A 115,343-nucleotide genomic window follows, 5' to 3' on the forward strand; every position below is an offset into this window, starting at 1 on the left:
AATTTTAAGATAAGCTACCATCTGTACGGTTAATAGCCATAAAAACGCTCCAAACATATAAGGGTATTTTTGAATAATCTCTTCTTTGGTTACACTATATATAACAGCAATAACCATTATTCCAATTGTTATAGATGCAATAATATCAACCGGATAATGATAGCCCTTATAAATCAGCGCAAATCCCATACCGGTTAAAGTCACTACTATTATTATTCTTAATAAGGAATATATAATATTTGCAAACAACCAACCGTAAAATACTACGCCGCTGCTCATATGACCGCTAGGGAAAGCAAAACCTTTAATATTTAGAGCAGGATTCAAAGTTATTTCAAATATATATTTTAACAATATATTTAAAATTGTAGTGAAAAGTAATACACAAATAGCTTGTGCAAATAGTTGCCTCCTAATATAGTAAATCCGAATATTATGATAATCTCATAACACTCTTCTTGTCCAAATAACAAAAAAATTTTTGCTGAATATTGAAAAAAATATCCTTATTCATTACTTTACTTAATTTTATTTATATATAATTGAAGTGATCATAAATAATAAGCTATAGATATGAAAAATATTTTCCGCAAATTTGTATTTACTATTTTCGTATGTGTAATAAATTTACAACTAATTGCTGCAAGCTTTAACGAAAAAATACCTTTATATTTTAAATTAACTAACGAAAATCTGTTAGCAGGACAAAATGCGTTAAATATTGACCTTTGCGACTCTAGAATTAAAGAATGGTGTACAAAGCCACAAAGAGAGCTAGGGCTTAACGGAAAAAAAATAAATGATTACATATCTATTTCATCTGATATTAAAGGAGAATGGTGATTTGGCTGGTGGTATAACATAAATTTTACTCCAGAAAGCAATTTTGTAGCTCATCAAACTTATAAGGATTACTATCGAAGATTATATATTCCCTAATTTTGTCGGTTTAAAAAGTAATAATATAAGTTTCACGACTTTACCACTACTTCCTATTATTAAAGAAATGAATTATCTACAGGATAATATCGATATTTCCAAAAAATGCGTTCAAACTAAAATAGCTTTTAACTATCCTATCGCTCCTAACACTCTAGAGGAAAATAGAGTTTATAAAATCTTCAACTAAAGAAAAATTACCGTTTTCTATCAAATTCAATACCAATAATACGGAAGCAATGTAAAAGATCAAAATAATAAGACGCCAAATAACATAAGATATTCTTATAAAGAAAATGTATTAATTCCAAGTCTATCCTCATATTTAAAAATCACTAATAGTACTGCTACAATTGTTAAAGATGATAAACTAAAACCGGAACAGATAATTATAATTACCACAAATACACCGGTGTCGGGTGAGGAAATAAAAAAACATTTAGAGTTATTTTTCCGCAGGATAAGCCGGCTTTCTTAGGAGTTGCAGGCAAAAAAAACTATAAATGGCAAAATCCGAAAGAAATAACCGATGATATTCTTAAATCGAGTGAAAAAATAAATTTTGAGCTTTTATCTTCCGTCCCAAGCATTACTACTATGCATAGTTTTAAAGTAGATACGTTTGCCTCAAGAGCTTTGCTTGTTAAAGTAAATCAAGGTGTTAAAACATCGGATAATTTAACACTCGGCTCAGATTATTTTCAAATCGTACAAATACCGGGTAACCCTAAAGAAGTTAAGCTAATGTACGACGGTTCTATTCTTTCATTAGCTGGCGAAAGAAAGCTGCCCGTATATTCACTTGGCATAGATAAATTATATTTAGAAATCGATAAGAGTAATCAGCAAGAAGTTAATCATTTAATCAGCCAAACAAATAGATATAATATTTTCCAAAACCCAACTTTTATAAATGAATATACCTTTAATGCGTATAATATTTCCGAGGTATTTCAAGAGGAAGTAATAGTGAACTCTCAAAATTTAAATTTACCTCATTATACCGATTTAGATTTCAGTAAATATTTTAATGTAGAAGAAGCAGGCAGCTATTCCAAGGGGTTATTTCTAGCAAAAGTTTATGCTAAAGACAATAATAACATTATATCTCAAGATAAAAGATTAATTTTTTACCGATCTTGGTTGTATAGTAAAAACCGATCAAACCGGGATGCATCATATCTTTGTTTCTTATATCAATAACGGTAAACCGGCTGGAGGCGTAAAAGCAGATATTATAGGACTTAACGGTGAGGTGTTAGTAAGCAGCAAAACCGATAGTAAAGGACATGCCGTTTTATCAAATATAAATGATTTTTCAAAAGAAAAAACTCCCGTGGCTTATATATTAACTACTAAGGATGATTTTTCATTTATGCCGTATAGTAGAATTGATAGACAAGTTAATTATTCGCGGTTTGATGTAGCAGGAGCCGTTAGTTCTGATCAATGGTTAAAAGCTTATTTATTTTCCGATCGTGGCATCTATAGACCAAGCGAGCAAGGTCACATAGGCATTATGCTCAAACAAACCGACTGGCAAGGAAAATTTGACGGCTTACCTTTAGAAATACAAGTCACTAACCCTAGAGGAAAAGTAATAGATAAAAGTAAAATAGTTCTAGATGCAGAAGGATTCGGCGAATATTTATTCTCAACGCTTGATGATGCCTTAACCGGCTTATACAATATAAGCTTATATTTAGTAGGAGATAAAGGCAGCAATAACTATCTTAATAGCGTGTCTGTCAGGGTTGGTGATTTTCAGCCTGACTGCATGAAAATAAACATAAACTTCAATAACTCACAAGATGAGCTATGGACGAATCCAAAAGATCTTAAAGCAACCGTTAATCTCATAAATCTTTACGGCACTCCTGCAGAAAATAGAAAAGTCAGCGGCTTTATTGATATTAGACCTACCGAGTTTTTCGTACCTAGATTTAAAGAATATAAATTTTATAGTAGCAAAGGAAATAAAGAGTTTTTTTACGAACGTTTAGGAGATATTACTACCGACTCTAAAGGTACGGCAAACTTTGACCTTAACCTTGAGAAATATTATAACGCTACTTTTAATCTAACATTTTCAGCAGAAGGATTTGAGCCTGATTCAGGAAGAAGCGTAAACGCAAGCAAATCGCTTATAGTGTCACCTCTGCCTTATATTATAGGATTTAGAACAATAGCGATCTAAAATATATTAAGACAAAAACAAGCGCGGCAATAGAATTCATAGCCATATCAAATAAAGCAGAAAAAGTAGCTGCACCTAATTTAACTCTTAACTTAAAAAAGATTAATTATGTAAATAACTTAGTAGCAGATAGTAACGGTAATTATTCTTACAGTTCAGTACCTATTGAGACTAATATATCTTCTGACAAAATTAATATCACGACAAACGAAAGTTATATTTATAAAGTGCCTACTAAAGAAGCAGGCGATTACGTTATTTACTTAACCGATAAAGAAGATACAATCTTTGCCTAAGCTGAATTTTCGGTAATAGGTGAAGGAAATGTTACGGCTAATTTAACAGACAAAGCAAATTTAAAAGTTAAACTTGATAAAGATGATTATAAAGCCGGCGATACTATTCTTTTAAATATTATAACTCCTTATACAGGTTATGGGTTAATTACTATCGAGACCGATAAAGTACATAATTTTGAATGGTTTAAAGCTGATGCAAATAATAGCATTCAAGAAATAAAAATTCCTGACGGCTTTGAGGGTAAAGGATATGTAAATGTACAATTTATAAGAGACATAGAAGCTACGGAAATCTTTATATCACCGTTTAGCTATGCAGTAGTACCGTTTACTGCGGGCATTTATAAACATAAACAAGATATTGGATTAACACTTCCTGCAAAAATCAAATCGGGAGAAAAGCTAGCAATTCGTTACCGTACTACAAATCCCGGTAAAATAATAATATTTGCTGTTGATGCAGGGATATTATCATTTGCTGGTTATCAGACTCCCGACCCGCTTAATTACTTTATTAACGATAAAGCCTTGGAAGTCCGAACATCACAAATCATGGATTTAATATTACCGTAGCGTCCTTTATTAATGAAAGCTTATATGGCGGCTCCTGCCGGAGACGGTTGTATAAATGTCGCTAGAAACCTTAATCCGTTTAAAAGAAAAAGCCAACCTCCCGTAGCATTTTGGTCAGGAATTTTAGAAGCAACTCTTGATGAGAGAGAAGTCACATTTGATATACCAAGCTATTTTAACGGCACTTTAAGAGTTATAGGGGTAGCCCTCAAGCCTTGACTCTATAGGCACTGCCAAAAAGCTGCTTTATTAGTCCAATCTGATCTTATTATCAATCCAAATTTACCTTGATTTGTAGCTCCAAATGATGAATTTACAGTACCGGTAACAATCTTTAATAACATAAAAGATTCAGGAAATGCTCAGGTTTTTCTAAATATTGAAACAAGTGAAGGACTTAAAATATTAGATTATCCTAAAGAGATCCCGATAGACGAAAATAAGGAAGCTACTATTAATGTTAAATTAAAAGCGACTGATCAACTCGGTTCGGCAGATTTAAAGGTTGTGGCTTCTATAAATCACCTAAAGCCGGATATAATATCTATGGCAGTAGTACATAGCTCCGAATTAACTAGTACTACGAGCGTTCGCCCTGCTAGTCCGCGCGTTACAACAGTTAATACAGGCTTTATTACAGACAACAAGGCGAATTTAAAAATCTTACGGGATGTATATCCTGAATTTGCTAAACTACAAATTTCCGCTTCTAAATCACCGCTAGCTATTATTTCTGGCTTTAAAGATTTCCTAGATAATTATCCCTATGGTTGCACTGAACAATTAATAAGCCAAAATTTTGCCAATATTTTATTATATAATGCACAAGAGCTAGTTCAGATTCTTAAAACTGATCGTAAAAAAATGGATGAATCATTATCAAAAATATTCCAAACTTTATCAGAACGTCAAAATTATGACGGTGGATTTAGATATTGGAACAATTTTAATAACGATTCCGATCCATTTATTTCCGTTTATGCTATGCATTTCTTAAGCGAGGGAGCAACTAGATATTTAGCCGTTCCAAGTGATACATTTAATCAAGGTATTTACTATTTAGAGAATATGGCTAACAGATCAATAAACTCCTTAGATAAAGCAAGAGAAAAGGCATATGCGGTTTATATCCTGACACAAAACAGCGTTATTACTACAAGCTATATTGCAAATATTTTAAAATATTTAGACGAGTACCATAAAAATACATGGCAAGATGATTTGACTAGCGTTTATTGAGCAGCTAGCTATAAAATGCTGCAAATGAATGAAGAAGCGGAGAAATTATTAGACAGATTTACTCTAAATAAACCTATATCAAAACAGACTATCAGTATTACAATCCTCTAATAAAATATAGTCAGTATTTATACTTAATTTCTATGCATTTTCCAGAACGGTTAAAAGACTTTGACCCAAACATTGTACAGGATATCGCTCTTTTTGCTAAAGATAACTATAATAGCCTATCCGCAAGCTATGCTATTATGGCAATTCTTGCCTATGCCGATAAAATACATCATGTAGATGAGGCTACTATTAAAGTAACCTCTACAGATAAAGAAGTTACTTTAACAGGCAATAAAGTGATGATTGCTGAGCTGTCGGTAGAAAATAAGAATATCGACTTAACATCCTCAAGTAACGGCTTTTTCTATCAGCTTTTAACTTCAGGCTATGATAAGCAATTAACAGAACATAAAGAGATATTTAAAGGCATAGAAATAACAAAAAAATATCTCGATGAAAATAATAAAGAGGTTAGCAAAGTAAAATTAGGTGATAATATTACGGTGGAAATCACCATGCGTTCAGGTAGTAATAAAACCTTGAGCAATATGGTTCTACTTGATTTATTACCGGCAGGCTTCGAGCTTTTACCGGATAACAACCACATAAATATATTAGAACGCAAGCAGGAAATAATTATATGGAAACCGATACATATAAATAATCGTGATGATAGAGTTATGATTTTCGGTACTATTTCTGATCAAAAATGACGTATCAGTATAAAATCAAAGCAGTTAATAAGGGCATATTCTCTACTCCTGCTATTTACAGTGAAGCTATGTACGACCCTCAAACTTACTATCGTGGTGTTATAGGCAATATTATTGTGGAGTAGCATTACCCGCACGGTTTTTATGTCATTTCTGCGAAAGCGGGAATCCAGTAAAACCTACAAAAAACTTGTTTTTTTAGGTTTATTTTGTCAATATTAAGACTACTTTTTCTGGATTCCTGCTTTCGCAGAAATGACATAGTAGGAGTTTATCCCACAATTACTTTCAGCTTCTCTATAGTTTTTGGATCTTTTACAAGTTCTAACAATATTTCCTACTCATAGGCAAGTAGCTCTTCTTCATTTGTTTCATTATGTGTATCAATAATATCTTGAAATTTGCTAAGCACCTTATTTTGTAGATCGTTATATTTTGATGTATCTATTGCTGTTGCTAAATTTATTTTAGGCAAAGTAATTTTATGCGGAATCGGTAATATCTTTTTAGGTAGGTTTAATTTTTAAAGCTTCCTCTAAAATATAATACTTGTTCATATTTACGTGCATATTCTCTACATCATAATCTGCTTTCAAGTAATCCGGCTGAACTTGTTTTATTCTGCTCTATAATATTGCTGATATTTCTAATTAGTGCAGTTTTATTACCATTACTTCCAGCAAACATTTCGGTAACACCGCCCCACCCGGGTATTAAACCAACACCAAGTTCTACAAGCCCTGCGTTAAGTTCTTGATTTCCTATAATAAAGCTTGAGTGCAATAACAGCTCATATCCACCTCCAAGTGCCACACCAAGACCACAAGCTAATAACATGTACAGAGGAATATTTTAAGTGGAGCATGGTTCACTGTCCCAGCTTTAGTAAATTCTCTAGATCGTGAAAATTCCTTCAATATAAGACAGAAGAAGTTTTAAATCAGCACCGGCAGACAAATTATTTCCTTGCGGATAAATACAAAGATTTTTACTGTCATTTTCGGCTTTACTTGCTGCTTCTTGTAGTAAATAAAACACCTCATGATTTAAACAATTCATTTTTATAGTAATAACAAAAATCAAAACATCTTGATAAAGTATTAATTTTGCCGAGCTATTCTCTAATACTATCTGACTTTCTTGTAAAAGATCTTTGTGAGAATTAAATTTTTGTTTATCGATTTTTTGATATTCTTTATTGGCTAAATATTGCGGAAGTGGGATATGCATTAAATCGGCATTTTTAATTACCGAATTCCAACCGTTTTTAGCCGCTATAGTCAATAATTCAAATGGACCATATTTCCAGCTGTAACCAAGCTTCATAGCAGCATCGATATCATAAATATTATCCGTAACCGACGAAACTAGACCTACTAAATAAACATAAAATTCCGTGATAATTTCAGTAAAAAATTTACCGTAAACCGAATCACTTACAAGAAGCGCATCAAGATTAAAATATCTACTTTTTGAACAGGACTATATGATAAGTCGTTTATATTGATAACTTCTTTAATCTTTTTGCCATTTGATACCGATAAACGATAAAATCCACCGTCACTTTTACGTCCAATTAACTGCTTCTCTATCATCTTATCAAGACAGGGGTCTTTACATATTGTTTTATGATAAGCATCATTTGCAGGAAGAGAGGCAAGTAATGAACTTGAAATGAACTTCATTACGTCATACCCGATTAGATCATATAAACCGAAAATTCCGGTACTCGGCAGCCCCAAAAATGTAGTAAATATTTTATCTATAGTAGCAACATCAAGATTCTGACTTATCGCTTTACGGGCTACTAATTCAAGTAAAAAATACCCTACTCTATTAGCAATAAAACCAGGCGTATCATTACATGTTACTATAATTTTACCAAGCGTTTTCGTTAAGAACTCTGATACTCTTTCTATTACTTCAGCCTTTATCATAGGGTCTATAATTAACTCAAGCAGTTCCATATTATCTTGGCGGATTGAAGAAATGCGTAATAACGAACCTAGATTTAATATTATCTGGTAAATTCTCTTTGAGTCTTTCAAGCGGTAATGTAGAGATATTAGAAGCAATAATTGCATCTTCTTTAAGATAAGGAATAATTTTATTATATAATTGGTGTTTGATTTCTAACTTCTCACCAATAACTTCAATCACTAAATCACATTCTTTAATTAAATCTAAATCATATTCTAAATTACCGATGGTAATGAAATTTGCTTTATCAGGAAAAGATAAAGGTGGAGGTGGAGGTTTTTGTTTATGCAAATTGTCTTTAGCGGTGTTAACTATTTTATTAGGATCATCGGAATCTTTAGCGATAATATCAAGCAGCACTACTTTATAAGAGGAATTAGCAATTAACGCTGTAATCCCTGAACCCATTACTCCCGCACTGATAACACAAACTTTTTTTATTTCATTTTGCATAAGTTACCTTCTGTGTTACCCCGTGCCTTGACCATGAGGTCCAGTTAAAAATACTAAAAATTTTTATTATTTTTTGGATCCCATGTTCAAGCCAAAGGATAACATCGAGTGTGTTTTTCGATACACACAACCATGTCCCCTTGCAATAACGTTATGTCATAGCAACACTTAAGACTTTTACCGACGCCACCCCCGGCTTGTCGTAAAATTTTAGCACATTCATTTATAGTAACAGCAGTGGTAACGACATCATCGACTAATAAGATTTTTTTACTTACAATATTATACTTTGTGTTAAATTTGATACTACCCTTTATATTATTTTTGTGTTGTTTTCGTGAGAGAAAAGTCTGAGACTTAGTCCATTTTGCTTTAGTTAAAATCTCAGCTTTTAACATTTTATCGGTAACTTTTGCAATTTCCATAGCTAAAATACGAGCAGGATTATACATTCGTAGGTACAGGTATGATTAAATCAATATCTTTTATATCCTCGCTGCTATATCTATTATATAAAAGCTTAGCAAAGGTCTTAGCAAATATCGTCTTATCTTGATATTTAAACTGATGAACTATTTTTTTGCTATGCTCATTACACTTAAATAAGCTGCGAGCAAACTCATAATTAGGTTTGTTGCTATAACAATTTCCACAAATGCAGTTATCTAAGATTTTTATACTAAATCTTTGTCCACATATACTACAATAGAGTCTTGCTATAAACTCTAGCTTCTTCCAACAATCGCTACAAAATTCACCGCTCCCCCTAGTATTTCCGCACCGCTTAAAAACATCTCTGCGGCAAGATATAATCTATAAGATAATTATAAGTCTTTATTAACAATTAAAATCCTCTTGAAGATTCATGGTGTTTAGAAGCATTCGGTGTTGATTGTGATGATGGTGCGCTAGCACCATAACGAACCCCCTTGCCACGTGACAAATTCTCTTGCATATGTTGGCTTGCTCATGAGCTTTATTTTGCTCAGGTTTTACTTTATTGCTAACATTTGGAGTTATAAAAGATTGAAATATTTCTTCTTTTTTACCGTATATTTCTTTTAAATCACCAAATTGCGATTTAACAAAATAACCGACTCCTACTTTTACTGCCGATTTAACTTTTTCAAAATTAGTTTTTTCAGCAGGAGGAGCAAATTCAGGTCTCGCTGCAACCTTTGCTCTAGTTACATTAAAATGCTCTCTTAGCTGCCCTTCACTTAATTGATCAATTTTAGGGGGTATAGTTAAAAATTCTTCTAATGCTTTGGTATCTATTTTTGCTTGCCTTTCTTTTTCAAGCAAGTCTTTCTTATCTTCATAATTTCCTATTGATGTTTTAAACTATTTATTTGATTTATTTTATCTTTTTTTCGCTCCATACGCACTAAATTAGCATCTCCTTCACCTATTACATTAGGACTCCGCTCCTCCTCCAGTAGCACCTGCTACCAAACCGCCTATAATACCGCCTACAGAGCTTGCTTGTGCTACTAAAGATACCGTCTCTAAGGTAGTATCTCGTATTGCTTTTAAAATCTCTTTAGTTCTAGTTGTATTTAATTTTTCAGATTCAACTTTTTCTTGGTAAATTTTAGCTCATTAAGTATCCAAGACATTTTTAAGTTCAGGGCTATCTTTTGCTTTATCTATTCGAGTAGTAACTACTAACTCTGCTTGCTTCACATAATTAGCTTTAATATTTTCTAAAGTTTTTTCTTTCTATCTAAACGCTTATCTTCTTTTACTGCTAAAGTTTCTTTTCCAACATTGTAAGCAACGGTTGATAAAGAAAGTGCAGCAAGCCCAACCCCAACGGGAGTGGGATTAAGGACTAACGATACTGCAACGCCACCAATTCTAGCCGCACGTCTTACTGCTTTACTACCTAATGTTTTATATGTTTTCTCTAGAACATTTGCTGCAGTTTCACCACCGGGTAGTGTCATGATTTTATTTAATGCCTTATCGGCTAAACCGGGACTTGGGGGACCTTTTTCTTTAATTTTTGCACCTTGCTGAAGTGTATCAACCGGATCATAAGCTTTTGCTACTTTTTCTCCAACGTTAATTACTCCTTCTACTAATATGAGTAGGACTAGCGATAACTTTACTGCCCTCCTGTACCACTTCGATTGCTACTCCACTTGCAGCGATTCCGGCACGAGCAACTCTAGCACCGTAAAGTGCTGTATCCTCTTGCAGCGTTCTTTTGCCTGCTGGCTTATTTTACGATTGCCGTTCTCCTGTGAAGGCTCAGAAGCTTTTGTTTGTGCTGCTTCTAAAAGCTCTACTCTTTCAGGAGTATTTATTGAAGATTTAAGCTGATTATCTTCTGCTGCATTTTTTATTCCTTCTTTAGGAGTATTAATAGATGATTTACTGCTTAAATTTTCTTTACTCATGCATATCTTATAAAATTATGTTCTATGTTATTTCACATTCTATGTCATTCCCGTGAAAGCGGGAATCCATCTTTTAAACAGTAAAACAATGCTTTTATCGATTCTTGATTACTGGATGCCACTTTCGCGGGAATGACATCAGAACTAGCTAGAAATGCTACAAAAGAACACTCACCTCTTCCCCATCGCATAGCTAGTAATCAAGTTTTTTACAGGTTTAAAATTATTGATCACCTTAAATCCTATTTGTCTTAAACATCTTAAATTTTTGGAATAATTTGAAAAAATATTATTTAACTCATCAGTCAGCTTATACATAATACAATTATCCTCTTGCCTTAGCTTTTGATATTCTTGTAATGTGCCATTATTACTAACTATCATACTCAAAATCTCTATATCCTTTATGCCCTGATTAAGCCCTTGTCCGGCTAGCGGATGTACTGTGTGGGCAGTGTCGGCAATAAGCACTATACGGTTATGAAAATATCTATTTGCTATACGGGCTTTTAGTGGAAAGCTACTAATCTCACTATCAATAGTAATTTTACCTAGGGAATTACCGGCATTTCTTTGAGTTAAAAATCTAACTTCTTCTACAGGCAAATTAACAATTAAAGCAGCCTGATCAGAAGAAGTTGACCATATTACGGATGAAGCATATTGATCTTTTAAAGGCAGCAAAGCAAAAGGACCAAGCGGCAGGAAATGCTCCATAGCACAATTTTCATGCGGCTTTTCATGCTTAATATTAAATGTAAGAGCAGTTTGATAAGGTTTCTCAATTTCATTAGCAAAGTAATGAGACCTCACTTTGGAATTTGCTCCGTCACATATAATTAATAAATTACACTTAATTTGGTTATCATCAAATTTTATAATCGAGTAGTCATTATGGCTTATAACCTCTTGATATTGATTATTATCAATTAATGTTATCAACGGATTATTAGTTATTTTTGACAATAGCATTTTTTTAAAGTCGCTATTCTTAACCACATATCCAAGTACAGCGTCAGCGTCATTTCGTAAGTCTAATATCTCTGAAGCCTTATTATCTACTACATATATGTCTTGCATTTCTGCTACAAACTTCTCAAGCTCTTCCCATATATCAATAGAGAATAAGAAATTTTTAGAATGCGGCGTTAAAGCAGTAGTTCTTATATCTTTAAAAAACTCTGGGCTTTTTACCGATTTACTCTCGAATATAGTAGTTTTTATACCCTTTTGTGCAAAAGAAAGCGCCGTTAACATGCCGCTAAGACCGCATCCTAAAATTACCGTATTAGACATCTTCCCAAACTCTTCTACTTCTAGAGGTAATTTGTGCGTCGATCCGATACTCGCATCCTCACGTAAGCTTGTGTACGCTGCGGTGCTGCGTTTCGTGTCTCCTACAAATTCCTCTCTATAAGCGAATTTGGCAAGATGTCTATCAATCTGTTTTGTTTTCATTCGATTCATTTATGAAATATTTTAAATATCCGTTTGTTGCTATAAAGCTTAGAAGAAAATAAATAATTGCTATATCCAAATATGAACTATTGCCTGAGTATAAACCTAAACAACAAATCAATAAACTCGCTAAAGTCGTGAAGCTATTTAAAATCAACAAATTTGTCAAAATATCCGTTTTGCTGATAAATAGGTAGGTTATTAAGCAAATAAATAATGAAATAATAATTAAAAAGATGTTAAGCATAATTTTTAAAATCGGTTTTACTGTTGGATACACAATCGTCATCGTCATTGCGAGGAAATTACGAAGTAATTGACGAAGCAATCTCAGGAGTTTGTTATTATTTCATGAGATTGCCACGCTCCCTACGGTCGCTCGCAATGACGACTTGGATATCCTACCCCTCTCATTATATATAATCATTTATAACACTACAAACTGCAAATAAAATTAATTAAAATTCCTTAAATAATTTTAATATTATGTAATCTGAGCCAACCTTTACATTATAAATAGCTATTGTGACAAAAATGTTATAAAAAAATGTTGCTTTCTTTTACATTCGGCATTAACGTATACATTTAGGTTCTTGCGTACGATTTCTAAAAAGATTTAATTTTGACTATTTTTTGCTGCAAATTATAAGATTTTTTTTGAAATATGAATAACTAATTCTTTCAAAATCTTATTAATTTTCGCTAAAAAATATCGTAAAATATTAAATCTTTTTAGAAATCGTACGCAAGAACCTAGTATTAATATTTTTAAGGTAAATTGTAATGTCACAACTAGATGTTTTAATAGTAGACGATGAAGAGAGTATACGAAATCTCATTGCTGCAAATTTGAAAGATGAAGGTTTTAACCCTAAGGTTGCCGCTAATAGTACTCAAGCCCTTAAAATACTTTCCGAAAAACCGGTCTCTGCAGTTATACTTGATATTTGGCTTCAAGGAAGCGAAATTGACGGACTTGGGATTTTAGAGATAATCAAAAAACGCTATCCTTTAATGCCGGTAATAATTATTAGCGGTCACGGTACTATAGAAACAGCAGTAAATGCTATAAAAATGGGTGCTTACGATTATATAGAAAAACCGTTTAATAATGATAAATTAGTTATTTTACTTACAAGAGCTTGTGAAGTAACAAAGTTAAAACGCGAAAATATAGATTTAAAATCAAAGGTTATAGATAAAACTGAATTAGTAGGCGAATGTTCGGTAACTTTAAAATATAAAATGGCAATAGCAAAGGCAGCTACCTCTAGCAGTCGTATAATGATTCACGGTCAAGTCGGTAGCGGTAAAGCACTTGCAGCAAGATTAATTCATAAACAATCTAAAAGGGTTAATAATCCGTTCATTATTTTTAGCCCTACCTGTATGACTACGGAAAAAATCAATCAAGAATTATTCGGCGAATCGGAAAAGCAGGCCAATAATAAACGCCCTACTATCTTAGAATTTGCCAATAACGGTACTTTATATATAGATGAGGTCAGTAATATTCCTATTCCTATCCAAGTAAAATTATTAAAATTCCTTAAAGATCAAACTATTACAAAACCTTGCGGAAAAAATATTAAAATTGATATAAAAATTATCACCGGTACTTCTAAAAATATCCAAGATGAAGTTAATAACGGCAAATTCCTAGAAGCTCTATATTATCGCCTTAATGTATCCTCTCTAAAAGTACCTTCATTATATGAAAGAAAAGAAGATATACCGCTACTCGTTAAGTATTTTGTTAAGCAACTCTCAAAATTTTCAGGTTTAAAAGAACGTAGCTTTGCCGATGAAACTATCGCTGCTCTTCAATCCTATGAATGGCCGGGCAATATTAGACAATTACGTAACGTTGTTGAATGGACTTTAATTATGAATCCGTTAACTACAGGTAATAATGAAATTATAAAACCTTATATGATACCTTCTGAAATATTAGCAAATAGTGCTAATCTTACAAAACTTGAAGATAGCTTTGATATGTTATCTATGCCGCTTAGAGAAGCTAGAGAAGTTTTTGAGCGTCAATATCTATCGGCACAAATGAGTCGTTTTAATAATAATATTTCAAAAACATCCGCATTTGTCGGTATGGAAAGATCGGCTTTGCATCGTAAATTAAAATTATTAAGCTTACATATACCTCCTACCAATAGAATAAATGACGAAGAATATGAGGAAGCAAATGCTTAAAGTCATATCAATAATTACGATTTATTTGTTATTAAGCAGCTGCTCCGAATCTACTCGTGATGCGAACGGATTACTTACGGATAGCCAAAGCACGGTAATTCGGAATTATATAATATCGCAAAATTCTAAAAACCTTAAAGTGAACCTTAAAGAGAAGTTCGGTTCAAATTTAAAAGGAGTAAAATTAATAGGAGTACAGCTAATCAATGAAGATTTATCAGGAATAGATTTGACTTCCTGCGAAATATTACGTGCTGATTTTACAGGTAGCAATTTAGAAAAAGCAATACTTACAAATGCTATAATTCAAGAAAGTAATTTTGCAGATTCGGTAATAAAAAATATTTCCGGATATAATTCTGACTTTCAAGGTTCAATTTTTCACAATATAACATTACAAAATACAAATTTTGTTCAATCAAATTTTAGCGATACTGCTTTTAATAAAACTACTATAATAAATGTCAACTTTGAAAATTCTAAATTTAGTAATGTATTATGGAGCAATAATACTATCGACGGTGTTAATTTTCAAAAAGCTACCCTACAGAATAATAGCTTTAAAAATACTAATATAACAAATTCAATATTTTACGGTACGGATTTAGAAAAAAGTATAATAAATAATACCAATTTTACTAATAATTATTTTGAATCTAGCAACCTAAGTCAAACTACATTAACAGCAGTAATAATTAAGGATTCTAACTTCACACAAAGTATTTTTAATGAAGTAAATTTTAATAACGTACAAAGTAATAACTCTTGCTTTTCATACGCTTCCTTTCAAGATTCAACACTACAAAATATTAGCCTTACTAAATGTGATTTACAAAATAGTACAATTAGTAGTTCAGTTTTAAAGCATTTTAAAATCAATAATGCGATATTAAATAATATGAGTCTAAACGATAATAAATTTAATAATTTATCAATAAAAAATAGTAATGCTAATTTTGTAAGGATTAATAAAACTAAAGGCTCAAATATTACTTTAGATAATATTAGCTATACTAATAATATTTTTAGCAATAATGATTTTAAACAATTTATAGTGATTAATACTGACTTAAACAGCAGTGAAATAATAAACTCAAATATAACTAACGGACAATTTAATAATATAAATTTTTCTAAATCTTTAATACAAAACGTAAATTTTTCAGATGTTAAAATTACTTTAGGCAATTTAAACCAAGTAGCTCTAATAAATTCCACTCTAACAAATACTGCGGTTATTAACTCCGTCCTTTCTAATTCGCAAATAAATAATATTAACTACCAAGCGTATTCCGGTTTTATTAATACTAATGTTTCTAATAATATTATTTTAAATAGTGATAATTCGAGCAAAATTCTACCAAATAATATAGTAATAAATTCGGTAAAAGATTTGCAAAAAATAACTCACTTAGCAAATATGAATTTAACAAATTTTGACTTGAGCAACTTAATATTTGATAGAGTAGATTTTTCAAATAGTATCTTTAAAAATACTAACCTAACAAATACGGTAATAAAAAATTCTATTTTAAAAGAGGCTAATTTTTCTGCAGCAATACTTACTAAAACAGATTTTTCAAACTCAATATTAACAGATAGTATATTTAAATCAGCTAAAATTGATCAGGCGGGCTTTAATAACTCCGACCTAACAAATGCCGATTTTACCGAAGCAGCAATTAAAGATACTTCGTTTGATAAAGCTAAGACAAGCGGAATGAAAGGAGTAGAATAATCTTTAAATACCTTGGTCCTTATACGAACATTCAGTATGTCATCCCCGCGTGGCATTGTTGCGTGGATCAGTAAATGCTCTTTATGTCATTCCCACGAAAGCGGGAATCCAGTAAAACATATAAAAAATTTTTTATATGCTTATTTTGTTAAAGGTATAATTTTATCCAATATTAAGGGTTATTTTTCTAGATGCCTGCTTTCACAGGAATAACATAGCATTTACCTTTGGTTGCTCTTGGAAGACTTTGCTTTATTAGTAGGAGTATTAGACGGTGTAAATGAATTATTATTTATAAAAGCAGTAGGACTTTTCTGCTTCATTCTATTAATAATTTGTTGTTGTTTAAGAGTATTTATCTTTTGTTTTCCGGCTATCCTTATAGATTGAGTAATTTTGGCAGTTTCTACAAATATTTCCTTAGGAGTTTGTAGCTGATCAATTCGCTCATAATGTTTTTTAAGAAACTGTTCTTTTATCTTTGGATTTATTCCTTTCAAATCAACATATGTTCTATATAACTTCTTTAATTTTATTTGTTGCTTGGAAGATTTGTGAGGAAGTGATTTAATCGCATTAACAAGACTACTACCTATTTCTTTTATAATATTAACTGCAGGCGAAGCTATTTTCTTTATTCCTTCATAAATTTTACCTAACCCACTAGCAATAACATCTAATAGTTTAGGCGCATATTCTTTAGATATAGGGGGTATATCCCTAATAATATCTCTAGCTTCAGTTAGATTATGAGCTAAATGGAGTAATGCTTTTTTCTCCTCTAACTCGGTAGAGCGATTAGCATATGAACTAGCTATATCTGCCTGAGCATCTATAGTATCGGTAATTATTGATTTAGTATCATTAAAAGAAAGATCTATAGGTGTCTTTTTTTGTGTTATAGGACTGTCTTCTCTTAATTTATCTAGTCTATCACGTATTGCTTGGTCTTTTTGATCATTAAGGCTTTTACTTTTTTGTTCTAGTTTAAGCTCAGATTGCAACTGCTCAATTAGATCGTCTACTTCATTACCGGATTTTTTTGTGGGGATATAAGGTCTATCTTGGAGCTTTGCAAACCTTTCTTCTAATTCTTCAAGTGATGGAGGAGTGCCTTTAAGTTTTGCTAGTCTTTCTTCTAATTCTTTTATTATTTGATCATCCTGCTTTTTCTTAGACATATATATACCTCTATAATAATTCCTAGGTTTTGTAAAAGAAAATTAATAAGATTTTTGCAATAATAGTTATTCCTATTTCAAAAAAATCTTATGATTTACAACAAAAAATAGATTAATTCAATTTTCCGCATGCAAAGCCTAGTTATTAATAACACAAACTACTAACTAAAATAAAGTATTTTTTGATATGAGTTAAGATATAATTATATAAAGCTAGCATTATACGTGTGGATCAGTTTTGCCATTGTCACCTAGTTCCTTGATCACGGGGTCTAATTAAAAATACTAATATTATTAGTATTTTAAGTGGTTTTCTGGATACCACACAATTCAGCTAATTCTGCACGTGCCTTATTTTCTCATATAACTTTAAACATTTTTCTTTTTTAACCATTCCCTCACTTCGTCAGTAGTGTAAGTTTTAAAATCAGGGGCATTAATTCTTTGCAAAGCAATTTTGCATCTTCTGAATCTTCTTGTATTTCCTGTAGATAATATTCAATTGCTTTACGTACTATATATACCCTTTTGATCTGTCTAAGTTTTTTGCTGACTATGCTAAACTATTATTTAGTTCGTCCGGAATAGTTAAATTCAGTCTTGCCATCTTGTGACCTATCGTTAATTAATAACACATTACGACACATAATAGCACAAACTACAAACTAAAAAAAGCTATAAATACTTATCCAACACGTCCGACATAATTTTACGAGCTACAGGGGCAGCGGCTTTACTACCGCCTCCACCATGATCAATAAAGACGGTAACGGAATAACTAGGATCGTGATAAGGAGCGAAGCCTAAGAACAAGGCATGATTACGCCTCTCCCAAGCAATAGATTTACGGCTTAAATCATCTTTAGCATTTAGTTTGCCTTGCACCTGCGAAGTACCGGTTTTACCAGCGAGCTGCCTATTTTTGCCTAAAATTCTATTATAATACGCCGTACCTCCCGCAACATTAACGGTATTATACAAACTTTCTTGGATTATTGTGATATTTTCGGGCTTAATATTGACATTATAAAATTCCGGATCATTTTTTAATATTCTAGGCGTATACAGTTTACCGCTACTTGCAATAGCTGTAATAAACCTTGCAAGCTGCATCGGCGTTACCCCTAGAAACCCCTGTCCGATTGCTAAATTAAAACTATCTCCTATTGACCAAGGACGCTTTAATTTTTTCTTTTTCCACTCTTTTGACGGTACAAACCCGCTACTTTCAGGAGCTAAATCAATACCGGTTTTTGAACCGAGGCCAAATTCTCTTGCAACTTCAAGAATTTTATCCGGACCTACTATTCTTGCTAATTCATACATATAAATATTACAAGAATGCTTTAAAGCAGACATCATATCTAACGTTCCGTGTCCGCTATGATTCCAACATCTAAAGCTATTAGTACCAAGAGCAGAGCTACCGTCGCAAAAAACGGTTTTATTAGGATTAATGCCTACTTCAAGGGCTGCAAGTACGGTAATTATTTTAAAAACCGAGCCTGGAGGATAAGAATTTTGTATTACCTTATTAATTAAAGGCTTATAAGGATCACTAGTTAAACTTTGCCAATAATTTTCCGATAATTTACTGAAATGATTTGATTCAAAACCCGGAGTGGAAGCACAAATTAGTACATTTCCGGTTTTAGTATCCATAACTATTGCCGAAGAACCTTTAGGATTTAAATATTGCTGGATATTTTTCTGAAGAAACACATCGATATTTAAATGCATATCTTCACCCGATTTAGTAGGGGTTCCTGCTATTTCTCTTACCTGCTTACCGTAAGCGTTTACTTCAACTTTTTTATAACCAAATGCTCCTCTTAGTTTGTTATCGTAATATTTTTCAATACCGGATTTACCGATATTAAAATCGCTTAAACTATGTATATTTAATTCCTGCTTCTCGTGCTCATTTATTTGACCAAGATAACCGATTAAATGAGAAGTAACGCTTGAAAAAGGATAAAACCTTAAATAACCTATATCAATAAATATTGAAGCGAGTTTATGCTTTTGTTCTTCAATCATTGATACTTGCTGCCAATCAAGCTGATCAAATATTATTAAAGGAGTGTGGCGACTAGATTTTTTAATTTTTTGCTTAATATAATTATATTTTTCCGGAGATAAATTTAGAATATTACTAATTATTTCTAATTCATCCCTATAATTATTATTAATGCTTCTATCTATTACTAGCTGATAACATGGTTTATTAGTAGCTAAAATATTGCCGTCTAAATCGTAAATTCTTCCTCTAGTCGGTGGAAGTACAACGAAATTAATACGATTCTTATCCGATAAAGTCTTATATTCTTCGCTTTTAATAAGCTGTAAATAAAACATTCTTATTCCAAGCAACGATAAAAATCCGAGTTTACCTAATCCGATTATAAAGGCTCTTCGTGAAATTAACTCACCATGTAGTATTTTCTTATTTAGCATACTTTTTAAAGTAATTCATAGGAGAGTCAAGTATAAGACGAATTATATTATAAGAAAATATAGTTGTTAAAAATTGAAAGAAAATTATTAAATATCCGTCTGCTTCTAGCTTCTTGATTGTTATTAGTAAATATTTAAAATTCAATATAAATAAAGAATAAACGCAAAAAATAATGAAATTTATTAAATAGTTTTTAGCTACAAAATATTGTGAAGATAATTTATAAATCGTATATGCCGATAAAAAAACTAGCGAATTTGTACCGATAGGCATACCACTTATTTGATCTATAAATAGACCGAGAAAAAATATGCCAAAAATATTTAAGGAATATAACGACATAAAATAATAAATAAATATAATTTCTATCGCCGGAAAGATTCTGCTTTGAATATTTATTTTATAACTCACTAACGGAAATAATATTATAAAAAAACATAGCAAAGCAAACAGCAATTTTAATATTATTTGTAAGCTATTTTTATATATTTCCTGTTTTATCTTTAACATAAATAGTTTTTTGTTATATAGTTTTGTACTGTGTCATACCGTGACTTGATCGGCAATTAGGTTGTCATCCCACGACTTGATCGCGGGATCTATATAAACAACATTTTGTGTGGTCATTTTTACTGAACCCCGTGGTCAAACCACGGGGTGACAATAGAAAAATTGCAACCACCCAACGACCATATCAACCATATACAAAATATAAATTAATTTTCTATTTTGTACAGTTTTAAAAAATGAATATGGATTCTACAATAACTCACAACAACTAGGGTTAGGTCTTTTAGCATTATCGCTAAGCTCTAATTCTGCTTGTGCCTCGGAACTTGTGGATATAAATAGTTGTTTTGATATAATATTATTTATTGTTGTCGTAAGATCCAAAAACTTAAGCCGTGGGATAGGTATACTAGGTTTATCTGTTATATTTTTATTTTTTGACATAAAAACCTCCTTTTTAGCTTATAAATGCGTCATTACCAGAAAATTTAGGCTTTTTGTTGCACAGATCGTTTTATGTCATTCCCGCATAGGCGGGGATGACATCAAGTAGGTTTTACCGATCTACGCAACAATGCCTGCTCGCAATGACAAAATCTATAATTATTAGGTAATATTTTAACTTTCTTCCTCACTTTGTTCTATCGGTTCTAAACCATATAAAGATATCATACGTTCAAATACTCTACCGGCAGTAGGGGCAGCCGTCCAACTTGCGGTTGCAAAGCCAAAGCTTTCTTTAGTCGGTTTCGGCTCATCAAATCTAATAAAAATAATATATTGCGGGTTAGATGCAGGCAGCATACCTAAAAACGATGACGCTCTACTATTTTTGAGATATTTCTTTTTTCCCCCTGCCCCTTGTGAAAGTTTTTCTGCCGTACCGGTCTTACCGCCGATAAGATAGCCTTTGACCTCTGCTCTTTTACCGTTACCTTCTTTTACTACCGCTCTAAATAATTTCTTCATTTGGGTAGAGGTATTTTCACTAAAAACTTTTGTACCTATTACTTTTTCATCCTTTCTTTTTAATAAAGTAAGATCATATAAAGTACCGCCGTTAACAACCGGTAACATTGCTCTAACAAAATGCAAAGGGCTAATTGAAATGCCGTAGCCATACGACATAGTAACACTCGTTAACTCATTCCATCTTTTCTCGGAAGGAAATAACGGAGTACCTCGTTCAGGTAATTCTATTTGCAACTGATCTAATAGGCCTAATTTCTTTAGGTATTTTTTAAAATTGCTTTTACCGATTTCAAGCATAATTTGACTTGTGCCAATATTTGAAGAATATAGAAAAATCTCAGGTACACTATGCCATCCTTGCCTTGGCGTATAATCCTTAAGCTGGAATCCTCCTACTTTCATATAACTTATATCATAAGCATCATTCATATTTATTGCACCGGTATCAAAGCCGACTGCCATAGTTAATGCCTTAAACACCGAACCCATTTCGTAAATCCCGAGACTTGCTATATTAAACAGCTCTTCTGGTTTGGCTAAACTCGGATAATGCGGATCGAAATCAGGCTTATTTACTAATGCTAAAATCTCGCCATTATTTGGATCAGCAATAATACCCACTGCTCCTATGGCCTTAAATTGCTTTAAAGTTTTATCAATCTCCTCACTTAAAATACTTTGTAATCTGATATCAATAGATAATTGAAGCGGTTCTTTCCGATTCTTTGGTTCGTTTAATTCATAATCAGAATTAGTTAAATACTTATCATAAGCGAGCTCTAAGCCACTCAGCCCTACCGAGTCTCTACCTACATAACCGATAACATGCGACAATAAATTAGAAAAGGTATAAATTCGTTTCTGCTCTTCTTCAAATTCAAAACCAAGTAACCCAAGGCTAGTTATCTTTTCTTGCTGACTAGGTAGTACATCCCTTTTTACCCATATAAAGCTTTTATTTGACTTAAGTTCTGCAAGTAATTTAGCTTTATTAATATCAGGTAGAATTTCTGCTAGCTTTTTTACGGAAGTTTCAGGATCAAGTACTATTTGTGGATTAGCAAATAAGGAGGCAGAAGGTAGGTTCACTGCTAATAAATTACCGTTTCGATCAACTATTTCTTTTCTAAATTGATGCTTTTTTTTAAAGGAATTAATATTTTTATCGTAAACATTCGTAGCAACGATTATCAATCTGTAAGATAAAGTACAAAAAAGAAAAGAAAAGACACAAATAACCATTAATAATCGGATTTTTGTATTTTTACTACAAACATTCCAAATTGTGAGACTTTTAATTGTAGGTTTCCATTTTTCCCAAATTTGTTTCATATGTTATTTATGGTGTTTCAAACACTAATATTTCTGCAATCCTTATGTCATTCCCGCGAAAGCGGGAATCCAGTACTTTAAAACCTTTTCAAAACTTGATGTGAAAAATAAAAAATCTTTAAAATCAAGATGTTTTGAAAAGCTCGATTTATCTCGCTTTACACTAGATTCCCGCCTACGCGGGAATGACATCGAACGCTTTGTCCAAGCCATGCAACAATCCTACCAAGATACGAAGATCAACTTCAAAAAGAGCAAGGAATCCACAAGACGAGGAACGGAGCGTATACTTAATACGTGAGTACCACAGTACTTGTAGGATGACGTAGCCAATTTTTGAAGTTCATCGAGTACCCTTCACTCTACTCGAAACAGTCTGTATATACTTATTATTTGTAATTCTTTTGTAACGCCATTTACTACTCTTGGAAATACTAATATTATGATTAAATTTAATATTGTGATCTATATTTGGCCCTAACGGATCTTTTATCATTTGATAAGATTTAACTGTTTCTAATTTTAAATAAGCCGCCGCAAGTTTTTCCAATCTAGCCGGCAAAAGTAGATAAGCTTGCTCTGCTTTTAAAATATGAATATTATTATTCTCACTATTTATCTGTTTTACAACGCTACTTAATTGATAATCAAGAGTTGAGACTCGCTCCTTTATGCTAAACAAACTACATATTGCTATAATTGTTATCAATAATGTTAAATAGTGAAGCTTTCTTATACTCATAATTAATTACTCATATATCGCTTTTGCTGCTCGAAGTTTTGCCGATCTCGCTCTAATATTTAGCCCTACTTCTTTATCTGACGGTGCTAGAGCTTTGTTAGTAATAATCTTAAGCCATTTATTTGGATCAATTGTCATGTCGTCTTTAGCATATTTTGATCTTACTACCGGCTTTTCCGAATTTTCTTTAAAGAAATTCTTAACTATCCTATCTTCTAAAGAGTGAAAAGACACCACAACTAAACGTCCGTCTTTCTTTAATATATTTTTTACATTCACTAAAAACTGCTCTAACTCCCCAAGCTCATCGTTTACATAAATCCTAATGGCTTGAAAGGTTTTAGTTGCAGGATCAATTTTGCCTTTTCTAAATCCTATACTACTTCTAACAATCTCGGCTAACTTGCCTGTACTATCAATTCTCGCCGTTTTTCTATATTCTACAATTCTCTTAGCAATTCTTCGTGAAAAGCTCTCATCTCCGTATTTGTAAATTACGTCAGCTAGCTCTTTTTCCTCTGCCGCATTTACAAACTCCTCGGCACTAAGCCCTTGCCCGCTCATACGCATATCGAGTGGTCCGTCATGCAAAAACGAAAATCCTCTATCTGCTATATCTAACTGCATTGATGAAACGCCTAAATCCAGCACTATCCCATCAAATTTTTTTTCCTTAAGCTTTGCAAAACTATCCGCAAAATTTGTTTCTACAAAATCAAATCTCTCACCGTAATTTTGCTGAATTTCTTCGGCTCTTTTAATTACGTTTGGATCACGATCCAAGGCTGTGACATAACAGTTACAGCTTTCTAATATTGCTTTGCTATATCCTCCTGCTCCAAACGTACAATCTAAATAAGACTCACCGGCTTTTGGGCTTAAGGCCTCTAACATTTCATTTAGCATTACAGACACGTGAGATTGTATCACTAATGAGCATTCCTTAGAGTTAAGCGCTTTTCATGAGCAATTTTTTGAGCGGCATTTAAATATTTCTCAAAATTCTGCGGCTGCCAAATCTCAAAAATCACCCCTTTACCTACAAAACATGCTTGCTCTTCGATTCCTGCATGCTTCATTAAAGATTGCGGCAATATAATTCTTCCCTCCCCATCAAAGGAAAGTTGTACAGCTTCCCCGAATATCATAGTCTCAAACGCATCACGCTCCTCGGAATAAGGATCAAGCGTCTCTATCATCTGCCTTAATTTCTCGATATGCGAAATGCCGCACACCTCTATACAATTATTCCTAATCGACGGATAAGCAATTACACCGTTAAATAATTCTTTCCCTAGTACCGCACGGTAATTCGCCGGCACCGACACCCTACTCTTTTTATCAACACCATTTACATACTTAGATAAAAATACATTCATTGGTATAATTTGGGTTAATTTGGGATTTAATGGGAAATTATAGAATATTATAGGAATATCAAGGAGTCAAGGGTTTTTAACAAGGATGAATTAAATTATTAAGATGTCATACCGTGGCTTGACCACGGTATCCAAAAAAATAATTTAAAATACTAATATTAGTATTTTAGAATGGATTCCGCGATCAAGTCGTGGGATGACAGAGGGGGAATTGATCCACACAACAAGGCCATACAGGAATAACATCGAACCACACAACAAAGTTTAATCCAATGATTTTATGGATTTTTTAAAGTGATTTTCACCTTGAAAATTCATATTATTTAATATATTAATTTCAGATAAATGATTATAGTAATTTTATAGATAATTCTCTTGTTACCACTAAAGATATAGAAAAATTAAATGATACTACAAATTTCTATACCGGTTCAAGAATATCTAAAATTGTTGTGGTTGCTAATGAAAATCCTGAAGAGTTGGGACTTGAATTAGCTGGTGAAGTACATGAATAGGTTTCTTAAACATACTCAATAATGACCTATAAAACTATTTTAATATAGGTTAATTTAAAAAATATTGAATTATATTATGTTTTATTTGAAATAATTATTGATTAATGTTAATAATGATTTTATTTTTTACATAAATAAAGGTTAATTATGCCGCAACTTAAAATAGGTATTTTTAAAATACATAAATATTGTAAAAATATAAAAACTACAACTCAATCAAACTCTAACTATCCCCTAAAGAAAAAAACTACTGAAAAAAAAATTAAACCCCACTGTAAAATATAGAAATATGCTCCCAACCAAGATATTTGGACACCGGATACTGAACTTCTTGGAACAGATTATGACACATAATTATAAATCTAGCATTCTTGATATATATTGTGAACAAATGCTAAGTTTGAGCTTTAAAATCTAATTTATGTTTAATTTACCTATTGATAATATTATCGTATTCATATACCTAATATCTATTCTACTTATTGGTATATATTACCGAACTAAAAATAGTAGTTTTAAGAACTATGCAAATGTTGAAAGTAAAGCGCAAAATAGTAAGCTGTTATTAATAGCTACGATATTTGTAAGTTCTGTCGGAGGAGCCACCACTTTCGGCATTATGGAAAAGGCTTTTTTGGGGCATGAATATTATGCTTACGCTCTTATACTTACAATACCTATAGATATATTAATTGCAATCTATATAGTGCCTTTAATTGCCAAACATTACGGAGCTGAAAGCATCGGCGATATCCTAAGTACATATTACGGTAATATAGGTCGTTTTATCGGAGGGGTTAGTTCGGTTATCGTTTCAGTTGGGTTTTTGGCTGCTCAAATAAGCGTCAGCGGCTATATTTTTCAATATATCTTAGAAATAAATGATGTAAATGGGGTAATTTTAAGTTATAGTATAGTACTTATATATACTACAATAGGCGGTTTACAATCTATTGTTTTTACTAATTTACTACAATTTTTGGCGATGATAATCGCTATACCAACCATAACTTTTATCAGTTTAAATAAAATCGGTTTTGTAGATTTTATTAATAACCTACCTACGGAAAATGCAAATTTTGATCGGAGCAACCTACTTTCTTATACAATCGCAGCAGCTTTAAGTTTTAGCGTCATGAATCTATATCCTACATTTATTCAAAGAGCTTTAATTAATAAAAATCCTACGCAAACAACTAAAGCAATATATGCAAAATCCGCTATATATTTTTTCTTCTTGATTTGCATTACTTTAAATGGTTTAATTGCTTATAAGCTTTATCCAAACCAACCGTCAAATTTAGTATTACCTTATTTAATCAACCAAATCATCCCAACTTTAATTCAAGGGATAGTAATGAGTGGACTCTTAGCTGCCGTTATGTCTACTGCTGATTCTGATTTAAACGTTACTTCTATAGCTATTGTTAAAGATATAATCAATCCTATTTTTAAGGTTAAAAATCAGCAAAAATTATTATTAATTGCTCGAATTATTAACGTTATAATAGGAAGTGTTGCAATAATTGTAGCTTTAAAATTTAGTAATGTAATTGACTTAGTAGTATTCTTCACTGGTTTCTGGGGACCGGTAACATTAGTACCGTTAATAACAACGCTTTTTGGTATCAGAACATCTAAAACTATAATGGTCTTATCATCACTTGGCGGAGCAGCTATCTTCTTAATATGGGAATATTATTCTTTATCGTTGCAATATTTCAACCTTAGAGGAGTGTTTATAGGGACAATGGTGAGTCTTGTGATATTTATTCTAGGATGGTGGTATTCTAATGTCATTACGAAGAAAGTCATATAAAATATATTATCTATTTACTTGAAGTTTTAAATAATTTAATATGTTAACTCAAGATTAATAATTGAATTATGAGGATTTTATGTCTAAGCAAAATAGTATTGAAGGAAAATATAGCATAATAATTCCTATTGAAGACAAGAATGGGAGAATAAAATTTAAGCTTAAATTCACGTGATGACGTTAATGGCAGCACTTTAGCTGATATAGCTACGTATTCAGAAAATATGCGTAATATGTATTACTCTACTAAGCAAAAAAATTATGCTGTTAACTCTTTAATGACAGGAACTTTAAATTATTCTATTCATAGTACAATGACTCCATATTATCCTGACTTAACTAAATTTAATATTAATGATTTATCTCAGAATGATGAACCTAAATTAATAGGCAAAGCATACCAAGAACTTAAAGATCCTATTGAGGATATAAAAAGCTAGCCTTATTGCATGAATCCAGAAACCTGCTCGATGTCATTCCTGCGGAAGCGGGAATTCAGTGACAAGTAGGAAAATCGAGCTTTTAATTTTTTAAATTGAGTTATAATATTAGTTTTTTCTGTGCAAAACATTAAAAATCATCTCAGCAAGTAACTTGTTAATACCATTTACTTTAGCAAGCTCATATATGGTTGCGTCGCATACTGCTTTATACGAACCGAAATAATGCAGTAATGCTTTTTTTCGAGTTTCACCTACGCCCTCTATATCGTCAAGGCGTGATATTTTTATAGCACGTGATCTACCTAGTCTATGATTCTTTATGGCAAAATTATGTGCCTCATCTCGCAAGATTTGTAAATATTTCATAACCGGCAAATTCTTATCTAGAGTAAATACTTCCTTACCTATCACATGGAACTGTTCAAAACCGGCATTTCTATCTACTCCTTTTGACATACAAACAAAAGGAATATTCATTTCAAATTTATCCATCACCTCTTTAACGACGCCTAAATGCCCTTTGCCGCCGTCTATAATCATTAAGCTTGGCAATTTATGCGGCTCTTGCCTTAACCTTGTAAGCCGCCTTGTTAGGACTTGCCGGAGCATCTCATAATCGTCACCTTTTATGTCACCCCCGCAGTTCTTGATGCCATTCCCGCGAAAGCAGGAATCCATTAACCTTTTTGGATCCCCGCTTTCACGGGAATGACATACGAGAGAGGGAGCATAGACATTAAAAACCCGATATTCTTTTTTATCAAAACCGACTTTACCAGCAACTACCATCACTCCAACCGCAAACTTACCTTGAATATGGCTATTATCATAAATCTCAATTCTTTCAGGAATTTCAGAAAGACCAAATAGCTCTTTAATTTCAAATATAATCTCTTGATTTTTTGCAAATTTCTTCAAATACTGCTCTAGAGAAAATAAAGCATTTGTCTCAGCATTTTGAACTAATTTAGCCTTACCGCCTTTATTAGGTACTGTAATATTAAGCTGAAGTATATTGTTGATTTTCTTAATCGCCTCTATCACATTCTCTTTATCATTAATTTCATGATTAATTATAATTGCCGCAGGCACGTGTTGTTTTTGGTAAAATTGTAATAAAAAATATTCTAATACTTCTTCTTTGGTACTATTTTCGGTAGAAGTAGGAAAATAAGGAATATTACCGCATGCTTGCCCTGCCCTATATAAAAACACTTCCACGCAATAATGCCCGTTCTTTTCCACAATAGCGATTATATCTGCATCTTTAACGACATCTGAAACCCCTGCCTTAAGCTGCACATAACTAAGTGCTTTAATGCGATCTCTAATTTCTGCCGCCTCTTCAAAACGCATCTGACTACTTAGCTCTTCCATCTTTCTAGATAGGTTCTCTTGGAGTTCTTTAGTGCGACCTTGTAAGAAATCTTTAACCTGAGTTACTAAGTCTCTATAGTCTTCCTTGTTTATTTTCCCGACGCAAGGAGCATAACAACGTTTTATTTCATATTGTAAGCAAGGACGAGTACGTGAATTAAAGTAATTATCCGTGCAGGAACGTAATTTAAAAATTTTTTGTAGTTCGGTCAAAGTAGTATTAACTTCCACACTCGAGGCAAAAGGACCAAAAAACTTCCCGTCACTTAGAGTTTTACCTCGATATTTTAGTAATTGTGGGAAATCATGCTCTAAACGTAACTTAATGAAAGGAAAAGACTTGCAGTCCTTAAGAAGAATATTAAATTTCGGCTGAAATTTCTTGATTAACTGTGCTTCTAAAAGTAGTGCTTCAACTTCGGAATTAGTGATGCTATACTCTAAAAAACAAGTATTTGCAATCATCCGAAGCGTCTTATTATCTAAATTGCTTTTAATGTAATTAGTAAGGCGTTTCTTTAAATTTTTAGCTTTACCGACATAGAGAACTTGCTTGTTAACGTCAAACATTCGATAAACCCCTGAACGTTCAGGAGCATCTATAAGTTTAGATTTAATTAACTCACTTCCGGTAATTTCTAGGGTCATGTGTATAGTGGTCCTTAGCTAAAAGCCGAAATCCAGAAAAAATAACCTTAATATTGATATAAAAATTACACATTAAACCTAAAAAAACAAGTTTTTTATAGGTTTTACTGGATTCCTGCCTTTGTGGGCATGACATGGAAGAGTGCACCATGCAACAATAACCTTCAATTCCCCGTTTTATTATACGGATTGTCATTTGCGACTTTAACATTCACTATTTTTCGTGTATTGTCATCAAAGAAAAAGGTTATTTTAAACTCATCTCCTACATTTAAATCTACTTTTGGGTCATAAAGCATAATATGCATGTCACCGGGCTTAAAATCAACATTAATATTACCGGCAATTAAAAATGGATAATCCACTTTTACCATTTTACTAACCCCTTGATCATTAATTGTTTGATGAATTTCTATTCCACTTATCTTATCTGAAGATATATTCACTAAATTATAACTCTTACTTCTACTATTTATTAATGTAAAATACATAGCAGAATTGCTAACTTTACCTTGCACATTTGTTGTAGGTCTTGCCCAAGGCTGTGCAAAGTAAACGGCTGCCTCTGCAGGTAAATCATCGGGCTGATCAGAAGAAGAATTTGTAGAATTAGGATTTTGAGCTGTTTGGTTATCAGCATAGTTTACTGCACAAATTAAAGTTATAAAACTAATTAGTAATGTTTTTAGCATAATAATACCCTTAATAAATTAAAATGAAATATTAACATAGATTAAATATAAATCTAGTTTTTTAAAAGATATTTTTTGTACACTTCTTTTCATCACTAATTGCCAGCATAGAAACAAGAGGCGTATCTAGCCAAGCCGCTTTTAAAATATTTGCCGGTTAAATTTTCGGTCCTCCCATTATTTTAGAGACAGCATCTCGCAAACCGCTACTTGACTCATAACCCATATCAATTTGTGTATTCATGACCGATTCACCCATGCGCATTTGCTTCATCGCAATACCCATACGCCTTGCTCTCGCATATTCTACAAACGTCATACCAAAACGTTTTTTAAATTGGCAACGTGCTGTAGAAGCATCTACTGATAGCTCATCACAATCACTATCTTTCCATCTTTTAGCAGGATTAAACTCAATAGCATTAACAAGAGTACAAACTAAACCTGAAGCTTCGCCAAGTATGTGAAAGAGCTTGCAACGCTGACCAGGTCTATATGAAGTATGCCAAGCTTCTTTAGCAGTTTTATAAAATTCACAATTTCAAATTTAGGTTTCCGTGCAGGACAAGTCAGTCTACAAAATACTCTTGTTATTTTAACCGCTACAAAAAAGATATTTTCATATCTGTCATCTTTATTAATTAATGCCTGATAATATTCTTGTCTTTGAAGCTTATTAAACATATTAATTTATCCTATAATATAAATTTATAATTATATTATATGAACTTTTTAAAACTCCTGTAACCGAAATTCAGGCATTGATTTTTTATTTAATACTTCTGTCTCTCATGCTCGATAAGCCATTTTTTGCGATCTAGCCCTGAACCATAACCGCCAAGCTTACCGTTATTATTGATGATGCGGTGACACGGAATAATTATAACAAAGTTATTTGCTCCATTAGCATTTGCAACGGCTCTATAAGATCTTTCCATACCTATTAATTTAGCTTGGGTAAAGTAACTTCTTGTTTCACCATAAGGTACATTCATTAGTTCTTGCCATACTAATTTTTGAAATTCGCTTCCTAAAAGATATATCTGAGTATTAAATTTTTGCAAAGTACCGCTAAAGTAAGATTTAAGCTCCTCTTCAATTGATATAATCGGTCTAGTGCGATCTTCAGTAATAGCCGATTTTGTGTTAATCTTAAGTCTTTTAATTTTATACTCTAATCCTTTACTTTCAACAAAATCGAGCAAATAAAGCCTCTCTGTATCACTAATTGCCAGCATAGAACCAAGAGGCGTATCTAACCAAGCGGATTTTAAACTCATTATTTTACCCTAAATATGATTTCTTAATATTATAATATTGATTTTTTATTTAACAATTTTATATTTTTAAAACTAACAATTTATAGGTAATCACTATGATAAAAGCTCATGTTTTTAAATATTCGCAGGTAATTTTAACCAAGAGGGAACTCGCTATAATAACATTTAGCAAATACAGCGGACTAAGTATACCGGATATTGCTACTATGGCAAAAGAAGAAGAAAAACTAACGGAATAATAGATCAGTATAAAACCGGTAAAATAACTACCGCAAAATTTCGTAAGAAAATGAATGAGCTTATACAAGAAAAAAACGGTAATCCTATACGAGATAATGAGGTATTTGATAAAGGCTGGAATGCTATGTGCAAAATAGAACCTGAAAAGCTAACAGAGATATATAACTTACAACACAGACACATAAATATCCACATTATAGGCAATACAAACGAATTACAGTATAATTATATTCAATAAAAAATAGAAAAGGCCCCAAATCAACCCACCATTTCTTATACACTTTCATACAAACTTGGTAACTCAGGTGAGAGAGAATTAAAACATTATACAAAACATTTTTTAGCAGCTCGCGATTATGAACCGGTATGGCATATGGAAGCTCAAAATGACTATGACCAAAACACTTTAGACATATTAGGAAAATATTACAATAATACGACTAAAGATATTATAAATATTGATAGCTTAAAAATTCTATAATAGCGCATTATGCAATAATTCGCTATTTGCGTTATTTAAGCCAAATCATTTAGCTTCATGATCTTTAGCAAAATCAATTAGGCTTTCCACAACATCACTTAAATCTTCATTATTAAAGTCAATCCTCATTTCTTTTTTAACAACATCAACAAAATAATCATCAAGTGAATTTTGCATTTAAAATGGAAGTGTTTTTTGTCCAATGAACAATTATTTCCTGCTTAATGATGTCATAGGTATCAAGAGCAATTTGCATGGCATTTTCACACTGATTTTGATCTTTTCGATTCTGTAAAAAGCTATTATTGTTTTGTTAGTGCCGAGTTCACTTGGCACATCATTTTTAAATTCAGCTCTTATTTTTTAACTCTATTTAAAAGATCACTCTACGATAAACGTTTATTATGATGCTGTATTATTGTGTTATTTATTAAGGGTAGAAAATTTTTGATAAAAGGCAGGATCGATATTGATATAATCCTTAATAGTATCTTGTATTTGATTAGCCATATCCATGACCGAATGTTAACCGCTTCAGTTTTAGTAATATGACCGGCAATAACATACTCATCAAGCAACTTCATGACTTGAGCGGTATATATTTTTTATCCGGTTTTTCTTTATAACGCTTTTCCACTCTCTCTTTGAGCTTATTAAATTTTATTCATATTGTAAATTAACTTGTTCTTTTTCTTCATAAAATTCATAAGAATTAGAAGCTATAGACATCAGATTTTTCAATTTATTCAACAAGAAATAAAACTTATTGCGTATAACTTTATCGGCTAAATGCTGTTCGAGCTGTTCAGAATCCAAATCGTTAGGCACTTTATAAAAATATTTTTAATTTCTTGTAGTAACGGAAAAAATGCTTTCAATGTATCATATACAAAAAATATAGCATCTTCTAAATCTTCTCTATCAAAATTGTTTAAACCATAATTTTCATAAAATTGATGTGCTTGTTTTAATTGATTCGATAACCCTACATAGTCAATTATGTAACCATATTCTTTAGTTTTCCCTTTTTCTTCAAATAGACGATTCGCACGAGCAATTGCTTGTAAAAGATTATGCTCTTTTCATTCTTTGCATATGTAAATAACGACATTACGCGGTGCATCAAAACCGGTTAGTAATTTTGAAACTACAATTAAAATTTCAGGATCATCGGAACTTTTAAATTTTTTAATAATTCTATTATTGAATTTTGCTCCATATTGTTCCCTCATGTTTTTTATAAATTTATCTACTTCATTTTCGCTTTCAATATCTTTATAACCGTCCCGGTCATCAGTAGCAGATATAACAACTTCAGAACTTACTTGTCCTATATCATCTAAAAATTTTTTAAAACGAACGACAATTAATCTAGAAGAAGCTATTAACATACCTTTTAAACCTGTGCCTTTAAACGTTTTTAAATAGTGCGTTGAAATATCAAATGCTTTGGCATAAATAGCTTCCTTTGTTTGAGCAAGCATCTTTGAGCAACTGCATCTTGTTTTCAAAGCTGCTTTTTTTTCTTTATTTAATCCATTAGTAATCATATCAAAATCTTGTATTACGTCCTGCAAACTCTCAACTACTAAACTATTTGTAGTACTTACTCCCCTTGATACCTACATACCAAATCTTACAGAGTCAAGATTTGGTAAATTTTTCTTTAAGTCTACCAGCGATGTGCCTGCTACTAGCTTTCTTATATCGTCTGCTATCTGCATAGTCTGAGTACCTAGCTGGTATAAATTTAATGCCTGCTCTAGAACATCAAGCCATTACGTACCATTTTTATGTATTAAGTGATTGGCAAGCTTTGCAGTGTAGCTTAAATCTTCTTGCATGCCAATATGTATTGTATGCCAGCTTGCATTGTAGTAGATAGAGGATTTAGCTGTCATTGCCTATTATATCGACTTCGTCCTCTAAATAAGAAGCTATATGATATTTTAAGGTCAACAGACATTAGATTCAGGATTGGACTTTCTGCTAAAGACTTGTCTACTAATTTAAAAATGGAGTATGATCTTTAAAAGGATTTTCAGTTTGATCAGAGCTATAAAAAAGCTTATAATTTTGTCCTATAAATAAATTTAATGCCTCTTTATCTATTGCTTTATATTTATCTGCAATCTCCTTTATTGCTTCTAGCGTATAATTATTAGATAAAATTTTAACAAATTCTTTATGAGATAGACTAGTTATTTTTGCTAACGTATTTATATCTTGGAAACTCATTTTATCTTGATAATGATTTGTAAAAGTATATTGCTCATTTTCATAGGTGTTAAACTTTGCAATTTTTATAGAAAAATCCTCATCTACAATCAATTTAAAAGGGCTGTTATTAGCATTTATTTCTAAAGCTCTATTAGTTATATTAAAATTAACACGTGCATTATTTATGTCTATACTACCTAAGCCATTATAGTAATTCATAGTATCGGTGATACCTAAAAAATATTACTATTAGTATCTAAACTAAAAGAATGAGTAATATTATCACCTACAGTAACGCCAAGCCAACTATCAAGACCCATGCTTGCTGCTCCCTTTGCATTTATATTTTTTGTTGTGCCACTCATATTATGTCCTTATTTTTTTATTAATTTATAAAAAAATAAGTCGTACTTAATAATTTATTATTCTCTTCACTGCTATAATTACTGAGTTCTAGCAAAGCTTCATATATTTCTTTCTCAAGTAAATAGTCACCTCAACTTTTGAGTATGTAGATTATTATTTTTGCCTAGATTCTGCTGTTGTAAATACTTCCCATAACCAATAATAGTAGGTACAGAATATTTTTTTAGCAAGACATGGAGCGAAAATTAAAACAAAAGGAACATTCAAAGTTTTTACTAAATTTCAAAAAGCCTTGAAACCCTTATCGGAAGTGGTGGAGGCAAAGGGAATCGAACCCTTGACCCTCTGCGTGCAAAGCAGATGCTCTACCCCTGAGCTATGCCCCCGATTATTTATTAGCGAGGTTTTTGGAAGTGAAAATATTAAGATAAGCTTTTAACTAATCCCCAAGGTAATGGCTGACCATTGCTCCCTACGACTAAATCTCCGGAAGATTCATATTCGGCAGCTAGAAAAGACTTTTGAGCAGCAATAAGCTTGACCGGTTTGATTTTCTGACCGTTATGAAAATATTCTTTAGCCTGTTCCCTAGAAGTCGGGTTATTTTTGGAAGCTGTTTTTGCTTTAGACATATACTATTAACTTTTTCTTAAACTTGTGAAGAATATAAAACTTTTTCCTAAACTTGTCAATAACTACCGTGTCGATAAATAGACATTACCTAGAAAAAGTTGATAATTTGAAAAGTTGACGTCATTACGAGGAAAATTACAAAATAATTGACGAAGTAATCTAGTAAAATGCGTAGCATTTTTATTATTTTTCTGGATTGCCACGCTCCTTACAGTCGCTCGCAATGACGATTTGGTATCCATGCAACAGGAGCCTACAGCCGCTTACAATGACGGGGTATCAACGATTTCTAGGCAATGCCTATAAATATGTTAAGATATCTCAAAATATCATTATTCTTCCGTTATTACTTCACTTTCACCGACAAATGCTATTGTACATTCTACTTTTGCGTTGATATCAGCACCATATGATACTAACAGCTTATATATTTCATCATCCTTAATATCTTTAGAAGTACATCGAACATTTTTAGCAACCGCATGCAAAGGTATTCCTCCGGATTTTCTTTGATCCACCTCAGCTCCGTTCTTAAGTAATAGTTTTGCTACATTAAAGTGCTTACTGCTGCATATAAAGGTGATCCTAGCCAAGCTCCTCGTTCCCGTTTACTGCAGCGCCTTTTGATATTAGATATTCTGCTACAATTTCCGTGACGTGCAGCTGAATTTCAAGGAGTATTCTTCAAAATATCACTACACATATTAACATTTGCTTTTTTTTCTTCAACTAACCATTTAGCCAACTTTTAGTGCATTATTTGTAGATACCGCAAATAGTTCAGTAGTAGATACTGCACGTAATTCATTTAAACTCCTTACTAGGCCCACTTTATCAAGAGAAAAATAGACTCTTTTAAAACATTTTCAAAGCTACATTGTTTTACATAATGTTCTATATCTTGCACTACTACTCTATTTGACTTTAGCAACAGAGTTAAATTACTATTTAATAGTTCTTTTATCATATTCTACTCATTTATACTTTGTATTTCTTAAAGGTGATAAAGATCTCATTGTCATTCCTGCAAAAGGCTTGCTTGGATACCCAAATCGTCATTGCGAGCAGCCGTAGGCTGCGTGGCAATCTTATGAAATAATAACAAACTCCTGAGATTGCTTAGTCAATTGCTATGCAATTTCCTCGCAATGACGATTAGGAAGTCACGCAGACAATACTGAGAACTCCTACTTATTAATCCTTGCCGTATGGTAACCGTTAGGTAGATAACGCACCCAATCACCTCTTGCAAAAGAGCCAAAGATAATCATAGCGATTTTATCTTGTGCACTATCTAGAATTTGCTACACTATAAAATTAAGCCTAGCTTGGATTTTTAGAGAACGCTGATGTAAAGTGGTATTCATTATAATACCCTACAATTTTTAAAAAGGTTTTATTGTCTTAAGAATTAATGGCTTGTTTTATGTCATTCCCGCGAAGGCGGGAATCCAGAAAGTATAAAAATCTCGAAGAATTTTTACTTTTTCTAAAAATGTAAAGAAATTGTAAGAAATAGCTATAACCTTTTGATTTTTTCGAGTTTTGCTGGATTCCCGCCTTCGCGGGAATGACATAGAGTAAAAATCGTAGGGTATTATAGGTGTTCATCTATTCATTTGCACCATGACAATATTTATATTTCTTGCCTGAACCGCACGGACATAGCTCATTACGAGATACCCTACCCCAACTAGTAGGATCGTCAGGGTTTCTATCTTTTGGATCAATGCGTGATACGACTGGTTTAAGGTCAGTCTCAAGGCTACTTCCTGCGTTATATTTACTAAATGCCGGATCTGCCCGACTCTCACACATATTTTTCTGAAGTTTTTTATACTCAAGCGAAACATCTTCTTTTTGAACATTTTTTAAGTCAATATGGAAATGGTATACGGTTTGAATAAATAATTCTTTTAAATTATTAAGCATCTGCTCGAATAAGTTAAATGCTTCTCTTTTATACTCACTAAGAGGATCTTTTTGGCCATAAGCTCGAAGAGATATGCCTTGTCTTAAATGATCTAAGCTATATAAATGATCTTTCCAAACTTGATCAAGGGTAGTTAATAAAATATATTTCACGGCATTATGCATTAACTCGCTACTATAGGCTTCTTCTTTTGACTTATATATATCATGAGCCATTTGTATAACGGTCTTCGTGATTTCTTCTTCCGTTACATCATTTTTACTTACTACATTATGATCAAATTTTATAGAAAAAACACGATGTAATTCTACGCTTAAATTCTCTATATCCCAATCTTCTCTATAAGAGCCTACCGGCATGAAAGTTAATACTATCTTTTTGGCGAGTTCCTCAGTAGTACTATTTAAGAAACCGTGACTATCTTTAGATTTAATAATTTCAGTACGTTGCTCGTATATTATCTTACGTTGGTCATTCATTACATCATCAAAACGTAATAAATTTTTACGCATTTCGTAGTTATGTCCTTCCACTTTTTGCTGCGCTTTCTCAAGTGAACGACTAATCATTGGATGGTGGATAGCCTCTCCGTCTTTCAATCCAAGTGTTCTAAGGACTCCTGATATACGATCTGATGCAAAAATACGCATTAAATCGTCATCAAGCGATAGGAAAAACTTAGTTTTACCAGGATCACCTTGTCTACCTGATCTTCCTCTTAGCTGATTATCTATCCTACGGCTTTCATGCCTTTCCGTACCTATCACAAATAAGCCGCCTGCTTCAATAACCTGCTTCTTTTCTTCGGCAATTTGAGCTTTTATTTCAGCTATTTTAGCTTCATAATTATGTTCTTTATCCAGCTGTTCTATTAACATTTCAGGATTACCGCCAAGCATAATATCAGTACCCCGCCCTGCCATATTAGTTGCAATCGTTACTGCCTTAAACCTACCTGCTTGAGCAATAATAAAAGCTTCCTGCTCATGAAATTTGGCGTTTAATACTTTATGAGGGATGTTTTCTTTATTTAAAACGCTTGAAAGTTCTTCTGACTTTTCTATGCTTATCGTACCGACAAGTATAGGCTGTCCACGATCGTAACAATCCCTAATTAGCTTTAAGATAGCATCATATTTTTCTTTTTTACTACCGTAAATTTCGTCATCAAGGTCAAGCCTTGTAACTTTATTATGGGTTGGGACTGCGACCACATCGAGATTATATATATCTTTTAGTTCCGGTGCTTCGGTCATAGCCGTACCGGTCATACCCGATAATTTAGGATAATTACGAAAATAATTTTGGAAAGTAATAGATGCTAAAGTTTGGTTCTCATTTTGAATTTTCACATTTTCTTTTGCTTCTAATGCTTGATGTAACCCTTCCGAATATCTACGCCCTTCCATTACACGACCGGTAAACTCATCAATAATCATTACTTTACCTTCACGCACCAAATAATCTACATTAACAGTAAACATATTATGAGCTCTTAAGGCTTGGTTAATATAATGTACTAAAGTTAAATTCTCAAAATCATATAAACTGGTATCTGGTTTTATAATATTTTCTTTACTTAAAAGCGATTCTATATGTGTAATGCCGGTTTCCGTTAAATTGATAGTTTTTAATTTTTCGTCTTTTTCAAAATCACTTGCATTAAGCAGACGTACTATTTTATCAATTTTACCGTATAATTCTGCATTATCATTAACCGGACCCGAGATAACGAGCGGAGTTCTTGCTTCATCTATCAAAATCGAATCAACCTCATCGATGATAGCAAAATTAAAAGGACGCAGTACCCGCTCCTGCAAGCTATACTTCATATTATCCCTTAAATAATCGAAACCGAGTTCATTATTTGTTGCATGAGTAATATCGGCGTTATAGGCGGCTCGTTTTACCTCATCAGGCATACCACCAACAATACATCCAACCGATAAACCTAAAAAATTGTAAATTTTACCCATGGCAGCAGAATCACGGCGTGCTAGATAATCATTTACGGTTACAACATGTACACCTTTTCCAGTTAAAGCATTTAAGTAAGCAGGAAGCGTTGCAACTAAGGTCTTACCCTCACCGGTACGCATTTCGGTAATCATGCCTCGATGTAATATCAGGCCACCTATAAGCTGAACGTCAAAATGACGCATACCGCAAACTCTTTTAGCTGCTTCCCTAACTACCGCAAACGCCTCATATACTATATCGTCTAAAGTAGCTCCGTTTTTAAGCTTTTCTTTAAACTCCACAGTTTTATTCTTCAACTCCTCATCTGATAATTTTTGTATAGCAGGTTCAAGCGAGTTAATTTTTGTAATTTCAGAAAATAGTTTTTTTACAGTACGATCATTTGCAGTACCGAAAAGTTTTTTTAAAATAGAAAGCATTAAAGTCCTTATGATATTTTTAGTATTTTAGTACTTAAATATAGGTATTTTTTATAAAATTATCAAATGTTATAATTTTATTTAAATGAATAATTTTTTACTACAAATATTTGTAAATTATTATTAATAAATAAAATATTCTCAAATAGCTGTTGACGGTTATATATTATTTTTATAAAATTTAAGCTTATATTTAACACAATTATGAGTCATAAATGAAAAAATTATCTGTTATATTTTTATCAGTGAGCATGCTTTCCGGTATTGCTTTTGCTGATAAAGACAAGGTAGTTGCTACCTATAAAGGCGGTGAAGTAAAAGCATCGCAAATTATGAAAGAATTTAAGCCTCAGCTTAATCTTCAATCAGGTGAAACAATCAAAAATTTTGATGATTTTCCACCACAAGATCAGGAAAAATTAATAAAAATTTATGTTAATAATCTTTTGTTAAAAGAAGAAGTTGCTAAGTCAAATATTACTTCTTCTAAAGAATTCCAAGAAAAACTTGAAAATGCAAAAAATCAATTAGCTCAACAAGAATTACTAGCAAACTACATAAAATCTAACATTACAGATAAGATGTTTGATGACGAATATAATAAATATGTCGGTAATCTTAAAGGTAAAGAACAAATAAAAGTTGCTCATATTTTAGTTAAATCTCAAAAAGAAGCTAATGATATAAAAACCAAATTAAGCAAAGGCGGAAACTTTACTAAGCTTGCAGAAGAGTTATCTCTTGATAAAGCTTCAGCTGCAAACGGCGGCGTTATCGGTTACATTCTACTAAATCAACCTGGGCAGTTAGTACCGGAATTTGAAAAGAAAGCTTTTGCTTTAAAAGTAAATGAAGTTTCAACTCCTGTAAAAACCGATTTCGGTTGGCATATTATCAAAGTGCTTGAGAAAAAACCTGTGCCTATTCCAACAAAAGAAGAAGCAAAAGTAACTATTGATAATATATTAGCTGCAGAAGTACTAAAGAAATATATTGCTGATTTAGAAGCTAAAGCTAATGTAAAAATCATGTTACCTAAAGCAGACAGCAAAGCCGGATCGTAATTTATATTTTGTCATTGCGAGAGCGGGCATTCCCCGTATACCAAGTCGTCATTACGAGGAAAAACTGTAAGTTTTGACGAAGCAATCTCAGGAGTTTGTTATTACTGCATGAGATTGCCAAGTCGCTTCGCGCCTCGCAATGACGGTTTGGGTATCCATACAACAATGCCTCCGCGGGAATGAAATAGGGTTCACACAGTAACACGCCTCTACCCACGAATAACATTATAACTACTCTCAATCACAGCAAATGCTACACACACAGGATAATCATCAGCAAGAGAAAGGTGAATATTAAAAGGAGAGAGTTTGTTTGTATAGTTTGAGCTAACTTCTACTATAGGCTTACCTAAATCATTATTTAGTATAGTAATATCTTTAAAATTTATACCTTGACCTATACCGACTCCAAAGGCTTTACTAACAGCCTCTTTAGCAGCAAAACGCTTGGCTAAAAAAGCAGCATGGTTTATTTTTCCCAACAAAGCAAACTGTTTTAATTCCTTTGAAGTTAGAATTTTTTTAGCAAAAAGTTCTGGATATAAATGTAATATTTTTTCGATTCTAGGAATTTGTACTATATCAGTACCAACACCGATAAGCATTTACTTATCGGTTTCATAATCTTCGCCATTCTCATCAATAAAGATTTGATCATCTAAATCAGAATAATCTTCCCCGATATAAACTTCAGGTAAATACTCAAATTTTTCTTCTACAGCTTCTGATTCATCTTGATTAACAAGCGGCTCTATCATAGTTCTTGTACGCAGACTATTTATTAAATCTTGTTCTAACTGAGCTACCGATACTTTTCCGGCAGCAATTCTACGTAATGCGATAACAGGAGGCTTATCAAGCTTTTCTTTTTTGATGTGATTAGTTTCTACTTTATAATTTAATAATTTAGCATATCTTGTTGCTAGGACAACAAGCCGAAACCTATCCGGTATAATTTTATTACAATCTTCTGCTGTAATTCTTGCCATAATTTTTCTCCGTTAAAAATAGTATACTATAAATAAATAGGAAACGAATATACGCAGATCAACTTCAAAAAGAGCAAGGAGTTGACAAGGCGAGGAACACAGCGTATACTTAATACGTGCGTACTGCAGCTCTTGTAGAACGAACGACTTAGCCCATTTTTGAAGTTGATCGAATATATTATACCCTTTTTATATCTGCACCACAATTACTTAATTTTTTTTCTAAATCTTGGAAGCCACGATCTAAATGATATATTCGGTGTAATACGGTTTTGCTATTAGTACTAAGACCGGCGAGTATTAGCGATACCGAAGCTCTAAGATCACTTGCCATAACTTCTGCGCCTTTTAACATTTCTACACCTCGAACAACCGCCTTATTACCTCGTACTACTATATCTGCTCCCATTCTACATAATTCAGGAACATGCATGAAACGATTTTCAAAAATATTCTCGGTGATCATTGAAACACCGCTACTAAGCGTCATAAGGCTCATAAATTGTGCTTGCAAATCAGTAGCAAAGCCAGGATAGGGATTAGTTTCTAAATCCACTGAATTTAACTTCCCTTCATAAGTTACTTGAACTCCGTTATTGATCGGCACGACTTTTATACCCGTTTCGATAAGTTTTAAAGCTATATTTTCTACAATATGGTAATCAATCCCACAAATTTTTACATCACCTTTAGTAATAGCTGCCGCAAACATATAAGTACCGGCTTCAATACGATCAGAAAGTACTTTATAGCTCGCTTTATTTAAAGAATCCTTGCCTTTAATTGTTATTTCGCTAGTGCCGATACCTGCAATATCGGCTCCCATTGTGATAAGACAATTACATAAATCAACTATTTCCGGCTCTCGACCACAATTAAAAAGCACAGTTTCCCCCTCTGCTAAAACAGCTGCAAGTATTGCATTAATCGTAGCACCTACGGAAACTTTATCAAAAACAAAATGAGTACCTTTTAAGCGTCCTTTACTTGAAGCGTTAATATAACCGTCTTCTATTTCAATCTCAGCTCCCATAGCTTTTAATACAGCAATATGCAAATCTACTTGCCTTGCTCCAATAGCACAACCACCCGGAAGCGATACTTTTGCTTTACCGTATTTGGTAAGCAAAGGACCAAGCACCCAAATCGATGCTCTCATTTTACGGACTATTTCATAATCTGCAGTAAAGTTATTTATATTTTTGGTATCAATTATAAGCTCAAATTCATCTTGATGTTTTATTATTTCAATATCTGCCCCGTGACTTCGGAGCAAATCTTTCATAGTACTAACATCCGTTAACTTTGGAACATTAGTAATATGCAGTTTATCGGTAAGAATAGACGCTGCCATAATAGGTAGCACGGCATTTTTAGCACCGCTAATATTAATACTACCTTTCAGAGGTGTACCACCGTGAATAATCAATTTGTGCATAAATTATTTTGATAAAATTGTAACGTCATTGCGAGGAAAAACTGATTAAATTGTCATACCGTGGTCAAGCCACGGTATGACACCGATTATACTACACATCCAAATTCACGACATTCAACGCATTTGCTTGGATAAATAACCTGCGAGGTTCAACAACATCACCCATTAAAGTAGAGAAAATGCCTTCTGCTTCATCAATTTCTGCAACTCTTACCTGAAGCAAAGTTCTTTTTGTAGGGTCAAGAGTAGTGTCCCATAGCTGGTCGGAATTCATCTCACCAAGACCCTTAAAACGCTGAATATTTATACCTCTTTTTCCGCATTCTATAATGGTATTTAACAACTGACTCGGTGTTAAAATATCGAATTCCTGACTTTTCACTATAAGCTTTAATTGCTTACTAAATATATCAAAAATCGTTAAAGCAAGCTTTGATATTTGTACAAACTCAAATGATTCTAACTGCTCTTTCAATAATATTTTACTTTCTTTTAAACCCCTACTAAAGCGGAAGAACTCTATTTTATTTTCATGTTTTAAAACTTCCCAATTAGTCTTATCAGGCGAATCTTCTAAGCTATTTAAAACATCTAAAGCTTTTTTAAGTCTTAAATCACTTTCAGGATCAAATATTTTGTTATTAAGTAAGTCATTAATAGCAAGAATTTCGGTAATTGAGCGATTAAATTTTTTGCTAGCATGGTCAAGTAAGCCGTTAAACTTAACCACTTTATTAATTAGCTCTTCTAAATTATCACCCACTAACTGCTCTTTATCGTCTAGAATTAAGGTTGCATCATTAATAGTTGATTTGATCAAATAATCTTGCAGCGCTTGCTCATTCTTTAAATAAAACTCGGCTGCTCCTTTCTTTACTTTATAAAGCGGTGGCTGAGCTATATATAGATAGCCTTTATTTATTAGCGCAGGCATATGACGATAGAAAAACGTGAGTAATAAAGTTCTAATGTGCGAGCCATCAACATCAGCATCGGTCATAATAATAACTTTATGGTATCTAAGCTTTTCTAAGGAAAATTCTCGTTCAACACTAATTCCAAGCGCTGTAATTAACGTACCGATTTGGTCCGAACCGAGCATTTTATCAAATCTTGCACGTTCAACGTTCAAAATTTTACCACGCAAAGGCAATATAGCCTGAATTTTGCTATCCCTACCCTGCTTTGCAGTACCGCCCGCAGAGTCCCCCTCAACAATAAACAATTCTGAAATAGCAGGATCTTTTGCATGGCAATCTGCAAGTTTACCTGGTAAATTCGAAACTTCTAAAGCTGATTTTCTTCGAGTGAGTTCCCTTGCTTTTCTAGCAGCTTCACGAGCATTCGCAGCTTCCATAATCTTAGCTATAATTGCCTTAGCTTCTGCTGGATGCTCTTCAAACCACTCAAGAACCTTTGTATAAACGGCATTCTCAACAACCGGTCGTACTTCGGAGCTTACTAGCTTATCTTTTGTTTGAGAAGAGAATTTAGGATCAGGGACTTTAACGGCAAGCACACAACATAGCCCTTCCCTAGTATCTTCACCGCTAAAGTAATTTTTAGCTTTTTTATTAAGACCCGTAGTATCAAGATACGAGGTAATAACACGTGTTATCGCTGATTTGAAAGCACTAAGATGAGTTCCGCCATCACGCTGCCTAATATTATTAGTAAAGCATAAAATATTTTCATGATAAGAATCGTTCCAATGCATCGCAAGCTCAAGGCTTATACCGGACTCAGCATTCTCCGTATTAACTACTATACATGGATGGATAGCGTGCTTCGCTCTGTCTATATATTTTACATAAGCTTCTATACCGCCTGTATAATAAAACTCTACTTCTTTCACTTCTTCAAAGCGATTATCGACGAGTAAAATCTTTACGCCTGAATTTAAAAAAGCAAGCTCACGAAGACGATGCTCTATAGTGCCAAAATCAAATTCTATATTAGTAAACGTTTCTACAGACGGAAAAAAAGTAACTTCCGTACCTTTTTTATCAATATTTTCTTTGACAACCGCAAGCGGAGCTTCCGTTATACCATTATTAAATCTCATCAAATATTCCTTATTATTACGCCAAATACGCAGCTCAAGCCATTCAGAAAGAGCATTTACAACCGATACACCAACACCGTGTAGACCGCCTGCAACCTTATAAGCGTTCTGGTCAAACTTACCGCCTGCGTGAAGTTGAGTCATAATAACTTCAGCTGCCGATATTCCTTCTTCTTCATGAATTTCAACGGGTATACCTCGCCCGTTATCGGATACGGTTACTGAACCGTTTTTATTTAATGTTACTCGTACTAGATCGCAATAACCAGCAAGCGACTCATCGATAGCGTTGTCGACTACTTCATAAATCATATGATGTAGACCCGACCCGTCTCCAACATCCCCGATATACATTCCCGGTCTTTTTCTTACGGCTTCAAGACCTTTTAAAACCTTTATGGAATCAGCACCGTATGATGATTCGTTAAATTTTTTTTCAATTTCCGACATATTATATATTTGGCTCTATTACTTGTTGCTAGAAACAATAAAAATGACTATAACGTAACTTATTAAAATAGTAAAGTTTCTTGATTTAAAATTAGCGAGATAACAATGAATATATTAAAGTTCAAACATATTTTCGATGTAATGAATGATTATGACGTGTTTTTATTCGATCTTTGGGGGGTAATAATTGAAGGGGGGCTTACCTATCCGGGCGTCGTACAAAATATCAATAAGATTATTGAACGAAAAAAAGTATATTTTGTCACTAATGCTCCACGCAATATTGTTTCACTGCATCAAACAATTAAATCGTGGGGATTAAATGCAGAACCGGAAATGATCATTAGCTCAGGCGAAATAGCAGTAGAAATGATACTAGAAAGTAAAGAGCGGTTCGGTATAGAAAAACCAGCAATATATCATTTAGGACATTTAGAAAATGATATAATAAACAGAATTCAATGTCCTATCACTGACGATATTAACAAAGCTAATATTTTCTTAATGACTATTTACAGAGACGAAAACGAAAATTTAGATTTAAACGAATTCAATGAATTATTTAAAATTGTTGTACAACGTAAAATGGTCAATATTTGTGCTAATCCTGACCTTGGAATAAATCAGCACGGTGTTTATAGATATTGTAGCGGCTATTATGCCGAAAAAATAAAGCAGCTTGGCGGAAAAGTAATTTATAGTGGTAAGCCATATGAAGAAATATATAGCAAAATTTTAAAAGAATGTCATAATACCCCTAAGAATCGCATGTTAATGATTGGGGACACTGTTTACACCGATATACTTGCAGCAAATCGCCTTGGTATAGACTCTGCCCTAGTGTTAACCGGAAATTCTAGAGAATATCATATTGATTTTGATAATATTGATGAAAAACTAGATAGTTTAATGAAAGCTGCTGTTAAGCAATCGATTACACCTAGTTTTGTTGTTGATTTATCTTGAATAGCTTTCCGTCATTGCGAACGACTAAAGGTGTTGTCGCATGGCTAGTTTATGTCATTCCCGTGGAAGTGGGAATGACATAGAAAGGTGGAAATAACATCAAAAGAATTCTATTGATATTTTACTCATAATCTGCTATAGAGTAAAACTTAAGCGGTCGTGGCGAAATTGGTAGACGCGCAGCATTGAGGGTGCTGTTCTGTAAAAAGATTGGAAGTTCAAGTCTTCTCGACCGCACCATTCGCCGGTTTTGCACAAAGTCAAATTTTTGTTTGTTTCGACACTTCAGATTTTATATTTACTCCTAAGTTCGTCTTGTTAGCAAATGTTTGTGCTAATTGTATACTCCTGATAAATGAAAAGGAGTTAAAATAAAAACTATTGCTTATTTGTACTCTGTGATTTATATTGATTAGCAAATTGTACACAATTCTGTGCCAAGCCTAGCTACCCAGCTTTAAATAATTATAATAAGTCTATAATAAACTATTAGGTCAATAGGCTATGCCTAATTTCAATATATTTAAAAGCATCTTACCAGATCATCACGATCAATTTGCTGAAATTTTTGATCAAATTAACGATCTGATCGAAAATCACAATTATGATGCTGCTGCAAGCAGGCTGGCCAAGCTTCATTATGCTGATTTAGCAGATTTCTTAGATAATCTTAACAATAAAACATATAAAATAATTATTCCTTTATTACAGGATGAAATTAAGCCTGAAACGTTAGTATCATTAAATGCTTATAGTAAACCTTTAATAATAGAAACTTTAGGCATAAAAAAATCTGCAGAATTAATCAATAAGCTAGTTATAGAAGATGCTATTGAAGTAGTAATCGATCTAGACGATGATATAAAAGACCTGATCCTAAGTAATCTCACTAAAGAAAAAAAACACCAAATTACCGTAGGTTGTACATATCCCGAAAATACGGTAGGTAGGGTAATTGAACGAGATTTTATTAATCTTCAAGAAGGATGGACGGTCGAGGAATCATTAAATTTTATCAAGAACGTAAAGAATGACTTTTATGCGGCAATCGTTACGGATAATAAATTACGCCCTATCGGTATTATTTCTCTTAGCACGCTAATTAAAGGCAAACAAAATGAATTGATAAAAGATTTGATGAACAAAGATTTTAAACTTGCAGATGCTTTTACCGACTTAAATGAACTAAGCTTCATTTTTAGACAATATGCTTTAACTATTGTACCGGTAGTAAATAAAAGCGGTAAGTTAGTAGGTAGCGTATCAATCGATAATATAATTTATATTATCGAAGAACAAGCCGGCAAAGATATATTATCATTAAGCGGGGTACACACTCAAGATACCTTCTTCAATGTATTTTATACCGTTAGACATCGTTTTCCTTGGCTCTTTGTTAATCTAATCACTGCCTGCATGACCTCACTTATCATTAACCATTTTAACGATACTATTGCAAAACTTGTAACGCTTGCAGCCATTATGCCTATTGTAGCTTCAATGGGCGGAAATGCCGGAACACAAGCCATGACCGTTACGGTTAGAGCCCTTGCTAATAAAGATATTCATTATAATAATGTCAATAAAGTTATATTAAAAGAAATAGCCGTATCGGCTTTTAACGGTTTTGTACTTGCAATTATCGGAGCAGGACTTAGCTTTGTGATGTTGCTTGACTTAAACCTTAGCGTTATTTTTGCTATTGCAGTTATTTTAAATTTTTTAGTAGCCGGATTATTCGGCTCTGCTATTCCTATAATACTGCATTATTTTGATATAGACCCCGCTACAGGCTCCGGTGTATTTCTAACAACCATAACCGATGCTCTAGGTTTCCTAACTTTCTTAAGCCTTGCTCATATTTTTTTAGTGTAAAATTTGGTGTTTATTCAAATAAAAATACATACACATTGCAGCAAACAGTAGCTATCGCTCCAAGACATTTACATATACCACAACTTGTATCCTGATTTTCAAAGTCGGTAATATTATTCTCATAAGATATATTATTATCTCTTTGTATATTCTGATGATTATTAATATTTGACTCTTTGAACAATAAATTTGCAACAGTTAGTATTAACTCACCCTGTGATGCAGTTAGATTAGTATTATTTAAGGAGCTAGCTTGTGCGTACTCTTGTACTTCTAAACTATTACGGTTTGACATAGTTATATTTTTGACTTTAGGATTAATTTTCCTTCATAGAACCTAATCTGCAGCTATTTATTACTGCAATTTTTGACATTTCCTCGCAACGGTTGATATCGTCATGAGCTAAGCGACTGCAAAGAGCGTGGCAATGACGTAAACTTTTCAAATTATCAACTTTTTCTAGGCAATGCCTAATTTTTTAATTAATAGCCCACAAATTATAATGAAATAAGAAATAACTTTTATAGAAGATATAAGCTCTTGGAAAGAAAAGTTTGCAATTTGTGTTTATAGTCAAAAATTACTTGATAAACTCGAATATTTAAATACTAAAGTAGCAAATCCTATAGATATACTCGAAATCACAAAAGGTATCCACTATGCACGTAACACGGTTCTCAAATACGTCAATCAGGCGATCCTTATTATTCGCACCCGATTGAGGTAAAAATTATGCTTGCTGAATTTGTAGCTAAAGAAGCACCTAAGCTTTATAACATTATTATGCTGCAAGCCGCTTTACTTCATGATACTATTGAAGACACTGAATTAACTGAAGAAGCAATTACCGAAATTTTTGGACCGGAAGTAGCAAAACACGTAGAAGGTCTAACTAGCATTAAATCTTACGGGAAGATAAGTAGCAGAGAAAGCCTACACTTATTAATTAAAGAAAAAAGATACAATACGGCATTAATAAAATTATTTGACCGAATTCATAATGTGCAAACTTTGGGAGTTAAATCACCTGAGAAAGCTAGAAAAATTATTGAAGCGACTTTAATAAATTTTCTTCTGGTCGCTGCTAATATAAATTATAAACTAGAACAAGAATTTGCTAAGTTATGCCTAAAAGTTTTTAATATTGAACTTGAAAGACACAAAGCTTTTTCTAATAATAACTCTCTGCTTCCTCCTCTAACTTTATAAAATGATTTACTCCAAATGTATAACCAATTAGAATTGGAATAATCAAGAATAATAATCCCCAGTGATTAAAAGAATCTATCAAGTAAATTGTTCTAAAAGAAGAAACTGCAAACATTAAAGCTCGTGATAAAGCAAATATAAAACTGCCGCATGTAAAACGTTTTAATACTGGAAATCTTGCATAAAACACTGCACCTGCCGGAAAAGTAGTAGGGGCAAATACTACAATAAATAATTGGAATAAAAGTAATTCTATAGTATTTGAAATATTATTTAGTAAGATAGAAGATATAAGGGCTACCATAGAAAATATTATTAATCTTACTTTAAGGACTTTTAAAGGATGTATTTTACAAACCAAATAAGTAACAATTATTGTACTTATTAATTCTGTACCACAAACAATAAAATTTTGATGAATTACTTGATTAGCACTGTAATTATAATGAGTTTTTAGCATATTACCGCAATAAATATCAACAATAATAAAACCATAACGGGGCTCCACAATGTACCAAAAAGAAAGTTATTGCTGTTGGTTTATTAATTTTTTCACTCCAAATAGGGCTTGATTTTAGCCGATTACTATCTATCCCTGCTTGCGCTACAGTTTTCTTTATGCGTCTTTTTGCATCAATGAAATCTCGAGTCTCCCTAAGATTTGTCCTTACAACAGCACCAACTATAGCAATAGCTGCTCCAAACCAAAATGCAATACGCCAATCAAGTCCAAAAGAAGTAACAAGTGTTCCTACCGCCAATGCTACACGGTTGCACCTAAAATTACAAAAACAACAAGCGAAGCCACCACCCAATAACGTTGAGGAATTTTTGTCATTTCGGTTAGATAAAGCTCGGCACCTACTACCTCCCCTATAAAGGACATCCCCTGAGCGATACGACACGCAGTTACTACAAAAGTCCCCGTAATACCAATTTCGGCATAAGTTTTTATAATTAGCCATTATAAGATAACAAAGCGACATTAAAAAAGTTGTAATAATGACCGTTGCCTTACGACCTATAGTATCTCCTATCCAACCGAATATTAAAGCACCGATAGGTCTAAATACATATGTTGCACAATATGCAATGGCAGAATATAGAGAAGCTGCTCGTGCATCGGTTTCAGGAAAAAATAGCTCGTTAAGTATTACCGCCATGTGTACGAGCGTGAGATCAAAATATGCAAGAAACGTACCTATCGATAGTAGTCCTATTGTTTCTTTTTGATTACGGGCTAAACTTTTTTGCTCTTTTGCGTAACTTCACATACTTTTCTACAGATTAGTTAAAATTAATAAAGAACTATACTGTTTTATATCAAAATAAAAGTCAAGTTAACAAAATTAGATTTTTTATAGCATTGCTAACTCAAGACAGGTGTCGTAATGAGCTGAGCGACTGAACGGAGCGTATCAATCTAAAAAAATAATAATAAATTCTAGTTTACAGAGTTTTTAACTAGATTGCTTAGTCAATATACTTTGTAATTGCCTTGCGCGTTAATTTATTAAATAATATATCTTTATTTAGCAATGCCAATAAATTTCTAATTTAATACTTGCAATTTATCTTATAATTACTTATATTCAGATTCGCTTAGGTTAAAAAGCACTAAGGCGTTTTTATGTAATTAATTTTGATCCCCTTAAACTTTTTACATTAAAACGCCGTTATTTTATTTAAGCGGGTGTAGCTCAGGGGTAGAGCACTACCTTGCCAAGGTTGAAGTCGAGGGTTCGAATCCCTTCACCCGCTCCAGTAATTTTGTCCATTTTATGTCATTCCCGCGTAGGCGGGAATGACATAGAGCATGTGTTTCGAGCCAAGCAACAACGCCCTTTTGCAAATGACATCAGTAAGTTTATTATAAATTCAATCTTCCAAACCATATTTTTTCTTAATATCTTCTAATGAAATTACTTCTTCTCTTTTTTCTACACAAGACACAGCAATTAATAAATCTGCTTTTTCTTCTATATAACTTTCTATTGCTTTACGTATAATATATCCTTTTGGTCTAGCGATTTCCTTAACAACATTAGAAAGTATAATATCTAGTGCATTAGAAATTCTATTAGTTATAACTGTCATAAAAATAGCCATTTATCGGTTTTGTGATAACTTATATTAGTATAAAATACATTTAAATATATTTTATATTATTATTTTACCCTTGCATTAAAGCTATTAGGTAGCTATTTTTATTTTATTAGACTTAGTGCATAACCTATCTTATAAAGAGAAATTTTAAGGAAACACGGCACGCAGCACCGCAGCGTACAAAAAGGGACGTGAGATGCGAGTACCCGATTGATGTATACCGCAGATACTTCAAAAGTTGGAAGCCAAGTAAGTGGTGAGCCTGCGGAGCGTAGAAAACTACATGAGCAAAGGCGAAGCCTAAAATTTGACGTACCAAAGCTTGAAGTATCAAAGGTATACAAATTACTTTTAGAAAGAGGTTATACAGGAAGACTATTGCAACAATTAGGAAATTACATATGTCAGCAAATACGCAAGATAATCAGGCAAATAATAACGACACTATAGAAATACAGGAAACTGAGGTAGTGCCTGCAGAAACAAATTCTTTACAATCGGGGTTAACAAGCTTAATACCGATGGTTTTAATTTTTGCTGTATTTTACTTCTTATTATTACGTCCACAAGAAACACGACGCAAAGAAAGAGAGAAATTAGTAAGTGAAGTTAAAAAAGGCGAAGAAGTTCTAACAAATAGCGGCATTTATGGTATTGTGACTAAAGTAAGTGAAAATGACAATAATATTGAAATCGAAATAGCTAAAGATGTACGTATTAAAGTTTTAAAAAGTGCTATTATCGATATAACTAGTCGTACAAAAGAAGTAGCAGTAAAAAAAGAAAACAAAAAAAATAAGAAGGTAAGCGGTGCAAAATCTTCCTAAGTGGAAAATTTTTCTTTCAATTATATGTACGGTTTTTGCGGTTATTTGTGCCTTACCTAATTTCATGCAGGTACACTCTAAGTTTCTACCTCATGATTCAGTAAATCTAGGACTTGATCTTAGAGGAGGAGCCCATTTATTACTCGATGTTGATTTTGACACCTACTTAAATGATTCAATGGAAAATCTTGCCGACACTTTACGCAAAAATTTTCGTGAGGATAAAATCGGCTATAAAAATCTGTTAGTTAGACAAAATAGCATTCAATTAGAAGTAAGATCGCCTGAGAAATTAAAGCCGTTAAAGAAAATAATTAATAAAATCGATCCAGAAATTATCGCTGAAGTAAATGAAAATAAAATAAAGCTTAGCTACAGCGCATCTAGATTAAATGACTTACTTAATAAGGTAGTAGACCAATCTATTGAGATCGTTCGCATGAGAGTTGATAGTACCGGCACTAAAGAGCCGACCCTACAGAAACAAGGCGATAAGCATATATTACTGCAAGTTCCCGGTGAAGCAAATCCCTCTTACCTGAAGAATATATTAGGGAAAACTGCAAAGCTAACTTTTCATTTAGTTGATGAAAATGCCAATATCGAAGAAGCGGTAAAAGGACATGTTCCAGTAGGTTCAATGCTAGTTAAGGGAGATAACGAAAGTCATGGGGAGTATTATGTCGTTATAAAGAAAAAAGTTGTTTTGGGTGGGGATAAGCTTACAACCGCTTCAGCTTCTTTTGACCAAAATTCGCAAGCGGTAGTTGCTTTTTCTTTCAACAATTTAGGTAGTAAAATATTTGGTGCAATAACTAAAAATAATACCGGTAAACGCCTTGCTATAGTTTTAGACAATAAATTACTAAGTGCTCCAATGATAAACGGAGCGATTATGGGCGGAAGCGGTATAATAACAGGAAATTTTACCGTTGAGTCGGCAAATGAGCTTGCACTATTATTGCGAGCCGGTTCGCTTCCTGCCCCACTGAAAATTATTGAAGAGAGAAGTATAGGTCCAAATTTGGGTGCTGATTCTATAGAGTCGGGCAAAAAGGCAGGACTTATAGGATTTATAGCAGTGTGTGTATTTATGGTTTGGTCTTACGGTGTGCTTGGTTTATTTGCCAATATAGCCTTAAGCCTTGCATTGTTATATATTTTAGCTTTACTTTCACTTTTCCAAGCTACTTTAACTCTGCCGGGAATTGCAGGAATAATACTCACTATGGGTATGGCTGTTGATGCTAATGTATTGATTTACGAAAGAATTAAAGAGGAACTGCATAAAGGAGTGTCTAATCTTTATGCTATTAGAACCGGTTTTGAATCTGCGTTTGCCACTATCCTTGATGCTAACCTAACTACTTTAATCGTTGCTTTTTTACTTTATATATTTGGAGTAGGTGCAATCAAAGGTTTTGCCGTTGCATTAACGATCGGGATTATATCTTCAATGTTTTCGGCGATTATCATTACTAAATTGTTAATAGATATTTGGGTACAATATTTTAAACCTAAAAAATTAGGGCTTGTGTAAAAGAGTAGACTTTGTTGTATGGTCTTTTTATGTCATTCCCACGAAAGCGGGAATCTAGTAACCTTTAATGTCATCCCGCAACTTGATTGCGGGATCTCAGAACACGGCCTGTGATATAAGATACCGTAGTCAAGCCACGGTATGACATTTTCACTTTTCTCTGGATTCCTGCTTTCGCAGGAATAACATAAGAGCCATACAGCAGGACCAGCTAGGATGACAACACAAAAATGGATAATATCTTATGAACATACAGTCAAATGTTATAAAAATAATTATCGTAATTAGCTTATTAATAGGAGTAGGAGCATTATATTTGTTGTTATCTTTAAGAACGCCTGAAAAGCCACTTGCCGGTCAAGTTAATATCTATGAAGATAACGTAAAAATCGGCGGTGATTTTGAACTCATAGACCAAAATGGAGAGCTATTTAATAGTGATAAGTTGAAAGGCCACTTAAGCCTCATTTACTTTGGATTTACTAGTTGTCCTGATATATGCCCAACCTCTCTAAATAAAATGACGGAGATTGTAGAAATTTTAAATAAACATAAAATAGATATTCTACCTGTTTTTATCACTATTGACCCAAAACGTGATACTCCTATAGCACTTAAAGAATATCTAAAACATTTTCATCCGAAATTTATAGGTCTTACCGGTAACGAGCAGCAAATAAAAGATGTAACTGATAAATTCAAGGTCTTCTATGCTCGTGTGCATGGTGATGATGACGACCCGAACTATATGCTTGATCATTCATCTTTTACATATTTAATCGATGCAAACGGAAAATATCTGAAACATTTCTATTTAGATTCTTCACCTAAGGAAATTATGGAATTTTTAAGAAATGAATAATTATATATCGGTAGCGTATTTATTTACCTTTTTAACCTTAGCGGCATTGTTAATTGTAAGTTTTTTAAATTACAAGTCATTGAAAAATAAACAGAACTTTAATGCAAAAGAGAGTAAGAAATAGATTAATAACAATAATTATTTGTTTCTGCTCAGCATTTTTAGGAATTAGTATAATACTTTACAATTTAGAGAAAAATATAGTATTTTTTTTGCCGCCGTCAAAAATTAATGCAATAGAACAAGGCAAAGAGTTAAGAGTCGGTGGGCTTGTTAAAACAGACTCAATAAATAAAATTGCTGATGATAAGATAAGTTTTGTTATTACCGATAATATTAAGGATTTCGAGATATTATATCAAGGAGCCCTTCCGGCTCTATTTCGTAAAGGACAAGGAATTATTGCCATCGGGCAATTATCGAACGGGAAATTTATAGCAAGACAATTACTTGCAAAGCATGATGAGAATTACAGACCTCCGCAATAACAACGTCATTGCGAAGAGCGAAGCGACGTGGCAATCTAGTAAAATAGGCCTGAGATTGCTTCGTCGAATTACGTTGTAATTCTCCTTGCAATGACGAAAAACAACTAAACCAAATAAATAAAAACATGTTTATAGATAAAATCAAAGCAAAAGCAAATAATTACGAAATAAACGTAATTATCGAAATTCCGATGAATAGCGGTCCAATCAAATACGAATTTGACAAAGAATCAGGAGCAATTTTTGTTGATCGCTTTATGCAAACTACCATGAGCTATCCATGCAATTACGGTTTTATTCCTCATACTCTTTCAAATGACGGTGATCCAGTAGACGTACTTGTCGTAGCTCATCATCCGGTAGTGCCTGGGTCGGTTATACAATGCCGAGCAGTCGGTGTATTGATGATGGAAGACGAATCAGGGCTTGATGAGAAAATAATCGCAGTACCGACTTCTAAGCTCGATATTACTTTCGATCATATTAAAGAGCTAGATGATTTATGTGACATGCTCAAGAAACGTATCGTGCATTTCTTTGAGCATTATAAAGATTTAGAAAAAGGTAAATGGGTTAAAGTTACTGGATGGGAAAATAAATCAAAAGCAGACGCTTTAATCAATGAAGGAATAGATAGGGTCAGCTAGGGATAAGAATTCATGACGTTGCTTGCATGGTGCTTGATGTCATTCCCGCAGAGGCGGGAATCCAGAAAAAGTAGCCTTAATCCCGATCTCAACAATTACACATTAATTAACAAAATAAACCTATAAAAAGAAGTTTTTATTTTTTATAGGTTTTACTGGATTTCCGCCTCCGCGGGAATGACATCAGAAAAATAAGATAAAAAACAAACAGTGACCGACTTCTTGCATAACGTAGCTAATAAAGAGGAATTTAAAGGAAACACGGAACACAGCACCGCAGCGTACACTTTAGTACGTGAGAATGCGAGTACCGGATTGACGCACAAATTACCTTTAGAGGCAAGTTATGCAAGAAGTCGATTATTTCGTTCAGGAGTCGTAGTAGCTTTTTGCACATTAATTTCTCGCATATTTGGCTTAGTGCGTGAACAGTTTATCGCATCATTATTCGGCTCTACGCCTATGGGTGATAGCATTAATGTTGCTTTTAAACTACCGAATCTATTTAGAAGAATTTTTGCAGAAGGAGCATTATCAAGCGTATTCATTCCTATTTATAATGAAAAAATGCTTATTTCTAAGAAAGCTGCTAATAATTTTTCAGGTGAGATTTTTACCCTTTTACTTCTGACATTAATAGTAATAATAGCATTAATGCAAATCTTCATGCCACAATTAATGCTGTTTATTGTTCCTGGATTTCACGGTAAAAAAGAAAAGTTTGAGCTTACGGTATTTTTATGCCGAATTACAATACCTTATTTAATATTTGTTTCATTAACGGCTCTACTTGGCGGAATATTAAACTCTATAAAAAAATTTGCTGCATTTGCTTTTTCACCGGTTATTTTAAGTATATGCGTAATAATTTTTACTGTAACATTTGATCATTATATAGAATCTACTATCTCAATTAGCTTATCTTTAATAATGGCCGGAATATTACAAGTTTCGTTTATGTTTGTCTGTGTGAAAAGAGCGGATTTAAACTTTCCGATAATTTTTAACCTAAGCGATCCCGATGTAAAAAAGCTTTTGATTAATATGGGACCGGCAACCATTAGCTCTGGCATACAGCAATTAAACCTTTTCATATCCCAATCTATTGCTAGCTTTATTGAAGGTGCTATTTCTATATTATCTTATGCCGACCGGATATATCAATTTCCTCTATCAATAATAGGTACTAGCTTCTCTACTATATTGCTACCTGAGCTGTCAAAAATCTATAAATCAAATGATATAGTAGCTGCAACAAAAATACAGAATAATGCTATTAGAATGGGATTATTATTATCGTTGCCTGCTACATTTGGTATTATAATTCTATCTCATCCGATTATTAATATAATTTATGAAAGAGGAGTATTCACGAGCCAAGATACTACAAATACAGCTGAGGCTATTTCTGCGTTTGCACTTGGGCTCCCTGCTTTTATTTTGGCAAAAATTTTAACTCCTATTTTTTATGCTAACGGAGATACTAAAACACCGCTCAAAATAACCTTATTTTCAATAATAATTAATACCGGCATGAACCTATTATTAATGGATTCTTTGAAACATATCGGTATTGCAGTCGGTACATCTATTGCAGCTTGGTATAATCTAGGTTTATTATATAGCTATACTACAAAACAAAATAAGCTTCATATAGAAGCCGGTATAAAACTTTTCTGCGGTAAAATTTTGTTATGCTGTATATTAATGTCTATTATAATTGCTTTAATAAAGCATTATTATTTAGAATATTTTTATTCGGAATATTTACTGATTAAAGTCTGTATGCTAGGTAGTACAATTGCAGTTGGAATGGGAGCATTTTTCGGCACGGCATATTTATTAAAAGCGGTTAATTATGATAATAACAAAAAATAAGCACCAATCAAATTATCAGGATTGGCTAAAAGCCTTAGCTATTATAGCCATGATCATTGATCATGTAGGTTTATATCTATATCCTGAATTAACAATTATGCGGATCATAGGTCGTACAACTATGCCAGTATTTTGCTTTTTTGCCGGTTATAATTTTCATGATAAACCAAAAACCCATATAATAATATTCGGTGTTTTATTACAAATATATACCACTGTACTATTTAAACAGTTTCTTACTACAAATATTCTAATCTCTATCTATTTAGGGCAATGGTATATTTATTATTTTCGTAATTCTTTAACTCGCTTTTTCTATAGCGGTTATTGTCATGCAATTATAATGGTACTATTGTGGTATATTAGCTGGGCTTTGATTGATTACGGGACTCTTGTAATTGCTACAATGATACTTGGATTTATTTCAAAACATGAGCAGGCAAACTTAAAACTTTGCTGTTTTATAGCAATTTTTGCTTCTTTCGTGCATTCAACTCTTTTTACTCTTGCGATTTCCTTTAATGAGTTTAATTTTTCAAATACTGACTTAATTTTAAACCTCACTTTCTTAACAATTACCTATATATTAATGATCCTAAGCGATTATCCACAAAAAATAGCTATAAATATAAAATGGATAAGTCGCAATGTTTTATATATTTACTGCATACACATTATGATCTTACAATTCATATTCATCTATAAATACACATATGGTTTTAAAAATTGGTAAATAAACATTAATAATAAGTGACAGCGTAATTTAGTTAATATTAATATATTTAAATATATGAATATAATAGATCGTTTAATGTTGGATAATGAACAATATAAAGAGCAATTTAAAAAAAACAAATTATTTAAAATTAAGTTAGATAGTACGCTACGAAAAAATAAATTTCTTAAACATTTTCGGCTTTGGTCAGACGCATTTCAAAAAATGGTATTAGCAAGAGTAGTGTTTTCTGAAACAAAAGAATTTCAACAACTTGCATGGGAGCATCTTACCGATGAATTTGGACATAATATAGAATTATTCCACAATCTAGAAAATAATGAAGAAACTACAGATTCTATTTTTGAGGCCTTAGGTTCTTGGTTTACGCTAAAAATGATGACTCTTGGAGATAGTGCAAGAGCCGTCCTTGTCCATTTAGTAATAGAGTCTTGTGCTACTATATTTTATGCAAAACTAGGATCAATATTTTTTAATCATAAAGCAGCACAACATTTCAAAACACATATGTATCTTGATCCTGAACATGAACAAATGGGAATAGCTTTATTAAAACAAATAAACATTAATGATGCTTCTTTACTCACTATTCAAAAAAAAGGCTGGGATATGATTGACGCTCTGTTTACTAGACTTGCTGAAATCACACAGGATTAACTTTAACTTATAGTATTCTAGATTTTATAAAAAAGCTTGCTTGCACGGTACGGTTTTTCATCATTGCGAGCGACTGAAAGGAGCACGGCAATCTCAGGATTTTGGCACAAGATTGCTTTATCGAATTACTGCGTAATTCTTCTCGCAATGACAGAAAAATCGATCCACGCAACAACGCCAATGTCAAGCGGAAATAGCATATTCAAACTAAACCAGCTCGCTTACTTGAGATTTGGCAAAGAGCTTGATCTGAAAGTTAACAAAATTTACATTACCTTTTGAGCCTATTGCCGCAAATTTATGCGCTTTAAGAAGTAGGTCATAATCGTCCACTAAATCGGCGAAGAAAAATGCGATTTCGCCACTTTGTTTTACTCCTAAAATCTCACCGCTACCTCGAAGTTTTAAATCCTGCTCAGCTATATAAAATCCATCATTAGTTTGTTTCATTATCTCAAACCTACCTCGTGCAACTTTTCTAAGCCTTTTAGGATTGTATAACAATATACAATATGACTGCAAACTACCCCGCCCTACTCTACCTCTAAGCTGATGAAGTTGAGCGAGACCAAATTGCTCAGCATTTTCAATAATTATCAAAGTGGCTTCAGGTATGTCTATTCCGACTTCAATAACGGTTGTTGCAACTAATATCTTAATTTCACCTTCCTTAAATTGCTTCATTATTTGGTCTTTCTGCTCGTTCTTCATCTTACCGTGAATAATACCGGTATAACCTGGATAGATATTGTCGATAGAGTTAAAACGATTCATCACATCCATCAATAAACTATCCTCTTCCGGCGTTTCTTTCCCTCCCTGCTCTATCAATGGACAAATCCAATATACCCGCTCACCTGCAATAAGCTTCTTATTTATCGCTACTATAATATGCTCTATCTTATTAACGGACATGGTATTTGTAGCGATAGGTAAACGACTTTTCGGCTTACCCATTAGCTTTGAGATAGTCATATCACCAAACATAGTCAGTGCAAGACTTCGAGGAATCGGCGTTGCAGTCATAACTAACACATCGGGATTTACTCCTTTATTTATTAAATTCAAACGCTGTTGTACCCCAAATCTATGCTGCTCATCAATAACTATATAACCTAATTTCTTAAAACTTACTTTTTCTTGAAATAAAGCATGAGTGCCGACTAATATATCAATCTCACCGTTGTCAAGTTGTATCATAATATTTTTACGAGCGGCCCCCAGTATCTTACCTGTAAGTAATCCGACTCTTATATTAGTATTTTTTAAAGCTTTAACAAAAAACTCATAATGCTGATTGGCAAGCAAATCAGTTGGAGCCATAAGCGTTGCTTGAAATCCAGTGGCTACCACATTTACCATCGTCAGCAGAGCTACCAAAGTTTTACCGGAACCAACATCGCCTTGCAACAATCTCATCATTTCTATTTTATCGCTTTGATCACACTCTATTTCTTCTATGACTTGCTTTTGATAAGAGGTTAACTCAAATCCTAGCTCATTTAATATATTTGCTTGAATAGATACAGCTTTAGGGTAAATATTACCTTGTCTTCTACTTATTTGCGTACGTACATTTAAAAGAGATATTTGATTAGCGATAAGCTCCTTAGCTGCTAATTGTTTTTTGGCGTTAGTATATAAATCGTCATTGCGAAGCCCCTTTAGGGGCTGTGGCAATCTAGCATTTATTAATTTTACATTACTGGATTGCTTCGTCGGCATGCATGCCTCCTCGCAATGATGGAAAACATGCAACATTTGCAAATTCTGCAATATAATATCTAAATAATCTTTTACTTCTTTATCTTCTATACTCTTACACTTCTCTTCAAATATCTCTATTGCTTTTATGATATATGAATATAACTTCTTGTTACTAAGTAAATATGTCAGGGAATAAATCGGCTCTATTTCTTTTGCGAGTTTAGGATTTACAATAAATTCAGGATGCGCAATTTGTAAGTAATGATCAAAAAATTGTACCTTTCCGCTGATAATATGAGAAGTACCAACTTGCAGCTTATTAAAAATAAACGGTGGGGGTTTATGAAAAAACACTAATAACAAAGAACCAGTATCATTGCTAGCTGTAATTTTTAAAGGCTGACTACTTTTCTTGGGTAAATTAATGCTCTCAACTACAATTTCTGTTTGGATTATGTCACCGTCTCTAACTTCAGTTAAATTAGGAGATAATATTTTATTTTGATATGAAACAGGTAGATAAAATAATAAATCACGAATATTGTTAATACCAAGCCTTTTAAGAGCAGATACGGTATCTTCACGTATATTGATGAACGTTTTTACAGAAGAGAATAAGAATTTTTCTAAAATAGTTAGCATATATAGTCATAATTATCTTATATACAAATATATATACTTTATAATAAAAGAAGAATAATAAAATATACAAATTATGATTAATATGTCATTCTTGCAAAAGCGGGAATCCAGTAATTAAACGGTGCATACACAGTAAGTTTTGAAAATTAAAAGCTTGATGTATCGCGCTTTTTTCTGGATTGCTGCTTTCACAGGAATGACATATTAATCATGCAACAAAGCCTTCTCTTATAAAGCTAATTTTAACCCTGCTCTAACTATAGCTGAGGATTTTAAAGGCATACCTTCTATAAATCCCGCTGTTTTGTAACCGTCTGAGCCGACTATCTTAAATGTTTCATTTAAGCTAAGCTCAAAATTAACGGCTCCAAGTCCACCTTGCTTACAATTTTCTTTTAAAGGGGTAGCGGTTAACATTTTAGGCTGATTCCAAAATGTCGCTTCTAAACCTAAACCGATAAATTCAACTTTGACTAAGTTATTAGCTTTAACTCCAACACCGTAAGACTTAAATTTTTGATTTTTGCCGTAATTAATATTAACTTGAATATATTTGTTATCAACAACAAAATGGTTAACTAAACCACGCTCTAAACCGTATGGAGCAAGTATCGCTCTAGTAGCCGGTAAATCCTAATTCAATCATCGGAATATTATTTAAGTTAATAAATGAATATCCTGAATAGAATAAAAACGGATCAAATAAATCTAAATAAGCATATGAAAAAATTTTACAGTAATATAATTTTTACCGTATATGGAGTTAATCGCTTTTACATATGTATTTATATCATTACCGCTTTTATCTTTGCCATCAAACTTAGTACTAAAAATATAACTTGCTTGCTCTAGTCTTGTCCATAAATAACCTATACCGTAAGTAGGATTAATTTTGTTACTTGCCATGTATCTATCTTTAATATTTTCAGATAACAAATAACTTGCTTGCATTCCCCCTGTATCTATAGCAATGTGCTTATGAACTTGCAAAGAATTAAAATCTTTAGTTTTAAAATATGTTGTACCCTCAAAAGGATCTACTTCATATTTTGTTACTTTTAAATCAAATTCTTTGCTCTTGCTCCATAACCTCCTATTTCATGATTACCTACCATAATCCAATATGTAGCAGTAAATCTTGTAATATAACTTAAGATCTTCATAGCTATATTATCTGAATCGGCAAACATAGCATCATCTAATTGACGGTAACCTTCAATTAATGACATAGCAACATTACTACTCACTCTTGAGGACATATCTTTATCATAAGTCACTACATAACTATAATTTTTTTTAGAATTTTCTTGAATTGTTATATTGTCATCAATATTTGATGCAGTTACTAATACTGTTGATGCATACAAAAAACAAGCAGCAATGGTTAAATTTAATTTCTTGTACAGTATTTTTGTAATATACCACACTTGTGTATGTTCCTTGACTTCTTTTGCAAATCTTCCTAATGTCTTAAATAATAGATATTAAATAATTTAAAATTTATCCTTCGGCTGAAGCTGCTCTTGAAGGACTTCTTTATGACGGCATAACTATAATGTCGGGCGGATTCGGTCTATGCGGTATTCCTGAAAATTTAATAAATGCACTTCTTAAAAGCAATGTTCAAAATTTAACAGTTATAAGCAATAATTGCGGTGTTGACAACTTCGGACTTGGGCTTCTTCTTCAAACTAAACAAATAAAAAAAATGATTTCTTCGTATGTCGGAGAAAATAAGATTTTTGAGCAACAATATCTTGATAAGGTTTTAGAGCTTGAGCTAAACCCACAAGGCACTTTAGCTGAACAAATTAGGGCTACTTGTATGGGAATTCCAGCTTTTTATACTAAAACAGGTATAGGTACAATTGTAGAGGAAGGTAAAGAAACAAAGGAGTTTAACGGCAAAAAATATATAATGGAAACTGCCCTTCAAGCTGACCTTGCTATTATTAAAGGCTTTAAAGCTGATAAAAGCGGCAACGTGATTTATAATAAAACTGCACGCAATTTTAATGCAGTCATGGCAGGTGCCGCTAAAGTTACAGTTTGTGAAGTAGAGGAAATAGTTGAGGTGGGAGAGCTTGACCCTAACAATATTCACACACCTAATATTTTCATACAGCGATTAATAGTAGGTGAAAAATATGAGAAACGTATTGAGCAATTAACTGTCAGGGAAAAATAAAATATGCCTTGGAGCAAAGAAGAAATTTATCAAATAACCGCAGAGGAACTTAAAGACGGATTATATGTCAATCTTGGTATAGGTATGCCTACGCATGTAGCAAATTATATACCTCAAGGAGTGAATGTAATATTTCAAAGCGAGAACTGTATGATTGGTATGGGACCATTTCCTTACGCAGGAGAGGAAGATCCTGATTTAATTAACGCCGGTAAGCAAACTATTACTGCTATTCCTGAAAGCAGCTATTTCGACAGTAGCTTTTCATTTGGGATGATTAGAGGTTCGCAGTCGATTTAACTATTTTAGGTGCTATGCAAGTCTCACAAACAGGCGATCTTGCCAACTGGACTATTCCGGGTAAAATGGTTAAAGGTATGGGAGGAGCTATGGATTTGGTCGCTAACACCAAAAGAGTAGTTATTATAATGGAACATAACGCAAAAGATGGCGGTGCTAAATTATTAAAAGAATGCAACTTTCCGTTAACAGGTAAAAAAGTAGTTAACAGAGTAATTACCGATCTTGGAATTTTTGATATTGATAAAGATGAAATGATATTAGTTAGACAAGCTGACGATGTTACTATTGAAGAAATAAAGTCTAAAACTGAAGCCGAGTTTATAGTTAATTTATAGGAGAATAAAATGGTTAAAGTAGCTATCGTAATATTATAGTAGATACGGTCATACTGCAAAAGTAGCTGAAAAACTAAATAAGAGCATAAAAGAAGCAGGAGCAAATGTTTCTTATACAAATAAATAAAGATAAACCTAATAATCTCGATTGGGATTTATTAGACAATGCAGGTGCTATCATTTTTGGAGTCCCAACCTATATGGGTAGTTTAGCCAGATCGTTTAAAATATTTATGGAAGCTACCTCAACTAGATGGGCACAACAAAAATGGAAAGATAAAATAGCTGCAGCTTTTACTAATTCTGCTTTTTATTCAGGTGATAAGTTTCAGTATTCAGCAGCTATTTCACTTCCCTATGCAGCATTGTATGATTTGGGTCGGGCAAGCTGAAGCTGCTCCGAATTTTTCTGATCATGAGATGCCTGATCTCAATAAAATTAACCGCTTAGGTAGCTGGTCAGGACGTATGACTCAATCTAACCACAAATCTTCTCCTGATATTACTCCTACTCAAGGCGATTTAAAAACTGCTAATTTCTTTGGTAAAAGAATAGTTGAAATAACTAAGAAGTTTAAAGGGTAGATTTATATTGTGTTTTATGTCATTCCCACTTCCGTGGGAATGACATTTATTATCTAACAAATGATGGTTTTTGTGAGTTCCTATTATTAATTTTTTGAGCATGCGTAGTCATTTTAGCATCTCGTTCTCCTTTAGTTTTAAGCATTTTTGATTTATTCCTATTAACACTAACATCACTCCAGTTACCACTATCGCTTTCACTGCTACTACTATCACTCATCTCTATAGCAACTCTTCGTGCGAAAATTGATTCAAGTCCACTAGGTTTGTTAACATTCTGAGCAGGCTTACTATGAGAATGTGCAACCGGTTTTCCTGTATTAGGGTCAAATTCAACTTTTTTTAGTTTTTTTGGCCCTGCTATTTCTCTCATTAAATCAGAAGTATCTATAGAAGGACGTGGTTGATTTTCCAGTTTTTTAACCGTAGTAGCTTCTACAGCCTTAGATAATGTCTCAGCCGGAGCCATAGGCGGTGGTGGAGGTGGAGGTGGAGGTGGAGGTGGAATGTTATTGTCCGGTAAAGGAGGTGGAGGTGGAGGTGGAGGTGGAATGTTATTTTCCGGTAAAGGAGGTGGAGGTGGAGGTGGTGATGGAATGTTATTTTCCGGTAAAGGAGACGGTGGTGTTATATTATTTTCCAAAGGTTTAGCTAGGGACACATTTGCTAATATTGGTTCTTTTTTTGAAGCCATGTGATTTGTAAGGTTACTTACTATCTTTTGTAACTCCTCATTGTCAGGTAATTTTGCAATTATATCCTTAATATTTCTTTCTTTATTTTCAATTAATTCCTCAAATTTATGCTGCGTTTTATATAATTGTTCATCAATCTTTCTAATTGTTCTAGTATTACGCTCTTTGTTTTTTGCTAAAACCTGCTCACTATTATTTACAAAAACATTTTTAACATTTTGCCAAATATTATTTAATTTTTCAAAAAATGTATGAGGTACTTCTGCCCTAATTTCAGCAACCTGTTTTTGTATTTCTTTCAGTTCTTTGATATTAGAATTTTCGGATATTAAATTTTGGATGTTTTGTTTTGTAGCATTTAAAGAATTATATTGTTTCTCTAGTGCTTCAGCATTAATGAATTGTAAGGGATTTGTCATATGTAGAGCTGAGAATCTTTCAGGTTTACTCTTATAACTAAAAAATACTTCCGATAATCTTGCTCTTTGATCTTTAGATAAATCTTTCTTTGTTAAATCCTTAAAATTTTTTTCGATTTCTTCTTGTAATGCTTGCTTTAAAGGTGCAGATTTTTCCGCTATATTATATATCTTATTATCAATATCTTTTAATATTTTATTATTATACTTTATTGCTTCATTTGTTAACTGTTCTTCACTTTTTATTAAAATATACTTTACATTAGAAACTGTTTTTACAAATCTTTTAAACCAAGGCAACGATCTATTATGTTCTTTTTCTAGTTCTTTAGTTTCATTTTGTATTTCGATTAAACCTTGCAACTGCTTATTTTGCTTGCATAATTCATTTACGTGTCTTAATATAGCATTTAAAGCATTATTTTCTTGTGCTAATAATTTATTTATATCTATTTCTTTAACCATGCCATACACCTACTATAAATTAATATCAGTATTATAGCAAATTTCTTGTACAAAAGCAAAGAGAAAGTTAATTTATGTAATGTATTTTGATAAATAAAAGATAGATAAACGAATATAGTTAACGTAATTTTAAGGATGATAAGCCTATAAGAGCAAATATAACTGAAATAATCCAAAATCTTATTACGACTTTTGATTCTGCCCAGCCGTGTTTTTCAAAATGATGATGGAGCGGTGCCATTTTAAATATTCTTTTTCCTTTAGTAGCTTTGAAGTAATATACCTGTAAAATTACGGATGTCGTTTCAATAACAAACAAGCCGCCGACTATAGCTAAAACTATTTCATGTTTAGTAATAACGCTAATAATACCAAGCACACCGCCAAGACTTAGACTACCGGTATCGCCCATAAAAACTTCTGCCGGTTGTGCATTAAACCATAAAAATCCAAGGCAGCTACCGACTAATCCTGCACATAACACCGTTAACTCTCCGGTATTCGGTATATAGGTTAGCTGTAAGTAGTTCGAGTAAATTAGATTTCCTACTAAATAACTTATTAAAGCAAAAGAACCGGCAGTAAAGGCAATAGGAACGGTAGCAAGACCATCAAGCCCATCCGTTAGATTCACGGCATTAGAAGAGCCGACTATAACAAATATAGCAAAAACTATATAACAATAACCAAGATCCAAACTTAAATTTTTAAAAAACGGTACGTTAAGTAAATGACTTGGACTTTTATCTAGATATTCTAGTAAAACACATATAATGACGCTAATAATTCCTTGAAGTAAAAGCTTACTTTTTCCTCTTACTCCGTAATGATTATTTTTAGTTACCTTAGCATAATCATCCATAAATCCTATAATACCGAAACTAATAAAACCAAATAACGTAATCCAAATATATTTATTCGTTAAATCAGCAAGTAATAAAGTAGCAAGACAACTAGACAAAATAATCATAATGCCCCCCATTGTCGGAGTACCTACTTTTGTTTGATGCGATTCAGGTCCGTCTGAGCGTATAGGCTGACCGTTTTTTTGAATAGATCGCAGAAATTCTATTAATATCGGACCCGTGATAAAGCTAAGGCTTAGAGTTATAATAATAGCAAGACCGCTACGAAAAGTAATATAGTGAAATAAATTAGCTATATGTGAATTATGGATATGAGGGAGTAAAAGATTGTATAACATTTGTAGATTTAAATTTAAAAGTATATTTTGATGTTATTGGATACCAAATCGTCATTGCGCGCAGTCTACGACTGCGCGGCAGCAATCTCGTCAAACATCCTGAGATTGCTTCGTCAATTACTACGTAATTTCCGCGCAATGACGGGCAACCAAACCACACAATATTAAGAATATCCTAGTGTATTTATTTATAATAATCAACAATCTTATCAAGTTTTACACCTCTTGACCCTTTTATTAGAACCAGCTCATTACCTTCAAATAAATCCGTAATATGCGTAATTAATTCATCAACATTTTTAAAGTATTTTTTAGCTATTTTGGAAGGTAGTAAATCATCAATATATTTAGTATTTACTCCTACTAAATAGACCTTAGAACAAGCGGCATCTAATATGTACTGCACTAGTTTCTCATGTAATCGTTTAGAATTTTCCCCTAGCTCTAGCATATCGCCTATTATAGCAGTTTTATTCTCGGCAGGTACTTGTTTTAAATATTCTAATGCAGCTTTCATTGACTGCGGACTTGCGTTATAGTAATCACAAATTACACGACAATTTTGTATATTGATAATTTCCCCTCTTCCTTTAGTAGGAGAAATATTTGCTAAGTGATTTGCAGCTATCTCTATATCTTTACCTAATATATCGATAATTAAAAGTACACCGGTATAATTTTCGGTAAAATGCCGAGGAATAAACGGTATCGTTACATCTAAGACTTTATTATTTATCTTATACTTTAAGTAGACTTGCTCTCCTAGGTTCTCATATAACATTAATTCTGCTGAAGTTTTAGCTGATCTACCGAAGCTATGTATATCGGTGATAGAAAGGTTTTTTAATATCGATAATATTTTGTTATAGCAATTAGTATCGGCATTAATAACGGCAATATCATTTTTGCTAAAATTTGCAAAAATCTCACATTTAGCTTCAGCTATCTCTTCAAGCGAGTTAAAAAATTCTAAATGAGCCTCTGAAATATTAGTAATCATGGCAATATTCGGCTTTAATATTTGAACCAGCTCTCTTATTTCACCTTGATGGTTCATGCCAAGCTCAAAAATAGCATATTCCGTATCATCAGCCATTGAAGCAAGATTAATAAGCATACCGAGTTTGTTATTGAAGTTACCTCGGCTAGCAAAAACTAGAAAATCATGTTGTAATAATACTTTCAGTGCTTCTTTTGTAGAAGTTTTACCAACGCTGCCTGTTATAGCTATAAATTTAGCTTTTGAATTCTCTCGTTTATATAAAGCCATTTTTTGTAGAGCTTCAAAACAATCATCTACTAAGATAATTTTATCTTTATCATTGATCTCTACTCGCTTACTAATAATTACGGCTGCTGCTCCTTTATCTATTGCATCTAGAACATAATCGTGACCATCTCTATTACCTTGAAGTGCTATAAATAAATTACCTTTTTTAACATCTTTGGAATTAAATTGCACTTCATTACAATTTATAGAATTAGAGATTGGTATACCGAGAACAGCACTTAAAGTTTTAGAATTCCAGATCATATGTTTTTATTATTTATGTGTTGTTGTATGGCGTGTTTATGTCATTCCCGCGTAGGCAGGAAGCCAGTAAACATATAAAAAGCAAGCTTTTTATATGTTTATTTTATCAAATATGTCACTTCTGTATTAATATTGAAGTTATTTTTCTGGATCCCCGCTTCCGCGTGGATGACATCAAGTTTTTTTTTAAACTGTCCGGTACTATGGGTCAAGCCACGGGATGACAAACTTTTATACACTTCCTCACAACCTCAGCATCATCAAAAGGTAATTTCTTATCGCCTATAATTTGGTAATTTTCATGACCTTTGCCTGCAACTAATAAGATATCATCTTGTTTTAAATTATTTATACCGTATTTAATAGCCTCTTCTCTATTTGCTATTTCTGTATAATCTGCTTTCTCTATACCGCTTATGATTTCAGCTCTAATAAGCTTTGGGTCTTCATGGCGTGGATTATCATCTGTAATTATGATGGTATCGGCACGTTTTGCGGCTATTTGCCCCATAAGACTTCTCTTTGCCTTATCACGATTACCGCCGCAGCCAAAAACTACGCTTAGCTTACTATCACGTAATTTAATATTTTTCAGTTCCGTTAAAGCTTTTTCAAGAGCGTCCGGAGTGTGGGCATAATCAACGAAGATATTAGTGTTATCTATTCTCTCCATTCTGCCTTTTACTGCTTTAACTTCTACTAAAGAATCTATAACATCATCAAAAGCAAAACCAATATAATGAATGCTAAGAACAGCAATTAATAAATTACTAGCCTGAAAGCTACCAATTATCGGGGTATTAAAATTATATTCTCTATTATTAAATGTAAAATTAATATTTTGTCCTTTTAAAGAACAGTTAAGTCTAGTTATTTCTAAATCACCTTTTGTCCCAACGGTTATAAATTTAACATTATGATTATGTAGATAATCTTTAACAAACTCTATTTCTTCTATATCAGAATTTAATATTGCGATACCGTTCGGTAATAAATGATTTATAAATAATTTCAGTTTGGCTAATAAATAATTTTCTTTTGTATGGTGGTAATCTAGATGATCCTGACTAAAGCTAGTAAAACATGCGATATTTACTTTTATTTCCCTAAGTCTTGCTTGATCAAGACCATGACTAGAAGCTTCAAAAACTAAATATTCTATACCATTTTCAGCTAAATTATGAGCAATTTTTCTAAAGCTTAAATAGTCTAAAGTTGTTAATTCCGGTACATCATTTATAAGATTAACGCAGCCAAATATTTCTACTCCTATCGTACCTATAGATGCTGCTTTTTTCCCAAGTAACGAATATGTTTGAGCTATATAGGATACTACCGAGCTTTTACCGTTAGTACCGGTTACGGCTATTAGATCCTTTGGTTTTTTAGGATAGAATATTTCTATGGCTTCATATAAAGCTGCCTGCACATCTTTTACGTAAATTACTTTATCTATAACAATATTTTTTTTATTGTCCGTAATTACTAATACTGCACCTTTGCTTAAAGCATCCTTAATAAAATCATTTCCATCAGTATTCCGGCCTTTAATCGCAAAAAAGATATCTTTATCCTTAACGGTTTTAGAATTAATCGACAAACCTTTTACGTTATGTTGTTGAAATAATTGCTTTAGGTTATGGGACATATTTATTATGTTAAAAACGTGTTACCGTCATTGCGAGGAAATTGCATAGCAATTGACGAAGCAAAATCTCAGGAGTTTGTTATTATTTCATGAGATTGCCACGCAGCCTACGGCTGCTTGCAATGACAGAGCAGGAATGACATCGAGTCTACATCTCCGATAAATTCCAAAGTAGTTGATTTGCCTCAACAATTATATTTTTATCTACTAATTTCTTGATATATACTAATTTATTATCTGGTTTGATTTTTGCCTGATTAGAGTAAGTACTAACGAATTTTAAAATTTTATCAGTCATATCGGCATTTTTATAAAATTTAATCACAAATCCGTTATCTCCTGAATCTAGATTTTCAATATTTAACTTAAAGCATAATAGTTTTATTTTTACAATATCAAGTAAATTATTAAATTCAATCGGTAGTAAACCGAATCTATCAATCATCTCATCTTTAAATGTCTCTACTTCTATCTCATTACTTAAATTACCTATTCTTCTATATAGTCCAAGTTTAAGAGCTGCATCGGCTACATAATTATCTGGAATAAAGACGGATAATCCCAAATTAATAGTCGGGATAAAGGGTTGTTCTGAAACAATCGGTTCATCTTTAAAAATAGCTATTTGTTCTTCCAGCATTTCTTGATATAGTTCTGTACCTACTTCTTTAATTTGTCCTGATTGTTCTTCACCTATCAAATTACCGAAACCTCGTAAATCCATATCACGGCTTGCAATAGTAAAACCTGAGCCCAAAGCACAACTATTTTGTATTATCTCTAAGCATCTTAAGGAGTGCGATGTCATCTTTTTATGACTTGCTACCGTTAGATAGGCATAACCCCGCATTTTACCTCGACCTATTCGACCACGCAATTGATATAGCTGACTAAGACCCAGCATATCAGCATTATGTATGATCATGGTATTTGCCTCGGCTATATCAATTCCTGATTCTATAATAGTAGTTGAGACTAGTATATCGAATTTGCCGGCATAAAACTCGCTCATAACCTCATCAATTTTACTCGGAGTCATTTTTCCGTAAGCTATTTTATAGCTTAATTCCGGCACGATTTGTTTTAATTGTTTTGCGATATCCTCTATATCTTTAATTCTTGGAACTACATAAAAACTTCTTCCGCCTCTAAAATGTTCGCGTAATAATGCATCTCTGATAATAACGGGATCAAACGGCATAACCGAGGTATGAACTTCCAGCCTGTTTAGAGGCGGCGTTGCAATAATGCTAAGTTCTTTTAAACCGGTCATTGACATTTGCAGCGTTCGAGGAATCGGTGTTGCCGACATTGCAAGTACATGGGAAGAGGATTTTAGCGATTTAAGAAATTCTTTTTGACCGACACCGAAATGTTGTTCTTCATCGATTATTAACAATTTCAAATTAAAGAATTTTATATTTTTATGTAATAAAGAATGAGTGCCTATTATTATATTTATTTTACCGCTTTCAAGCTCCGATCTTATAATTTTTGCTTCTTTAGAACTAATAACGCTAGATAATTGCTTGATATTTAAACCAAAACCTTTGAACCTTTCTATGAACCTTGAAAAATGTTGACTACATAAAATAGTTGTCGGTACAACTACGGCTACTTGAGGTAAATGTTCATTTAGAGATTTTGCTACCATAAAGACGGCACGCATTGCTACCTCTGTTTTACCAAACCCGACATCACCGCATATTAACCTATCCATTAACATACCGTTTCTTAGATCTTCTTTAATATCGTTTATAGCGATTAATTGGTCTTCCGTTTCGCTGAAAGGAAAATTAGCACAAAATTTATCATATTCTTCAAGGTCAAATTCAACGGAAGCACTACTATTAAGTTTCCTTTTAGCTGCTATTTGTATTAAATGCAGTGCTATCTCTTTTATACGCTTTTTAAGCTTTGCCTTACTTCTTTGCCATGCAACGCTACCAAGCTTATCAAGCTCCGCATTATCATTGCCGTATTTTTTTATTACCTCTATACTTTCAACTGGTATATATAATTTATCATTGCCGGCATATAAAATCTTTAAAAAATCATGTGGTTTGCCTTTGATTTCTAAAGCTTCTAGCTTTAAAAACTGCCCTATTCCATGATCTTTGTGAACAACAAATTCGCCTTCAGCTAAATTATCAAGCTCCAGCAAGATATTTTTAAGTTTTTTGTTAGTGTTTGTAGAGCTAGGTTTTTCTTCTAATAATTCGCTAGCGGTAATAAATAAATATTCTTTCGTATAAAAGCTTTGATTTAAAGGAATTATCGCGACATTTATTATTGAAGCCTTAGCCTCATCTAATTTATTTATCTCATTATATTTATATTCATAATTTTGAATTATGCTTTTGATTCGCTCAAAACTACTTAAAACGCTTGAGCCTATAATAATTTTCTTATGAGAATTTGCTTTAATAACCTCAAATAATTTATCGAAAACCGTTTTCTTTTCTATAAAACTTGTAGCAGCGATATTTTCAATTAAGCTAGCTTGCTCTGAGTTTTCAAAAGTAAGTAGTATATTATTTTTTTGTTCTAGTAATTCCGTTATTTCAGAAGCGGTAAAATATAAGCTAGTCGGTGAAAGGGTGGGATAGAAACTATTAAATTTAAGTTTATTTGCCTCTGACCTTGCCGAATAAAAATCGTTATAACTATGTTCAAATTCTAAAATGGCTTGTTTTGACAAATTATCGAATATGAAAATAGGATCGTTTAAATAATCTATTAAGTTAGAGCAGGAATCGTAAAATAATGGGAGTAATTGTTCATATCCTGTGAATTTTCTTCCAGATATTACCGCCTCATATAAAGCATTATCAGTATGATTAACTCCAAAATTTCGTAAGTAATTATTCTTAAAATTACCTATAGTTTCACTATTTAAAACTATCTCATTTGCAGGACTAATAATAAGCTCCCTGCAGGATTTAGTCGAAATTTGCGTATCAATATCAAATTCTTTTATTGATTCAATATAACCCCAGCTAAAATGAATTCTATAAGCTTTAGGACCGGACAATATTATATCAATGATTTCGCCTCTAACCGCAAATTCCCCAGCATCGATGCTACTCGCATGTCTTGTAAAACTATTTTCTACTAGAAACATAGCAAGCTCATCCGTAGTAAATTTCATTTTAGGGGATAATTTCAAAAAATATTTAGAAAAAAAATCTTTCGGCGGTAATTTGTTTAATAAGTTCGCTGTATGAGTGATGAGTAATTTGTTGCTATTACTATTATTTGTTGTTAGCTTGATTAATGTTTCTGCACGTCTAGATAAGATATTTGCATTTGGTGACGTATGGTCATAAGGGATGGTATTATAGCTTGGAAAGTAATAAATATTTTCATTAGAAGAAAAAAATAAAGCTTGCTTGTATAATTGCAACGCCTCCTCTTCATTACTCGCACTCAAGATGAAATCTTGCTTAAGATTCTTAGTAAAATTATCAATTGCAAAGAAAGATTTGGCAGCCGCCGGAAATTTTTGTTGTAACATTCTACAGGAGTTTATATTTTTGCTATTTTGTGTAATTTATCAATTATTTCGGCATCTAGATAAGAAGGAGCAGAAGATTTATTATTAATCCAATTATAAAGATCATTATCATTTTGATCAAGTATTAAAGAATAGCTTCCAAGTTTTTTTTCATCCATTAAGGAGAGGTACTTTTCGGCAAAGCTACCGAGTATATAATCCATTTCTCTGCAACCGCGATTTTTACTACGGTAAACAAGTTTCTTTTGTAAAGAGTTTTTATTTAATTTATTCATCTATAACATCTTGCAAAAATTTTTTATAATAATATTATTAAAATAATCAGATACCAAGATCATTTTAAAATGCTTTAATAATTCAGCACTCTAATAAATCCATTCTACATGGGTAAAATTCTATTAACTTTTATTATCAATAACAGCAAAAAAATAAATATGTCGGTTCAAAATATCTGTTCTACAAAAGCTTATGATATGCTAATTTCAAATGATAATGCTTTTCTTGTAGATGTTAGAACTAGAGAAGAGTGGCAGCAAGTGGGGATACCTCATTTAGATAATAAAAATAAGATGCTCTTTCTAAGTTGGCAATTGAATAAAGATTTTGAAGATAATTTTTTATCTATCGTTAACGATAAAATTCATGCAATAATATTTTTTCTGTGCCGTTCAGGATATAGGTCATTTATCGCAGCAAATTTTATAACTAATATAGGTTATAAAAATTGTTATAATATTAGTGACGGCTTTGAAGGAAATAATCAAGATAAAGGCTGGAAACAAAATAACTTACCGTGGCAGTTTTAAGTGAGTACTAACCAAATAATTTTAACGGATCAAGGTGATAATTATGTAAATGTCTGGAGTCACGTGGCTCAAGATCTTTACAATCATTACGGTGAAACTCTATATAATAGCTGGTTTAGTAAAGTTAATTTTATAGAGTCTTCATTAAATACCGTTATTCTTTGTGCCCCTACTAACTTTGTTAGAGATTGGATAAAATCCAAGTACTCTATGGTCATATTGCAACTATTTCAACATTATAATAATACCATTAAGTCAATTGAAATAATTACTAAAGAGTTACCTGGAACAACCCAAACAGTTACAGAATTACCTACTAAGACTTTTGCCGATATCGGCAGCAGTGAGCTTAATTCGGAAAATATCTTTTCAACCCTTGATGTACGTTTTACTTTCGATAATTTTGTGGTTGGAGCCCCAAATGAGCTAGCTTATGCAGCCGCAAGAGCGGTTGCAGAATCATCAGGTGCGGTTTCTGAGTCTAATCCGCTTTTTCTATATGGCGGCGTAGGGCTTGGTAAAACTCATTTAATGCATGCAATCGGTTGGTACATCAAGCAGCATAATCCAAGCCGCAAAGTGATATATATGTCGGCAGAAAAATTTATGTATCAATTTGTTAAAGCTCTGCGTAACAAAGAAGTAATCTCGTTTAAAGAGAAATTTCGTTCGGTTGACGTGTTAATGATTGATGATATTCAATTTATTTGCGGTAAAGATAGTACGCAGGAAGAATTTTTCCATACTTTTAATACATTGATTGATAATAACCGTCAAATGGTTATTTCTTGTGATAGATCGCCTTCAGATTTAGATAATATTGAAGATCGGATAAAATCTCGTCTTGGATGGGGCTTAGTTGCCGACGTTCATAGTACTACTTATGAGCTACGACTCGGTATTCTAGAATCTAAGATTGAGCAGATGAACGTTAAAATACCAAAAGACGTAATTGATTTTTTAGCATCTAAAATTGTTTCAAACGTTAGAGAACTTGAAGGAGCTTTAAATAAGGTGATCGCTCATTCTAATTTTACTTTAAAAGAAATTACACTCGAAAACACACAAAATATTTTGCGGGATTTACTGCGTTCTAATGAAAGAATAATTACCGTTGAAGATATTCAGAAAAAGGTAGCTAGCCGTTATAATATTAAGTTATCCGATATGTCTTCATCACGGAGATTACGAGAAGTTGCAAGACCGCGTCAAATAGCCATGTATCTTAGTAAAGCATTAACGCCGAAAAGTCTTGCAGATATCGGTAAAAAATTCGGTAAAAAAGACCACACGACGGTTATGCATGCTATTAAGAAAGTAGAAGAATTACTGGAAAACGATATAGAATTACGCGAAGAGATTAATTTGCTAATGAAAATATTGCAGAACTAAACGTCATACCGTAGTCAAGCTGACTTTGTTGCATGGTCTGAAAAACCGACTCGATGTCATTCCCGCGCAAGCGGGAATCCCAGGTAAAGTAAAATAAATCGAGCTTTTAATTGTACAAACTTATTGTGTATAACCTTTAAATTACTGGATTCTCGCTTTCGTGGGCATGACATAAACAGCCATACAATAAAGCCCAAACTTCGCAGGAATGATATAGATATATATCAAATGCTCTCAAAAAACGATTCAGTAAAAGAAATTTTTTTCAAGATTCTCCAGAAAATACCAAATTAACAGAATTATAGATAATTATGGTTACGGTGAGGGGGTAGCATATTTCTTACTTAAAAGTTTAAATGAATTAATAAAGAGAAATTATAAATTCACTATCTCGACTACGATTATCAAATCCACGCTAATCAAGAATATAGATATATTTTTAAGAATAGTAATATTACAAAATATTTTATTGCTCCTGAAAAGCGCTTATTTTATCAATTAAAATTTGTTGATGCAGACAGGGTATACTCAAATGATTTGGAGAATTGGAATGTAAAACGAGGAGCAAGTAAGCACAGCCCTTAATAGGTGAGCATGCGAGTCCTCCGAAGTTTTGCAGAAACAATTCTTCAAATCATTTGAGTATACAAGCTACAGGCAGTCATCTATGTGGTAAAGATCAATATAATACTACCTATGTATTTTTAAATCCTGATTCATTTACTCTTAGCTACCAAGTTCTAGGACCTCAAAAAGACCATAATATTAATACTGTTTTTAATCGTATATAGTATTAGTATGTTCTCCAATTAGTTTAAAATATTCTTTCATACTATTGTCTATATCAGTTGTTTCCAAAGTTTGATTATTATCATCATCATTTGCATCATATATATCTTTTCTTTTAGACAAGGAAAGTTTTCATCTCTTTTGAAACGGGGTAGGGGAAATAGTTTGATTAAATTTGGGGGGTAATATCTTGTAATACATTCTTAGCATATTCAGGTGCATCAATATCATACCATTCTTTTATTTTAGCACATAAAATTTGTAGAATTTCAGGTAGGATTTTTTTTCTGTCTTGAGAGATGCTTGTTTTTGAGCTAAAAACCCTTCAATATTTTTTAAGCTTTCAGTAAATTCCAAGTAAGTTATTTCAATTAAATCCTTTAAATCTTGAGAACAATCCTTTTTTTCAAGCAATTTAGTTTTTGTAAGCTTTAAATTACGTTCTCCTATATTGTTTACTTTAAGAATTCAAGCAGTTAAATTTTGGTCTAATGAATTTAACAACTTTATAGGACAATGCTCTAATTTATGAACTTTTGCTAAAAAAGATTTTATATCATTGCTTTTTACATTATCCATATTTTTGTAAAATTACATTGAAGCTAAGATATCAAATATTCGTGCTATATTTGCTAGTTTATGATTATTTAATTTTTTACTAAGCCATTCTATTAATATATTACCTGCTTTAATAAGTAATAGATTACCATTTTGTACATTTGTAGTGTCATAATCTATTGTACAGGAATTTGGTAACATATATTTATAGTTTTTCAGTATACCTCTTGTTTGAGCAACGGCATGCTCAGCAAACATAGGAAAAAACTCCTTATATGATAAAAATATAGGAGCCGTAAATAAGGTTGCATTATTTCTATGCGTTGCAAGCATAAATAACAAATGTGTTAACTTTTCTGCAAAGTAATTTAGTTTTCGCGGTAATTTTCTATATTTTGTGTCGATGCTTTAGCATGCACAACTTCAAATATACGTTTTATAATAGCATGTTTATATTCATGTTCTTGCTCAAATTTAGATAAAATTTCATCATACTGTCCTAAGCCAGATACATCTGTTTGTACATTACCGGTTTTATAATGTACTATATGATTAATTGTAAAAGTTTCTTCTTTAGTATTTGAGATCTTACATATAGTAGATAAATCACTATTTATTTCTTCTAAAATCCGGTGCTTTAGCTGATTTTATTATTCCTACAAATCATTTCAGCAAAAGCTAAAAGTCCTTTAGAATTATGTATGGGTTATTACTTATACTTTTTTAAGTTGATATTACTGTTTTGCAATGTTTGTAATAATACTTTCTTTGCATGCTGAGCAGTAATACCGTCTGCTAAAGCAAATATCTTAGGCATAGAGTGATTTGGATTAAATACACAATGCAATAGCTTTTGATAATCCTTATCACTTATATTTTCTTTGTTATAATTTTTAAATAATTATGTTTATTAAAAGCAGTTTTGATAATATTAAATATTTTCTTCGTAATCATTATTATCTACAACTAATATTTCAGATTTAATTTTTTTATAAATATTTCTAATAGTAGAATATTTATAAAATCTATCAGCTAAATTATGTAATACTAAACCTAGTTTAAGTTTAAAATCTTCAGAGTTATATATATAATTAATATCTAATATATTTTTAAGTAAAAAATTAAGATACTTAGGTAAAGTATAATTTTCTTTTAACTCTTCATCAGAGGAGCTATCAAAGTTTTCGTATTTTAGCATTATTATTTATAGTAGAATGAGTGTTAAATTATTTAGAAACAAATATCCCTATAAGGGGGATTAAAGTATCTAGTGTCTCCGTAAGGGCACTAAAATCATCTCTATATAATAAATCATTTGTAGTACATAATTCTTTAATATCTAAAGTTTGTCCAGTATTTCCCTCAAAACAATACATAAATGCCAAAGCTTCCATAATTTTCTTATCTTTAACAAATTTAAATAATCGTTCTTTTCCATAAGTTATTGTATCTTCAACTATTGTATCTTCAACATCAGCTAAATCTTTCTCTACTAAGGGCATCATTGTATTTACTTCTTGAGCTAATAACTGAGGATCTATATTACTAGGATGACTTAGCATATCTCATACCATCATAGTTATGATATTAGCTATATACTAAAATATTCATTATTAATTAAGTTTTCTTTACTAATAGTTACAATTTATTTTATAAGTTAATTTTGTTCAGTTTAGACTTTAGACAAATAAGTTATTGACAAAAGTTAATTTTTATTGTATTTTGCCCTCTTAGTATTTTTTTGAAAGGTAGTTATGGTAGATATAAACAATAATAAGATTAGCTTAGCACTATTTGAAGGCGGTGGAGTAAAAGGAAATATCCATTTAGAAAAATTAAAAATAATGGAGCAAATAACCGGTAAGCCTACTTGTGAGATATTCGATTTTACTGGAGGGACCAGTGTTGGAGGACTTATTTCTATTTTGCTTAATTTACCGAATCCTAATAATCCCGGAAAACCTTTATTCAGTGCAGCGCAAGCTCAAGAACTGTTTGAAGAAATGGCACACAATATTTTTCCGGTAGGATTAACTTTTAGAAAATTGTGGAGTTTTAATGGATTATTCAGCCATAAATTTTCTCCTGAACCATTAGTAAAATTATTGAAAGAACATTGTAAGGATTATACCCTCAAGGATTTAATCGGTGATGTTGTAGTTACAGGTTATGATCTAAATAATAAACAAAATCCTCTTATGACCTTCTCTACTATAGATGCTAGACAAAGTGCAGAGAATAATTATTACCTTTCAGATATAATACAAGGCATCACTGCAGCACCTGGATATTTCCCCAGCCACAATTTCCGTAATATAACCAATACTAAATCACATAAAATTATTGATGGTGGAGTATATGCTAATGACCCAACCTTACAAACATGGCAATTATTAAAAGAAAATAACTATCACATAGACAACGCTTTGTATTTATCATTAAAAGAAGAAAATAATGATGATTACCAAACTGTTTGTTGCGGCGGAGGCATGCTAGAACTAGTGAAAAATAATATGCCCGCTAAAATATTAGCAGCAACACAACAAGCTGATGAACAAACCGCTCAAAGCATTTTTGGTAATAAATTAATAGAAATAGCTACTTATATTCCAGCAGAACATGCTGAGATGAGTAATTCTAGTACTGAAAATCTGCAAGCACTAAAAGAATTTGCTAAAAAATCTATATATGGAAGCTCCACCTTTAGAGATATACCTTATAATGAAAAGTTTAAAGAAGCTATTGATAAAATAATCACTAATTATAATGCAAATAACCCTAACGACCCAATTGTTATGAATGATTTTTATAAAGCGTTATTCCATATTAATACTTCTAATAACGCACTTGATAAAAGTTTTGAACAGGAAGAGGATATAGCAAACAACGAGGATGCAGTGAATACACCGATAGCTCAAGCTCTAGATTCTAAAGATATAGAACCTCGGAAAAAAGAATTATTAGCAGGTATCAAGGAGTTTTTTAATCCATTCATCGAAAAAAATCCAGAAGCAAAAGTAGAGATAGAGAATTGTTTACACGAAATAAAAAATTTGACATTAGCAGAAATTGAAAACGGTATTGTTACTTTTAAAGCAGCTAGATTAAAATGGCAAGCAGAGCAGAATAACCTTGATGTATTTAGTAGCTGTAGTATGGAAGCCTTAAAAGAGGATATGACTCTTGAGGGTGAAGAGCATACAGATGATGTACAAGGTTATCTCTAACTTTCTTAATGTCATTCCGGCGTAGGCGGGAATCCAGTCAAAAAAGTATAAATATGCTAGACTTTTAAAACTAAACGCTCGATTTATCTCGCTTTACCTTGGATTCCTGTTTTCGTAGGAATGAAATCGAACACTTGCTTCGAGCCATACAACAACGCTACAGCTGCTCACAATGACGACACCTGTGTTTAGTGAGGAATATTTGACTTTTTCTTCTTATATAAAATCCAAATACAGTAAAACGAAATAGCAGACTTAAAACTAAGCATAATAAAGCAAAATTGCTTATCGTTGCGCAGTGTATTTTAGAAACCAAATAAGTTACAGCAGCGATAACTACATAGTATATTGCACCAAATATAGATCCTGCTGTACCTGGTTACTTTAGCATAATCCTTCAGTGCATAACGAAGCGTCATAGGGATAAGTAGATTATGCCCAATCATATGAATTATCATCGGTACAAATATCATAGCGATTGCAAGATTATGACGCGTTGAAATAATTTCTAATATAAAAGCATTTACCGCAAATAATATACAACCACACAAAACTAAAAATAAATCCTAAACCCATAACTTTTTTATCGTGTACATGGCGTTTTTTTTATTAAATACCCTCCTAAAAAGCCTCCAAAGATAGCGGCAAAAGATAACAAAAACGCTAATTTACCGTAAAAAGATGGCGACACTTTCATTGTATCAATCAAAATACAAGGAGCTTCTATGAAAAAACCGTAATATATGCCGTTAAATGCACCGATGATAAAAGCATATAACCAAAGAATTTTATCTTTAATAATTCCCTGCAACACCTCAAAATATTTACTGCTTTGGGAAAAATCTATATAAGAATTTATTGCAGGTAAAACTTTATAATATAGTACCGGTAAGGCTAAAAAATACAAAAACATAATGCCAGCTTGAATATTCTATAATATAGTCCCCTATAGATGAACCTAGAGAAGGGATAAATAACAAGCCACGGAGATAAGCTAGCATAGACATATGATAACTCTAAGCCTTGATAGCAGTCTCCCAGCCATACCTGCCCAATAACAGAACCTACACTTACACCGAAAGCTTGTACAAAACGAGCTTATCATCAGCATTTCTATATTAACTGTAAAAATGCTAATAATTGAAGATACAACATATAATAAAGCATAATGTATAATTTGAGTGAGACCGCCGTCAATGCCGAAATATTTGGTTAAACTCGGTAATCCTGAAGTATAAATTGTTTCCGTAGTCGGTGATAAAATAAATAAGCATAGAAGCATCCATGCCGGAATCTTCGCAATAATTTTCATAAATGATTTTATTTCGGTTCATCGAGTTTTATCTATTAATCCGCTCCAAACAAAATTTTTCCATTATCATTTTTAATCTGTCTATTCTCTCAATCAAGTAAAGTAACTGCTCTCTGCTAATTCTATAATTTTTATCATATCTTGCATCAACGTAAGCTTTTTCTAGTAATTCAAAATATTCTTTTTGTTCAGGAGACGATTGCAGAAATACTTTAAGTAGTTCAACATTATAAATTTGCACAATATCCACCTAGCTTTCTTACATAGTGTAACTTTGGTTTGTAACGGGCAAAAACTAATAAAATGTTACTGTAAATACTTTCTAGTGGCTTGATGCAGCTCAAAAGCACTTTTACTAAAATCACCTCTTTCTAATGGGTATTTACAATCAATAAAAAAACTCTTGCCTCTACCACACCAGTATTCATAATCTTCTTTAGCCATTTCTTTTACTTCACTCCAAGGCAAATTTTTAGCTCGAGCAAGCTGCTCGCCACTATCATATAAAAGAATACCTTCATTCTTAATGTCGGTATAAAAATAACGCCCTTTTTCAAGCTTGTCATTTACCTCACTTATAGATTCGCATGTTATAGATATCCAAGGTTCTAGCGAAAAAACCTCGGCTTTTCTTAAGCCTGTTTGTTCTAACCTTTTTTCTATCTTAGATTCTACCCTTAAAGTAGCATGCTCCTTAAATTTACTTTTTTTTCTACTAAAAAGTCAAAATCACTTGTATAACTATAAGTAGTATGATCTTCCGTATACATATCTTTAACCCAATCACCTCTAGCATACGAGCCATACAAGATAATCAGGACAATTTGATCCTTGGCAACAGCCAAAATTTGCTGCACTATATAATCAAGCCTATTTGCACTTCAAGAGACCATTTTGGTCAAATTGTTTTCATAGCTGATCGTTATTTAAACGTTAAATCTAAAATGTACTATATCCCCATCCTGCATTTTATATTCTTTACCCTCTAAACGCATTTTACCTACTTCCTTGGCTTTTGCTTCACTACCGAGATTTATGTAATCTTTATAGCTGATAACTTCTGCTCTGATAAAACCTTTTTCAAAATCGGTATGAATAATACCGGCAGCAGCCGGTGCAAGTGTGCCATCTTTAAAAGTCCAGCTATGGGCTTCCTTTGGTCCTATAGTAAAAAAGCTTTTAAGGTTTAAAAGATTATACCCCTCTTTAATGACTTTACTAAGCCCTGTTTCGTCTAAACCTATAAATTTTAAAAACTCTTCCTTTTCTTCCATGCTTTCAAGTAAAGCAATTTCAGCTTCTATTTTTGAAGAAATTACGACACTTTTAGCATTTTCTTTCTTTGCTCTTTCCGCTACTAATTTTGTACATTCATTACCTATAGCTGCATCTTTTTCAAGTACGTTACATATATATAAAACAGGCTTAGAGGTAATTAACTGCAATTGTTTTAAATTATCAACTCTTAAAGTTTCATTTAGCACTCTTGCAGGTTTATCCGCACCTAATACCTTATAAACCTCTTTTAACAGCTCTATCTGCTCTACCATTGCTTTATCGCCTGACTTCAAGCGTTTTTCACTTGTAGCTAAACGCTTTTCAACCGATTCTATATCGGCAAGTATTAATTCCGTTTCAATAATCTCGAGGTCATGCAGCGGATCGACTTTGTTATGTACGTGCGTTATATCCTCATCTTCAAAACAACGCAGTACGTGCAGTATTGCATCGACTTCCCTGATATGAGATAAGAACTTATTACCTAGCCCCTCCCCTTTGCTTGCTCCTTTAACAAGCCCTGCAATATCGACAAGCTCAATATAAGACGGAATAATTTTACCGCTTCCGGCTAAGCTTGCTAGTGTATGCAAACGCGCATCAGGCACTAAAACTTTGCTGCTATTAGGCTCAATAGTACAAAACGGATAATTAGCAGCATCTGCAGCCTGACTTGCCGTTAAGGCATTAAATAACGTCGACTTACCGACATTCGGCAACCCAACAATTCCGAGTTTTAGTGTCATAAATTTTTCCGTAAATAATACATTATAGAATCTTTTTCGTAACCGTGCATAGCAAATTCAATTTTATACCCCAGTTTCTCATAAAACGATTTTGCTTGGCAGTCCATAGTAACAAGATGAATAAAATTACAGCCTCGTTCACGTGCTAAATCCTCAACCTTTTGCATTAGTACAGTACCATAATTTTAGTTTCTTATATTTTCATTAACAAAGAGTGAATCAATGTAAAATCCCCCCAAGAACTCATACCGCTAATTCCTACAACAAAATTTTTATCCTGATCTAAACAGGAAAATGAAAAAGCTTCAATATCTCCTACTAACCCCTTTTGTTCTCTAGCATCTTTGTTCAAAGCCTCAATAATTATAGTTCTATGAGTTCTATCCATTGCATCAGCATAAACAATTTCAAAATTTTGTGTCATAAATCTTTGCTTCTTTGCTGTTTAGTTTTAATATCGTTTTCCCGTCATTGCGAGGAGATGCATAGCATAAACGTGGCAATCTCATGAAGTAGTATAGAATTCCTGAGATTGCTTCGTCAAAACTTACAGTTTTTCCTCGCAATGACGAATTGGTATCATCCATACAGCAACGTCGATCAAGTCGTAGGAATAACATTGAATATATCAAGCTATCTTATTCTTAAATTCTTCTAACTTATTCTCTAATATTAAACCAAAGTTACTAGTGATTCTATCTATAGCTTGCATTACTGTTTTATACTCCGGTTTAGAGAAATGATTAAGTACGTAATCTGCTAAATCCTGATTATTTTGCGGTCTACCGACTCCAATCCTAATCCGGTTATAATTATTACCTATAACCCCATCAATCGACTTTAAACCATTATGCCCGCCATTACCGCCACCGGTTTTAAATTTTACTCTACCTGTTTCTAAATCAATATCATCATGAATAACAAAGCTTTTTGCGGGGTAGATATTATAATATGTTTTCACCGATATCACTGACTTACCGGACAAGTTCATATAGGTGGTAGGCTTTATAAAAATTATCTTTTGTCCATCACTAATAGTTTCAGCAATTTCACAATTGAATTTTTTCTTTGTACTAAATGATGAATTATATTGGTTTGCTATTTTCTCTATAGCAATAAAACCGACATTATGCCTCGTATATTGATACTCTTTTCCTGGATTACCAAGACCAATAACAAGAAGCATAATAATTTACCTAATAATATAGTAATGGAAAATTTTTGAAGAAGTATTGATTTGCAAGAAGTACAGAATAATGTCATTCTTAGCTCAGCATTATTGCGTGGATCGAAAAACCTACTCGATGTCATACCGTGGCTTGACCACGGTATCCAGAAAAAAAATTAACAAAGACTGGATACCGCTACAAGCTCGCAGTATCACAATTAAAGATTACCGGATTCCCGCTTCTAGCTAGGAATGGCATAAAACGAGCCAAACAACAACGCCTACGAATCCTCGCAATAACGATTTAAGTATCTCAGCAAGTCCTTATAGTGAGAATTATCTTACTTCCCTGCTTCAGCGGCTTGTTGTTCCCCTTCAGCTTCAGTTTTTGCTCCTCTACGTCCTATAATAGTTGCAAGGACAAATTCTTTTTTTGTAACAAAACTACATCCTTTCGGTAATTCTATTTTTGACGATTTTAGCGAAGTAGCCATAGGCATATTAGTAACATCTATAGTTATGTTTCTTGGGATATTATTAACATCACATAATAAAGTAACTCTTCTTTTTACTATATTAAAGTATCCACCTCTTTTAACGCCTAAAGCTCTTTCTTTCCCTTCATATACTACAGGTACTTCCATTTTTTGGGTTTTCTCTTCTAAAAAGACAAAATCAACATGGCGTACTATATCCGTAACAGGATGTAATTCTACAGCCTTCGGCAATACTTTATATTTTTTCTTATCAATTGTTAAATTAATTAACTGAGAGATAAAAGCAGGCTTTCTATAATATTTAGTTATTTCCTTTTCTTCCAAAGAAATACTAACAGGTGTTTTACCCGCTCCATAAATAATAGCCGGAACACGCCCTGCTCTTCTTAATGCTCTTGCTGCTCCCGTACCGAATTCCGTTCGGGATTCCGCTTCAAGTTCTAATATTTCACTCATTATTACTCCATATTAACTTATAATAAATCTTCATTATCATAATTAAGTACAATTAAAAATTCAAGTAAATTAATTTTTGACTAGAATATAGAAGTAATATATTCCTTAGTTAAAATTCTTTAATTGATTGGATATTGAAAAGAAATTTAGTTCTAACCGAAATTATTTTGTAAGGAAATTATGAAACAGATACAACCTAAGCGTATTGCAAATCCCTCAAACTGTGGAGAAGAAATTGCTGCCAGGGATATAATAAGGATTTTCTCCTTGAATCTATTATGTACTCTTCTGACTATGACTATATTGGGCGTGACAGCGAGAGTGAAGATAGTGAAGATGACAATTCTTATGCATCAATACTCTTGTTAAAAATCAAGAACCGGAATGCAAAATTCACTTAGATTTAGTTTAGTATATTATATTATGTGCTACCAAACAAATGTTAGAGAACAAGCAGAAAATGCGAAGGTTTCTAATTTAGACAATGAAAAGCAGGTAATTAAATGTAGTACAACTCCAACAATTCTGTACCGCAAGTTCAATTGAATCTATGATAACATCAACATCAAAAAGCAACATAGATGCTGACAAAATTATCTTACCTTTCCCTTCTGTAGCACAACAAAGACAATTAGGGAAATTATATCGTTATAATTAAAATTTTTAAAGAGTTTTACCCTGCTAATTCTGACAATGGTAACGTTGGAATAGTAATATTATTAGGTGATGACAAGGGGTCTACGGCGACCTAAATCTATGGGATATTTAAAAATTTATGAGTTTGCAGAGATAATCTAGCACCGCTTTCTAATGCTAATTTTACTGCTAACTCATTATTTTCGCCATTAAGTCTTTGGTTGTTTTGATCCATAGGTTGAATAAAAACCGGTATATTATAAGAGGTTTGCCCTACTTCCGGTATGAGACTATATTCTAAAATATTTTTAGCAACGATAAATTTCACCGCACTAATTTTAGGCAATAAATCTTCTCTTATTTTACTATAACCGGTTTTACCTACCTTCGGCGAACAAATTATAGACACTTCTTTCGGCAAAGAACGATATAACGTACCGTTAGTCTCTATTTGAACTTTAACATCTCGGTCTAATAACTTCTGACATAATAACTCTATAGGTTGACGCATCGGCTCACCGCCGGTTATTACTACTAAATTAATCGATTTTTCATTTTTAGAATTTAATGCCAGGCTTTCTACTTTATTCAAAATCTTATCTATATCTACTAAATCAAAATCTTCAAACTCCGTATCACAAAAATTACAAGCAAGATTACATCCTCCAAGCCTAATAAAGATCGCAGGACAACCTACAAAAATGCCCTCCCCTTGTATAGTCTTAAAAATAGACTGTACCTCTAACTGAGTACCGTCACCGTTTAATATGCTTCTTTTAGGATTTTGTCCAAACATTTTTAAATTATTATCGATTGATTAAAAATATTATAGTACATTTTTATAAAAAAATCTTGCAATAACTAATACAAAAAACTATTATCTAGGTTTCATCGGTAATATGGCTTTGGTATGCCTAATGTTTTACCGTTTAAACCTAGAAATACCAATTATAAGGAACAATATGCCTAAATTAAAAACAAAATCTGCCGTAAAAAAACGTTTTAAACTTACTGCTAGCGGCAAGGTTATTGCATCTCAAGCAGGTAAAAAACATTTTATGCGTCGTCGTACTAAAGCTCAAATTCGTAACCTTAGAGGAACTACAATACTTTGTCCTCAAGACGGATATAATATTAAAAAATATTTTTTACCGTACGGTATAAATTAATTAACTAGGAACTAAAGCAATGACACGTGCAAAATCAGGAAAAATTTCCAAAAATCGACATAAAAAAATCCTTAAATTAGCCAAAGGCTATAGAGGTAGAGCAAATAGCTGTTTTAGAGTAGCTATTGAGAAAGTAGAAAAAGCCCTACAATATGCTTATAGGGATCGTAGAAACCGTAAACGTGATTTTAGAGGCTTATGGATTCAAAGAATAAATGCAGCAGTAAGAGAACATGGGCTTGTTTACTCTCAATTTATGGGAGCTCTTAAAAAAACAGAAATCGATATAGATCGTAAAGTACTTGCAGAACTTGCCGTCAATAACAGTGATGGATTCGTAAGTATCGTAGAAAAAGCAAAAGCACATATTTAAGTATTTAATGTCATCTCGTGGTCAAGCCACGGGATGACATATTTATAATAATTAATTTTTATTTTCGTTCGGTATAAATATTATGAAACGTACATTTCAACCTAGTAATTTAGTTAGAAAAAGAAGACATGGTTTTAGATCTAGAATGGCTACTCCAACCGGAAGAGCAATCTTAAGAAAACGTCGTGCTAAAGGTAGAAATAAATTATCTGCTTAAAATAATCTGATTTATCAAATTGTCTATTACCTCTTTAAAAAATCAAAAAGAATTTGAGCTTATAAATAAGCTTGGAAAGAAGCTCCATGAGAGATATTTTATTTTGGTAATCGCCACAAAACTTCCAAAAATCTTCCTTGAATCAAAATATAACACCTTTTTAGGAATCAAAGTTAGCAGAAAGCTAAATAAAAAAGCTGTAGTTCGCAACAAAATTAAAAGGCGTATACGACATCTAATTAGAATTATTGTTAGTGATTCTAGCTTTAAGGCTATAAAATTTGCAATGATTATTATTCCGAGAAAAGGATTTGAAGAGATAAACTTCTCACACTTGAATTATGAATTAAGTAAACTAATTCTAAGAAATATTTAGATTTTATTAGACCTCTTCGGAAACTCGCTTATAGAGAGGAATTTGCAGGAAACACGGAACGTAGAACCGCAGCATACAAAAGAGTACGTGAGGATTCGAGTACCGGATCGACATACAAATTACCTCTAGAAGTAGAGTTTCCGAAGAGGTCTATTGAAATGACTTGGCATTACTCGCATGGCTCGGTTTTACCGTCATTTTTACAGATTTTTTACTATTTTTTATAGATTGCCACGCTTCTTGCAGTCGCTGCGTTGTGGCATGGCTCGTTTTATGTCATTCCCGCTGTCGCGGGAATGACATCGAGTAGGTTGTTCAAGCCATGCAAGCAAGCCTTCCACGGGAATAATATCGAATTTTATTACTTATACTCCCTCTGTCCCCTCTCCTAATGCCGGTACTTCTTCTACCACAGTAAGTGTTGTATCTATAGTATTTTCTTCAGACGTAATAGTATTTATAGTAGAATATTTTTTTACTAATTCGATAACGTCTAAATTATGCGTCTCTTCTGCCGTATAAATATTAGAGCTACCTACCTCTATAGTACTATGCTCAAGTACAGCTTTTAGAATAGCTAAATCACCTTCCTCTATAGCCTTACCAAGAGTATATAATTCTATTTTTGTAGTACTATGCTCAAGTATAGCTTTTAGAATAGCTAAATCACCTTTCTCTATAGCCTCACCAAGATTATATAATTCTATTTTTGTAGTACTATGCTCAAGTACAGCTTTTAGAATAGCTAAATTACCTTTCTCTATAGCCTTACCAAGATTATATAATTCTATTTTTGTAGTACTATGCTCAAGTACAGCTTTTAGAATAGCTAAATTACCTTTCTCTATAGCCTTACCAAGATTATATGGTTCTATTTTTGTAGTACTATGCTCAAGTACAGCTTTTAGAATAGCTAAATCACCTTTCTCTATAGCCTCACCAAGATTATATAATTCTATTTTTGTAGTACTATGCTCAAGTACAGCTTTTAGAATAGCTAAATTACCTTTCTCTATAGCCTTACCAAGATTATATGGTTCTATTTTTGTAGTACTATGCTCAAGTACAGCTTTTAGAATAGCTAAATCACCTTTCTCTATAGCCTTATCAAGAGTATATGATTCTATTTTTGTAGTACTATGCTCAAGTACAGCTTTTAGAATAGCTAAATCACCTTTCTCTATAGCCTTATCAAGAGTATATGATTCTATTTTTGTAGTACTATGCTCAAGTACAGCTTTTAGAATAGCTAAATCACCTTTCTCTATAGCCTTATCAAGAGTATAGGTATTGACTTTAGTATTACCATAATTAAGTAAACAAATTAATAGTTCAGAATTCCCGTGCTCTATAGCGTGCCTTATACTAGTATCAGTGCATAATCCTTTCTGATTTAACATAGTCTCTATCTTGCTTAGAGAAAATTTATTAAAATTATATGTTTCTAAGGTTAAAGCTCTACTAAATACCTTGATTAAGTCATCGTATGTTAATTCTTTCGGCTTTGTTTCTATATTTAAGTTAAATATTTCAGGATATGATTCATGATATTTCGCATGAATATTTTCATAAAATTTTACAAAAGCTTTATATTCTTTATGTAGAAAAGCCGGCAACTCCTCTATGCTTTTCATCTGTTTAATTTTATTAGCACTTAAAGAAAAACTATAAATTTGATTGTCTAATTTATAGCTTATACTAAAATCTGATGCTACTAATAGATGAAAATGATCTCTTATATATTCAATCAATAAGGAGTTATTTTTTGTTCTAGCATCGTAATTATTTTGAGCTAATCGCATAATATTTGCATCGCTGGCCTTATTATAAGTGCATAACACCATGTTGCCCTGTATCCAACCTAAATGATGTTGAGCGGCTCCTGAATGACAAGAAAATATATGAACAATATTACATTGATTTGCAGTGGTATTATTTTGTATTTTATTAAGTAGTGTAATATCTAATACAGGAGTTGTACCTTCATCAGAAAATATATTCATTAATAAGTAAGAAGACTCAGGCATAAAATATGATTTAATTTTTCCCCATAAACCTAAATCAGTAGGTTTACAGAAAAACTCTGATCCATGTGCATTTATAAAATATTCACTACCTGTACCTGAAGGTAAGTCAGCTAAGGTTTTTATTTCCTTGATATCAGGATTTTCATTTTTCATACTTATATTCGGGCCTTTAAACAATATTTTTTGCATATTTATATCCTTATATAATTAACTTAATTACCATATTCTATGGGATTACCACATAATATGGCAATTTTTATAAAAGTCAAGATTGTGGTATTTTATTCATAGCTGTTAAGTTTTTAATAAGAAAAAATCATATAAAGCTATATAGTATTTATAAAAATTTAGAGTTGATAATTATAGATAATAGCATTGAAAATAAGGCTATAACGTAACCGGCAAAAAAGGGATAAGATTTAAAACAATCTTATCCCTAGTTGCGAATAAAAATAGAGTTTAGAAAGAACTTGCAATATTATTTATTAAATCTCCGGATCAGTATTGCCCAATATTGTTGTATCTGAATTACTATCCGTATTTTCTTCCATAAAATTTAAATTGAGTGCAATAGTATTATTTAAAAGAATTTCAGAAGTGATGCCTTAATTACTGATTGACCATTATTTATATTTTCTATTATACCTTTTGAAACAATATTTGACCCTAATGTACCCTCACTAGATATATTTAAAGTACTGCCTGATACTAGATTTAGTGTACCAACGATATTCAAAGACCTTCCTGCTTCTATAATTACGGTAGTATCAGAATTGAATGAGATATTACTAAGAATCACATTTGATGCTATAATAAGTTTAAGAGTATTCATATGCATAGAGTCTAAATGAATATCTAAACAATCTTCAACCTTTATTTCTTTTAAATAATTTTCTTATGCCTCTTTTGACATCTCAAGTAACTCATTTTTAGAAATAGTCATTTTTTCTGTTAATTTATATAAATTTCTATCTTTTAAGAGATCTAATAAAATTTTTACTAGGTAACAACTGCAATAGTTCCTTATAAGTTATGGTATCGGAACACCATTTGATTAACTTCCAATTGCAAAAAAGAATTTTTTATTATTTTCTTCTGTTAGTGTTCTATAGAATTTTATCCGCTCATCATTTACCGTAAAATCATCAGCTCACTTTTTGAGCGTTTCTTCTAACCTATCTAATATTGCTAAATCAAAAAATCATTACTGTTATGTATTTGATCATTATTAAAAGTAAGGATTGTGCTATTTCCTGCTATTAACTCACATCACTTATCTAACTCATGACCAACTACGTAATCAATATCTTTAAAACTAAGTTGCTTTTGTTTCAATAATTTTTAAATATTTTCATTAAGAAGATAAGTTGTTTGTGTTTGTATCGTTTATTGCTCCAAGTTCATTGATGCCTTTGTGCTTATCATCTGCATAATAATTACGAGCAATTTCAAATAATTTTGTTACTGCATTTGTACTAGCTATATCATTATAACTAACTAGCTAATGTATTTAATAATTCATGATTTGAAATAATAACTGTCATTTCTTCTGCACTTAATATTTTCTCTTTCACTAAAAAATGATCTTCCATCTTTTCTATTGATGATTAGCTCTTACCGCTTGTACCCTTGCCCCTAATTGTTTATAACTATCTATACTTTCCTTATCTTGTTTTTTCTTATACACCTCTTCTATTGCTTTTCGCTCTAATTCATTACTCTTATTCTACTCCCAAGCCTTTTTTTCTTCATTTTCAGGTTGATCGTTTTTAATACGCTCTATTTTGTATCTATTTCTACAATTTTCTCTTCTATAGATATACTTGATTTTTTATATATTTCTGCAAAAAATTCATAATTTTTATCTTTAATATATTTCCTAAATTCTGATTTTAATCTAAAGAATTCTTGCATGACTGCAGAATTTTTAATAATCTCAGGCAATTCCAAATTATTTAAATCACCTTGGATATATTGAAAATTTTCTTTTTGCTTTTCATAGTCAAATAAAAATTCTGCTTTTATATACTCTTCAATAACATCAATAACACTTACTACAAAACTTGTCTTTTCTACTTCAAAATCTAATTCGCTCATATTTAAATCCTAATTATTATTAAATTGAAATTTAAGAAATTTTAACTGTTGGTAATATAGTCAATTCAATGAGATTTGCATAAAAGGCGCAAGGCACGAAACCTATAACTAATAGGAAAGCAACGAGTAATGATGTAGGTGAGTCCAAATCAATTGACTATAAAATACTGTCATTGATTTTTATGCAAAATTCTATTGAACTATTCTCAATAAAAACTTACAACCACTTCCGTTTCTTAAAATATTTATAGGTAATAATTGTAGATAATAGCATTAGGAATAAGGCTATAGGATAACCATACGGTGATTTAAGCTCAGGCATTACGGTAAAATTCATGCCGTAAATACTAGCTATTAAAGTGGGTGGGAGAAAAAATATAGTAACCAACGAAAAAATTTTAATAATATTATTTTGTTCAATTGCAATCATACCGAGTGCTGCGTCTAGGGTTCTTGCAATCTCGCTAGATATAAATTGTGAAAAATTAATTATTGAGTCTACGTCTCGAAGCAATGTATCTAATAGATCCTTAGATGCTTTATTGTGAGTTATTTGTGGAGATTTTAAAATATATTGAATAGCCATAGTTAAAGAAAATAAACACTCACGGCTTTTAGAAAGTAAATCACCTTTTCGACCTATTTTCTTTAATACATTGGTATGATCTATACGCAAATCATTAATATTATTATCAAGTATTAAACGTCCATAATCATCAATATCCATACTAATCGACTGTACAATATTCGATAATCTTGTTACCATATTACGAAGTAACATAAATAAAATATTTTCTGCATTATGTTTGTTATTAAGCTGCTTAGCAAATTTATTTATACAGTCATTAAAGGGTATTAATTCTACGTAACGAACTGTTATAAGACAACATTTATGCAAAATAAATACTATAGAATGTGTTTCAGGAAATTCTTGCTCTTTATTAACGAGTTCCGTAATAGTTAGATATAACGCCTCATTTTCAACATATAACCTCTCAGAAATCTCAATTTGCGATATATCCTTTAAAGTCGGTATTTCTATATTTAATGTATTTTTTACTATTACTTTTTCTTCATCTGTTATATTGAATAAATCAATCCATAATGTGGATTCATTAATAATATATTCTGCATTTCTTACTATAGAACTATTTTCCTTTAAATATGTAGTTATCATATATCTCAAATATGTTTTTATAGAGATTAACAAACTTCACTCTTTAAAGCAACTGAAAGCTTTTATTCTCGTAGATGATTCCTATTATTAGACTTCTTGCATAACCTATCTCAGAAAGAGGGACTTTGAAAGAAAGACGGAAGCACTTGCCACCGCAGCGTACACGCAAGTAACGTGAGGATGCAAGTACCGGATTGACGTACAAATCGCCTTTAGAAGGAGGTTATGCAAGAAGTCTATTTTCTAAATAACAAATAATATACAATATAAACATCCAAAAAATCCATGAATAATAGCCCATAATATTGCTTTATTCACATTAAATGATATTACTATTGCAAGTATTGTTCCAAGAGCAATACCACCATATCCTAAGTAATGCATATATTTTATCCTTAATATTTTTGAGAGGATATATCCTATTTCAAAAAAACCTTATAATTTATAGCTAACAAGAGCAGAGAAGCCACAGACAAGAAACAACAGCAGTTATGAAATATTCGGCATTCGAGGGCTTACAAAGACATTGCTGCCAATTTTTTAAGTTCTATCTGAATATATACGTTCCTTACAAAAGCAGAACTTTATATATTAATTATTTTTTTGCAGTAAGATTCCAAATTTTCTCTGCTTTACTTCCAAGCTACCAAAAACTTATTCCTAGAATTGTAAAAATACTGCTTTATGAGTTGTATTCAAAAAATCTTGTATATAAATTAATAAATAAAAAAGTAACCCCGAATCCTTTAGTTACAGAATTATCTTGTTTTGAACCGTGATAAATAGCTGCTCCAGAATTAAAGCAAATAATAAAGACCAATGAAATAATTCTATCGGCTTTACCGGCTTTAAGTAATAATCTTCAGGATCATAATTTCCAAATATTGATAATAACCACATTGCAATAAATGAGTATAATAAACCAACTACAAGAGTTACTTAAGTAATATGCTCCCATCCTGACATATACCCGGTTTCTGCTCCTATCCAACTTACCTAGTGCAATTAAAGCAACGCACCAAATTAAATTTGATTTAGAGAAATATTCTAATATGGCATAAACAATAAAAGATAAAAGCAATAAAATGGCAAAATGTCCACTCCCTGAATCAAATGCTTTTCCTAGTTGATAAATAGCACAAACAGTGGTTAAGACCCCTCAAAATAATACTGACCCATTGCTAAAAATTTTCTCTGGTTTTTGTGACTGTCTTTTAAAACCAACAAAATAAATTATTACCGATAAAGTTGATAAGATAATAAATTTCAGCAGATACGGGGCATTAAAAATATATTCTCATAATTCGCGTAGATAATGATAAGACAAAATAGCATTAACGTCTTCCAATCAAAATTTAATATTTCTATATCGTATTTAAGTAATATAGTTGTATTATCCAAGTAAACCGGCGTTATTCCATTTATTTAATGCTGAAAAAAGTATCTTTGCCTTTAATTTAGCAATTTTCATAAGTTAATCTAAATATCTCCAAAATTTTAATAAAAAGATATTGTTAATATATATTGTCAAGCATTACTAGATTCTGTGGACAAACTACCTTTAAAAGGAGTATATGCAATAAGTCTAATGAGTACATAAGCAAATAAGTGTGGTTACTCATTACTTTAATGCTTTCTTTAGACAAAACAGTATTTGTTTTTGAGAAGAGATATAGGAAATTGAAAAAAGAAAAGAAATTATAGTCTTAAAAGCAAACAATTAGTTAAAGATAGTGACAGTAAATATTTGGACTGAGTAATTACTTATATTTGTATAAGTAATATACTAATTTAGTCTTTAAGGAGGTAATCCAGCCGCAGGTTCCCCTACGGCTACCTTGTTACGACTTCACCCCAGTCGCTAATTTTACCGTGGTTGGCTGCCTCTTGCGTTAGCTCACCACCTTCAGGTAAAACTAACTCCCATGGCGTGACGGGCAGTGTGTACAAGGCCCGAGAACGTATTCACCGCGGCATGCTGATCCGCGATTACTAGCGATTCCAACTTCATGCTCTCGAGTTGCAGAGAACAATCCGAACTGAGATGTCTTTTAGGGATTTGCTCCACGTCGCCGTCTTGCTTCCCTCTGTAAACACCATTGTAGCACGCGTGTAGCCCAACCCGTAAGGGCCATGATGACTTGACGTCGTCCCCACCTTCCTCCGGCTTATCACCGGCAGTTTTCTTATAGTTCCCGGCATTACCCGCTGGCAAATAAGAATGAGGGTTGCGCTCGTTGCGGGACTTAACCCAACATCTCACGACACGAGCTGACGACAGCCATGCAACACCTGTGTGTGGTCCAGCCGAGCTGAAGAAAAGCATCTCTGCGATCCGCAACCACCATGTCAAGGGTTGGTAAGGTTTTTCGCGTAACATCGAATTAAACCGCATGCTCCACCGCTTGTGCGAGCCCCCGTCAATTCCTTTGAGTTTTAATCTTGCGACCGTACTCCCCAGGCGGAGTGCTTAATGCGTTAGCTGCGAAACCGAAAGAGAATCTCCCGATATCTAGCACTCATCGTTTACGGCGTGGACTACCAGGGTATCTAATCCTGTTTGCTCCCCACGCTTTCGTGCATCAGCGTCAGTGGTAGCCCAGATGACCGCCTTCGCCACCGGTGTTCCTCCTAATATCTAAGAATTTCACCTCTACACTAGGAATTCCATCATCCCCTACTACACTCTAGATTAGTAGTTTTGAAAGCAATTCCGAGGTTAAGCCCCGGGCTTTCACTTCCAACTTACTAAACCGCCTACGCACTCTTTACGCCCAGTAATTCCGAACAACGCTAGCCCCCTCCGTCTTACCGCGGCTGCTGGCACGGAGTTAGCCGGGGCTTTTTCTGCAAGTAACGTCATTATCTTCCTTGCTAAAAGAGCTTTACAACCCTAAGGCCTTCATCACTCACTCGGTATTGCTGGATCAGGCTTTCGCCCATTGTCCAATATTCCCCACTGCTGCCTCCCGTAGGAGTCTGGGCCGTGTCTCAGTCCCAGTGTGGCTGATCATCCTCTCAGACCAGCTACAGATCGTCGGCTTGGTGAGCCATTACCTCACCAACTACCTAATCTGACGCGGGCTCATCCATCAGCGATAAATCTTTCCTCCGCAGAGAATATACGGTATTAGCTTTTATTTCTAAAAGTTATTCCGTACTGATGGGTAGATTCCCACGTGTTACTCACCCGTCTGCCACTAACTAATTGGAGCAAGCCCCAATTAGTCCGTTCGACTTGCATGTGTTAAGCATACCGATAGCGTTCGTTCTGAGCCAGGATCAAACTCTCAAGTTTGATTCTGTCAGTTTTACTTTAAAAATTGACAGGTTTAATTATCACTTTTGTGATATGTACATGTTTACTGTCACTATCTATATCTAATTATTTACTTTTAAAAACAGCTGCGACTTTTTTTCATTTATCGCTTTGGATAGATGTAGTTATATGCAATATAATCAGCTATGTCAACTACAATTTTGAAATTATTTTATTTTTGTTCTATATATCTAGATTTAGATCCTTCTTTAAACGGTTTATAATAATTACAAAACTTTAGTTAAAATCTAGTCTATATACTTCGCAGATGTCTATTACTCATTGATATAGTATTTATAAATAGCTATCTCAATCATAATTTTTCATGCTCATATAAAATATCATGAATAATTTATAAATTCTTAACAGCATCCAAACCATCTAGTGGAGCAATTAAAGCTTTCCACAAAGCCCAACCTCGTGCTCTTGCCCAAGTATCATCATCTAATGCTAGCTGTTCTTTAAAAATTTCTCTTACTTCATTTTGTAGAAAAGTCCAAATTATTACCAAATCACAAGCAGAATCACCAATACCCATACCTCTAAAATCGCTTACTGCATTAAGCTTACCATTTTTTATAATAATATTACCACTTGCAAAATCACCATGAATCCATACAGGTTTTTTATTCCACTGAGACTTTAATGCTTTTTCCCAAACAGATAGAACTTTATCTGCATCAACCAAATCGTTTAAATTTTTAATTGCTATTTTTGTCTCAAGATCATAAACTGCAAGATCACCTCCACACCAAAAGTTATGAGTACCTGGAACAGGTCCATCAATTATATCAATCTTATGCAATTCATTTAGAAATTTTGCTAGATCAGAAGCAATTAGAGATAAATTTAAGCTACTAGTATCAAAGCTATTTGCACTTTTTCCTTCAATCCATTGATATATTGACCAATTCCAAGGATAATTTTTTGAAGGTTTACCTCAAGCTCAAGGCTTAGGGATATGAAATGACAAGTTAGGTGCTAATATTGGTAACCATTTGTGTTCTTTTGAAACCGCACCTACATATTTTGCTGCACTTGGTCATCTAATTAACATTTCATCGCCTAAATGAAAGGTTCTATTATCATGACCACTAAATTCAACCGGTTTGATAGGTAAATGAAACCATTTAGGGGATTGTTCTGCAATAAGCTCTTTTGCTAAAAACTCTGTAATTTCTACATTCATAACTTTGCTTTTTGTTTATGATTTGTGTTCATATTAGGTGATAAATAATTGATTCTAAATTTTCTTTAAGAACTGCATCCTCTAGTAAAATACTACATTTCCAAACGCTTAGCCTTTAAATCCAATTCTTTTAAATCAAATTTTATATCGATTATTGCTCCCTCTGCTGTTCTGTTTGCTATATCTAGAATGCCGCAATGTTCTTCGACTATTCTTTTAACTATAGCAAGCCCTACTCCCATACCTTTACTGCTGGTCGTAACATAGCTTTCGGTAGCTTTGCCTATTAGCTCAGGCGGGAATCCTTTACCGTTATCCATTACAATAACGCTAATAAAATCGTCTTTAACATCTATAGTAACTTCTATTTTCCCGGATTCTCGTCCTTCTATTGACTCTTCTGCGTTTTTCAATAAATTGATCATAACTTGATTTATTTGGGTAGCATCACACATAAAATCAAATTGTTCTACGTTAGACTCAAATTTATACAAAATATTATCATTAAGTAATTTACGTGCTTCAACAATATGTTTAACTAAATAAACTAATTCACTCTTCGTAAATTTAGGAGCAGGAAGACGTGCAAAAAGAACAAATTCGGATACTATATTTTTAATATCGTTAGTATGGCGAATAATCATTTTTAAATAATTTTCAAATTCTACCCTTTCCTTAATTTCAGGGCTAAATTTCTTCAGCAATCTTTCAGAAGCAAGTAAAATAGGAGTTAACGGATTCTTGATTTCATGGGCTACTTTTTTTGCAACATCCGACCAAGCCATAGCCCTCTGTGCTATAACTAAATCACGCTGCTGGCGAGAAAGCTGCTTAATCATTCTATTAAATGCCACATAAAGCGTGCCTATTTCGTCTTTATCTACTTCATTTTCAGGCACTTGTACTGTTAAATCGCCGTCTTTAACGTTATCGGTTGCAGTAACTAATTTTTTAATAGGTTTTACTATTTTAGCAGTAAATATAACCCCGAAACTTATAGCTACAAAAAGAAGTAATAAGGCAATAAAGATAAACATTATAGAGAACTTAATCTGTATATTATCTATTTCATTTTTAAGGCTATTATACTCGGCAGCTGCTCCGTTAGTTGCATCTACATGGTCGATAATTTTATTATCTACTAATCTACCAACTAATAAATACACATCATTATACTCTTTTAATTTAATCAGCATTCTTATTTTGGTTGGATCGGATTTTACTTCCACCAGTTCACCTAAATCCGCTTTTTTTATTAAATGTGCAGGGATAGTTGCAAATGATAATGAAAAACTTAAATAACTATTAGCTACTATAGTATTAGTAGATTTGTTTAAAACTATAGCCTCATCAAGCGAACGCATCTCTGCTTCAGTATTAAGTGTTTTAGTAAATAAAGCGGGATTGTGAATTAAATCGTAATACATATCGCTTAAATCTTCAGCAACGGCTAAAGCCGTTTCTTTTAGCTGTAATTTATGCTCGGCAATATAAGATTCTGCAACTATCACGGATTGATCAAGAACCGTAGAAATCTTCTTATCAAACCAAGCTTGAACACTAAGATTAAAAAAATAAACAGAAAATACCGAAACAATTATAGTTGGAATAGCTGCAACTAAACTAAAGGCAATTACAATACGATTTTGTAATTTAGAACTATCGTTATTATTATTTTTAGTAAAAAATTTTTGAGTTAGTAAAACACCTAAAATTAAAAAAATTGCTAAATCAACTAATAAAAATCCAATAATCGTACTAAAATTCTTTGATTCTAAAGATATCACATAAAAAGTAGCACAAGCAAAAATAATAGCTGCTGTTGCTAAAGTAAAAATTAGTACTCTACTAGAAAAATAAGAATGTAAATTTTGTTTAAGATAACTAAGCATAGATACTGTTTATATGACTATAACAGTTCTTTATAACATAAAAAAAAGCTAATTGAAAATATTTCAAGTTTTAAGTGCCTTATTGTCATTTCGGCAAAAGCGGGGTGTTGTTGCATTGATTGTTTTTATGTCATTCCCGCGGAAGCGGGAATCCAGTCAAACATATAAAAACTTGTTTTTTTATTATATTTATTTCATCAAATACATAAAATTTTGTATGGCTATTTTTTGGATTCCTGCTTTCGCAGGAATGACATCTTGAACGTTCACACATGGTCAAGCAACTAGATGACAATAAAAAAAGCTAGAAATATTAATATTTCTAGCTTTATATTTAGTATGAAAATTGTTTGCAATTTTATTCATCAAACATTTTTTTACGAGCAAATTTTCTCTGTCTTCTTGCTGCTTCTTGTGCTTTACGAACACGCTTCGCTGAAGGTGTTTCATAATAACGCTGTTCTTTCATCTTACGAAAATAAAGCTCTCTTTGTAGCTTTTTCTTAAAATTCTTAAGCGTATTATCACAATTACCGGCGTGAACATTTACTAGTATCACTAAAATTACTCTCCTTAAAAGATATTGTGGTTTATTGAACTATACCCTATAATTCAGTTATATGTCAAGGTTAAAAATATGAGCATTCAAGAAGAACACCATATCAAAAAAATAAGCTTCGTGCAATCTTTATTAGAATTATTACCGTTTAATGAATGGAATAATAAACTACTCGAAGAAGCAGAAGAAAAATGCGGTTTTGCAAAAGGCTATAGCTTAATAGTTTTTCCAGAAGGTTTATCCGAAATAGTAGGATTCGTGGAAGAGTATTTAGATAATATTATGCTAGCAAGCTTAAAGATAATAGCAGAACCATCAAAAATAAGAGAAAAAATATCTTTGGCCGTAAAGACTAGAGTCAAAACCGTACTTCCTATTATTCATAGTAAGAATGCCGCTTATTTTGCATTAAACCCAATACAAGGAACTGAAGTTGCATTCCATAGTTGTGATGCTATTTGGCGTTATGCCGGTGATAAATCTTTTGATTTTAACTATTATACCAAAAGAAGCTTATTGCTCTCGGTTTATGTTTCATCTATTCTTTTTTATATCCAAGACGAATCGGAAAATTATATTGAAACCGATAAATTGATTGAGACTGCCGTAGAAAATATAGTAAAAACTTTCTTACAGATGAAAAAATTACTCGCCCCTTCAAAGATCCCCATAGTTAGAATGTTTACGTAGATATGCTTAATGGGTAATATTAACTCCATATCAAATATAAAAATGCTATTGAAACTTATAAATAAAGTTAATAATGAATTACATTTAATCACTTGTCATAAGACTGTAAAAGAAGCTCAAGCATTGTTTAAACAACATGGTTCTAAATCAGAATCATTGGTTGATGAATTTTTAAAACAGAAATATCAAGAAGCGAATAAAGAAAATTCTAAATTTTAACTTGTAACCCAATAATGTCTTCTCATAACAATAATTCTTGATTCTTCTTCCTTGATGGCTTTACTTGCGGAAGAAAAAGGACAAGAAAAAATTATCCGATATATACAGCAGACAAAGCTTGGGCTAGCTTACAATTAAGTTGCAATATTGTTTTGATTCGCTAATTCACATAATATGAAAACTCAATTTAAAAAAGAATGTTCTAATAAAGAACATGATAGAACATTAGTTAATAATCAAGTTATCCCTATAAGTTATTTCGGTGAAAATTCAAAAACACTAAAGATACTGTTCTCTGAATAATTTAGAGATTCAAGAGAAGATAAATGATGACAAATATTATTCTTATAAAACAGAAAAGAAATATGTAGGTTTAAAAGAAATCGCCTATACCAAAGAACAACAATATTTAGAAAAAGAGCTTATGGAAGAAACTAAACAAATCGAGCCGAAGCCAATACAATATATACTTATCCACCTAGGAAAAAATTAAAAACTTATGATGATATTTCTTTAGCAAAACCAATTTACATATCCAACTATAAATTATAACGTATGTATAAGGCAAATTAAGGGCTATGAGCCAATTTATAAAAAAGCACTGATAGAGGAAGAGATTCAAGTGAAAAAATTTAACGAAGTGAAATATAATGAAGATATAATAGTATAAAGATAACAATAAAGAATTTAATATTTAAAATCTGTGATTTGCTAGCTCTTATGAAAACTATTAATTTAGAGCAAAAACAAAAGCTCCTACTAAATTTAAGTAATAAAGTAGAAAAGTGATGCTAAAGCACAGTGCCTTAGCAATTTAACAAAATATACTAGAGTTGAAGTAATGTTTAAATATTTAAATGAAGAGTGGCAGTATTTAGGATACGAAGCACAAATATTATCCGGCTTATGAAGCTGAAACGATAGGTAGTAACTAATAGTGAAATGAATTGAGTTAGACAAAATTTCTATATCATCTTTCTGTAATACACCTTATTACTTTCTTAAATACCTTAAAAATTCTTGTATTATGACCTCTCTTGCATATAATGAAGATATTTTTAAAAATAATTTCTAAAATAATGACAAATACTAAATATTATCCTGAAGTTAGCTCGAATGCTGATTTTGCAGGCTTAGAGCGAGAGATACTAAAATTTTGGCAAGACAATAATATATTCCAAAAATCTATTGATGATAGGAACGGAGAGTCAGAATTTATTTTTTATGACGGCCCGCCTTTTGCAAACGGTTTGCCGCATTACGGTCATTTGCTTACCGGCTTTATGAAAGACGTATATGCTAGATACCAAACCGTAAAAGGTAAGAAAGTCGAGCGTCGCTTTGGTTGGGACTGTCACGGTCTTCCTGCTGAAATGCAATCAGAGAAAGAACTTGGCATTTCAGGACGTCTTGCAATAGCTAATTTTGGTATAGAGAAGTTTAATGCACATTGCAGAGCTTCGGTAATGAAATATGCTAATGATTGGGAAGAATATGTAACTCGTCAAGCAAGATGGGTGGATTTTAAAAATTCTTATAAAACGATGGATAAGAATTTTATGGAATCCGTACTTTGGGCATTTAAGGAGTTATATAATAAGGGGTTATTGTATGAATCTATGCGGGTAATGCCTTATTCTTGGGCATGCGAAACACCGCTTTCTAATTTTGAAACAAGACTTGATAATTCTTATCGTGAGCGAGCCGATAAAGCTGTAACGGTGAGTTTTGTACTATCTCATCCCGTGGCTACGACCACAGGATCTTTTAAAGAATACCGTATACTCGCTTGGACGACAACACCTTGGACATTGCCGTCAAATTTAGCCTTAGCAGTCGGTAGTGATATAGATTATGCATTAGTCCCTAAAAATGATGTTTGTTATATAATAGCTGCCTATTCCGTCTCTAAATATGCTAAAGAATTAGGACTTAGCGGTGAAGAAAATTTTGAGATAATTAAAGGCTCAGAACTTCAAGGATTGAACTATAAATCTTTATTCGACTATTTCGAGAATCATCCAAACAGCTTCAAGATATTTGCAGGCGATTTCGTGGTTGAGGGTGACGGCACAGGAGTCGTACATATGGCTCCAGGCTTTGGTGAAGATGACCAAATACTTTGTGAATCGAAAGGTATTGAGCTTGTTTGTCCTGTTGATAATAGCGGTAAATTCACTAAAGAAATTCCTGATTTAGAGGGCTTACAAGTATTTGATGCAAATGACAAAATAATAATCAAACTGAAAGAGCAAGGAAATTGGCTAAAAACCGAGCAGTATATTCATAATTATCCTCATTGCTGGCGAACAGATACGCCTCTTATATATAAGGCTGTTCCGTCATGGTACGTAAAGGTTACGCAATTTAAAGATAGAATGGTAGAGTTAAATCAGCAAATTAACTGGATACCTTTCCATGTTAAAGATAATTTATTTGGTAAGTGGCTTGAAAATGCCCGTGATTGGTCGATAAGCCGTAATAGATTCTGGGGAACGCCGCTGCCTGTATGGAAGTCCGATGATCCAAACTATCCACGCATAGACGTTTACGGCTCTATAGAGGAATTAGAGAAAGATTTTGGTGTTAAAGTTACTGATTTACATCGTCCGTTTATCGATGAACTGACAAGACCAAATCCCGACGATCCAACCGGTAAATCAACAATGCGTAGAATAGAAGACGTGTTTGATTGCTGGTTTGAAAGCGGTTCAATGCCATATGGGCAAGCCCATTACCCTTTTAAAAATAAAGAGTGGTTTGAGGATCATTTTCCGGCTGATTTTATAGTTGAGTATTCAGCTCAAACACGCGGATGGTTTTATACTTTAATGGTGCTATCTACCGCTTTATTTGATCGCCCACCGTTTTTAAATTGTATATGCCACGGCGTAATTTTAGACTCTACAGGTCAAAAACTTTCAAAGCGTCTTAATAACTACGCCGATCCGCTGGAGCTATTTGATAAATACGGCTCTGACGCTTTAAGAGTTACGATGTTATCTTCAAACGTTGTTAAAGGTCAGGAACTATTAATTGATAAAGACGGCAAAATGGTATTTGATACGCTTCGTCTATTTATCAAACCTATATGGAATGCTTACCATTTCTTTACGATGTATGCTAATGCCGATTCGCTTAAAGGCAAGCTTAATTTTAGCTCTAAAAACGTACTTGATGTTTATATATTATCTAAGCTTAAAATAGCCGTACAAAAAATTGAAGAGAGCTTAGATAATTTCGATACGCAAACAGCTTATCATGCAGTTTCAGAATTTTTTGAAGTTTTGAATAACTGGTATATAAGACGAAGCCGAGCTAGATTTTGGAAAAGCGAAAAAGATACAGATAAGCAAAATGCTTATAATACTCTATATTCATGTTTAGACACCATGGCTATTGCGATGTCGGCACTAGTGCCTATTATTTCGGAAGCGATATATAAGGGATTACGTCATTGTGAGGAGCATAACGACACGGCACTCTCAGGAAAATCAAACGTCATTGCGAGGAAAGACACAAGTCTTGACAAAGCAATTTCAGGAGTATCTCATAAGATTGCCATGGCACTTTCAGTGCCTCGCAATGACGCGATTAGCGTACATCTCTGCAACTACCCTACTCTCTCAGACTTTGAAATAAATCACGAGCTGGTGGCTACTATGGATAACGTGCTTGATATTTGCAGTAATAGCCTATTTATCCGAAGCACTGAAAATATCAGGGTAAGGCAGCCACTTGCTAGCATAGCTATTATCAGTAAACATAATAACAACCTCAAAGATTTTGAAGATTTAATTAAAGATGAAATTAATGTTAAGGCGGTAATTTATCGTGACGATCTAGAGAATTACGCAAGCAAAAAACTATCGATTAATTTCCCAATGCTTGGTAAACGTTTGCCGCATAAAATGAAGGAGATTATAGCCGCTTCTAAAAAAGGTGAGTGGGAAGCTATCACAGGCGGTTTAGCTATATGCGGTGCAACCTTAAATAGTGACGAATATAAGCTAGTTTTAGAGCCGTATTCACATATCAAAGGAGCAGCAAGTTTTGAGAATAATAGTAGCTTGTTAATACTTGATTTAGAGCTAACACCTGAGTTAATAGAAGAAGGATACGCAAGGGACATTGTACGCTTTATACAACAGGCTCGAAAAGATGCCGATTTCTCTATCACTGACAGGATTTTAATTGAGATAATAAGCGAGTTTAATTTATCTAAGATAATTGATAATTATGGAGACTTTATTAAAGAACAAACTTTAGGCGAGTTTGCTAAAAATTTCACGCCTGATTATATAAGTAAAGTAGAATTAGAGAACCATCAAATACAACTTAAAGTTAAGAAATCGTAAATTATTTTACTATCAATTAAGATGTTGATAATTTACTTAGATTAATCTATAGCACGCACGCTATAAATTAATTTAAGGTAAATTATCATGCACAACTCCTCCACAGCTCCAGGAGGTTCTCAAATTAAAAGAACTACTAAGCCGGAACTACTAAAACAGAAAATGTAATAACTCTAGGGTATTTAAAACAATATTTTGATGCGTTTCATCCTCAAGACGGGACAGCATTAAATATTATAGCTAGCTTAGGTGATCCGAATTTAAATAAAATAAATCTCATGGAAGACCTTATATCGCAAGGTGTAAAATAAATACAAAGCATTAGAATTTGCACTTAAAAACAATAATGCACAAGCTGAATATTTACTTAATCATCTTAAGTTTGAACCTAATCCCAGCCTAATACAAGCAATACACAATAAAAGTTTAATTTTAGTAAAGTATTTTGTAGAAGAAAAAGGAGTGAATGTAAATTTTAGTCATTATGGTTCTAATACACTAAATGTTACTGCCGGTTTGGACGAACCTTACAAAATAGACATTAAATGTGATCTTTTAATAAAAGGAGCAACTTATTTAAATACAACCTTAGAAGAAGCAGCACAAGGTGGTCAAAATGTAAACGATCTTCATAAGCAAAGCTTTTTTAAAGCAATAAACGAAAATAAGCTTGAAGTAATTAAAAAATTTGTTGAAATATACGGTTTTGATATTAATACTGAATATCGTTTAACACACCATTAAGTACCGCAAATTTAACAAATAGAAAAGAAATTGCAAAGTATCTTTTATCTAAAAATGCTAATCTAGATGTAGCTCTAGAAGTAGCAATAATATACGGTAATTTAAATGCGGTAAAAACATTATTAGATGCAGGGGTAACGATTAACAGCAATACAGATGTATCACCTTTAATGCTTGCATCAGAGTATGGGCAGGTCACAATAGTAAAATATTTACTTAAACACGGTAACTATAATGTTAAAGGATGGGAAAAAGATAACTTACATAGCGATGTATCGTGTCAACTCACTCAAATCACTGAGATTTCTACATTGTGTGAAAAAGCTAATAATCCTAACCACCAATACATATTAGAGACGATATGAAAAACACGTATATCATCACATTATGACGGATATAAGAATTTATCATCAGAACAAATAAAGCAACAATTTTCTAAATTCAAAAAACAACTATCTAAAGATTTACAAAATTTCGCAGAAATTAAAGCACTGTTAGAAGATTATTCTAGCGGGAAGAAAATTCCAACAAATACAAATACTGTAGTAGAAGACTAGGGCTATGTTTCTGATTTTAAGGTTGAAACTGAAAAACCTAACACAGGCTCTAGGTTAGCACATACTCCTTCTAAATCAGGTATATTTCGCACTTTTGCCCTTGAGGGACTTGATGAAGAAACGTCTTTAGGCGGTGATATAAAAATATTTGATTCTGAGCTTTAATAATGTCATTCCTACGATAAGATTGCTTCATTGCCTGCTCTTATGTCATTCCTGCATAGACGTTGTTGCGTGGACCAGTTGCCTAATTGTTACCCTGTGGCTTGTCCATGGGGTCTAGTTAAAAATACTAATAATATTAGTATTTTTCAACTAGATTGCTTAATCAAAACTTATAATTTTTCTCACAATGACGACAAAACCTCTTACACATTTATTAGATACATATATATTACCACGAAACATGAGAATCATATTTCATGGTAATATATACTTTTTTATAAAAAAATCTAATTAAAATACGGAGGAACCATGGCTCATCCAAATCTTACGGAAGGAAATAATTATTTTAGGAATGAGAAATTATAAAGAAGCTATAGACATGTATAGTAAAATACACAAAAGCTCTAATTATTATCAAGAAACACAATATTATTTAGGAGAGCGTTACTTTAATCAAGAAGAATTTACAGAAGCTGTAGAGGCATATAATAAGGTCAACAAAAATCATTATCTATTTGCTAGCTCAAATATTTCAGTTATTGAGAAAAATTTTGACTTAATTAATTCTAAATAAATGAATATAGCCTCCATTTTGTACTTCGTTGTTCGTTGTCTTGCCTATTAATATATAGGCTCTACCCTTACGCTTGTCATAAAATGGAGCTGAGTTTACTATAGTAGCGAATTATAGCGAAAGACAATATATTAGGTTCTGTGAAGGAAAATTAAATTAATCTATTTTTGCTCTTCTTTGCTGCAAATTATAAGATTGTTTTGAAATAGGAACAACTATTACTGCAAACATCTTATTAATTTTCGCTAAAAAATATCTGAAAATATAAATAATGGCATTATCCTTTACAGAATCTAATATATCAAGCAAATTCTAATAATACCTGCCCTCTTATAACATTATCCTTTTCATTAACAAAAATTTTAGCTATTTTTCCATCTCTTTCGGCAAGAATCAGGTTTTCCATTTTCATAGCAGTTAAAATCATAATTTCTTGTCCTGCCGTCACTTCCTGCCCTGCTTTCACCTTTATTGCAGCAATCTGACCGCTTAGAGGAGCTTGTAGTTCGGAGCTTTCTTCCACCACTACTTTTGAAACCATCAACGCTTCAAGTTCTGAGATACGAGGAGAGCGTACAAAGGCTTTTACGCTAATACCGGCATGCGATAATAAATAACCGGTTCTGATATTCTCAATTTTCACATTTGTCTTTTTACCGTTAATTATAGCCGTAAAAAGTTCATTACCTAAATTCCAGTTACTACGAATATATATTCTATCGCTTTCGTGACGTATATTATAGCCGTTTTCAACAGGTGTAATTAATACGGGAAATAGTTTATCATCGATAGTTACTACCCACCTTGTACCTATTTTGTTAGCCTGATTGTTAATATTGCCGGAAATTAAAGAAGCACGTCTTTGCTCCGATATATAAATAAAAATAGCCGTTGCTAAAAATACGGTAGTTACTTCTGAAGTTAGACTAGCTCCGGAAAAACCGTCAGGATATTCTTCTTGAATAAAGGCAGTAGAAATATCGCCGCTCACAAAGCGTGGATGTAGCATTACCGCTTCTAAGAAACTGATATTATGAGCAATACCGTTAATTATATAAGAACTCAAAGCAGAATGCATTAGCTCAATTGCCTGCTCTCTTGTTTCACCGTAAGTACATAATTTTGCAATCATTGAGTCATAAAACATACTTACTTCGCCGCCAAGCCCAATCCCTGTATCTATACGGATATTAGGACTCTTTGCAGGTTCGGAATAAGCTATAATTCTACCGCTAGAAGGTAAGAAACCTCGGCTTGGGTTTTCGGCACAAATTCGTGATTCAAATGCCCAACCTTTTAATTTTACGTCATCTTGTGTAAATGATAATTTCTCGCCGGCTGCGATTTGTATCATCTCTTCAACGATATCTATACCGGTAATTAGCTCAGTAACAGGATGCTCGACTTGCAACCTAGTATTCATCTCTAAAAAATAGAAATTTTTATTGCTATCTACTATAAACTCAACGGTACCGGCCGAATAATATCCCACTTTTTGAGATAAGGATATTACCTGCCGATACATTTCTTGCCTTATATCTTCAGTAATAAAAGAACTTGGTGCTTCTTCGATTACTTTTTGATGGTGACGCTGTATTGAACATTCCCGCTCTCCGAGACATACACTATTGCCGTATTGATCGGCAATCAGCTGAACTTCGATATGACGGGGAGTTTGAATTAACTTCTCAATAAATAATCTATCGTCACTAAAACTATTGGCTGCTTCAAGCTTTGCCGACTCAAAAGCATTGGCCATTTCAGCGGGATTATTCACTACTCTCATACCACGCCCACCGCCGCCGGCAGCCGCTTTTACTATTACCGGAAAACCAATCTCTTTAGCAATATCTATAGCTTGTTTAACATCGTTTATAGTGCCCATATAACCTGGCACGGTGCTAACTCCGGCTTCTATCGCTATCTTTTTTGCTTCGATTTTATCGCCCATTTTTTTAATAGTTCCAGCACTCGGTCCTATTAAAACAACACCTTCTCTTTTAAGAATATTGGCAAAATTTGGATTTTCTGATAAAAAACCGTAACCTGGATGTACTGCACTTGCGCCACTTTCACGAATCGCCGAAATAATATTTTTAATAGATAAATAACTTTCCGTTGCAGGGGAATCACCTATATAATAAGCCTCATCTGCATGCTGCACATACATTGAGTTTGTATCTGCTTCAGAATATACTGCAACCGACTTTATCCCCATCTTTTTTAAGGTACGTATTATCCTAACGGCGATCTCGCTACGATTAGCAATTAAAATTTTATCAAATAACGGTTTATTCATAGTTTTTTATATCCTAATGTCACCCCGTGGCTTGACCACGGGGTCTTGTGTCACAGACTGTATTCTGAGATCCCATGGTCACGCCACGGGATGACAGCTAAAGCGGCAAATTATCATGCTTCTTCCAAGGCAGTTCTACTTTTTTAGTACGCAGGAAATTTAACGCCTTACATATTCGCCATCTGGTATTTTGCGGTCTTATAATATCATCCAAATATCCCCTAGATGCCGCAACAAAAGGCGAAGTTACTACTTTCCTATATTCATCGATTTTTTGTTTTTTAGCTTCAGGATTTTTACATTCTTCCTTAAATATTATCTCAGCTGCTCCCTCTGCCCCCATAACAGCGATTTCCGAATTAAACCAAGCATAGTTTATATCGCCTCTAAGATGCTTGGAGTTCATAACTATATAAGCACCTCCATAAGCCTTACGGGTAATTACAGTAATCTTCGGCACTGTAGCTTCCGCATAAGCGTATAACAGTTTAGCCCCGTGTTTAATAATACCGTCATGCTCTTGGGATGTACCAGGCAGAAATCCAGGCACATCAACAAGACTGACTATAGGAATATTGAAAGCATCACAAAATCTAACAAATCTTGCTGCTTTTCTTGAGGCGTTTATATCTAAACATCCTGCTAAATGCAAAGGCTGATTAGCCACAAATCCTACCGGATAACCTTCCATATAACCAAAGCCAATAATGATATTCTTAGCAAAATCAGGTTGTAGTTCAAAAAATTCTCCCTCATCAACGATACGCTCAACAAGCTCTTTCATATCATAAGGCTTATTAGGAGTGTTAGGTATTAACGTGCTAAGAGACATATCAACTCTATCGGCAGGATCAACAGTCGAACGAACAGGAAGAGGACTACGATTGGATGACGGAAGGAAATTAAAGAATTTACGAATTTCAAGCAATGCTTCTATATCATTGTTAAATGCAAGATCGGCAACGCCGCTTTTAGTGGTATGCATCCTAGCACCGCCGAGTTTTTCTTGGCTTACTTCTTCACCCGTAACGGTTTTTACTACATCGGGACCAGTTACGAACATATAAGAACTATTCTTAACCATAAATATAAAATCGGTTAAGGCAGGAGAATATACCGCACCACCTGCACAAGGGCCCATAATTAGGGTAATTTGAGGGATGACACCCGACGCTAAAACATTACGCTGAAATAATTCACCGTATCCGGCCAGAGCATCAACCCCTTCTTGAATTCTTGCTCCCCCTGAGTCGTTAATACCGATTACGGGAGCACCGGTTTCTATAGCTTGATCGATAATATCACAGATTTTCTTAGCATGATATTCGCCGAGAGAACCGCCGAGTACGGTAAAATCTTGGCTATAAATAAATACCAACCTACCGTTTATCGTACCGTGTCCCGTTACAACGCCGTCACCTAAAAACTTTTTATCCTGCATCCCAAAATTATCGCATCTATGGGATACAAACATACCTGTTTCGGTAAAGCTATTCGGATCTAATAATACTTCTATGCGCTCTCGTGCAGTTAACTTACCTTTTTGATGTTGTGCGTTGATCCTAGCTTCACCGCCCCCTTGCCTTGCAATATTTCTTCTCTCATCCAGTAACTCAGGAGAGATTATATTACTTTGATTCATAGATTATTTATAGTTTTATTTTCCAAAATATCTATAATATAATATAATAATGCTAATGTGAAAAGATAATTATTTATGTCATCTACCAACTATATCAAAGAAGTACCGAAAAAAGCCAAATCACCGGCTAAATTTGATAATTTATCAACTGCCTTAAAAAAGAATTTACAAAGAAGAAAGAAAGTTAAAACGAAAGATACTACAAGCCAAGCTTTATCTGCATTACAAACAATAGTCAAAAATTACACTGATTCTACGGACGAAAACATTTCTCTTGTAGATGAATTAATAAAATCAAGATGCTTAGAAACAGAAAGTAAATAAGCACCACATTTGACATATTAATATAAATTGCTAATATTTGGGGCGTTTAGGTTTTGTTGCATAGCTCGCTTATGTCATTCCCGCATAGGCGGGAATCCAGGGTAAAGCGAGATAAATCGAGTTTTTAGTTTTAAAAACTTACTGTATTTATATTTTTTACTGGATGCCTGTTTTCATGGGAATGACATAAGAGTCCCCCAATAAAATTGGCATTTAAAATATTTTATATCATGGACACAAACAAATTATATCTTTTCAAAGATAGACGATTTTTACCGAATTTTATAGTGCAGTTATGCGGTTGTCTTAATGATAATATATTAAAAAATGCTCTGGTAATCCTTATCACTTATGGTATTTCAGGAGCTTTAAGTCAATATAATAATCTACTTGTTTTAATTGCTAATGCTACTTTTGTATTACCTTTTATAATATTCGCAAGCATAGCAGGACAAATTGCTGATAAATACGAGCGTGCAAATCTTATTAAAATTATTAAGATTTGTGAAATCGGTATAATTGCCTTTGCAATTTACGGATTTCATCATAATAATCTGTTAATCCTGTTTTGTTCTATTTGCTTAATGGGTATGCATTCTACTTTTTTCGGTCCAATCAAATATAGCGTATTACCTGATCACCTAAATAAAGACGAACTACTTGGAGCTAACGGCTTTGTTGAAGCCGGAACTTTTATCGGTATTTTTATCGGTACTATAATCGGCAGCTATTATACAATCAGCAATAATTTTATAATTTATTCCTTAATTACCATAGCTTTTCTTGGCTTTATTACAAGCCTTTTTTCCCCAAAATCGAAAAACGTAAATCGTGATATTAAAATAAATTTTAATATTATAGATGAAAGCATAAATATGATTAAATATGCCAAAGCAAAAAAACAGATATATTTAGCTATACTTGGCATTTCATGGTTTTGGTTTATCGGAGCTGCTATAATTTCTCAAATACCTTTACTTGCTAAGATAACTTTTAAAGCTGATGAGAATGTTGCTAATTTATTTTTAGCGGTTTTCTCGCTTGGTGTTGGGGTCGGTTCGTTTTTATGTAGCAAAATATTTGAAGATGAGATTACCGTTAAATATCTATTTATTTCAGCCCTAGGCATTAGTATTTTCGGTATTGATTTATTCTTTGCAAGTAGAATTAGCTCAGTTAACTACGAACCTACTCAGCTAAAAAGTATTTTAGTATTTTTATCGAAAAGACATAATTGGCGCATAGTTATAGATTTATTGTTCTTAGCGGCAATAGGCGGATTATATATCGTTCCGCTTTTTGCGATATTACAGCATTACGCAAACCCTGCTCATCGTAGTCGAATTATTGCCGTTAACAATCTTATCAATTCCATTTTCATGGTGGGATCCACAATAATTCTATCTTTATTATTTTACCTAAATTTCACTATACCCTGGATTATATTATTTATTAGCCTAGCTAATATAATCGTTACTATACATATTTACCGTTTAATACCTGAAGTTAAAATTATTCCATTTAAGCTATTGCGAAGAATATTCCAAATCTGTTTTGATCTTATGTATAAGGTTGAAGTTAAAGGATTTGAAAATTTT

115 protein-coding genes, 3 tRNA genes, 1 rRNA gene and 9 pseudogenes (2 of these 128 only partly in view) are annotated in these 115,343 nt (G+C 32.7%); 47 read left to right on the plus strand and 81 right to left on the minus strand.

Annotated features, from left to right (window positions below; genetic code table 11):
- A protein-coding gene (locus tag RSA_RS04215) for a phosphatase PAP2 family protein (protein ID WP_014364833.1) crosses the window boundary here: on the minus strand, positions 1-354 show its 5' portion. It extends 285 nt beyond the left edge of the window; only the first 354 of its 639 coding nucleotides appear in the window; it begins with the start codon at positions 352-354; its stop codon lies off the left edge, out of view.
- Positions 355-573: 219 nt separating this feature from the next.
- On the opposite strand from RSA_RS04215, the gene RSA_RS10490 reads away from it, so the two are divergent.
- Both RSA_RS10490 and RSA_RS04220 read left to right on the plus strand, forming a co-directional pair.
- The gene (locus tag RSA_RS10490) at positions 574-843 is read left to right on the plus strand and encodes a hypothetical protein (protein ID WP_395164761.1); all 270 of its coding nucleotides are present in this window, start codon (positions 574-576) and stop codon (positions 841-843) included.
- Between the two features lie 18 nt (positions 844-861).
- A pseudogene (locus RSA_RS04220) lies at positions 862-6,136 on the plus strand (alpha-2-macroglobulin family protein).
- Between the two features lie 212 nt (positions 6,137-6,348).
- On the opposite strand, the gene RSA_RS09565 reads toward RSA_RS04220, so the two are convergent.
- From RSA_RS09565 to RSA_RS04275, 12 genes are all read right to left on the minus strand, one after another.
- Complete coding sequence (locus tag RSA_RS09565) at positions 6,349-6,486, minus strand: hypothetical protein (protein WP_230453736.1); 138 nt, start codon at positions 6,484-6,486, stop codon at positions 6,349-6,351.
- Between the two features lie 104 nt (positions 6,487-6,590).
- Complete coding sequence (locus tag RSA_RS09570) at positions 6,591-6,848, minus strand: enoyl-CoA hydratase/isomerase family protein (RefSeq protein ID WP_041472347.1); 258 nt, start codon at positions 6,846-6,848, stop codon at positions 6,591-6,593.
- Positions 6,849-6,905: 57 nt separating this feature from the next.
- Positions 6,906-7,337, minus strand: a complete 432-nt coding sequence (locus tag RSA_RS04235; RefSeq protein WP_041472348.1) for an enoyl-CoA hydratase/isomerase family protein — start codon at positions 7,335-7,337, stop codon at positions 6,906-6,908.
- 110 nt (positions 7,338-7,447) lie between these two features.
- Positions 7,448-7,978, minus strand: a complete 531-nt coding sequence (locus RSA_RS04240) for a 3-hydroxyacyl-CoA dehydrogenase family protein (protein ID WP_231284204.1) — start codon at positions 7,976-7,978, stop codon at positions 7,448-7,450.
- 1 nt (position 7,979) lies between these two features.
- Complete coding sequence (locus RSA_RS04245; protein WP_014364834.1) at positions 7,980-8,444, minus strand: 3-hydroxyacyl-CoA dehydrogenase family protein; 465 nt, start codon at positions 8,442-8,444, stop codon at positions 7,980-7,982.
- An 86-nt stretch (positions 8,445-8,530) separates the two neighbouring features.
- A complete protein-coding gene (locus tag RSA_RS04250; RefSeq protein ID WP_014364835.1) occupies positions 8,531-8,896 on the minus strand; it encodes a ComF family protein in 366 nt (121 codons plus the stop codon).
- Positions 8,889-9,257: a ComF family protein gene (locus tag RSA_RS09575; RefSeq protein WP_329518040.1), complete on the minus strand. Its 369-nt coding sequence runs from the start codon at positions 9,255-9,257 to the stop codon at positions 8,889-8,891. The genes RSA_RS04250 and RSA_RS09575 overlap by 8 nt, the downstream gene beginning before the upstream one ends.
- Before the next feature lie 24 nt (positions 9,258-9,281).
- Positions 9,282-9,749: a hypothetical protein gene (locus tag RSA_RS04255; protein WP_014364836.1), complete on the minus strand. Its 468-nt coding sequence runs from the start codon at positions 9,747-9,749 to the stop codon at positions 9,282-9,284.
- A 401-nt stretch (positions 9,750-10,150) separates the two neighbouring features.
- Positions 10,151-10,393 (minus strand): hypothetical protein, encoded by a 243-nt coding sequence (locus RSA_RS08985; protein ID WP_012151011.1) that lies wholly within the window; start codon positions 10,391-10,393, stop codon positions 10,151-10,153.
- 189 nt (positions 10,394-10,582) lie between these two features.
- Positions 10,583-10,849, minus strand: coding sequence for a hypothetical protein (locus RSA_RS04265; RefSeq protein WP_014364838.1), 267 nt, complete (start codon positions 10,847-10,849; stop codon positions 10,583-10,585).
- Between the two features lie 171 nt (positions 10,850-11,020).
- The gene (ubiH, locus tag RSA_RS04270; protein ID WP_014364839.1) at positions 11,021-12,307 is read right to left on the minus strand and encodes a 2-octaprenyl-6-methoxyphenyl hydroxylase; all 1,287 of its coding nucleotides are present in this window, start codon (positions 12,305-12,307) and stop codon (positions 11,021-11,023) included.
- Positions 12,288-12,554 carry a monovalent cation/H+ antiporter complex subunit F gene (locus RSA_RS04275; protein WP_012151015.1) on the minus strand — a complete coding sequence of 89 codons (267 nt, stop codon included), beginning with the start codon at positions 12,552-12,554 and terminating at the stop codon, positions 12,288-12,290. The genes ubiH and RSA_RS04275 overlap by 20 nt, the downstream gene beginning before the upstream one ends.
- A gap of 536 nt (positions 12,555-13,090) precedes the next feature.
- On the opposite strand from RSA_RS04275, the gene RSA_RS04280 reads away from it, so the two are divergent.
- Entirely contained in the window at positions 13,091-14,515 is a 1,425-nt protein-coding gene (locus RSA_RS04280) for a sigma-54-dependent transcriptional regulator (protein WP_014364840.1), read from the plus strand.
- Positions 14,508-16,253, plus strand: coding sequence for a pentapeptide repeat-containing protein (locus tag RSA_RS04285; RefSeq protein WP_014364841.1), 1,746 nt, complete (start codon positions 14,508-14,510; stop codon positions 16,251-16,253). Before RSA_RS04280 ends, RSA_RS04285 begins: the two co-directional genes overlap by 8 nt.
- A gap of 221 nt (positions 16,254-16,474) precedes the next feature.
- Here the strand turns inward: RSA_RS04285 and RSA_RS04290 are convergent, their stop codons facing one another.
- From RSA_RS04290 to mraZ, 9 genes are all read right to left on the minus strand, one after another.
- Positions 16,475-17,434, minus strand: a complete 960-nt coding sequence (locus tag RSA_RS04290; protein ID WP_014364842.1) for a hypothetical protein — start codon at positions 17,432-17,434, stop codon at positions 16,475-16,477.
- Positions 17,435-18,109: 675 nt separating this feature from the next.
- A complete protein-coding gene (gene mrdA / locus RSA_RS04295; protein WP_014364843.1) occupies positions 18,110-19,891 on the minus strand; it encodes a penicillin-binding protein 2 in 1,782 nt (593 codons plus the stop codon).
- Complete coding sequence (locus tag RSA_RS04300) at positions 19,881-20,402, minus strand: hypothetical protein (RefSeq protein WP_014364844.1); 522 nt, start codon at positions 20,400-20,402, stop codon at positions 19,881-19,883. Before RSA_RS04300 ends, mrdA begins: the two co-directional genes overlap by 11 nt.
- 249 nt (positions 20,403-20,651) lie before the next feature.
- On the minus strand, positions 20,652-20,846 hold the full coding sequence (locus RSA_RS04305; RefSeq protein ID WP_014364845.1) for a hypothetical protein: 195 nt from the start codon (positions 20,844-20,846) through the stop codon (positions 20,652-20,654).
- Between the two features lie 174 nt (positions 20,847-21,020).
- On the minus strand, positions 21,021-22,706 hold the full coding sequence (locus RSA_RS04310; RefSeq protein WP_012151022.1) for a peptidoglycan D,D-transpeptidase FtsI family protein: 1,686 nt from the start codon (positions 22,704-22,706) through the stop codon (positions 21,021-21,023).
- Positions 22,707-22,748: 42 nt separating this feature from the next.
- A complete protein-coding gene (locus RSA_RS08990; protein WP_196792860.1) occupies positions 22,749-22,919 on the minus strand; it encodes a hypothetical protein in 171 nt (56 codons plus the stop codon).
- Positions 22,920-23,049: 130 nt separating this feature from the next.
- Positions 23,050-23,448, minus strand: a complete 399-nt coding sequence (locus RSA_RS04315; RefSeq protein ID WP_014364846.1) for a cell division protein FtsL — start codon at positions 23,446-23,448, stop codon at positions 23,050-23,052.
- Between the two features lie 6 nt (positions 23,449-23,454).
- The gene (rsmH, locus tag RSA_RS04320) at positions 23,455-24,378 is read right to left on the minus strand and encodes a 16S rRNA (cytosine(1402)-N(4))-methyltransferase RsmH (RefSeq protein ID WP_012262480.1); all 924 of its coding nucleotides are present in this window, start codon (positions 24,376-24,378) and stop codon (positions 23,455-23,457) included.
- Positions 24,378-24,827: a division/cell wall cluster transcriptional repressor MraZ gene (gene mraZ / locus RSA_RS04325; RefSeq protein ID WP_012151025.1), complete on the minus strand. Its 450-nt coding sequence runs from the start codon at positions 24,825-24,827 to the stop codon at positions 24,378-24,380. Before mraZ ends, rsmH begins: the two co-directional genes overlap by 1 nt.
- Positions 24,828-25,763: 936 nt before the next feature.
- Between mraZ and RSA_RS04330 the strand changes: the two genes are divergently transcribed.
- Positions 25,764-27,161, plus strand: coding sequence for a sodium:solute symporter family protein (locus RSA_RS04330; RefSeq protein WP_014364847.1), 1,398 nt, complete (start codon positions 25,764-25,766; stop codon positions 27,159-27,161).
- A gap of 224 nt (positions 27,162-27,385) precedes the next feature.
- Positions 27,386-27,601, plus strand: coding sequence for a hypothetical protein (locus RSA_RS04335; protein ID WP_014364848.1), 216 nt, complete (start codon positions 27,386-27,388; stop codon positions 27,599-27,601).
- Between the two features lie 108 nt (positions 27,602-27,709).
- Here RSA_RS04335 and uvrC read toward each other — a convergent pair whose 3' ends face one another.
- From uvrC to RSA_RS04360, 5 genes are all read right to left on the minus strand, one after another.
- Positions 27,710-29,629, minus strand: coding sequence for an excinuclease ABC subunit UvrC (uvrC, locus tag RSA_RS04340; protein WP_014364849.1), 1,920 nt, complete (start codon positions 29,627-29,629; stop codon positions 27,710-27,712).
- Between the two features lie 164 nt (positions 29,630-29,793).
- Positions 29,794-30,321, minus strand: coding sequence for a copper chaperone PCu(A)C (locus tag RSA_RS04345; RefSeq protein ID WP_014364850.1), 528 nt, complete (start codon positions 30,319-30,321; stop codon positions 29,794-29,796).
- A gap of 157 nt (positions 30,322-30,478) precedes the next feature.
- Complete coding sequence (locus RSA_RS09580; RefSeq protein ID WP_075807919.1) at positions 30,479-30,640, minus strand: cysteine methyltransferase; 162 nt, start codon at positions 30,638-30,640, stop codon at positions 30,479-30,481.
- Positions 30,641-30,759: 119 nt separating this feature from the next.
- Positions 30,760-31,005, minus strand: a complete 246-nt coding sequence (locus RSA_RS09000) for an Ada metal-binding domain-containing protein (RefSeq protein ID WP_014364851.1) — start codon at positions 31,003-31,005, stop codon at positions 30,760-30,762.
- Between the two features lie 89 nt (positions 31,006-31,094).
- Positions 31,095-31,601 carry a methylated-DNA--[protein]-cysteine S-methyltransferase gene (locus RSA_RS04360; RefSeq protein WP_012151035.1) on the minus strand — a complete coding sequence of 169 codons (507 nt, stop codon included), beginning with the start codon at positions 31,599-31,601 and terminating at the stop codon, positions 31,095-31,097.
- 95 nt (positions 31,602-31,696) lie between these two features.
- Here RSA_RS04360 and RSA_RS09005 point away from each other — a divergent pair, with 95 nt between their 5' ends.
- Entirely contained in the window at positions 31,697-31,840 is a 144-nt protein-coding gene (locus RSA_RS09005; protein ID WP_012151036.1) for a hypothetical protein, read from the plus strand.
- Between the two features lie 50 nt (positions 31,841-31,890).
- Positions 31,891-32,079: a hypothetical protein gene (locus tag RSA_RS04365; protein WP_014363129.1), complete on the plus strand. Its 189-nt coding sequence runs from the start codon at positions 31,891-31,893 to the stop codon at positions 32,077-32,079.
- A gap of 288 nt (positions 32,080-32,367) precedes the next feature.
- Here RSA_RS04365 and RSA_RS10035 read toward each other — a convergent pair whose 3' ends face one another.
- From RSA_RS10035 to secA, 10 genes and pseudogenes are all read right to left on the minus strand, one after another.
- Entirely contained in the window at positions 32,368-32,499 is a 132-nt protein-coding gene (locus RSA_RS10035; RefSeq protein WP_012151039.1) for a hypothetical protein, read from the minus strand.
- A gap of 483 nt (positions 32,500-32,982) precedes the next feature.
- Positions 32,983-33,150: a hypothetical protein gene (locus tag RSA_RS09010; protein WP_014364853.1), complete on the minus strand. Its 168-nt coding sequence runs from the start codon at positions 33,148-33,150 to the stop codon at positions 32,983-32,985.
- A gap of 254 nt (positions 33,151-33,404) precedes the next feature.
- Entirely contained in the window at positions 33,405-33,872 is a 468-nt protein-coding gene (locus RSA_RS04375) for a type I restriction enzyme subunit R domain-containing protein (protein ID WP_014364854.1), read from the minus strand.
- A 454-nt stretch (positions 33,873-34,326) separates the two neighbouring features.
- A complete protein-coding gene (locus RSA_RS04380; protein ID WP_014364856.1) occupies positions 34,327-34,761 on the minus strand; it encodes a hypothetical protein in 435 nt (144 codons plus the stop codon).
- Positions 34,762-34,775: 14 nt separating this feature from the next.
- Entirely contained in the window at positions 34,776-34,907 is a 132-nt protein-coding gene (locus RSA_RS10040; protein WP_016728225.1) for a hypothetical protein, read from the minus strand.
- Between the two features lie 312 nt (positions 34,908-35,219).
- Positions 35,220-35,294, minus strand: a tRNA-Ala gene (locus RSA_RS04385).
- 36 nt (positions 35,295-35,330) lie between these two features.
- Positions 35,331-35,540 carry a hypothetical protein gene (locus tag RSA_RS04390; RefSeq protein WP_004998070.1) on the minus strand — a complete coding sequence of 70 codons (210 nt, stop codon included), beginning with the start codon at positions 35,538-35,540 and terminating at the stop codon, positions 35,331-35,333.
- Positions 35,541-35,873: 333 nt separating this feature from the next.
- Positions 35,874-36,059 carry an ankyrin repeat domain-containing protein gene (locus RSA_RS04395; protein ID WP_049796665.1) on the minus strand — a complete coding sequence of 62 codons (186 nt, stop codon included), beginning with the start codon at positions 36,057-36,059 and terminating at the stop codon, positions 35,874-35,876.
- Between the two features lie 687 nt (positions 36,060-36,746).
- A pseudogene (locus RSA_RS09585) lies at positions 36,747-36,908 on the minus strand (nucleotidyltransferase); the annotation flags it as partial.
- Between the two features lie 244 nt (positions 36,909-37,152).
- A complete protein-coding gene (secA, locus tag RSA_RS04400; RefSeq protein ID WP_014364858.1) occupies positions 37,153-39,873 on the minus strand; it encodes a preprotein translocase subunit SecA in 2,721 nt (906 codons plus the stop codon).
- A gap of 215 nt (positions 39,874-40,088) precedes the next feature.
- Between secA and RSA_RS04405 the strand changes: the two genes are divergently transcribed.
- The gene (locus RSA_RS04405; RefSeq protein WP_014364859.1) at positions 40,089-40,937 is read left to right on the plus strand and encodes a peptidylprolyl isomerase; all 849 of its coding nucleotides are present in this window, start codon (positions 40,089-40,091) and stop codon (positions 40,935-40,937) included.
- 209 nt (positions 40,938-41,146) lie between these two features.
- Here RSA_RS04405 and acpS read toward each other — a convergent pair whose 3' ends face one another.
- From acpS to gyrB, 4 genes are all read right to left on the minus strand, one after another.
- Positions 41,147-41,542, minus strand: coding sequence for a holo-ACP synthase (acpS, locus tag RSA_RS04410; protein WP_012262491.1), 396 nt, complete (start codon positions 41,540-41,542; stop codon positions 41,147-41,149).
- Positions 41,543-41,926, minus strand: coding sequence for a DNA-directed RNA polymerase subunit omega (gene rpoZ, locus RSA_RS04415; protein WP_014364860.1), 384 nt, complete (start codon positions 41,924-41,926; stop codon positions 41,543-41,545).
- 178 nt (positions 41,927-42,104) lie between these two features.
- The gene (gene murA, locus RSA_RS04420; protein ID WP_014363133.1) at positions 42,105-43,364 is read right to left on the minus strand and encodes a UDP-N-acetylglucosamine 1-carboxyvinyltransferase; all 1,260 of its coding nucleotides are present in this window, start codon (positions 43,362-43,364) and stop codon (positions 42,105-42,107) included.
- A 91-nt stretch (positions 43,365-43,455) separates the two neighbouring features.
- Positions 43,456-45,879 carry a DNA topoisomerase (ATP-hydrolyzing) subunit B gene (gyrB, locus tag RSA_RS04425; protein WP_014364861.1) on the minus strand — a complete coding sequence of 808 codons (2,424 nt, stop codon included), beginning with the start codon at positions 45,877-45,879 and terminating at the stop codon, positions 43,456-43,458.
- 105 nt (positions 45,880-45,984) lie between these two features.
- On the opposite strand from gyrB, the gene RSA_RS04430 reads away from it, so the two are divergent.
- The 3 genes from RSA_RS04430 (at position 45,985) to mgtE (ending at position 48,720) form a co-directional block, all read left to right on the plus strand.
- Complete coding sequence (locus tag RSA_RS04430; protein WP_014364862.1) at positions 45,985-46,845, plus strand: TIGR01459 family HAD-type hydrolase; 861 nt, start codon at positions 45,985-45,987, stop codon at positions 46,843-46,845.
- Between the two features lie 153 nt (positions 46,846-46,998).
- A tRNA-Leu gene (locus RSA_RS04435) sits at positions 46,999-47,085 on the plus strand.
- Positions 47,086-47,349: 264 nt separating this feature from the next.
- Positions 47,350-48,720: a magnesium transporter gene (mgtE, locus tag RSA_RS04440; RefSeq protein ID WP_012151049.1), complete on the plus strand. Its 1,371-nt coding sequence runs from the start codon at positions 47,350-47,352 to the stop codon at positions 48,718-48,720.
- Between the two features lie 10 nt (positions 48,721-48,730).
- Here mgtE and RSA_RS04445 read toward each other — a convergent pair whose 3' ends face one another.
- Positions 48,731-49,015, minus strand: coding sequence for a hypothetical protein (locus RSA_RS04445; protein ID WP_014364863.1), 285 nt, complete (start codon positions 49,013-49,015; stop codon positions 48,731-48,733).
- A gap of 229 nt (positions 49,016-49,244) precedes the next feature.
- Here RSA_RS04445 and RSA_RS04450 point away from each other — a divergent pair.
- Positions 49,245-49,930, plus strand: a pseudogene (locus tag RSA_RS04450) (HD domain-containing protein).
- On the opposite strand, the gene RSA_RS09590 reads toward RSA_RS04450, so the two are convergent.
- Both RSA_RS09590 and RSA_RS09595 read right to left on the minus strand, forming a co-directional pair.
- A complete protein-coding gene (locus RSA_RS09590) occupies positions 49,893-50,234 on the minus strand; it encodes a hypothetical protein (RefSeq protein WP_041472403.1) in 342 nt (113 codons plus the stop codon). The pseudogene RSA_RS04450 and the gene RSA_RS09590 sit on opposite strands and share 38 nt — an antisense overlap.
- 172 nt (positions 50,235-50,406) lie before the next feature.
- Positions 50,407-51,093: an MFS transporter gene (locus RSA_RS09595; protein ID WP_231284207.1), complete on the minus strand. Its 687-nt coding sequence runs from the start codon at positions 51,091-51,093 to the stop codon at positions 50,407-50,409.
- Between the two features lie 526 nt (positions 51,094-51,619).
- On the opposite strand from RSA_RS09595, the gene RSA_RS04475 reads away from it, so the two are divergent.
- A tRNA-Gly gene (locus tag RSA_RS04475) sits at positions 51,620-51,694 on the plus strand.
- A 114-nt stretch (positions 51,695-51,808) separates the two neighbouring features.
- On the opposite strand, the gene RSA_RS04480 is transcribed toward RSA_RS04475, so the two are convergent.
- Positions 51,809-52,039, minus strand: a complete 231-nt coding sequence (locus RSA_RS04480) for an antitoxin (RefSeq protein WP_014362385.1) — start codon at positions 52,037-52,039, stop codon at positions 51,809-51,811.
- 207 nt (positions 52,040-52,246) lie between these two features.
- Between RSA_RS04480 and RSA_RS07735 the strand changes: the two genes are divergently transcribed.
- From RSA_RS07735 to RSA_RS04520, 9 genes are all read left to right on the plus strand, one after another.
- Entirely contained in the window at positions 52,247-52,486 is a 240-nt protein-coding gene (locus RSA_RS07735; protein WP_014363139.1) for a palindromic element RPE5 domain-containing protein, read from the plus strand.
- Positions 52,438-52,863 carry a preprotein translocase subunit YajC gene (yajC, locus tag RSA_RS04485; RefSeq protein WP_012151056.1) on the plus strand — a complete coding sequence of 142 codons (426 nt, stop codon included), beginning with the start codon at positions 52,438-52,440 and terminating at the stop codon, positions 52,861-52,863. The genes RSA_RS07735 and yajC overlap by 49 nt, the downstream gene beginning before the upstream one ends.
- Positions 52,847-54,403: a protein translocase subunit SecD gene (gene secD, locus RSA_RS04490; protein WP_014364866.1), complete on the plus strand. Its 1,557-nt coding sequence runs from the start codon at positions 52,847-52,849 to the stop codon at positions 54,401-54,403. The genes yajC and secD overlap by 17 nt, the downstream gene beginning before the upstream one ends.
- Positions 54,404-54,647: 244 nt before the next feature.
- Positions 54,648-55,265, plus strand: coding sequence for an SCO family protein (locus RSA_RS04495; RefSeq protein ID WP_014364867.1), 618 nt, complete (start codon positions 54,648-54,650; stop codon positions 55,263-55,265).
- 101 nt (positions 55,266-55,366) lie between these two features.
- Positions 55,367-55,753, plus strand: coding sequence for a cytochrome c maturation protein CcmE (gene ccmE / locus RSA_RS04500; RefSeq protein ID WP_014364868.1), 387 nt, complete (start codon positions 55,367-55,369; stop codon positions 55,751-55,753).
- A gap of 125 nt (positions 55,754-55,878) precedes the next feature.
- Positions 55,879-56,400, plus strand: coding sequence for an inorganic diphosphatase (gene ppa, locus RSA_RS04505; protein WP_012151060.1), 522 nt, complete (start codon positions 55,879-55,881; stop codon positions 56,398-56,400).
- Positions 56,401-56,715: 315 nt separating this feature from the next.
- Complete coding sequence (murJ, locus tag RSA_RS04510) at positions 56,716-58,278, plus strand: murein biosynthesis integral membrane protein MurJ (protein ID WP_410526330.1); 1,563 nt, start codon at positions 56,716-56,718, stop codon at positions 58,276-58,278.
- Entirely contained in the window at positions 58,259-59,011 is a 753-nt protein-coding gene (locus RSA_RS04515; RefSeq protein ID WP_014364870.1) for a TraX family protein, read from the plus strand. The genes murJ and RSA_RS04515 overlap by 20 nt, the downstream gene beginning before the upstream one ends.
- Positions 59,012-59,068: 57 nt before the next feature.
- Positions 59,069-59,671 carry a hypothetical protein gene (locus RSA_RS04520; protein ID WP_041472350.1) on the plus strand — a complete coding sequence of 201 codons (603 nt, stop codon included), beginning with the start codon at positions 59,069-59,071 and terminating at the stop codon, positions 59,669-59,671.
- A 207-nt stretch (positions 59,672-59,878) separates the two neighbouring features.
- On the opposite strand, the gene RSA_RS04525 is transcribed toward RSA_RS04520, so the two are convergent.
- The 4 genes from RSA_RS04525 to RSA_RS04540 all read right to left on the minus strand — a co-directional run bounded on the left by RSA_RS04525 (position 59,879) and on the right by RSA_RS04540 (position 63,387).
- Positions 59,879-62,020: an ATP-dependent DNA helicase RecG gene (locus RSA_RS04525; protein WP_014364872.1), complete on the minus strand. Its 2,142-nt coding sequence runs from the start codon at positions 62,018-62,020 to the stop codon at positions 59,879-59,881.
- Positions 62,021-62,248: 228 nt separating this feature from the next.
- Positions 62,249-62,437 (minus strand): hypothetical protein, encoded by a 189-nt coding sequence (locus RSA_RS04530; RefSeq protein ID WP_014364873.1) that lies wholly within the window; start codon positions 62,435-62,437, stop codon positions 62,249-62,251.
- Between the two features lie 291 nt (positions 62,438-62,728).
- Positions 62,729-63,010, minus strand: a complete 282-nt coding sequence (locus RSA_RS09600; RefSeq protein ID WP_230453541.1) for a hypothetical protein — start codon at positions 63,008-63,010, stop codon at positions 62,729-62,731.
- 68 nt (positions 63,011-63,078) lie between these two features.
- Complete coding sequence (locus RSA_RS04540; protein ID WP_041472404.1) at positions 63,079-63,387, minus strand: hypothetical protein; 309 nt, start codon at positions 63,385-63,387, stop codon at positions 63,079-63,081.
- A 188-nt stretch (positions 63,388-63,575) separates the two neighbouring features.
- Here RSA_RS04540 and RSA_RS04545 point away from each other — a divergent pair, with 188 nt between their 5' ends.
- The 4 genes and pseudogenes from RSA_RS04545 to RSA_RS09610 all read left to right on the plus strand — a co-directional run bounded on the left by RSA_RS04545 (position 63,576) and on the right by RSA_RS09610 (position 65,431).
- A complete protein-coding gene (locus tag RSA_RS04545) occupies positions 63,576-64,208 on the plus strand; it encodes a CoA transferase subunit A (RefSeq protein ID WP_014364874.1) in 633 nt (210 codons plus the stop codon).
- Positions 64,209-64,211: 3 nt separating this feature from the next.
- Positions 64,212-64,846 (plus strand): annotated as a pseudogene (locus RSA_RS04550) (3-oxoacid CoA-transferase subunit B).
- A gap of 104 nt (positions 64,847-64,950) precedes the next feature.
- Entirely contained in the window at positions 64,951-65,238 is a 288-nt protein-coding gene (locus RSA_RS09605; RefSeq protein ID WP_014364875.1) for an NAD(P)H-dependent oxidoreductase, read from the plus strand.
- A complete protein-coding gene (locus RSA_RS09610; protein ID WP_014364876.1) occupies positions 65,216-65,431 on the plus strand; it encodes a hypothetical protein in 216 nt (71 codons plus the stop codon). Before RSA_RS09605 ends, RSA_RS09610 begins: the two co-directional genes overlap by 23 nt.
- A 49-nt stretch (positions 65,432-65,480) precedes the next feature.
- On the opposite strand, the gene rickA is transcribed toward RSA_RS09610, so the two are convergent.
- The 6 genes from rickA to RSA_RS04590 form a co-directional block, all read right to left on the minus strand.
- The gene (gene rickA / locus RSA_RS04565; protein ID WP_014364877.1) at positions 65,481-67,010 is read right to left on the minus strand and encodes an Arp2/3 complex-activating protein RickA; all 1,530 of its coding nucleotides are present in this window, start codon (positions 67,008-67,010) and stop codon (positions 65,481-65,483) included.
- A gap of 118 nt (positions 67,011-67,128) precedes the next feature.
- A complete protein-coding gene (gene mraY / locus RSA_RS04570; RefSeq protein WP_014364878.1) occupies positions 67,129-68,214 on the minus strand; it encodes a phospho-N-acetylmuramoyl-pentapeptide-transferase in 1,086 nt (361 codons plus the stop codon).
- Positions 68,215-68,398: 184 nt separating this feature from the next.
- Positions 68,399-69,748: a UDP-N-acetylmuramoyl-tripeptide--D-alanyl-D-alanine ligase gene (locus RSA_RS04575; protein WP_014364879.1), complete on the minus strand. Its 1,350-nt coding sequence runs from the start codon at positions 69,746-69,748 to the stop codon at positions 68,399-68,401.
- Positions 69,749-69,956: 208 nt separating this feature from the next.
- The gene (locus RSA_RS04580; RefSeq protein WP_012151073.1) at positions 69,957-71,396 is read right to left on the minus strand and encodes a UDP-N-acetylmuramoyl-L-alanyl-D-glutamate--2,6-diaminopimelate ligase; all 1,440 of its coding nucleotides are present in this window, start codon (positions 71,394-71,396) and stop codon (positions 69,957-69,959) included.
- A 148-nt stretch (positions 71,397-71,544) separates the two neighbouring features.
- Positions 71,545-74,913: a transcription-repair coupling factor gene (gene mfd / locus RSA_RS04585; RefSeq protein ID WP_014364880.1), complete on the minus strand. Its 3,369-nt coding sequence runs from the start codon at positions 74,911-74,913 to the stop codon at positions 71,545-71,547.
- Positions 74,914-74,924: 11 nt separating this feature from the next.
- Positions 74,925-75,188, minus strand: coding sequence for a succinate dehydrogenase assembly factor 2 (locus RSA_RS04590; protein WP_012151075.1), 264 nt, complete (start codon positions 75,186-75,188; stop codon positions 74,925-74,927).
- Positions 75,189-75,347: 159 nt separating this feature from the next.
- On the opposite strand from RSA_RS04590, the gene RSA_RS04595 reads away from it, so the two are divergent.
- The 3 genes from RSA_RS04595 to RSA_RS09615 all read left to right on the plus strand — a co-directional run bounded on the left by RSA_RS04595 (position 75,348) and on the right by RSA_RS09615 (position 77,902).
- Positions 75,348-75,719, plus strand: a complete 372-nt coding sequence (locus RSA_RS04595) for a rhodanese-like domain-containing protein (RefSeq protein ID WP_014362389.1) — start codon at positions 75,348-75,350, stop codon at positions 75,717-75,719.
- A complete protein-coding gene (gene dnaA, locus RSA_RS04600) occupies positions 75,720-77,111 on the plus strand; it encodes a chromosomal replication initiator protein DnaA (protein ID WP_010977515.1) in 1,392 nt (463 codons plus the stop codon). It abuts the gene before it with no gap.
- A gap of 638 nt (positions 77,112-77,749) precedes the next feature.
- Positions 77,750-77,902 carry a DUF6314 family protein gene (locus RSA_RS09615; RefSeq protein ID WP_014362583.1) on the plus strand — a complete coding sequence of 51 codons (153 nt, stop codon included), beginning with the start codon at positions 77,750-77,752 and terminating at the stop codon, positions 77,900-77,902.
- A gap of 589 nt (positions 77,903-78,491) precedes the next feature.
- Here RSA_RS09615 and RSA_RS04610 read toward each other — a convergent pair.
- The 3 genes from RSA_RS04610 to RSA_RS04620 form a co-directional block, all read right to left on the minus strand.
- On the minus strand, positions 78,492-78,791 hold the full coding sequence (locus tag RSA_RS04610; RefSeq protein ID WP_014364881.1) for a hypothetical protein: 300 nt from the start codon (positions 78,789-78,791) through the stop codon (positions 78,492-78,494).
- Positions 78,792-79,389: 598 nt separating this feature from the next.
- Positions 79,390-79,656: a hypothetical protein gene (locus RSA_RS04615; protein ID WP_014364882.1), complete on the minus strand. Its 267-nt coding sequence runs from the start codon at positions 79,654-79,656 to the stop codon at positions 79,390-79,392.
- A gap of 28 nt (positions 79,657-79,684) precedes the next feature.
- Complete coding sequence (locus tag RSA_RS04620; RefSeq protein ID WP_014364883.1) at positions 79,685-80,020, minus strand: hypothetical protein; 336 nt, start codon at positions 80,018-80,020, stop codon at positions 79,685-79,687.
- A gap of 192 nt (positions 80,021-80,212) precedes the next feature.
- On the opposite strand from RSA_RS04620, the gene RSA_RS04625 reads away from it, so the two are divergent.
- Positions 80,213-81,685: a patatin-like phospholipase family protein gene (locus RSA_RS04625; RefSeq protein ID WP_014364884.1), complete on the plus strand. Its 1,473-nt coding sequence runs from the start codon at positions 80,213-80,215 to the stop codon at positions 81,683-81,685.
- A gap of 188 nt (positions 81,686-81,873) precedes the next feature.
- Here the strand turns inward: RSA_RS04625 and RSA_RS09620 are convergent.
- From RSA_RS09620 to RSA_RS04665, 11 genes and pseudogenes are all read right to left on the minus strand, one after another.
- A pseudogene (locus RSA_RS09620) lies at positions 81,874-82,997 on the minus strand (Bcr/CflA family efflux MFS transporter).
- Positions 82,998-83,025: 28 nt separating this feature from the next.
- Positions 83,026-83,238 (minus strand): nucleotidyltransferase, encoded by a 213-nt coding sequence (locus tag RSA_RS09625; protein ID WP_231284208.1) that lies wholly within the window; start codon positions 83,236-83,238, stop codon positions 83,026-83,028.
- A 65-nt stretch (positions 83,239-83,303) separates the two neighbouring features.
- Positions 83,304-83,465 carry a HEPN domain-containing protein gene (locus RSA_RS09630; RefSeq protein WP_231284209.1) on the minus strand — a complete coding sequence of 54 codons (162 nt, stop codon included), beginning with the start codon at positions 83,463-83,465 and terminating at the stop codon, positions 83,304-83,306.
- A 209-nt stretch (positions 83,466-83,674) separates the two neighbouring features.
- Positions 83,675-83,842, minus strand: coding sequence for a nucleotidyltransferase domain-containing protein (locus tag RSA_RS10295; RefSeq protein ID WP_014363157.1), 168 nt, complete (start codon positions 83,840-83,842; stop codon positions 83,675-83,677).
- 81 nt (positions 83,843-83,923) lie between these two features.
- Complete coding sequence (ychF, locus tag RSA_RS04640) at positions 83,924-85,021, minus strand: redox-regulated ATPase YchF (protein ID WP_014364885.1); 1,098 nt, start codon at positions 85,019-85,021, stop codon at positions 83,924-83,926.
- On the minus strand, positions 85,018-85,188 hold the full coding sequence (locus RSA_RS04645; protein WP_014273656.1) for a GNAT family N-acetyltransferase: 171 nt from the start codon (positions 85,186-85,188) through the stop codon (positions 85,018-85,020). The genes ychF and RSA_RS04645 overlap by 4 nt, the downstream gene beginning before the upstream one ends.
- A gap of 26 nt (positions 85,189-85,214) precedes the next feature.
- Complete coding sequence (locus tag RSA_RS04650; protein WP_014364886.1) at positions 85,215-85,445, minus strand: hypothetical protein; 231 nt, start codon at positions 85,443-85,445, stop codon at positions 85,215-85,217.
- Positions 85,429-85,608 (minus strand): hypothetical protein, encoded by a 180-nt coding sequence (locus RSA_RS09030; RefSeq protein ID WP_075807922.1) that lies wholly within the window; start codon positions 85,606-85,608, stop codon positions 85,429-85,431. Before RSA_RS09030 ends, RSA_RS04650 begins: the two co-directional genes overlap by 17 nt.
- Positions 85,609-85,649: 41 nt before the next feature.
- Positions 85,650-86,207 (minus strand): aminoacyl-tRNA hydrolase, encoded by a 558-nt coding sequence (pth, locus tag RSA_RS04655; RefSeq protein ID WP_014364887.1) that lies wholly within the window; start codon positions 86,205-86,207, stop codon positions 85,650-85,652.
- A gap of 323 nt (positions 86,208-86,530) precedes the next feature.
- Positions 86,531-87,142: a 50S ribosomal protein L25/general stress protein Ctc gene (locus RSA_RS04660; protein WP_012719890.1), complete on the minus strand. Its 612-nt coding sequence runs from the start codon at positions 87,140-87,142 to the stop codon at positions 86,531-86,533.
- 754 nt (positions 87,143-87,896) lie between these two features.
- A complete protein-coding gene (locus tag RSA_RS04665; protein ID WP_004997925.1) occupies positions 87,897-88,574 on the minus strand; it encodes a 7-carboxy-7-deazaguanine synthase QueE in 678 nt (225 codons plus the stop codon).
- A 166-nt stretch (positions 88,575-88,740) separates the two neighbouring features.
- On the opposite strand from RSA_RS04665, the gene rpmI reads away from it, so the two are divergent.
- The 5 genes and pseudogenes from rpmI to RSA_RS07790 form a co-directional block, all read left to right on the plus strand.
- Positions 88,741-88,947 (plus strand): 50S ribosomal protein L35, encoded by a 207-nt coding sequence (rpmI, locus tag RSA_RS04670; RefSeq protein ID WP_004997924.1) that lies wholly within the window; start codon positions 88,741-88,743, stop codon positions 88,945-88,947.
- A gap of 19 nt (positions 88,948-88,966) precedes the next feature.
- Positions 88,967-89,320 carry a 50S ribosomal protein L20 gene (rplT, locus tag RSA_RS04675; protein WP_004997919.1) on the plus strand — a complete coding sequence of 118 codons (354 nt, stop codon included), beginning with the start codon at positions 88,967-88,969 and terminating at the stop codon, positions 89,318-89,320.
- A gap of 82 nt (positions 89,321-89,402) precedes the next feature.
- Positions 89,403-89,537: a 50S ribosomal protein L34 gene (gene rpmH, locus RSA_RS04680; protein ID WP_004997918.1), complete on the plus strand. Its 135-nt coding sequence runs from the start codon at positions 89,403-89,405 to the stop codon at positions 89,535-89,537.
- 19 nt (positions 89,538-89,556) lie between these two features.
- Positions 89,557-89,913, plus strand: a complete 357-nt coding sequence (rnpA, locus tag RSA_RS04685; protein ID WP_014364889.1) for a ribonuclease P protein component — start codon at positions 89,557-89,559, stop codon at positions 89,911-89,913.
- An 8-nt stretch (positions 89,914-89,921) separates the two neighbouring features.
- Positions 89,922-90,140: pseudogene (locus RSA_RS07790) on the plus strand (palindromic element RPE1 domain-containing protein); the annotation flags it as partial.
- Between the two features lie 138 nt (positions 90,141-90,278).
- Here RSA_RS07790 and RSA_RS04690 read toward each other — a convergent pair.
- From RSA_RS04690 to rpsU, 10 genes and pseudogenes are all read right to left on the minus strand, one after another.
- Positions 90,279-92,129 (minus strand): hypothetical protein, encoded by a 1,851-nt coding sequence (locus tag RSA_RS04690; protein WP_014364890.1) that lies wholly within the window; start codon positions 92,127-92,129, stop codon positions 90,279-90,281.
- Positions 92,130-92,520: 391 nt separating this feature from the next.
- Positions 92,521-92,778, minus strand: a complete 258-nt coding sequence (locus RSA_RS04695) for a hypothetical protein (protein WP_041472354.1) — start codon at positions 92,776-92,778, stop codon at positions 92,521-92,523.
- A gap of 941 nt (positions 92,779-93,719) precedes the next feature.
- Positions 93,720-94,037, minus strand: a complete 318-nt coding sequence (locus RSA_RS04700; protein WP_014364893.1) for a hypothetical protein — start codon at positions 94,035-94,037, stop codon at positions 93,720-93,722.
- 217 nt (positions 94,038-94,254) lie between these two features.
- Positions 94,255-95,214 carry a magnesium transporter CorA family protein gene (locus tag RSA_RS04705; RefSeq protein WP_012151097.1) on the minus strand — a complete coding sequence of 320 codons (960 nt, stop codon included), beginning with the start codon at positions 95,212-95,214 and terminating at the stop codon, positions 94,255-94,257.
- Positions 95,215-95,457: 243 nt separating this feature from the next.
- Positions 95,458-95,598, minus strand: coding sequence for a hypothetical protein (locus RSA_RS09035; protein ID WP_196792881.1), 141 nt, complete (start codon positions 95,596-95,598; stop codon positions 95,458-95,460).
- A gap of 1,415 nt (positions 95,599-97,013) precedes the next feature.
- Positions 97,014-98,512, minus strand: a 16S ribosomal RNA gene (locus RSA_RS04715).
- A gap of 373 nt (positions 98,513-98,885) precedes the next feature.
- A pseudogene (locus RSA_RS07805) lies at positions 98,886-99,452 on the minus strand (phosphotransferase); the annotation flags it as partial.
- Positions 99,453-99,575: 123 nt separating this feature from the next.
- A complete protein-coding gene (locus RSA_RS09040; RefSeq protein ID WP_012151101.1) occupies positions 99,576-99,722 on the minus strand; it encodes a hypothetical protein in 147 nt (48 codons plus the stop codon).
- A 92-nt stretch (positions 99,723-99,814) separates the two neighbouring features.
- Complete coding sequence (locus RSA_RS04730) at positions 99,815-101,614, minus strand: sensor histidine kinase NtrY-like (protein ID WP_012151102.1); 1,800 nt, start codon at positions 101,612-101,614, stop codon at positions 99,815-99,817.
- Between the two features lie 358 nt (positions 101,615-101,972).
- Positions 101,973-102,173 (minus strand): 30S ribosomal protein S21, encoded by a 201-nt coding sequence (rpsU, locus tag RSA_RS04735; protein WP_012148483.1) that lies wholly within the window; start codon positions 102,171-102,173, stop codon positions 101,973-101,975.
- Positions 102,174-102,251: 78 nt separating this feature from the next.
- Between rpsU and RSA_RS04740 the strand changes: the two genes are divergently transcribed.
- The 9 genes and pseudogenes from RSA_RS04740 (at position 102,252) to RSA_RS04765 (ending at position 109,480) form a co-directional block, all read left to right on the plus strand.
- The gene (locus RSA_RS04740) at positions 102,252-102,863 is read left to right on the plus strand and encodes a COQ9 family protein (RefSeq protein ID WP_014364895.1); all 612 of its coding nucleotides are present in this window, start codon (positions 102,252-102,254) and stop codon (positions 102,861-102,863) included.
- A gap of 9 nt (positions 102,864-102,872) precedes the next feature.
- Positions 102,873-103,082 carry a hypothetical protein gene (locus RSA_RS04745; RefSeq protein WP_014364896.1) on the plus strand — a complete coding sequence of 70 codons (210 nt, stop codon included), beginning with the start codon at positions 102,873-102,875 and terminating at the stop codon, positions 103,080-103,082.
- A gap of 174 nt (positions 103,083-103,256) precedes the next feature.
- Entirely contained in the window at positions 103,257-103,385 is a 129-nt protein-coding gene (locus tag RSA_RS10045) for a hypothetical protein (RefSeq protein WP_014362393.1), read from the plus strand.
- 776 nt (positions 103,386-104,161) lie between these two features.
- Complete coding sequence (ileS, locus tag RSA_RS04750) at positions 104,162-107,440, plus strand: isoleucine--tRNA ligase (protein ID WP_014364897.1); 3,279 nt, start codon at positions 104,162-104,164, stop codon at positions 107,438-107,440.
- A gap of 87 nt (positions 107,441-107,527) precedes the next feature.
- Positions 107,528-107,751, plus strand: a pseudogene (locus RSA_RS10305) (hypothetical protein).
- 151 nt (positions 107,752-107,902) lie between these two features.
- The gene (locus RSA_RS04755) at positions 107,903-108,184 is read left to right on the plus strand and encodes a hypothetical protein (RefSeq protein ID WP_014364898.1); all 282 of its coding nucleotides are present in this window, start codon (positions 107,903-107,905) and stop codon (positions 108,182-108,184) included.
- Positions 108,163-108,276 (plus strand): annotated as a pseudogene (locus RSA_RS10310) (ankyrin repeat domain-containing protein); the annotation flags it as partial. The gene RSA_RS04755 and the pseudogene RSA_RS10310, both read left to right, overlap by 22 nt.
- On the plus strand, positions 108,274-108,549 hold the full coding sequence (locus RSA_RS04760) for an ankyrin repeat domain-containing protein (RefSeq protein ID WP_080508227.1): 276 nt from the start codon (positions 108,274-108,276) through the stop codon (positions 108,547-108,549). The pseudogene RSA_RS10310 and the gene RSA_RS04760, both read left to right, overlap by 3 nt.
- Positions 108,550-109,258: 709 nt before the next feature.
- Complete coding sequence (locus RSA_RS04765) at positions 109,259-109,480, plus strand: tetratricopeptide repeat protein (protein ID WP_014364899.1); 222 nt, start codon at positions 109,259-109,261, stop codon at positions 109,478-109,480.
- 301 nt (positions 109,481-109,781) lie between these two features.
- Here the strand turns inward: RSA_RS04765 and RSA_RS04770 are convergent, their stop codons facing one another.
- Together RSA_RS04770 and RSA_RS04775 are read right to left on the minus strand one after the other, a co-directional pair.
- A complete protein-coding gene (locus RSA_RS04770; RefSeq protein WP_014364901.1) occupies positions 109,782-111,779 on the minus strand; it encodes an acetyl-CoA carboxylase biotin carboxylase subunit in 1,998 nt (665 codons plus the stop codon).
- A gap of 97 nt (positions 111,780-111,876) precedes the next feature.
- Entirely contained in the window at positions 111,877-113,421 is a 1,545-nt protein-coding gene (locus RSA_RS04775; protein WP_004997890.1) for an acyl-CoA carboxylase subunit beta, read from the minus strand.
- A 75-nt stretch (positions 113,422-113,496) separates the two neighbouring features.
- Between RSA_RS04775 and RSA_RS04780 the strand changes: the two genes are divergently transcribed.
- Together RSA_RS04780 and RSA_RS04785 are read left to right on the plus strand one after the other, a co-directional pair.
- A complete protein-coding gene (locus RSA_RS04780; RefSeq protein WP_012151113.1) occupies positions 113,497-113,745 on the plus strand; it encodes a hypothetical protein in 249 nt (82 codons plus the stop codon).
- Positions 113,746-113,975: 230 nt separating this feature from the next.
- Positions 113,976-115,343, plus strand: partial view of an acyl-[ACP]--phospholipid O-acyltransferase gene (locus tag RSA_RS04785; protein WP_014364902.1) — the start only. It continues 2,055 nt past the right edge of the window; only the first 1,368 of its 3,423 coding nucleotides appear in the window; its start codon is at positions 113,976-113,978; its stop codon lies beyond the right edge, outside the window.

The sequence above is a fragment of the Rickettsia philipii str. 364D genome (assembly GCF_000283995.1).
Taxonomy (GTDB): domain Bacteria; phylum Pseudomonadota; class Alphaproteobacteria; order Rickettsiales; family Rickettsiaceae; genus Rickettsia; species Rickettsia rickettsii.

What these genes read in the sequence shown, in the direction of transcription:
- RSA_RS09570 (WP_041472347.1), bottom strand. Translation starts at nt 6,848, where the DNA reads ATGTTATTAGCTTGTGGTCTTGGTGTGGCACTTGGAGGTGGATATGAG.
- RSA_RS04740 (WP_014364895.1), top strand. Translation starts at nt 102,252, where the DNA reads ATGAGCATTCAAGAAGAACACCATATCAAAAAAATAAGCTTCGTGCAA.
- RSA_RS04315 (WP_014364846.1), bottom strand. Translation starts at nt 23,448, where the DNA reads ATGAGTATAAGAAAGCTTCACTATTTAACATTATTGATAACAATTATA.
- RSA_RS10490 (WP_395164761.1), top strand. Translation starts at nt 574, where the DNA reads ATGAAAAATATTTTCCGCAAATTTGTATTTACTATTTTCGTATGTGTA.
- RSA_RS10035 (WP_012151039.1), bottom strand. Translation starts at nt 32,499, where the DNA reads ATGCAAAATTCACTTGATGATTATTTTGTTGATGTTGTTAAAAAAGAA.
- RSA_RS10045 (WP_014362393.1), top strand. Translation starts at nt 103,257, where the DNA reads ATGAAAACTCAATTTAAAAAAGAATGTTCTAATAAAGAACATGATAGA.
- RSA_RS04290 (WP_014364842.1), bottom strand. Translation starts at nt 17,434, where the DNA reads ATGTCTAAGAAAAAGCAGGATGATCAAATAATAAAAGAATTAGAAGAA.
- rpmH (WP_004997918.1), top strand. Translation starts at nt 89,403, where the DNA reads ATGAAACGTACATTTCAACCTAGTAATTTAGTTAGAAAAAGAAGACAT.
- RSA_RS04280 (WP_014364840.1), top strand. Translation starts at nt 13,091, where the DNA reads ATGTCACAACTAGATGTTTTAATAGTAGACGATGAAGAGAGTATACGA.
- mfd (WP_014364880.1), bottom strand. Translation starts at nt 74,913, where the DNA reads ATGTTACAACAAAAATTTCCGGCGGCTGCCAAATCTTTCTTTGCAATT.
- RSA_RS04515 (WP_014364870.1), top strand. Translation starts at nt 58,259, where the DNA reads ATGATAATAACAAAAAATAAGCACCAATCAAATTATCAGGATTGGCTA.
- mraY (WP_014364878.1), bottom strand. Translation starts at nt 68,214, where the DNA reads ATGTTATACAATCTTTTACTCCCTCATATCCATAATTCACATATAGCT.
- RSA_RS04745 (WP_014364896.1), top strand. Translation starts at nt 102,873, where the DNA reads ATGGGTAATATTAACTCCATATCAAATATAAAAATGCTATTGAAACTT.
- RSA_RS04235 (WP_041472348.1), bottom strand. Translation starts at nt 7,337, where the DNA reads ATGAAGCTTGGTTACAGCTGGAAATATGGTCCATTTGAATTATTGACT.
- ileS (WP_014364897.1), top strand. Translation starts at nt 104,162, where the DNA reads ATGACAAATACTAAATATTATCCTGAAGTTAGCTCGAATGCTGATTTT.
- RSA_RS04445 (WP_014364863.1), bottom strand. Translation starts at nt 49,015, where the DNA reads ATGTCAAACCGTAATAGTTTAGAAGTACAAGAGTACGCACAAGCTAGC.
- RSA_RS04615 (WP_014364882.1), bottom strand. Translation starts at nt 79,656, where the DNA reads ATGCTAAAATACGAAAACTTTGATAGCTCCTCTGATGAAGAGTTAAAA.
- yajC (WP_012151056.1), top strand. Translation starts at nt 52,438, where the DNA reads ATGTCAGCAAATACGCAAGATAATCAGGCAAATAATAACGACACTATA.
- uvrC (WP_014364849.1), bottom strand. Translation starts at nt 29,629, where the DNA reads ATGACCCTAGAAATTACCGGAAGTGAGTTAATTAAATCTAAACTTATA.
- RSA_RS04245 (WP_014364834.1), bottom strand. Translation starts at nt 8,444, where the DNA reads ATGCAAAATGAAATAAAAAAAGTTTGTGTTATCAGTGCGGGAGTAATG.
- RSA_RS04285 (WP_014364841.1), top strand. Translation starts at nt 14,508, where the DNA reads ATGCTTAAAGTCATATCAATAATTACGATTTATTTGTTATTAAGCAGC.
- RSA_RS04365 (WP_014363129.1), top strand. Translation starts at nt 31,891, where the DNA reads ATGAATGAGCTTATACAAGAAAAAAACGGTAATCCTATACGAGATAAT.
- RSA_RS04660 (WP_012719890.1), bottom strand. Translation starts at nt 87,142, where the DNA reads ATGAGTGAAATATTAGAACTTGAAGCGGAATCCCGAACGGAATTCGGT.
- RSA_RS04310 (WP_012151022.1), bottom strand. Translation starts at nt 22,706, where the DNA reads ATGAAACAAATTTGGGAAAAATGGAAACCTACAATTAAAAGTCTCACA.
- RSA_RS04580 (WP_012151073.1), bottom strand. Translation starts at nt 71,396, where the DNA reads ATGTCCCATAACCTAAAGCAATTATTTCAACAACATAACGTAAAAGGT.
- secA (WP_014364858.1), bottom strand. Translation starts at nt 39,873, where the DNA reads ATGCTTTCTATTTTAAAAAAACTTTTCGGTACTGCAAATGATCGTACT.
- RSA_RS04275 (WP_012151015.1), bottom strand. Translation starts at nt 12,554, where the DNA reads ATGCTTAACATCTTTTTAATTATTATTTCATTATTTATTTGCTTAATA.
- rplT (WP_004997919.1), top strand. Translation starts at nt 88,967, where the DNA reads ATGACACGTGCAAAATCAGGAAAAATTTCCAAAAATCGACATAAAAAA.
- pth (WP_014364887.1), bottom strand. Translation starts at nt 86,207, where the DNA reads ATGCTTCTTGTTATTGGTCTTGGTAATCCAGGAAAAGAGTATCAATAT.
- RSA_RS09005 (WP_012151036.1), top strand. Translation starts at nt 31,697, where the DNA reads ATGATAAAAGCTCATGTTTTTAAATATTCGCAGGTAATTTTAACCAAG.
- RSA_RS04770 (WP_014364901.1), bottom strand. Translation starts at nt 111,779, where the DNA reads ATGAATAAACCGTTATTTGATAAAATTTTAATTGCTAATCGTAGCGAG.
- RSA_RS04405 (WP_014364859.1), top strand. Translation starts at nt 40,089, where the DNA reads ATGAAAAAATTATCTGTTATATTTTTATCAGTGAGCATGCTTTCCGGT.
- RSA_RS04590 (WP_012151075.1), bottom strand. Translation starts at nt 75,188, where the DNA reads ATGAATAAATTAAATAAAAACTCTTTACAAAAGAAACTTGTTTACCGT.
- RSA_RS04520 (WP_041472350.1), top strand. Translation starts at nt 59,069, where the DNA reads ATGAATATAATAGATCGTTTAATGTTGGATAATGAACAATATAAAGAG.
- murA (WP_014363133.1), bottom strand. Translation starts at nt 43,364, where the DNA reads ATGCACAAATTGATTATTCACGGTGGTACACCTCTGAAAGGTAGTATT.
- RSA_RS04430 (WP_014364862.1), top strand. Translation starts at nt 45,985, where the DNA reads ATGAATATATTAAAGTTCAAACATATTTTCGATGTAATGAATGATTAT.
- RSA_RS04620 (WP_014364883.1), bottom strand. Translation starts at nt 80,020, where the DNA reads ATGCTAAGTCATCCTAGTAATATAGATCCTCAGTTATTAGCTCAAGAA.
- RSA_RS04250 (WP_014364835.1), bottom strand. Translation starts at nt 8,896, where the DNA reads ATGTATAATCCTGCTCGTATTTTAGCTATGGAAATTGCAAAAGTTACC.
- RSA_RS09610 (WP_014364876.1), top strand. Translation starts at nt 65,216, where the DNA reads ATGATTTGGGTCGGGCAAGCTGAAGCTGCTCCGAATTTTTCTGATCAT.
- RSA_RS04610 (WP_014364881.1), bottom strand. Translation starts at nt 78,791, where the DNA reads ATGCTTGCAACGCATAGAAATAATGCAACCTTATTTACGGCTCCTATA.
- RSA_RS04780 (WP_012151113.1), top strand. Translation starts at nt 113,497, where the DNA reads ATGTCATCTACCAACTATATCAAAGAAGTACCGAAAAAAGCCAAATCA.
- RSA_RS04525 (WP_014364872.1), bottom strand. Translation starts at nt 62,020, where the DNA reads ATGCTAACTATTTTAGAAAAATTCTTATTCTCTTCTGTAAAAACGTTC.
- RSA_RS08985 (WP_012151011.1), bottom strand. Translation starts at nt 10,393, where the DNA reads ATGACACTACCCGGTGGTGAAACTGCAGCAAATGTTCTAGAGAAAACA.
- RSA_RS09590 (WP_041472403.1), bottom strand. Translation starts at nt 50,234, where the DNA reads ATGGTAGCCCTTATATCTTCTATCTTACTAAATAATATTTCAAATACT.
- mrdA (WP_014364843.1), bottom strand. Translation starts at nt 19,891, where the DNA reads ATGCTAAATAAGAAAATACTACATGGTGAGTTAATTTCACGAAGAGCC.
- RSA_RS09595 (WP_231284207.1), bottom strand. Translation starts at nt 51,093, where the DNA reads ATGGCGGTAATACTTAACGAGCTATTTTTTCCTGAAACCGATGCACGA.
- ccmE (WP_014364868.1), top strand. Translation starts at nt 55,367, where the DNA reads ATGCAAAAGAGAGTAAGAAATAGATTAATAACAATAATTATTTGTTTC.
- RSA_RS04375 (WP_014364854.1), bottom strand. Translation starts at nt 33,872, where the DNA reads ATGATTACTAATGGATTAAATAAAGAAAAAAAAGCAGCTTTGAAAACA.
- RSA_RS04665 (WP_004997925.1), bottom strand. Translation starts at nt 88,574, where the DNA reads ATGTTTGGACAAAATCCTAAAAGAAGCATATTAAACGGTGACGGTACT.
- RSA_RS04530 (WP_014364873.1), bottom strand. Translation starts at nt 62,437, where the DNA reads ATGTTAACCGCTACCCCTTTAAAAGAAAATTGTAAGCAAGGTGGACTT.
- RSA_RS09035 (WP_196792881.1), bottom strand. Translation starts at nt 95,598, where the DNA reads ATGCATTACTTAGGATATGGTGGTATTGCTCTTGGAACAATACTTGCA.
- RSA_RS04345 (WP_014364850.1), bottom strand. Translation starts at nt 30,321, where the DNA reads ATGCTAAAAACATTACTAATTAGTTTTATAACTTTAATTTGTGCAGTA.
- mgtE (WP_012151049.1), top strand. Translation starts at nt 47,350, where the DNA reads ATGCCTAATTTCAATATATTTAAAAGCATCTTACCAGATCATCACGAT.
- ppa (WP_012151060.1), top strand. Translation starts at nt 55,879, where the DNA reads ATGTTTATAGATAAAATCAAAGCAAAAGCAAATAATTACGAAATAAAC.
- RSA_RS09040 (WP_012151101.1), bottom strand. Translation starts at nt 99,722, where the DNA reads ATGAATGTAGAAATTACAGAGTTTTTAGCAAAAGAGCTTATTGCAGAA.
- RSA_RS04695 (WP_041472354.1), bottom strand. Translation starts at nt 92,778, where the DNA reads ATGCATATGAATACTCTTAAACTTATTATAGCATCAAATGTGATTCTT.
- RSA_RS04300 (WP_014364844.1), bottom strand. Translation starts at nt 20,402, where the DNA reads ATGTTAAAGATAAAACAGGAAATATATAAAAATAGCTTACAAATAATA.
- RSA_RS04265 (WP_014364838.1), bottom strand. Translation starts at nt 10,849, where the DNA reads ATGAGTAAAGAAAATTTAAGCAGTAAATCATCTATTAATACTCCTAAA.
- ubiH (WP_014364839.1), bottom strand. Translation starts at nt 12,307, where the DNA reads ATGAAAACAAAACAGATTGATAGACATCTTGCCAAATTCGCTTATAGA.
- rpoZ (WP_014364860.1), bottom strand. Translation starts at nt 41,926, where the DNA reads ATGGCAAGAATTACAGCAGAAGATTGTAATAAAATTATACCGGATAGG.
- acpS (WP_012262491.1), bottom strand. Translation starts at nt 41,542, where the DNA reads ATGCTTATCGGTGTTGGTACTGATATAGTACAAATTCCTAGAATCGAA.
- RSA_RS08990 (WP_196792860.1), bottom strand. Translation starts at nt 22,919, where the DNA reads ATGGCTTGGACAAAGCGTTCGATGTCATTCCCGCGTAGGCGGGAATCT.
- RSA_RS04690 (WP_014364890.1), bottom strand. Translation starts at nt 92,129, where the DNA reads ATGCAAAAAATATTGTTTAAAGGCCCGAATATAAGTATGAAAAATGAA.
- RSA_RS09605 (WP_014364875.1), top strand. Translation starts at nt 64,951, where the DNA reads ATGTTTCTTATACAAATAAATAAAGATAAACCTAATAATCTCGATTGG.
- RSA_RS04700 (WP_014364893.1), bottom strand. Translation starts at nt 94,037, where the DNA reads ATGAGCGAATTAGATTTTGAAGTAGAAAAGACAAGTTTTGTAGTAAGT.
- RSA_RS10040 (WP_016728225.1), bottom strand. Translation starts at nt 34,907, where the DNA reads ATGAGTGGCACAACAAAAAATATAAATGCAAAGGGAGCAGCAAGCATG.
- RSA_RS04705 (WP_012151097.1), bottom strand. Translation starts at nt 95,214, where the DNA reads ATGATAACTACATATTTAAAGGAAAATAGTTCTATAGTAAGAAATGCA.
- gyrB (WP_014364861.1), bottom strand. Translation starts at nt 45,879, where the DNA reads ATGTCGGAAATTGAAAAAAAATTTAACGAATCATCATACGGTGCTGAT.
- RSA_RS09030 (WP_075807922.1), bottom strand. Translation starts at nt 85,608, where the DNA reads ATGGATGATACCAATTCGTCATTGCGAGGAAAAACTGTAAGTTTTGAC.
- RSA_RS04765 (WP_014364899.1), top strand. Translation starts at nt 109,259, where the DNA reads ATGAGAAATTATAAAGAAGCTATAGACATGTATAGTAAAATACACAAA.
- RSA_RS04595 (WP_014362389.1), top strand. Translation starts at nt 75,348, where the DNA reads ATGTCGGTTCAAAATATCTGTTCTACAAAAGCTTATGATATGCTAATT.
- RSA_RS04305 (WP_014364845.1), bottom strand. Translation starts at nt 20,846, where the DNA reads ATGTCAAAAAATAAAAATATAACAGATAAACCTAGTATACCTATCCCA.
- RSA_RS04775 (WP_004997890.1), bottom strand. Translation starts at nt 113,421, where the DNA reads ATGAATCAAAGTAATATAATCTCTCCTGAGTTACTGGATGAGAGAAGA.
- RSA_RS04360 (WP_012151035.1), bottom strand. Translation starts at nt 31,601, where the DNA reads ATGAGTTTAAAATCCGCTTGGTTAGATACGCCTCTTGGTTCTATGCTG.
- mraZ (WP_012151025.1), bottom strand. Translation starts at nt 24,827, where the DNA reads ATGAATGTATTTTTATCTAAGTATGTAAATGGTGTTGATAAAAAGAGT.
- RSA_RS04575 (WP_014364879.1), bottom strand. Translation starts at nt 69,748, where the DNA reads ATGATCTGGAATTCTAAAACTTTAAGTGCTGTTCTCGGTATACCAATC.
- RSA_RS04335 (WP_014364848.1), top strand. Translation starts at nt 27,386, where the DNA reads ATGCGTAATATGTATTACTCTACTAAGCAAAAAAATTATGCTGTTAAC.
- RSA_RS04730 (WP_012151102.1), bottom strand. Translation starts at nt 101,614, where the DNA reads ATGCTTAGTTATCTTAAACAAAATTTACATTCTTATTTTTCTAGTAGA.
- RSA_RS04240 (WP_231284204.1), bottom strand. Translation starts at nt 7,978, where the DNA reads ATGGAACTGCTTGAGTTAATTATAGACCCTATGATAAAGGCTGAAGTA.
- RSA_RS04545 (WP_014364874.1), top strand. Translation starts at nt 63,576, where the DNA reads ATGTCGGGCGGATTCGGTCTATGCGGTATTCCTGAAAATTTAATAAAT.
- rickA (WP_014364877.1), bottom strand. Translation starts at nt 67,010, where the DNA reads ATGGTTAAAGAAATAGATATAAATAAATTATTAGCACAAGAAAATAAT.
- RSA_RS04645 (WP_014273656.1), bottom strand. Translation starts at nt 85,188, where the DNA reads ATGCAAAAGGTTGAGGATTTAGCACGTGAACGAGGCTGTAATTTTATT.
- RSA_RS04495 (WP_014364867.1), top strand. Translation starts at nt 54,648, where the DNA reads ATGAACATACAGTCAAATGTTATAAAAATAATTATCGTAATTAGCTTA.
- ychF (WP_014364885.1), bottom strand. Translation starts at nt 85,021, where the DNA reads ATGACACTAAAACTCGGAATTGTTGGGTTGCCGAATGTCGGTAAGTCG.
- rpmI (WP_004997924.1), top strand. Translation starts at nt 88,741, where the DNA reads ATGCCTAAATTAAAAACAAAATCTGCCGTAAAAAAACGTTTTAAACTT.
- RSA_RS04330 (WP_014364847.1), top strand. Translation starts at nt 25,764, where the DNA reads ATGTTTAATTTACCTATTGATAATATTATCGTATTCATATACCTAATA.
- RSA_RS04650 (WP_014364886.1), bottom strand. Translation starts at nt 85,445, where the DNA reads ATGACACAAAATTTTGAAATTGTTTATGCTGATGCAATGGATAGAACT.
- RSA_RS04625 (WP_014364884.1), top strand. Translation starts at nt 80,213, where the DNA reads ATGGTAGATATAAACAATAATAAGATTAGCTTAGCACTATTTGAAGGC.
- RSA_RS04380 (WP_014364856.1), bottom strand. Translation starts at nt 34,761, where the DNA reads ATGAATTACTATAATGGCTTAGGTAGTATAGACATAAATAATGCACGT.
- RSA_RS04480 (WP_014362385.1), bottom strand. Translation starts at nt 52,039, where the DNA reads ATGGCTATTTTTATGACAGTTATAACTAATAGAATTTCTAATGCACTA.
- RSA_RS09000 (WP_014364851.1), bottom strand. Translation starts at nt 31,005, where the DNA reads ATGTTTAATAAGCTTCAAAGACAAGAATATTATCAGGCATTAATTAAT.
- RSA_RS09580 (WP_075807919.1), bottom strand. Translation starts at nt 30,640, where the DNA reads ATGACGTTTGTAGAATATGCGAGAGCAAGGCGTATGGGTATTGCGATG.
- RSA_RS04390 (WP_004998070.1), bottom strand. Translation starts at nt 35,540, where the DNA reads ATGTCTAAAGCAAAAACAGCTTCCAAAAATAACCCGACTTCTAGGGAA.